The 113029-nt window shown below is 70.9% G+C and carries 109 protein-coding genes (2 of these 109 only partly in view); 62 read left to right on the forward strand and 47 right to left on the reverse strand.

All coding sequences use genetic code 11. The annotated features are described in order from the left end of the window. Positions 1-218, forward strand: partial view of a 50S ribosomal protein L25/general stress protein Ctc gene (locus tag N7E59_RS02740; protein WP_261623380.1) — the 3' portion only. It extends 448 nt beyond the left edge of the window; 218 of the gene's 666 nt are visible here — the last part of the coding sequence; the start codon falls outside the window, past its left edge; it ends in the stop codon at positions 216-218. Between the two features lie 96 nt (positions 219-314). Here N7E59_RS02740 and N7E59_RS02745 read toward each other — a convergent pair whose 3' ends face one another. The 8 genes from N7E59_RS02745 to N7E59_RS02780 are packed head-to-tail and all read right to left on the reverse strand — an operon-like array spanning position 315 to position 8128. Next, a complete protein-coding gene (locus N7E59_RS02745) occupies positions 315-950 on the reverse strand; it encodes a Na+/H+ antiporter subunit E (RefSeq protein ID WP_261623381.1) in 636 nt (211 codons plus the stop codon). After that, the gene (locus N7E59_RS02750) at positions 947-2797 is read right to left on the reverse strand and encodes a proton-conducting transporter transmembrane domain-containing protein (RefSeq protein WP_261623382.1); all 1851 of its coding nucleotides are present in this window, start codon (positions 2795-2797) and stop codon (positions 947-949) included. Before N7E59_RS02750 ends, N7E59_RS02745 begins: the two co-directional genes overlap by 4 nt. Next, positions 2798-4417, reverse strand: coding sequence for a complex I subunit 5 family protein (locus N7E59_RS02755; protein ID WP_261623383.1), 1620 nt, complete (start codon positions 4415-4417; stop codon positions 2798-2800). It abuts the gene before it with no gap. After that, positions 4411-6066 (reverse strand): complex I subunit 5 family protein, encoded by a 1656-nt coding sequence (locus N7E59_RS02760; protein ID WP_261623384.1) that lies wholly within the window; start codon positions 6064-6066, stop codon positions 4411-4413. The genes N7E59_RS02755 and N7E59_RS02760 overlap by 7 nt, the downstream gene beginning before the upstream one ends. Beyond that, entirely contained in the window at positions 6063-6425 is a 363-nt protein-coding gene (locus tag N7E59_RS02765; protein ID WP_261623385.1) for an NADH-quinone oxidoreductase subunit K, read from the reverse strand. The genes N7E59_RS02760 and N7E59_RS02765 overlap by 4 nt, the downstream gene beginning before the upstream one ends. Further along, entirely contained in the window at positions 6422-7375 is a 954-nt protein-coding gene (locus tag N7E59_RS02770) for a hydrogenase subunit MbhD domain-containing protein (protein WP_261623386.1), read from the reverse strand. The genes N7E59_RS02765 and N7E59_RS02770 overlap by 4 nt, the downstream gene beginning before the upstream one ends. Beyond that, on the reverse strand, positions 7372-7773 hold the full coding sequence (locus N7E59_RS02775; RefSeq protein ID WP_261623387.1) for a cation:proton antiporter: 402 nt from the start codon (positions 7771-7773) through the stop codon (positions 7372-7374). Before N7E59_RS02775 ends, N7E59_RS02770 begins: the two co-directional genes overlap by 4 nt. Further along, positions 7766-8128, reverse strand: a complete 363-nt coding sequence (locus N7E59_RS02780) for a hypothetical protein (protein ID WP_261623388.1) — start codon at positions 8126-8128, stop codon at positions 7766-7768. The genes N7E59_RS02775 and N7E59_RS02780 overlap by 8 nt, the downstream gene beginning before the upstream one ends. 144 nt (positions 8129-8272) lie before the next feature. Between N7E59_RS02780 and pth the strand changes: the two genes are divergently transcribed. Beyond that, positions 8273-8851, forward strand: a complete 579-nt coding sequence (gene pth / locus N7E59_RS02785) for an aminoacyl-tRNA hydrolase (protein ID WP_261623389.1) — start codon at positions 8273-8275, stop codon at positions 8849-8851. A 27-nt stretch (positions 8852-8878) separates the two neighbouring features. Here the strand turns inward: pth and N7E59_RS02790 are convergent, their stop codons facing one another. Beyond that, complete coding sequence (locus tag N7E59_RS02790) at positions 8879-9379, reverse strand: DUF2505 domain-containing protein (protein ID WP_261623390.1); 501 nt, start codon at positions 9377-9379, stop codon at positions 8879-8881. Between the two features lie 201 nt (positions 9380-9580). Between N7E59_RS02790 and mfd the strand changes: the two genes are divergently transcribed. Beyond that, on the forward strand, positions 9581-13267 hold the full coding sequence (gene mfd / locus N7E59_RS02795) for a transcription-repair coupling factor (RefSeq protein ID WP_261623391.1): 3687 nt from the start codon (positions 9581-9583) through the stop codon (positions 13265-13267). Here the strand turns inward: mfd and N7E59_RS02800 are convergent. The 5 genes from N7E59_RS02800 to N7E59_RS02820 are packed head-to-tail and all read right to left on the reverse strand — an operon-like array spanning position 13200 to position 18040. Next, positions 13200-14255: an acyltransferase family protein gene (locus N7E59_RS02800; RefSeq protein ID WP_261623502.1), complete on the reverse strand. Its 1056-nt coding sequence runs from the start codon at positions 14253-14255 to the stop codon at positions 13200-13202. The genes mfd and N7E59_RS02800 overlap by 68 nt on opposite strands. Further along, entirely contained in the window at positions 14252-14530 is a 279-nt protein-coding gene (locus tag N7E59_RS02805) for a hypothetical protein (protein ID WP_261623392.1), read from the reverse strand. Before N7E59_RS02805 ends, N7E59_RS02800 begins: the two co-directional genes overlap by 4 nt. 44 nt (positions 14531-14574) lie before the next feature. Continuing rightward, a complete protein-coding gene (gene deoC, locus N7E59_RS02810; protein ID WP_261623393.1) occupies positions 14575-15294 on the reverse strand; it encodes a deoxyribose-phosphate aldolase in 720 nt (239 codons plus the stop codon). Between the two features lie 46 nt (positions 15295-15340). After that, positions 15341-17116, reverse strand: a complete 1776-nt coding sequence (locus tag N7E59_RS02815) for a phospho-sugar mutase (RefSeq protein WP_261623394.1) — start codon at positions 17114-17116, stop codon at positions 15341-15343. A 21-nt stretch (positions 17117-17137) separates the two neighbouring features. Further along, entirely contained in the window at positions 17138-18040 is a 903-nt protein-coding gene (locus N7E59_RS02820; protein WP_261623395.1) for a purine-nucleoside phosphorylase, read from the reverse strand. Positions 18041-18252: 212 nt separating this feature from the next. Here N7E59_RS02820 and N7E59_RS02825 point away from each other — a divergent pair, with 212 nt between their 5' ends. From N7E59_RS02825 to N7E59_RS02845, 5 genes are all read left to right on the forward strand, one after another. Continuing rightward, positions 18253-19707, forward strand: coding sequence for an NAD(P)H-quinone dehydrogenase (locus N7E59_RS02825; RefSeq protein WP_261623396.1), 1455 nt, complete (start codon positions 18253-18255; stop codon positions 19705-19707). Between the two features lie 21 nt (positions 19708-19728). After that, positions 19729-21408 carry a DUF885 domain-containing protein gene (locus N7E59_RS02830; RefSeq protein ID WP_261623397.1) on the forward strand — a complete coding sequence of 560 codons (1680 nt, stop codon included), beginning with the start codon at positions 19729-19731 and terminating at the stop codon, positions 21406-21408. Between the two features lie 11 nt (positions 21409-21419). Further along, positions 21420-22112 (forward strand): GNAT family N-acetyltransferase, encoded by a 693-nt coding sequence (locus N7E59_RS02835; protein WP_261623398.1) that lies wholly within the window; start codon positions 21420-21422, stop codon positions 22110-22112. 193 nt (positions 22113-22305) lie between these two features. Further along, a complete protein-coding gene (locus N7E59_RS02840) occupies positions 22306-23448 on the forward strand; it encodes a hypothetical protein (RefSeq protein ID WP_261623399.1) in 1143 nt (380 codons plus the stop codon). A gap of 16 nt (positions 23449-23464) precedes the next feature. Then, positions 23465-24811, forward strand: a complete 1347-nt coding sequence (locus N7E59_RS02845; protein WP_261623400.1) for an aminoglycoside phosphotransferase family protein — start codon at positions 23465-23467, stop codon at positions 24809-24811. On the opposite strand, the gene N7E59_RS02850 is transcribed toward N7E59_RS02845, so the two are convergent. From N7E59_RS02850 to N7E59_RS02860, 3 genes are read right to left on the reverse strand one after another with little or no spacing between them, the layout of a single operon-like run. Then, positions 24753-25469 carry a response regulator transcription factor gene (locus tag N7E59_RS02850; RefSeq protein ID WP_261623401.1) on the reverse strand — a complete coding sequence of 239 codons (717 nt, stop codon included), beginning with the start codon at positions 25467-25469 and terminating at the stop codon, positions 24753-24755. The genes N7E59_RS02845 and N7E59_RS02850 overlap by 59 nt on opposite strands. After that, positions 25469-27004, reverse strand: coding sequence for a sensor histidine kinase (locus tag N7E59_RS02855; RefSeq protein ID WP_261623402.1), 1536 nt, complete (start codon positions 27002-27004; stop codon positions 25469-25471). The genes N7E59_RS02850 and N7E59_RS02855 overlap by 1 nt, the downstream gene beginning before the upstream one ends. Continuing rightward, entirely contained in the window at positions 27004-28779 is a 1776-nt protein-coding gene (locus tag N7E59_RS02860) for a tetratricopeptide repeat protein (protein WP_261623403.1), read from the reverse strand. Before N7E59_RS02860 ends, N7E59_RS02855 begins: the two co-directional genes overlap by 1 nt. 66 nt (positions 28780-28845) lie before the next feature. On the opposite strand from N7E59_RS02860, the gene N7E59_RS02865 reads away from it, so the two are divergent. Genes N7E59_RS02865 through N7E59_RS02875 form a run of 3 tightly spaced genes read left to right on the forward strand, consistent with a single transcriptional unit; the run spans position 28846 to position 32186 of the window. After that, positions 28846-29847 (forward strand): glycine betaine ABC transporter substrate-binding protein, encoded by a 1002-nt coding sequence (locus N7E59_RS02865; RefSeq protein ID WP_261623404.1) that lies wholly within the window; start codon positions 28846-28848, stop codon positions 29845-29847. Between the two features lie 59 nt (positions 29848-29906). After that, entirely contained in the window at positions 29907-31151 is a 1245-nt protein-coding gene (locus tag N7E59_RS02870; RefSeq protein ID WP_261623405.1) for a pyridoxal phosphate-dependent aminotransferase, read from the forward strand. A 9-nt stretch (positions 31152-31160) separates the two neighbouring features. Further along, entirely contained in the window at positions 31161-32186 is a 1026-nt protein-coding gene (locus tag N7E59_RS02875) for a PPK2 family polyphosphate kinase (RefSeq protein ID WP_261623406.1), read from the forward strand. A 2-nt stretch (positions 32187-32188) separates the two neighbouring features. Here N7E59_RS02875 and N7E59_RS02880 read toward each other — a convergent pair whose 3' ends face one another. Together N7E59_RS02880 and xseA are read right to left on the reverse strand one after the other, a co-directional pair. Then, positions 32189-32482 (reverse strand): exodeoxyribonuclease VII small subunit, encoded by a 294-nt coding sequence (locus N7E59_RS02880; protein ID WP_261623407.1) that lies wholly within the window; start codon positions 32480-32482, stop codon positions 32189-32191. 52 nt (positions 32483-32534) lie between these two features. Next, positions 32535-33848 carry an exodeoxyribonuclease VII large subunit gene (gene xseA / locus N7E59_RS02885; protein WP_261623408.1) on the reverse strand — a complete coding sequence of 438 codons (1314 nt, stop codon included), beginning with the start codon at positions 33846-33848 and terminating at the stop codon, positions 32535-32537. A 127-nt stretch (positions 33849-33975) separates the two neighbouring features. Here xseA and N7E59_RS02890 point away from each other — a divergent pair, with 127 nt between their 5' ends. The 3 genes from N7E59_RS02890 (at position 33976) to N7E59_RS02900 (ending at position 37955) form a co-directional block, all read left to right on the forward strand. Continuing rightward, positions 33976-34938 (forward strand): hypothetical protein, encoded by a 963-nt coding sequence (locus N7E59_RS02890; protein ID WP_261623409.1) that lies wholly within the window; start codon positions 33976-33978, stop codon positions 34936-34938. 108 nt (positions 34939-35046) lie between these two features. Then, positions 35047-36159, forward strand: a complete 1113-nt coding sequence (locus tag N7E59_RS02895; protein WP_261623410.1) for a 4-hydroxy-3-methylbut-2-enyl diphosphate reductase — start codon at positions 35047-35049, stop codon at positions 36157-36159. Between the two features lie 89 nt (positions 36160-36248). After that, the gene (locus N7E59_RS02900; protein WP_261623411.1) at positions 36249-37955 is read left to right on the forward strand and encodes an SLC13 family permease; all 1707 of its coding nucleotides are present in this window, start codon (positions 36249-36251) and stop codon (positions 37953-37955) included. On the opposite strand, the gene N7E59_RS02905 is transcribed toward N7E59_RS02900, so the two are convergent. Then, positions 37903-39117, reverse strand: coding sequence for a DNA recombination protein RmuC (locus tag N7E59_RS02905; RefSeq protein ID WP_261623412.1), 1215 nt, complete (start codon positions 39115-39117; stop codon positions 37903-37905). The genes N7E59_RS02900 and N7E59_RS02905 overlap by 53 nt on opposite strands. A gap of 111 nt (positions 39118-39228) precedes the next feature. Between N7E59_RS02905 and N7E59_RS02910 the strand changes: the two genes are divergently transcribed. From N7E59_RS02910 to N7E59_RS02930, 5 genes are all read left to right on the forward strand, one after another. Then, positions 39229-39972: a histidine phosphatase family protein gene (locus N7E59_RS02910; RefSeq protein WP_261623413.1), complete on the forward strand. Its 744-nt coding sequence runs from the start codon at positions 39229-39231 to the stop codon at positions 39970-39972. A 68-nt stretch (positions 39973-40040) separates the two neighbouring features. Continuing rightward, a complete protein-coding gene (locus tag N7E59_RS02915) occupies positions 40041-40979 on the forward strand; it encodes an ABC transporter ATP-binding protein (protein WP_261623414.1) in 939 nt (312 codons plus the stop codon). Continuing rightward, positions 40976-41737 carry an ABC transporter permease gene (locus tag N7E59_RS02920; protein WP_261623415.1) on the forward strand — a complete coding sequence of 254 codons (762 nt, stop codon included), beginning with the start codon at positions 40976-40978 and terminating at the stop codon, positions 41735-41737. Before N7E59_RS02915 ends, N7E59_RS02920 begins: the two co-directional genes overlap by 4 nt. 29 nt (positions 41738-41766) lie before the next feature. Next, on the forward strand, positions 41767-42876 hold the full coding sequence (locus N7E59_RS02925; protein ID WP_261623416.1) for a sensor histidine kinase: 1110 nt from the start codon (positions 41767-41769) through the stop codon (positions 42874-42876). Continuing rightward, positions 42873-43508: a response regulator transcription factor gene (locus tag N7E59_RS02930; protein ID WP_261623417.1), complete on the forward strand. Its 636-nt coding sequence runs from the start codon at positions 42873-42875 to the stop codon at positions 43506-43508. Before N7E59_RS02925 ends, N7E59_RS02930 begins: the two co-directional genes overlap by 4 nt. Before the next feature lie 65 nt (positions 43509-43573). Here the strand turns inward: N7E59_RS02930 and N7E59_RS02935 are convergent, their stop codons facing one another. The 4 genes from N7E59_RS02935 to betT form a co-directional block, all read right to left on the reverse strand. After that, positions 43574-44194, reverse strand: coding sequence for an alpha/beta fold hydrolase (locus tag N7E59_RS02935; protein WP_261623418.1), 621 nt, complete (start codon positions 44192-44194; stop codon positions 43574-43576). Positions 44195-44277: 83 nt separating this feature from the next. Further along, positions 44278-45837 (reverse strand): GMC family oxidoreductase, encoded by a 1560-nt coding sequence (locus N7E59_RS02940; protein WP_261623419.1) that lies wholly within the window; start codon positions 45835-45837, stop codon positions 44278-44280. A 70-nt stretch (positions 45838-45907) separates the two neighbouring features. After that, positions 45908-47389 (reverse strand): aldehyde dehydrogenase family protein, encoded by a 1482-nt coding sequence (locus N7E59_RS02945; RefSeq protein ID WP_261623420.1) that lies wholly within the window; start codon positions 47387-47389, stop codon positions 45908-45910. 34 nt (positions 47390-47423) lie between these two features. Then, positions 47424-49571 (reverse strand): choline BCCT transporter BetT, encoded by a 2148-nt coding sequence (betT, locus tag N7E59_RS02950; protein ID WP_261623421.1) that lies wholly within the window; start codon positions 49569-49571, stop codon positions 47424-47426. Between the two features lie 237 nt (positions 49572-49808). Between betT and ychF the strand changes: the two genes are divergently transcribed. Beyond that, on the forward strand, positions 49809-50894 hold the full coding sequence (gene ychF / locus N7E59_RS02955; protein ID WP_261623422.1) for a redox-regulated ATPase YchF: 1086 nt from the start codon (positions 49809-49811) through the stop codon (positions 50892-50894). Further along, positions 50891-51685 carry a DUF429 domain-containing protein gene (locus tag N7E59_RS02960; RefSeq protein ID WP_261623423.1) on the forward strand — a complete coding sequence of 265 codons (795 nt, stop codon included), beginning with the start codon at positions 50891-50893 and terminating at the stop codon, positions 51683-51685. The genes ychF and N7E59_RS02960 overlap by 4 nt, the downstream gene beginning before the upstream one ends. Positions 51686-51709: 24 nt before the next feature. Here N7E59_RS02960 and N7E59_RS02965 read toward each other — a convergent pair whose 3' ends face one another. Beyond that, complete coding sequence (locus N7E59_RS02965; RefSeq protein WP_261623424.1) at positions 51710-52489, reverse strand: hypothetical protein; 780 nt, start codon at positions 52487-52489, stop codon at positions 51710-51712. Positions 52490-52655: 166 nt separating this feature from the next. Here N7E59_RS02965 and N7E59_RS02970 point away from each other — a divergent pair, with 166 nt between their 5' ends. Continuing rightward, positions 52656-53066: a hypothetical protein gene (locus N7E59_RS02970; RefSeq protein ID WP_261623425.1), complete on the forward strand. Its 411-nt coding sequence runs from the start codon at positions 52656-52658 to the stop codon at positions 53064-53066. A gap of 49 nt (positions 53067-53115) precedes the next feature. On the opposite strand, the gene N7E59_RS02975 is transcribed toward N7E59_RS02970, so the two are convergent. Continuing rightward, positions 53116-53421: a hypothetical protein gene (locus tag N7E59_RS02975; protein WP_261623426.1), complete on the reverse strand. Its 306-nt coding sequence runs from the start codon at positions 53419-53421 to the stop codon at positions 53116-53118. A 78-nt stretch (positions 53422-53499) separates the two neighbouring features. On the opposite strand from N7E59_RS02975, the gene N7E59_RS02980 reads away from it, so the two are divergent. After that, entirely contained in the window at positions 53500-54399 is a 900-nt protein-coding gene (locus tag N7E59_RS02980) for an alpha/beta hydrolase (RefSeq protein ID WP_261623427.1), read from the forward strand. A 47-nt stretch (positions 54400-54446) separates the two neighbouring features. Here N7E59_RS02980 and N7E59_RS02985 read toward each other — a convergent pair whose 3' ends face one another. From N7E59_RS02985 to N7E59_RS03005, 5 genes are read right to left on the reverse strand one after another with little or no spacing between them, the layout of a single operon-like run. Beyond that, complete coding sequence (locus tag N7E59_RS02985; RefSeq protein WP_261623428.1) at positions 54447-55490, reverse strand: NAD-dependent epimerase/dehydratase family protein; 1044 nt, start codon at positions 55488-55490, stop codon at positions 54447-54449. Continuing rightward, complete coding sequence (locus N7E59_RS02990) at positions 55487-56302, reverse strand: S-methyl-5'-thioadenosine phosphorylase (RefSeq protein WP_261623429.1); 816 nt, start codon at positions 56300-56302, stop codon at positions 55487-55489. The genes N7E59_RS02985 and N7E59_RS02990 overlap by 4 nt, the downstream gene beginning before the upstream one ends. Then, positions 56299-56952 (reverse strand): class I SAM-dependent methyltransferase, encoded by a 654-nt coding sequence (locus N7E59_RS02995; RefSeq protein ID WP_315942974.1) that lies wholly within the window; start codon positions 56950-56952, stop codon positions 56299-56301. Before N7E59_RS02995 ends, N7E59_RS02990 begins: the two co-directional genes overlap by 4 nt. A 1-nt stretch (position 56953) precedes the next feature. Then, positions 56954-57625: a TIGR04282 family arsenosugar biosynthesis glycosyltransferase gene (locus tag N7E59_RS03000; protein WP_261623430.1), complete on the reverse strand. Its 672-nt coding sequence runs from the start codon at positions 57623-57625 to the stop codon at positions 56954-56956. Continuing rightward, a complete protein-coding gene (locus N7E59_RS03005; protein WP_261623431.1) occupies positions 57622-58299 on the reverse strand; it encodes a glycosyltransferase family 2 protein in 678 nt (225 codons plus the stop codon). The genes N7E59_RS03000 and N7E59_RS03005 overlap by 4 nt, the downstream gene beginning before the upstream one ends. A 33-nt stretch (positions 58300-58332) precedes the next feature. On the opposite strand from N7E59_RS03005, the gene N7E59_RS03010 reads away from it, so the two are divergent. The 5 genes from N7E59_RS03010 to N7E59_RS03030 all read left to right on the forward strand — a co-directional run bounded on the left by N7E59_RS03010 (position 58333) and on the right by N7E59_RS03030 (position 63092). Then, positions 58333-59691 carry a hypothetical protein gene (locus tag N7E59_RS03010; RefSeq protein WP_261623432.1) on the forward strand — a complete coding sequence of 453 codons (1359 nt, stop codon included), beginning with the start codon at positions 58333-58335 and terminating at the stop codon, positions 59689-59691. After that, positions 59688-60125: a GNAT family N-acetyltransferase gene (locus N7E59_RS03015; protein WP_315942975.1), complete on the forward strand. Its 438-nt coding sequence runs from the start codon at positions 59688-59690 to the stop codon at positions 60123-60125. The genes N7E59_RS03010 and N7E59_RS03015 overlap by 4 nt, the downstream gene beginning before the upstream one ends. After that, complete coding sequence (locus tag N7E59_RS03020; RefSeq protein WP_261623434.1) at positions 60122-61408, forward strand: saccharopine dehydrogenase family protein; 1287 nt, start codon at positions 60122-60124, stop codon at positions 61406-61408. The genes N7E59_RS03015 and N7E59_RS03020 overlap by 4 nt, the downstream gene beginning before the upstream one ends. A gap of 88 nt (positions 61409-61496) precedes the next feature. Beyond that, positions 61497-62441: a DUF808 domain-containing protein gene (locus tag N7E59_RS03025; protein WP_261623435.1), complete on the forward strand. Its 945-nt coding sequence runs from the start codon at positions 61497-61499 to the stop codon at positions 62439-62441. Positions 62442-62687: 246 nt separating this feature from the next. After that, the gene (locus tag N7E59_RS03030) at positions 62688-63092 is read left to right on the forward strand and encodes an MmcQ/YjbR family DNA-binding protein (RefSeq protein ID WP_261623436.1); all 405 of its coding nucleotides are present in this window, start codon (positions 62688-62690) and stop codon (positions 63090-63092) included. A gap of 103 nt (positions 63093-63195) precedes the next feature. Here N7E59_RS03030 and N7E59_RS03035 read toward each other — a convergent pair whose 3' ends face one another. Beyond that, complete coding sequence (locus N7E59_RS03035) at positions 63196-63612, reverse strand: hypothetical protein (RefSeq protein ID WP_261623437.1); 417 nt, start codon at positions 63610-63612, stop codon at positions 63196-63198. Between the two features lie 71 nt (positions 63613-63683). Then, positions 63684-64163 (reverse strand): pyridoxamine 5'-phosphate oxidase family protein, encoded by a 480-nt coding sequence (locus N7E59_RS03040; protein ID WP_261623438.1) that lies wholly within the window; start codon positions 64161-64163, stop codon positions 63684-63686. A 119-nt stretch (positions 64164-64282) separates the two neighbouring features. Between N7E59_RS03040 and N7E59_RS03045 the strand changes: the two genes are divergently transcribed. Then, positions 64283-65107 carry an alpha/beta fold hydrolase gene (locus N7E59_RS03045; protein WP_261623439.1) on the forward strand — a complete coding sequence of 275 codons (825 nt, stop codon included), beginning with the start codon at positions 64283-64285 and terminating at the stop codon, positions 65105-65107. On the opposite strand, the gene N7E59_RS03050 is transcribed toward N7E59_RS03045, so the two are convergent. Beyond that, positions 65067-65810 (reverse strand): YwaF family protein, encoded by a 744-nt coding sequence (locus tag N7E59_RS03050; protein WP_261623440.1) that lies wholly within the window; start codon positions 65808-65810, stop codon positions 65067-65069. The two genes, N7E59_RS03045 and N7E59_RS03050, sit on opposite strands and share 41 nt — an antisense overlap. A 61-nt stretch (positions 65811-65871) precedes the next feature. On the opposite strand from N7E59_RS03050, the gene N7E59_RS03055 reads away from it, so the two are divergent. From N7E59_RS03055 to N7E59_RS03105, 11 genes are all read left to right on the forward strand, one after another. Beyond that, positions 65872-66942, forward strand: a complete 1071-nt coding sequence (locus N7E59_RS03055; protein WP_261623441.1) for a pirin family protein — start codon at positions 65872-65874, stop codon at positions 66940-66942. A gap of 8 nt (positions 66943-66950) precedes the next feature. Continuing rightward, the gene (locus tag N7E59_RS03060; RefSeq protein ID WP_261623442.1) at positions 66951-67571 is read left to right on the forward strand and encodes a trimeric intracellular cation channel family protein; all 621 of its coding nucleotides are present in this window, start codon (positions 66951-66953) and stop codon (positions 67569-67571) included. Positions 67572-67614: 43 nt separating this feature from the next. Continuing rightward, positions 67615-68193 (forward strand): protein-L-isoaspartate O-methyltransferase family protein, encoded by a 579-nt coding sequence (locus tag N7E59_RS03065; RefSeq protein WP_261623443.1) that lies wholly within the window; start codon positions 67615-67617, stop codon positions 68191-68193. Positions 68194-68253: 60 nt separating this feature from the next. Continuing rightward, complete coding sequence (locus tag N7E59_RS03070; RefSeq protein WP_261623444.1) at positions 68254-68628, forward strand: ChaB family protein; 375 nt, start codon at positions 68254-68256, stop codon at positions 68626-68628. A 16-nt stretch (positions 68629-68644) separates the two neighbouring features. Next, positions 68645-69853, forward strand: coding sequence for an amino acid deaminase/aldolase (locus N7E59_RS03075; protein WP_261623445.1), 1209 nt, complete (start codon positions 68645-68647; stop codon positions 69851-69853). Beyond that, positions 69850-71196, forward strand: coding sequence for a D-arabinono-1,4-lactone oxidase (locus N7E59_RS03080; RefSeq protein ID WP_261623446.1), 1347 nt, complete (start codon positions 69850-69852; stop codon positions 71194-71196). The genes N7E59_RS03075 and N7E59_RS03080 overlap by 4 nt, the downstream gene beginning before the upstream one ends. 103 nt (positions 71197-71299) lie before the next feature. Then, positions 71300-72868, forward strand: coding sequence for a histidine ammonia-lyase (gene hutH, locus N7E59_RS03085; RefSeq protein WP_261623447.1), 1569 nt, complete (start codon positions 71300-71302; stop codon positions 72866-72868). A gap of 61 nt (positions 72869-72929) precedes the next feature. Further along, positions 72930-73571, forward strand: a complete 642-nt coding sequence (locus N7E59_RS03090; RefSeq protein ID WP_261623448.1) for an ABC transporter permease — start codon at positions 72930-72932, stop codon at positions 73569-73571. After that, positions 73568-74710, forward strand: a complete 1143-nt coding sequence (locus tag N7E59_RS03095) for an ABC transporter ATP-binding protein (protein ID WP_261623449.1) — start codon at positions 73568-73570, stop codon at positions 74708-74710. The genes N7E59_RS03090 and N7E59_RS03095 overlap by 4 nt, the downstream gene beginning before the upstream one ends. After that, positions 74710-75459 (forward strand): ABC transporter permease, encoded by a 750-nt coding sequence (locus N7E59_RS03100; protein WP_315942976.1) that lies wholly within the window; start codon positions 74710-74712, stop codon positions 75457-75459. The genes N7E59_RS03095 and N7E59_RS03100 overlap by 1 nt, the downstream gene beginning before the upstream one ends. Next, a complete protein-coding gene (locus tag N7E59_RS03105; RefSeq protein ID WP_261623450.1) occupies positions 75456-76436 on the forward strand; it encodes a glycine betaine ABC transporter substrate-binding protein in 981 nt (326 codons plus the stop codon). The genes N7E59_RS03100 and N7E59_RS03105 overlap by 4 nt, the downstream gene beginning before the upstream one ends. Here the strand turns inward: N7E59_RS03105 and N7E59_RS03110 are convergent. Both N7E59_RS03110 and N7E59_RS03115 read right to left on the reverse strand, forming a co-directional pair. Continuing rightward, positions 76423-76938, reverse strand: a complete 516-nt coding sequence (locus N7E59_RS03110) for an O-acetyl-ADP-ribose deacetylase (protein ID WP_261623451.1) — start codon at positions 76936-76938, stop codon at positions 76423-76425. The two genes, N7E59_RS03105 and N7E59_RS03110, sit on opposite strands and share 14 nt — an antisense overlap. A gap of 10 nt (positions 76939-76948) precedes the next feature. After that, positions 76949-77773, reverse strand: a complete 825-nt coding sequence (locus tag N7E59_RS03115) for an aldo/keto reductase (protein ID WP_261623452.1) — start codon at positions 77771-77773, stop codon at positions 76949-76951. A 147-nt stretch (positions 77774-77920) separates the two neighbouring features. Between N7E59_RS03115 and N7E59_RS03120 the strand changes: the two genes are divergently transcribed. Continuing rightward, positions 77921-78124 carry a hypothetical protein gene (locus tag N7E59_RS03120; protein ID WP_261623453.1) on the forward strand — a complete coding sequence of 68 codons (204 nt, stop codon included), beginning with the start codon at positions 77921-77923 and terminating at the stop codon, positions 78122-78124. Further along, complete coding sequence (locus tag N7E59_RS03125; RefSeq protein ID WP_261623454.1) at positions 78121-78579, forward strand: (deoxy)nucleoside triphosphate pyrophosphohydrolase; 459 nt, start codon at positions 78121-78123, stop codon at positions 78577-78579. The genes N7E59_RS03120 and N7E59_RS03125 overlap by 4 nt, the downstream gene beginning before the upstream one ends. Before the next feature lie 161 nt (positions 78580-78740). Here N7E59_RS03125 and N7E59_RS03130 read toward each other — a convergent pair whose 3' ends face one another. Continuing rightward, positions 78741-79760, reverse strand: a complete 1020-nt coding sequence (locus tag N7E59_RS03130) for a dipeptidase (RefSeq protein WP_261623455.1) — start codon at positions 79758-79760, stop codon at positions 78741-78743. Positions 79761-79820: 60 nt separating this feature from the next. Beyond that, positions 79821-81500 carry an alpha-keto acid decarboxylase family protein gene (locus tag N7E59_RS03135; RefSeq protein WP_261623456.1) on the reverse strand — a complete coding sequence of 560 codons (1680 nt, stop codon included), beginning with the start codon at positions 81498-81500 and terminating at the stop codon, positions 79821-79823. A 189-nt stretch (positions 81501-81689) separates the two neighbouring features. On the opposite strand from N7E59_RS03135, the gene fdhA reads away from it, so the two are divergent. From fdhA to pheT, 5 genes are all read left to right on the forward strand, one after another. Next, entirely contained in the window at positions 81690-82904 is a 1215-nt protein-coding gene (gene fdhA, locus N7E59_RS03140; protein ID WP_261623457.1) for a formaldehyde dehydrogenase, glutathione-independent, read from the forward strand. A 108-nt stretch (positions 82905-83012) separates the two neighbouring features. After that, positions 83013-83753, forward strand: coding sequence for an MIP/aquaporin family protein (locus N7E59_RS03145; RefSeq protein ID WP_261623458.1), 741 nt, complete (start codon positions 83013-83015; stop codon positions 83751-83753). A 61-nt stretch (positions 83754-83814) separates the two neighbouring features. Then, a complete protein-coding gene (gene glpK, locus N7E59_RS03150) occupies positions 83815-85359 on the forward strand; it encodes a glycerol kinase GlpK (RefSeq protein ID WP_261623459.1) in 1545 nt (514 codons plus the stop codon). A gap of 104 nt (positions 85360-85463) precedes the next feature. Next, positions 85464-86525 (forward strand): phenylalanine--tRNA ligase subunit alpha, encoded by a 1062-nt coding sequence (gene pheS / locus N7E59_RS03155; protein WP_261623460.1) that lies wholly within the window; start codon positions 85464-85466, stop codon positions 86523-86525. Positions 86526-86529: 4 nt separating this feature from the next. Then, positions 86530-89073 carry a phenylalanine--tRNA ligase subunit beta gene (pheT, locus tag N7E59_RS03160; RefSeq protein WP_261623461.1) on the forward strand — a complete coding sequence of 848 codons (2544 nt, stop codon included), beginning with the start codon at positions 86530-86532 and terminating at the stop codon, positions 89071-89073. A gap of 13 nt (positions 89074-89086) precedes the next feature. Here the strand turns inward: pheT and N7E59_RS03165 are convergent, their stop codons facing one another. After that, positions 89087-90094 carry a quinone oxidoreductase family protein gene (locus N7E59_RS03165; protein ID WP_261623462.1) on the reverse strand — a complete coding sequence of 336 codons (1008 nt, stop codon included), beginning with the start codon at positions 90092-90094 and terminating at the stop codon, positions 89087-89089. Positions 90095-90210: 116 nt separating this feature from the next. On the opposite strand from N7E59_RS03165, the gene argC reads away from it, so the two are divergent. The 11 genes from argC to N7E59_RS03220 all read left to right on the forward strand — a co-directional run bounded on the left by argC (position 90211) and on the right by N7E59_RS03220 (position 103813). Next, positions 90211-91242: an N-acetyl-gamma-glutamyl-phosphate reductase gene (argC, locus tag N7E59_RS03170; RefSeq protein WP_261623463.1), complete on the forward strand. Its 1032-nt coding sequence runs from the start codon at positions 90211-90213 to the stop codon at positions 91240-91242. Continuing rightward, positions 91239-92399 carry a bifunctional glutamate N-acetyltransferase/amino-acid acetyltransferase ArgJ gene (gene argJ / locus N7E59_RS03175; RefSeq protein WP_261623464.1) on the forward strand — a complete coding sequence of 387 codons (1161 nt, stop codon included), beginning with the start codon at positions 91239-91241 and terminating at the stop codon, positions 92397-92399. The genes argC and argJ overlap by 4 nt, the downstream gene beginning before the upstream one ends. A gap of 11 nt (positions 92400-92410) precedes the next feature. After that, positions 92411-93349 (forward strand): acetylglutamate kinase, encoded by a 939-nt coding sequence (gene argB, locus N7E59_RS03180; RefSeq protein ID WP_261623465.1) that lies wholly within the window; start codon positions 92411-92413, stop codon positions 93347-93349. Next, positions 93346-94596 (forward strand): acetylornithine transaminase, encoded by a 1251-nt coding sequence (locus N7E59_RS03185; RefSeq protein ID WP_261623466.1) that lies wholly within the window; start codon positions 93346-93348, stop codon positions 94594-94596. Before argB ends, N7E59_RS03185 begins: the two co-directional genes overlap by 4 nt. Next, the gene (gene argF / locus N7E59_RS03190) at positions 94593-95582 is read left to right on the forward strand and encodes an ornithine carbamoyltransferase (RefSeq protein ID WP_261623467.1); all 990 of its coding nucleotides are present in this window, start codon (positions 94593-94595) and stop codon (positions 95580-95582) included. Before N7E59_RS03185 ends, argF begins: the two co-directional genes overlap by 4 nt. Then, on the forward strand, positions 95579-96088 hold the full coding sequence (locus tag N7E59_RS03195) for an arginine repressor (RefSeq protein WP_261623468.1): 510 nt from the start codon (positions 95579-95581) through the stop codon (positions 96086-96088). The genes argF and N7E59_RS03195 overlap by 4 nt, the downstream gene beginning before the upstream one ends. A 156-nt stretch (positions 96089-96244) precedes the next feature. Then, positions 96245-97714, forward strand: coding sequence for a xanthine dehydrogenase small subunit (locus N7E59_RS03200; RefSeq protein WP_261623469.1), 1470 nt, complete (start codon positions 96245-96247; stop codon positions 97712-97714). Further along, positions 97711-100134: a xanthine dehydrogenase molybdopterin binding subunit gene (gene xdhB, locus N7E59_RS03205; protein WP_261623470.1), complete on the forward strand. Its 2424-nt coding sequence runs from the start codon at positions 97711-97713 to the stop codon at positions 100132-100134. The genes N7E59_RS03200 and xdhB overlap by 4 nt, the downstream gene beginning before the upstream one ends. Positions 100135-100153: 19 nt before the next feature. Next, positions 100154-100978 carry a xanthine dehydrogenase accessory protein XdhC gene (gene xdhC, locus N7E59_RS03210; RefSeq protein WP_261623471.1) on the forward strand — a complete coding sequence of 275 codons (825 nt, stop codon included), beginning with the start codon at positions 100154-100156 and terminating at the stop codon, positions 100976-100978. A gap of 5 nt (positions 100979-100983) precedes the next feature. Next, positions 100984-102321 carry a guanine deaminase gene (gene guaD, locus N7E59_RS03215; protein WP_261623472.1) on the forward strand — a complete coding sequence of 446 codons (1338 nt, stop codon included), beginning with the start codon at positions 100984-100986 and terminating at the stop codon, positions 102319-102321. A 34-nt stretch (positions 102322-102355) separates the two neighbouring features. Next, on the forward strand, positions 102356-103813 hold the full coding sequence (locus tag N7E59_RS03220) for an NCS2 family permease (RefSeq protein ID WP_261623473.1): 1458 nt from the start codon (positions 102356-102358) through the stop codon (positions 103811-103813). Here N7E59_RS03220 and N7E59_RS03225 read toward each other — a convergent pair. Genes N7E59_RS03225 through moaA form a run of 8 tightly spaced genes read right to left on the reverse strand, consistent with a single transcriptional unit; the run spans position 103806 to position 109636 of the window. Beyond that, the gene (locus N7E59_RS03225) at positions 103806-104246 is read right to left on the reverse strand and encodes an ankyrin repeat domain-containing protein (protein WP_261623474.1); all 441 of its coding nucleotides are present in this window, start codon (positions 104244-104246) and stop codon (positions 103806-103808) included. The genes N7E59_RS03220 and N7E59_RS03225 overlap by 8 nt on opposite strands. Positions 104247-104248: 2 nt before the next feature. Further along, entirely contained in the window at positions 104249-104974 is a 726-nt protein-coding gene (locus N7E59_RS03230; RefSeq protein WP_261623475.1) for an ATP-binding cassette domain-containing protein, read from the reverse strand. Beyond that, on the reverse strand, positions 104974-105759 hold the full coding sequence (locus N7E59_RS03235) for an ABC transporter permease (RefSeq protein ID WP_261623476.1): 786 nt from the start codon (positions 105757-105759) through the stop codon (positions 104974-104976). The genes N7E59_RS03230 and N7E59_RS03235 overlap by 1 nt, the downstream gene beginning before the upstream one ends. Continuing rightward, entirely contained in the window at positions 105759-106550 is a 792-nt protein-coding gene (modA, locus tag N7E59_RS03240; RefSeq protein WP_261623477.1) for a molybdate ABC transporter substrate-binding protein, read from the reverse strand. Before modA ends, N7E59_RS03235 begins: the two co-directional genes overlap by 1 nt. Before the next feature lie 55 nt (positions 106551-106605). Next, positions 106606-107001 carry a TOBE domain-containing protein gene (locus N7E59_RS03245; protein ID WP_261623478.1) on the reverse strand — a complete coding sequence of 132 codons (396 nt, stop codon included), beginning with the start codon at positions 106999-107001 and terminating at the stop codon, positions 106606-106608. A 28-nt stretch (positions 107002-107029) separates the two neighbouring features. Continuing rightward, positions 107030-108244 carry a molybdopterin molybdotransferase MoeA gene (locus N7E59_RS03250; protein ID WP_261623479.1) on the reverse strand — a complete coding sequence of 405 codons (1215 nt, stop codon included), beginning with the start codon at positions 108242-108244 and terminating at the stop codon, positions 107030-107032. 1 nt (position 108245) lies between these two features. Next, positions 108246-108518 (reverse strand): MoaD/ThiS family protein, encoded by a 273-nt coding sequence (locus tag N7E59_RS03255; protein WP_261623480.1) that lies wholly within the window; start codon positions 108516-108518, stop codon positions 108246-108248. Between the two features lie 2 nt (positions 108519-108520). Next, a complete protein-coding gene (moaA, locus tag N7E59_RS03260; protein WP_261623481.1) occupies positions 108521-109636 on the reverse strand; it encodes a GTP 3',8-cyclase MoaA in 1116 nt (371 codons plus the stop codon). 74 nt (positions 109637-109710) lie between these two features. On the opposite strand from moaA, the gene N7E59_RS03265 reads away from it, so the two are divergent. The 4 genes in view from N7E59_RS03265 to fdhD are tightly spaced (at most 51 nt apart) and all read left to right on the forward strand, a layout consistent with a single transcriptional unit that may run on beyond the window. Next, positions 109711-111003, forward strand: a complete 1293-nt coding sequence (locus tag N7E59_RS03265) for a molybdopterin molybdotransferase MoeA (protein WP_261623482.1) — start codon at positions 109711-109713, stop codon at positions 111001-111003. Between the two features lie 19 nt (positions 111004-111022). Beyond that, a complete protein-coding gene (gene moaC, locus N7E59_RS03270; RefSeq protein WP_261623483.1) occupies positions 111023-111541 on the forward strand; it encodes a cyclic pyranopterin monophosphate synthase MoaC in 519 nt (172 codons plus the stop codon). Further along, positions 111538-112545, forward strand: coding sequence for a molybdenum cofactor biosynthesis protein MoaE (locus N7E59_RS03275; RefSeq protein ID WP_261623484.1), 1008 nt, complete (start codon positions 111538-111540; stop codon positions 112543-112545). Before moaC ends, N7E59_RS03275 begins: the two co-directional genes overlap by 4 nt. Before the next feature lie 51 nt (positions 112546-112596). After that, on the forward strand, positions 112597-113029 hold the 5' portion of the coding sequence (gene fdhD, locus N7E59_RS03280; RefSeq protein ID WP_261623485.1) for a formate dehydrogenase accessory sulfurtransferase FdhD. It continues 440 nt past the right edge of the window; only the first 433 of its 873 coding nucleotides appear in the window; it begins with the start codon at positions 112597-112599; its stop codon lies beyond the right edge, outside the window.

Here is a 113029-nt window from a genome sequence, read left to right on the forward strand (position 1 = left end):
AGCCGGAGCACCTGCAGCTGCCCGCCGGCGTCGAGCTGGCGATGCCCGACCTGGACTCCCCGATCGTCTCCATCCAGGAGCCGGAGGAGCAGGACCTCGGCGACGAGCCCGAGACCGAGGAGGAGGCCGAGGTCGCCGAGGGCGAGGAGGCCGCCGGCGACTCCGACGAGTCCGGAGACGCCGAGTCCGGCTCGGAGGAGTCCGACTCCGACGAGTGAACCTCATGACCCCGGCTCCGGCCGGGCTGTGAGCCGGTACGAAGCCCCCGCACCCCTCGAGGAACCGCGGGGGCTTCGTCGTCCCGGGGAGCCCTCTCAGCGCCGGGGCCGTCCCCGGTCGAAGACCGGAGCGACCAGCTCCTGGAGCCGACGCCACTGCTCGGCCGGCTCCAACGACCTCGACAGGGTGTGCAGCTCGACCCGGTCCCGCCCCTGCCGGTTGTGGTGTTGGTCGCCGTGTTGGTCGCCGTGCTCGTCGTCGAGCACACGCTGGACCATGGTGCCGGGCATCAGGTTCATCATCAGCAGGGCCAGCTGGCGGCCCCCGCCGCGCGGCAGCTCCAGCGGTGCGGTCACCACCTCAGGGGCGACGTCGAGCCTGGGTCGCACAGCCCGCACCGCGACGTCGACGCCGCCGTGCACCGACTTGATCAGGAACCAGCCGGCCAACCTGATCCCCGCCGCCGAACGACGGCCCCAGGTGCGCGGCCGTGCGGCGTACCTCGGAGGCGTCAGCGCCAGACTCAGGCCGGCCGCCGCCGCGACGGAGACGGCCCCGTAGCCGAGATAGTAGGCGTCGGCGCCCGAGAGCAGGACCCAGAGCGCGCCGAAGATGACGAGGCGGAGGATCAGCGAGCACGTCCAGGTGCCGACCGAGGCGGCGTCGGACGAGGCGGCTTCGGACGAGGTGGCGTCGGGCGCGCGGCGCTCGTCGCCGGTGCCACGGATCATCGTCCACCACCTCCGCTCAGCGCGATCACCACGGACGCCGCGACGACGGCCCCCAGCGCCAGAAGGACCACCAGGCCTGAGGCCTCCCAGCGGGTGAGACGGCGCTCCCCGGCCAGGAGTCCGGCCGAGATCAGCTCGGACACCCGATCGGCGGAGTGGGCGACCGTGCGCCGAACCGCCATGCTGTGGGCCTCCAGGACGTCGAGTCCGCGCGAGCCCCGTCGGCCGGTCGTGCGCAGGATGGTCTCCTCGGGGACCACCAGGTCTCCCGGGGCGATGAACGTGCCGTCGGCGCGGGGCACCCATCGGGGCAGCCGCCCCCGCGCGTGGAGGACCCAGATCCCCGAGCCCAGGACCAGCCCCAGGAGGATGGGCCAGATCGCGTCCCACACCGTGCTCGCCGACCATCCCGGCACCGCGAGCTCCGGCCCGCCCTCCGGGAACCATGCCAACCCGACGATCCACGGCACGGCGATCCCGGCGACCGCGACCGCGACCCAGGAGATCAGCTCGCCGTCGGGCGCCCGGCGGGACCGACGCTCGGCGCGACGCATCACCCAGGCGAAGCGCATCAGCAGCAGGGTCGACCCCGTGGCCACCAGGGGCAGGACCGCGTCCAGCGGGACGCCGAGCACGGAGATGCCGGCCACGGCCTCCTTGGAGACGTACTTCCCGAACGCCCCGGAGGTCAGCGGCGCCCCGGCCACGGCCAGCCCGGCCCCGACCATCCCCACCGCCACCACGATCCCGGAGACCCCGTGGCCGTAGTGGGAGACCACCGGAACCCCGAGGAACAGCGCGCCCTTGGCCAGGCCGTGGTGGACGGCGTAGATGATCGCCGCCGCCGTCGTCGCCGGGTGGAGGTCCGGCAGGATGAGACCGGCGGCGAGCACCGCGGCGATGAAGGCCATCTGCGAGACGGTCGAGTAGGCCAGCAGGACCTTCGGGTCGCTCTGCAGCAGCCCCACGGCGACGGCGGCGAACGCGCCGAGCAGCGCGACGGTCAGCAGGACCCGGCCGGCGACCTCTGAGGCGTCCCCGGCATCGGTGGGCACGAAGCGGATCCACCCGATCATGCCCGCCTTCACCATCGCTCCCGAGAGCACCGCCGAGGCCGCCGGGGGAGCGGCCGGGTGGGCCAGGGGGAGCCAGACGTGCAGGGGCACGGCACCGGCCTTGACGCCGAACCCGAAGAGCAGCAGTCCGACGATCAGACCGGTGTGCTCGGAGGCGGAGATCGCCGCCGGGGCCTCGTCGACCAGCCGCCCGCCGGCGGCGACGGTCAGCAACAGAGCGGCCAGGACTGCGACCTCGCTGAGCACAGACATGACCAGATAGATCCGTGCGGCCCGGTGGGCGCTCCGGGACCGGTAGTGGACCACCAGCCCCGCCGCGGCGAAGCTCATCAGGGCGAAGGACAGATAGAAGGTGACCGAGTCGGCGGCGAGGTAGGTGCCGATGTTGCCCATGTAGCAGACCACCAGCAGCGCACTGAGCCCGGTGTACCGCGGCTCGGCGTGACGCAGCTTCAGCCAGGTCACCGCGCTCAGGGCCGACGCATAGAGCAGTGCGGCGATGAGCAGCAGCGCCCTGCCCGGGTAGTCCACCGCCAGCTCCACGCCGAAGAGCATCCACGGTACGCTCAGCGCCCCCGGACCGTCCGCGACGGCGGCGCCGTCGGCGGTCGTCGGAGCGCGCAGCGAGGTGATCACACCGGGGACCACGACGATCGGGGAGGCCGCGGCCATCACCTTGCGGGCGGTGCGCCGCGCGGAGACCGGCAGCAGTCCGCTCAGGGTCATGGCCAGCACGAGCAGGGTGGGTGCGAGGAACGCGGCGGCGAGCATCTACCCGAACACCCCCTCGGCGATGATCCGTGCGGTCTCCCACGGCGACAGGGGCAGCGAGGCGATGAGCCCCACCCCGACGACGAGCACCGCCGTCACCGCTGTGGGGATGAGCAGGACCTTCGGCTCCCGGACGGCGACCTCGGCCTCATCGTCGGCCTCGTCGTCGGCACTGTCGGCACCGTCGGCGGCGTCGGCACTCTCGGCACCGTCGGCGGCGTCGGCACCGTCGGCACCGTCCTCATCGTCGAGCTCCGGGGCGTGGAACCACATGGTGTAGACCACCGGGAGGAAGTAGGCGGCGTTGAGCAGTGTGGAGGCCAGCAGCACCAGCAGCACCCACGGATGTTCGGAGGCCAGTGCCCCCTGGCCGAGCTGCCACTTGGAGACGAACCCGGCGGTCGGCGGCAGCCCGATCATCCCGAAGGCGCCGACGGTGAACGCCGCAGAGGTCCACGGCATCCGGCGGCCCAGCCCGCGCATCTCGGAGACCTGATGGACGTGAAGGACCTCGGCGAAGAGGCCCGCACAGAAGAACAGGGTGATCTTCATGATCCCCTGGTGCACCAGATGCGCCAGACCGCCGGCGGTGGCGATCACGTCCACCAGGGTGATGCCGATGACGATATAGCTGACCTGCGAGACCGTCGAATAGGCCAGACGGCGCTTCAGGTCCTGCTGACGCAGCGCCACGTAGGACCCGAAGAGGACGGTCACGCAGGCCATCACCAGCAGCGGGGACAGCACGCCGAGGGAGTCGGCGGCCTCGACGCCGTAGACGTCGTCGATCACGCGGACGATCCCGAAGGCCCCGGCCTTGACCACCGCGACGGCGTGCAGGAGGGCCGAGACCGGTGCGGGGGCGACCATGGCCGCGGGCAGCCAGCCGTGCAGCGGGAAGATCGCCGTCTTCACCGCCAGACCGCCGACGAGCATCACGAAGATCACAGTCGCCTGCATCGGCTCCTGACGGGCCAGCTCCACGACGCCCTCCGCACCGCCCTCGGTGAAGTCCACCGGACCGGCGTGCATGGTCAGCCACACCACCCCGACCAGCACCGAGAGCCCACCGGTGAGCGCATACCGCAGGTACAGCCGTGCCGCGCGCACCGAGGCGGGGTTGCCCCAGTGGGCGACCAGGGGGTAGGTCACCAGGGTCAGCAGCTCGTAGAAGAGCAGGAACGTGATCAGGTTGCCGGAGAAGGAGAGACCCACGGTGGCGGTGACACACAGGCTGAAGAAGCCGAAGAACCTGCTCCGGTGCGTCTTGCCCTCCAGGTATCCGACCGCGTAGATGGTGGTCAGCAGCCACAGCAGGACCGACAGACCGGCGAAGAACAGGGCGAGCGGATCCACCCGAAGCACCAGGTCCAGCCCCGGGAGGAAGGGGGTGGAGAACTCGGGCCTCACCCCCTCGACGACCACCGGCGGGACCAGCAGCGCCACCAGTACGACCTTGATCACCGCCAGGCCGATGTTGATCGTCGAACGCAGCCGCACGCTCTGCTCACGCAGGGGGAAGATCAGCACCGCCGCCGTCACCGAGAGCAGCACCATCACCAGAGGGACGAATCGGCCGGAGACCTCGAGGACCTCCTCCATGAGCTCCGGGATCACCATGGCGCCCCCACGGTGAGCAGATCACCCAGCAGCGCGCCGCCGAAGCCGGCGACGATCGTGAGCAGCCCCAGCACCAGCGGGGGCAGCTGGGTGAGTACGGAGGCGTGCTCGAGCTGCCACTCGGGAACCTCCACCGCCGTGCCCTCGTCCTCGGACTCCACCAGCAGCGGGGCGATCGCCCGGACCAGGTAGGCCGCGGAGAGGATCGTGCCGATCACGATGACCACCACCGCCCAGTAGTGGCCGGCGGCCACCGCAGAGGTGGTCAGCATCCACTTCCCCGAGAAGCTCAGGGAGATCGGCAGCCCGGCGAGCCCGACCGCGGAGAGCCCCATGGCCATCACCAGACCGGGGTGGTGCTGGCCGACGCCCCGCAGCCGGTCCATCTCGTCGGTGCCGTAGAGGTCCTTGAGGAACCCGGCGGCGAGGAACATGGCGGCCTTGGCCAGCCCGTGCCCCAGAGCCATGGCCACTGTGCCGACCAGTGCGGAGGAGACGACGTCGTCCTCGGTGATGTCGACTCCGGGCAGACCCTCCGGGGAACCGGACGAGGAGCCGCCGACCATGGCGGCGAAGAGGAACCAGTAGCCGACCTGGGCCACCGTCGAATAGGCGATTAGCGGCTTCAGGTGCGTCTGACGCAGCGCCAGCACGGAGCCCCCGACGACGGCGGCGGCCCCCATCACCGAGAGGACGACGGTGAGCACGGCGAGGTCCTCGCCCGCGGGCACCACCCACAGCCAGACGCGCAGCAGCACGAAGACCGGTGCTTTGATGACCAGAGCCGACAGCAGCGGAGAGACCGCGCTCGGCGCACCGGCGTGGGCCGGGATGAGCCACGTGTGGAACGGGACGAGTGCGACCTTCAGGCACATGCCGACGGTGATCAGGCACAGCGCAAGGACCGCCGCCGGACGGGTCTCCTCCGGCGCGTCGGCCAGCACCGCACCGGCCTGCAGGACGTCCAGGGTGCCGGTGATCGACACCAGCAGTCCGATCCCGATGAGCAGCAGCAGCGACCCCAGCACGGCCACGAACAGGTACCGCAGCGCAGCCTGCCAGGAGCTTCGCCCGCCCAGCGCCACCAGGGCCACCGCCGTCATGCCCACCAGCTCCAGGCCGACGTAGGTGTTGAACAGGTCTCCGGAGAGGAACACCGCGTTCAGCCCCGACCAGCAGGCCAGCCACAGCGGCCAGAAGCTGGGGTGACCGGGCCGCCAGACCCCCGGACGATCCGCGGGTGCGGCCTGCTCGGCCGGCTCGGGCTGCGCCCCTCCGCCCGGACCCGCCGGGCCCTCCGGCTGCATCGTCGGCGGTGAGACGATGCGTCGGCCCGTGGAATGGGGCAGCACCGCCGCATACGCGGTGATCGCGGTGCCGACCACCACGGACAGGGTGAGGAAGGCCGCGGAGAGGCCGTCGGCCCGGAGTCGGATCCCCAGCGGCGGCTCATAGCCCCCGAGCGCCAGGTCGACGACGTCGCCGTCGACGGCCGTCGACCACAGCACCGGCGCCAGCAGCACCGGCAGGACCAGGGCGGTCCCCACCCCGAGGGTGCGGCGCGGCGTGTGGGGGAGCACGGCGGTGACCGCGGCCACCAGCAGCGGCAGCAGCACGAGCGCGCCCAGCGCGGACTGGGTCAGGCTCATCCCCGCTCACCTCCGTCCTCGTCCTCTCGACCCTCCTGCGGATCCTCCTGCGCATCCTCCTGCGCTTCCTCCTGCGTGTCCTCGATCCCTTCGATGCGTCGGATCAGCACCGCCCCGACGCCGGTGAACGCCACAGTGATCACCAGTCCGGTGATGACCAGCGCCGAGAGCACCGGATCGATCTCCGGTGCGGCCGCACCGAGGGCGAGAAGGACCAGGAGCGATCCGATGCCCACGACGTTCATCGCCACCAGACGGGCCATCAGATCCCGGGTGAGCATCAGACGCACCGTGCCGGCGATGCCGACGACGGTGCCGAGGATCAGGTACCACTGGACCGTGCTGACGACCTCCGTCATGGCGCCCCCTGCGGATTGTCCAGACCGAGGTAGACCATGTAGAGCCCTGCGGTGATGCCCACGGTGAGGAACACCTCCACGACCAGGATCGCGGTGCCGGCCCACTGCGGGTCCCAGGCCAGCCACGGCTGGCCGGTGACCGGTCCGACGAGCCCGGCGAGGATGAACACCACCACGCCGACCGCGAGCGCCGGGCGCATCCAGCGCCGCGTGGTCACGGTGAGGGGGACTCCGGCCACCCGCAGCAGGATCAGCATCGCGCACAGCACCGACCCGGACTGGAACGCTCCGCCGGACTCGCTGCTCCCGGCGAAGAGCAGCCACAGGCCGGCCAGGAGCAGGACGGGGGCGCCGACCCGGGCCATGGTGACCAGCGTCGAGGAGAGCGGATGCACCGGGATCCGTGCCTGGTGCAGGCCGCCGTCTCGACCCACCGCCATCACCGCCACTCCGGCCATCAGCAGCACCGCGGTCTCCAGCAGCGTGTCATAGGCGCGGAAGGCCAGGAGGACGGCGGTCACGCCGTGGTCCACGCCGGTGTCCGGCATCTGCTGGGCCACCGGGTCCTGCCACCTGGCGATCTGAGGGTAGATCCGTGCCCAGACGAGTGCGCCCAGCACGCTGAGCACGACGCCGACGAGGACGCCGAGTCCGGTGCGGACCCGTCCGTCGGCGCGTCCCCGCGAGTCCGAGGCGTCGGAGGCCGCACCCGGTCGGGAGCGGACGGCCAGCCACACCAGCACGGCGCCGAGGATGCCGCCGCCCAGCGCGGCCTCGGCCAGCGCCACGTCCACCGACCCCAGTCGCAGCCACACCAGGGAGATGACGACTCCGAGCACGAGGAAGCCCGTGGCCAGGGCGAAGCGTGTCCGGGGCAGCAGGGCGCAGCCGGCTGCGGCGAGCACTCCCAGTCCCAGGGCGAGGTCGATGAGGGCGGGCCCGTCCGTCATCGGTCGGCCTCCCCGCCCGCGTCGCCGGACCCGCTCGCACCGCCGGACCCGCTCAACCCGTGGGACTCCGGCGTCCTCGGAGGTCCGTGCGGCCCGCGGGCGCGCTCGGGAGACTCGACGTCGTCGAGCCTCGAGGCCTCCAGCGTGGCGAGCAGATGGGCCGAGACCGAGGCCCCGGCCACCGCGAGCAGCCAGATCAGGACCATGACTCCGCCCGCCGTCCAGCTGCCCAGCATGACGGCGACGCCCAGCAGGATGAACCCCAGCCCGAGGTTGTCCGCCTTGGTGAGCGCGTGCAGGCGTGAGCGCTGGTCGGGCAGGCGCAGCAGTCCCACGGTGCCGGCGGTGAAGAAGAGGGCGCCCAGGCAGACCAGCACGGCGCCGAGGAGGTCAGCCATGCGGCGTCTCCAGTGTCCCCTGCGTCTCCTGGGCCGTCTGGGTCGCCGACGGGTCGCGGTCGTGACCGGCCCCTCTGCGGCCGGGGCGGTCACGGCGTGAGCGTTCGGCGTCGGCCCGCACCGCGGCGGTGACCACCGCCGTCCCGGCCAGCACCAGGGCGACGTCGAGCATGCGTTCGGTCCCGGTCAGCGCGGCGAACACCGCCGCCAGCGCCACACCGGTCGTCGAGGCCAGCAGGATCACCAGCAGCCAGGAGCCTGCGGCCCTGCCGCGGGAGAGGACCACGGCGGCGATGAGGAGGTTGACCACGAGCAGGATCGACACGGCGCTCAGCACGGCGTCGACCACAGGCACGCTGTACCACCCTCCCCTCGAATCGCTCCAGGTCACACTGCGGTCAGGCGGTGTGACGAGGTCCCCGCACATGCTAACGGAGCAAGCTGACCGCCGGCGACGTCGCGCAGGTGCCCACCCGGACGCGCCGATAGACTCTTGACCATGACATCAGGCAGCTGGCTCATCGTCGGACTCGGGAATCCGGGGGACAAGTACCGGGGGACCCGTCACAACATCGGTCAGGTCGTCATCGACGAGCTCGTCTCCCGCATGGGTGCCACCCTCAGCCGCACCAAGATCGGCGCTCGGGTCGTCGCCGCACGTCTGGGCGTCGGCGGACCGCGCGTGGTGCTGGCCGTCTCCGAGGGGTATATGAACGTCTCGGGGAAGCCGGTGCGGGCCCTGATGGACTACTTCGACGTCGACGACGACCACCTCCTGGTGATCCACGACGAGGTGGACCTCGACTTCGGTCGCATCAAGCTCAAGCAGGGCGGCTCCGAGGGAGGGCACAACGGCCTCCGCTCGATCACCCAGCACCTGGGCGGTGAGCGCGACTACCTCCGGCTGCGTGCCGGGGTCGGTCGGCCCTCCGGCCGCACGGACACCTCCGACCACGTGCTCGGCCGGTTCGCCTCCGCCGAGCGGGAGCAGCTGCCCGAGTTCGTCTCACGCTGCGCCGATGCGGCCGAGAGCGTCGTGGTCGAAGGCCTCGTCGCCGCGCAGAACGCGGCCCACTGAGGGCCGCGCCCCGCGGCGTCGGGCGCGTCAGCCGTCGCCGCGGATCCAGGCGTCGACCTCGCGGGACTGCAGCTCCACGAAGCGACGCATGTACGGCTCTGCCGCGGACTTCAGCTTCTTGCCGATCAGCGGGATGGAGGTGTTGACCTCGCCGCGCACCGTGGCCCGGGTCTCCTCGCCGCGGGCGTGCAGGTTCTGCGTGGCCTCGGCGCTGACCGGGGCGGAGTGGATCCTCACGGTCATGTCGGAACGGCGCGAGCCGTCCTCGTCCGGGGTGCTCCACTCCTCGGTGATGGTCACCGTGACCTGACCCTTAAGGAACTTCTGGGCGATGTCCGGCAGCTTGTCCGCCGACATGGCCTGCTCCGAGGTGATGGTGAACGCCTCCGAGGTCTCTCCGGAGACCTCGAAGCTCTTCAGCTGGGAGCCCACCTTCGACGCCAGGTGCTCATGGAAGTCGCGCGCGGCGAAGGCCTCGATGATCTTCTCGGCGGGCTGGGGGATGACGGTCTCTGCTTCGAGGGCCACGGGCGTGCCTCCTTGGGACGTGAGCTGTGCTGATCGTTCCCCATCATAGGCCTCCTCCGTCGGCCTCCTCGAGACGGCGCCGGGGGACGGCCGGAGGACGAGGGGAGTATCCTTGTGGGGTCCTGATCCGCACCCCCGCATCCCCGCATCCCGTGTGCACCGCGCGTGCACCGCTCGTCGAATCGAGGCGTCCCCCCCTCCATGGCACTGACCGGACTGCGCACCGCTCTGACCTCCGAAGCCTCCGTCCGCCGCATCCGGACGGCGGCCGGACACCGGGCCGCCGAACGGACCGACGAGCTGCGGATCGCGGCCTCGCAGGGTCTGCGCCCGGCGCTGCTCGCCGAGGTCGCCGAGGGGCTCAGAGAGGCCGAGGAGGACGCGGTGCTGCTGGTGGTCACCGCCACCGACCGCGAGGCCGACGCCCTCAGCGTCTCCCTGGGCGCCTTCGCCCCCGCGCTCCGCACCGCCCACTTCCCCTCCTGGGAGACCCTGCCGCACGAGCGGCTGTCCCCGCGCTCGGACACCGTCGGACGTCGGCTCGGAGTGCTGCGACGGCTGGCGCACCCGCAGCAGGCCGGGGGGCTCGACGTCGTCGTCGCTCCGGTGCGTGCGGTGGTCCAGCCGCTGGTCGACGGACTGGGGGACCTCGCACCGGTGCGCCTGGAGGTCGGTGAGGAGTACGACTTCGACGGGGTGGTCGCCGCCCTCGCGGCCGCGGCCTACTCCCGTGTGGACATGGTCACCCGGCGCGGCGAGTTCGCCGTGCGCGGCGGCATCCTCGACGTCTTCCCGCCCACCGAGGCGCACCCGCTGCGTCTGGAGTTCTTCGGCGACGAGGTCGAGCGGATGCGATGGTTCTCCGTGGCCGACCAGCGCTCCCTGGACGAGGAGGAGGCGCCGACCGTCCTCGACGCCGCACCCTGCCGCGAGCTGCTCATCACCGAGGACGTGCGCGCCCGGGCCCGCGAGATGATGCCCCGGATGCCCCACGCCACGGACATACTCGCCAAGATCTCCGAAGGCCTGGCCGTGGAGGGCATGGAGTCCCTGGCCCCCGCCCTGGTGGAGCGGATGGTCCCGCTGGTCACCCAGCTGCCGGCAGGCTCCCTGACCCTGATCGTCGAGCCCGAGCGCACCCGCGGCCGCGCCCAGGACCTGGCCGCCACCAACGAGGAGTTCCTCGCCGCGGCCTGGTCGGCCGCTCCCGACGGCGGCGCGGCCCCGCTGGACGTCACCGCCTCCGAGACGCGCGACGGGTTCAGCGCCGAGGCCTCCCACCTGAGCGGCGGAGCCTTCGCCAGCCTCGCCGACACCCGGGAGGCCTCGCTGGAGGCCGGCTGCGGATGGTGGTCGGTCACCGCCCTGGGCCTCGACGAGGAGCTGGAGCAGGACGCCGACGTCGTCTCCGTCGACTCCCGGGAACCCATCGGATACCGGGGCAGCGTGGACGAGGTCATGCGGTTCCTCGCCTCCCGTGCCGCCGACCGCTGGTCGGTGGTGGTGACCACCGCAGGCTCCGGGTCGGCGGCCCGTGTGCTCGAGCTGCTGCAGGACAACGAGGTCCCCGCCGTCTCGACGACCACACTCGACGAGGCCCCCGCACCGGGCCGCGTCACCGTGACCACCGCAGAGGTCGGCGAAGGCTTCGCCGTGGACCCCCTGCAGCTGGCCCTGCTCACCGAGTCCGAGATGCTCGGCCGCTCGATCCGCGAATCGTCCTCCCGCCGAGGCCGGATGCCGGCGCGACGCCGTCGGAACCAGGTCGACCCGCTGGCCCTGAAGAAGGGCGACTACGTCGTCCACGAACAGCACGGGATCGGACAGTTCGTCGAACTCGTCCAGCGGAGGGTCGGCTCGCCGCAGGCCGTGCGCGCCGGCACCGCCGGAGTCCGCGAATACCTGGTCGTCGAGTACGCCGCCTCCAAGCGCGGCGGACCGAAGGACCGGCTCATGGTCCCCACCGACCAGTTGGACCAGGTCTCGCAGTACGTCGGCGGCGACGCCCCCAGCCTGTCGAAGATGGGCGGCTCCGACTGGGCCCAGACCAAGCGGAAGGCCAAGAAGGCGGTCCGGGAGATCGCCGGCGAGCTCATCCGCCTCTACTCCGCCCGCATGGCCACCCGCGGCCACGCCTTCGGCCCCGACACCCCGTGGCAGGCCGAGCTGGAGGATGCGTTCCCCCACGCCGAGACCCCCGACCAGCTGACCACCATGGACGAGGTCAAGCGGGACATGGAGCGGGAGGTCCCCATGGACCGGCTCATCTCCGGCGACGTCGGCTACGGCAAGACCGAGATCGCGGTGCGTGCCGCCTTCAAGGCCGTCCAGGACGGCAAGCAGGTCGCCGTGCTCGTGCCCACCACGGTGCTCGCCTCCCAGCACCTGGAGACCTTCACCGAACGGTTCGCCGGATTCCCGGTCACCGTCCGAGCGCTCTCCCGGTTCCAGACGGCCAAGGAGTCGGCCGAGGTCACCGCCGCGCTCGCCGACGGCGGCCTCGACGTCGTCATCGGCACCCACCGGCTGCTCTCCAAGGAGGTCAGCTTCAAGGACCTGGGCCTGGTGATCGTCGACGAGGAGCAACGCTTCGGCGTCGAGCACAAGGAGGCGCTGAAGAAGATGCGCACCGACGTCGACGTGCTCGCCATGTCCGCCACGCCCATCCCGCGCACCCTGGAGATGTCCATGGCCGGGATCCGGGAGACCTCCACCCTGGCGACCCCGCCGGAGGAGCGCCACCCGGTGCTGACCTATGTGGGCCCGTACACGGACAAGCAGGTCTCAGCGGCGATCCGTCGAGAGCTCATGCGCGAGGGCCAGGTGTTCTTCGTCCACAACCGGGTGTCCTCCATCGACCGCACCGCGGCCCGCATCCGCGAGCTGGTGCCCGAGGCCCGGGTGGAGGTCGCCCACGGGCAGATGGGCGAGGCCCGGCTCGAGCAGATCATCCAGGACTTCTGGGAGAGGCGCTTCGACGTGCTAGTCTCCACGACCATCATCGAGACCGGACTGGACATCTCCAACGCCAACACCCTGATCGTCGACCGCGCCTCGACCTACGGACTCAGCCAGCTCCACCAGCTGCGCGGCCGTGTGGGCCGGTCCCGCGAGCGGGCCTACGCGTACTTCCTCTACCCGGCGGAGAAGCCGCTCGGAGAGGTCGCGCTGGAGCGGCTGCGGGCTGTGGCGGCGAACAACGAGCTCGGCGCCGGACTGCAGCTGGCGATGAAGGATCTGGAGATCCGCGGAGCCGGGAACCTGCTCGGCGGCGAACAGTCCGGACACATCGCCGGGGTCGGCTTCGACCTGTACCTGCGCCTGGTGGGTGAGGCGGTGGCCGACTACCGCGGCGACACCGAGGCCAAGGTCCCCGAGGTGAAGATCGAGCTGCCCATCGACGCCCACCTGCCCGAGTCCTACGTCCCCGGGGAGCGGCTGCGCCTCGAGGGCTACCGGAAGATGGCCGCCGCCGACACCGACGAGAAGATCGAAGAGGTCCTGGTCGAATGGCGGGACCGCTACGGGGAGCCGCCGGCGCCGGTGGTCAACCTGGAGCGGGTCGCCCGGCTGCGCAACGCCGCCCGCGCCGCCGGAGTCACCGACATCGCCGTGCAGGGGAAGTGGATCCGCTTCTCCCCGGTGGAGGACCTGCCCGAGTCCCGCCAGCTGCGGCTGGACCGGATGTACCCCGGTGCGCAGACCAAGGCGGCGCTGAAGCAGCTGCTGGTGCCCAAGCCCATGACCTCCCGGGTGGGCGGGCAGGACCTCACCGACGGGCCGCTGCTGGACTGGCTCGCCCAGGTGTTCGAGGCGATCCTCAGCCCGGCCCCGACCGGGCCGGCCGCGGCAGCCCCGTCAGGTACGGAGACGCCCACGTCCGATTGACCCAGACCCCCAGCGGCCAACAGACCGCCAGAGCGAGGAGGACGGCGACCAGCGGGTGGGGGACTCCCAGGCCGCCGACCGCCCAGAGCACCAGCGGGTGCAGGAACACGACCAGGGTCCCGGTGCGCACCAGCTCCGAGACCAGCCGCACCGCGCCGGGACTGCGGCGAAGACGGGCGTCCACCGTCGTGGAGAACAGCAGCACCGCCCCGCAGCAGATGAGTACGGCCAGCGCCGGGGACAGCAGGTAGGTGCCGAAGCCGGACCACTTCATGTTCATCGTCTCGGCCCCCAGGGCCACCGCACCGAGTCCGACGACCACCGCCGTGGCCCCCGTCGTCCGAGGGGCGGGCACCAGGTGCTGGAGGCGCCGGAACCACCAGCCGGCGAGCATATAGGCCATGCAGGCCGGCACCAGGCCCAGACCCAGGAAGGTGTAGGCCATCTGCGAATCGGGCAGCTCGGCCGCGGTCAGCCCGGCCACGGCCACGAGCACCCCGACCCACCAGGGCAGGGCGACGACCAGGCGCAGCAGCAGCGCGGCGAAGAAGAGCACGGAGATGAACCAGAAGGCCAGGTACGGCATATCGGTCATGGCCCCGCCGTGCAGGGCTCCGAGGACGACGCCGTCGTCGAAGGCCGCCGGGGTGGGGGAAACCGCCAGGACCACGAGGCTCAGCAGGACCAGCCACGTCAGATAGGGGACCCCCAGCGTGCGCCATCGGACCCGCAGCTCGCCGCCGAAGCTGCGCGACTCGGCGAGGAAATAGCCGGAGAGCAGGAAGAACAGCGGCATCCGCCAGATCTGGATGTACTCCTCACCCGGCATGTGCGGGTAGGCGTGCCCCAGGACGACGGCCACCACCGAGAGGATCCGCAGCAGGTCGACGCCGATGTTGCGCGGGGTCGGAGCGCCGCGGACATGACGAGGGCGCGGCGCCCGGCCGAAATGCCGGTCACCGCGCCCTGCGTCGGGGGATGGGGTCAGTGGGTCGACCTCGCGTGCTCGAGCGTCGCGTGCTCGCGGTGGAGGTCCTGCTGCTCCAGGGTGTCGGAGCGTCCCATGAACTCCTTGGCGATCAGGAAGGAGAGCGTGTACAGCACCAGGAAGGCCAGTCCGGGCCACCAGGCGTTCTCCAGAGTCCAGAAGGCGATGGCGACCATGGAGCCGATCAGCGCGCCGAAGACCAGGAGGAAGGCGATGAAGTTGCCCAGGAAGTTGCCCTGGCCGGAGTAGGCCTTGACCTTGCCGTTGCTGATCATATGATCCCCTCGAAGACGTGGTGCGGGTGTCTGTCCGCCGTGCCTCAGTAGGCGCCGTCGGAGCCCGCACCGGGATCGGCGGACGACGGACGCTCTGCCGCTCCTACGATATCAAGCGACGAGCTGGCACCGAGCCGTGTTGCCCCTGCGGCGACGAACCTCTCGGCGTCCTCCCGGCTGCGCACCCCGCCGGAGGCCTTCACCCCGAGCCGCGGTGCGACGAGCCGGCTCATCAGCTCGACGTCCTCGACGGTGGCACCGCCCCCGGCGAAGCCGGTGGAGGTCTTCACGTAGTCGGCGCCGGCGGCCTCGGCGGCGCGGCAGGCGAGCTCCTTGGCCGGGTCGCTGAGCAGCGCCGTCTCGAGGATCACCTTCAGCAGCCCGCCGGCCTCATGGACGACGGCAGCGATCGCGCCGATCTGGGTCTCCAGCGCCTCACGGTGTCCGGCCTCGGCGTCGGCGATGTCGATGACCATGTCGATCTCCTCGGCGCCGGCGGCCGTCGCCTGCTCGGCCTCGGCGACCTTGGTCTCGGTGGTGGTCGCTCCCAGCGGGAAGCCGACCACCGCGCAGGTGCGGACCTCTGAGCCCACGAGTTCGGAGGCCACCAGGGGCACCCAGCGCGGGTTCACGCACACAGAGGCGAATCCGTGCTCACGGGCCTCGGCCACCACACGGCGGACGGTCTGCTCGTCGGTGTCGGGCTTGAGCACGGTGTGGTCGATGATGGCCGCCAGCTCGGCGGGGGAGGGCGAAGCGCTCACGGAGTCTCCTGCTCGGTCGGGTGTCTGTGTGTACGGATGGGGCGTCTCAGCTGACGAGGGACTCGAGGGACCCGCGCAGCACCTCGAGCCTCGCCTCGGCCTCGTCCCGGGTGTCGCCCACGGCCTCCAGGTAGCACTTGACCTTGGGCTCGGTCCCGGAGGGCCGGACGATGACGCGGTCGCCGGCCTCGGTGTCGAAGATCAGCGCGTCGGTGACCGTGGCCTCCTCGAAGCGGCGGCCGGGCAGGGGATCCTTCTGCAGGTCCAGCGCCGCGGTGACCGGCGAGCCTGCGAGTTCGGCGGGCGGAGCATTCCTCAGCGCGGAGGTGATCTCGCCGAGCTGGGACAGCTCCTCCACCCGGACGGTGATCTGCCCTGTGACGAAGTGACCCGTCTCCTCGGCGATCTCGGCCAGCCGGTCGAACAGCGTCCTGCCGTCGGCCCGGAGCTGGGCGGCGAGCTCCGCCAGGATCACCGCGGCGGAGACGCCGTCCTTGTCGCGCACCGAGTGCGGATCCACGCAGAAGCCGATGGCCTCTTCGTAGCCGAAGGTCAGCCCCCTGACCCTGGCGAGCCACTTGAACCCCGTCAGCGTCTGATGGTGCTCGACGCCCCGCGCCCGGCACAGGGCTCCGAGCTGACGGGAGGACACCACGGAGTTGGCCATGACCACGGGTGCGCCCTCGGGCGCCTCCGGGCTGAGGGCTCCGCGTTCGAGGATGTGCGCGCCGAGCAGGACCCCCATCTCGTCGCCGCTGAGCTGCCGCCATGCTCCCCGGGCCGGGTCGAAGGCGGCGGCCGAGAGGCGGTCGGCGTCGGGGTCGTTTGCCAGGACCAGGTCGGCATCGTGCCGTTCCGCGGTCTTCAGTGCGAGGTCCAGGGCGCCGGGCTCCTCCGGGTTGGGGAACTCCACGGTCGGGAAGTCGGGGTCCGGACGGCACTGCTCCTCGACCTCGACGACGTCGCGGAACTTCGCATCCCTCAGTGCGGCCGCCACCATCTCCGCACCGACTCCGTGCATCGCGGTGTAGACGATGCGCAGATCACGGTGAGGGTGGCGACGTCGGTCGACCAGGGAGGCGGTGTTCCAGCGGTAGGCCGCCCGGGCCGTCCACCCGAGCTTCCACACCCGCGGGGGCATGGTCAGGCTCTGCTGCGCCGGAGGCTGCGGGTCAGCGGGAGCCGCGCTCATCGTGTCCTCGACGACGGCGTCGATCAGGCCCGCCACCTGCACGTCCGTCGGCGCGGTGATCTGGGCGCCGACGCCGGCCCCGTCGGACTCGACCAGGCGGGCCAGCCGGCCGCCGAAGTACACCTTGTACCCGTTGTCCCTGGGCGGGTTGTGCGAGGCGGTGACCATGATGCCGATGTCGGCGTCCTCGAACATCACCTGCTGAGCCAGCACCGGGGTGGGCATGGGGCGGTCGAACGCCCCGACCTGCCAACCGGCCTCGAGGAACACCCGGGCGGTCTCCACCGCGAAGTCGTGGGAGCCGTGACGGGCGTCGAAGCCGATGGCCACGCTGCCGGTCCCGTCCTCCTCGCCGGTGGTCATCCTGCCCCGGGCGAAGTGGACCAGACCCCAGGCGGTCTGCCGGACCACCAGACGGTTCATCCGCAGCGGGCCGGGACCCAGTGCGGCCCGGAGCCCGGCGGTGCCGAAGGTCAGGCGGCCGGCGAACAGTCCGCGCAGCTCCTCCAGGGCGGCCTCGTCGCCGGACTCGGCGGCGTCGCTCAGCGCCTGCAGCTCGTCACGTGTGGTGGGGTCGGGGTCGTGGGCGATCCATCGGCGCACCGTGGTCAGCAGCTGGTCATCGCTCATCGTCAGCTCCGGTTCTGTGGGTCAGCTTGTCACGGTCCGAGTGATGATCTCGGCCAGCAGGGTGGAGATCCGCGGGGCGGCCTCCCGACCGGCGTCGATGACCTCCTGGTGGCTCAGCGGCTGGGGGGAGATGCCGGCCGCCTGGTTGGTGACCAGGGAGATGCCGAAGACCTCCATCCCGGCCGCCCGTGCCGCTATGGCCTCCAGCGCGGTGGACATGCCGACCAGGTCCGCTCCGAGGGTGCCGGCCATCCGGACTTCGGCCGGGGTCTCGTAGTGCGGGCCGGGGAACTGGGCGTAGACGCCCTCCGGGAGCGAGGGGTCCACCTCGTGGGCGATCCCGCGGATACGGGCGGAGTAGAGGTCCGTCATATCGACGAAGTGGGCTCCGCGCAGGGAGGAGGTCGCCGTGAGGTTCAGGTGGTCGCTGATCAGGACCGCGGTGCCGGGCGCCCACTCCTCGCGCAGGCCGCCGCAGCCGTTGGTGAGGACCATGGTCTTCGCGCCGGCGGCCGCGGCGGTGCGCACTCCGTGGGCGACGGCGTCGACGCCGCGGCCCTCGTAGTAGTGGGTGCGTGCGGCGACCACGAGCACGTGATGGGCCGGCCCGTCGTCGTCGCCGGTGCGGACGATCCGCAGCGTGCCCGAGTGTCCGGAGACCGCGGAGGCGTGGAAGCCGGGGATCTCGGCCGCGTCGATCTCGCAGACGGTCTCGCCGAGCCGGTCGGCGGCCTGGCTCCAGCCGGAGCCCAGAGTGCAGGCGAGATCGATCGAGTCCACGCCGGCGCGCTCCAGCAGTGCGGAGGCGGCCTCTGCGGCCAGGCGGTTCGCCGGAGCCTCAGGGTCGTTGGTCGGGATCGTCTCGGGCGCGGCGGTGATGTGCTGGGACATCCCGCCTCCGGTGGGTGCGCTGTGCTCAGTCATCGCCTCCCAATGTACCCGGAACGCGCCCGGTCCTCTCCGGTCCCGCCCGCCCCGCGACACCCGACTCCCGCCCTACCCGTCGATGGAGAGAAACTCGCCGCGCGTCACGGCATGTCGGCACGAACTTCTCTCCCTCGACGGGGTGGCGGGGACGTCGCGTGGGCGGGGTGCGGGCGGGATGCGGCTATGACTTGAGTGCCCCAGTGGGCAGAATGGAGATCGTGACTTCTTCTGACACCGGGAACCCGTTCGCACCTGACCACATCGCCGTCCTCGGAGGGGGTCCCGGCGGCTACGAGGCCGCCTTGGCGGCCGCCGACGCCGGAGCCCGAGTCACGGTCGTCGAGGACAAGGGGCTCGGCGGCTCAGCGGTGCTGACCGACGTGGTCCCCTCCAAGACCCTGATCGCCACCGCCGATGCGATGCGCCGGGTCAACGCCTCGGTGAACTTCGGAGTGCGGTTCGGTGAGCGCGGCGAGACCGACGACGACCAGTTCGAGACCGAGGCCTGGGCGGACTTCTCCCGGGTCAATGAGCGTCTGCTCAAGCTCGCCCACGACCAGTCCCAGGACATCGAGGCTTCCGTGAAGCGCGCCGGGATCACCGTCATCAAGGGCCGCGGCCGGCTCGTCCCACCGCACAGCATCGAAGTCACCCCGCGCGACGGGGGCCGGTCCCAGCTCATCGAGGCCGACGCCGTCCTGGTGGCCACCGGCGCCAGCCCGCGGGAGCTGCCCACCGCGGTCCCCGACGGGGAGCGCATCCTCAACTGGACCCAGGCCTACATCCTCACCGAGGTGCCCGAGCACATGATCGTGGTCGGCTCGGGGGTCACCGGCGCGGAGTTCGCCTCCGCCTACCGCCGCCTCGGCGCCGAGGTCACCCTGGTCTCGTCGCGGGAGCGGGTCCTGCCCGGCGAGGACGCCGACGCCGCGGAGGTGCTGGAGCGGGCGTTCACCCGCGTGGGGACCCACGTGGCCTCGAAGTCTCGGGCCGAGTCGGTGGAGCGCGACGGGGACGGCGTCCGCGTGACCCTGAACACCGGCGAGGTCCTCCACGGCTCCCACTGCCTGATGGCCGTCGGGGGAGTCCCCAACACCGAGGACGTCGGACTCGAGGACTGCGGCGTCCAGCTCACCGAGTCTGGGCACGTGCGCGTGGACTCGGTCTCCCGCACCACCGCCGCCGGCATCTACGCCGCCGGAGACTGCACCGGCAAGCTGCCCCTGGCCTCCGTGGCGGCCATGCAGGGTCGCGTCGCCGTCTCCCACATGCTCGGCGAGGCGGTCAGCCCGCTGAAGCTGCACCACGTGGCCTCCAACGTCTTCACCTCCCCGGAGATCGCCACCGTGGGCGTGACCCAGGCCCAGGTCGACTCCGGGGAGTACCAGGCCGACGTGGTGAAGCTGGACCTCTCCACGAACCCTCGGGCGAAGATGATGATGGTCCGCGACGGCTTCGTGAAGATCTTCGCCCGCAAGGGGTCCGGGACCACGATCGGCGCCGTCGTCGTCGCCCCCCGCGCCTCCGAGCTGATCTTCCCGCTGGCCCTGGCGGTGACGCAGAAGATCCACGTCGACGACGTCGCCAAGACCATCACCGTCTACCCCTCCCTGACCGGGTCGATCTCCGAGGCGGCCCGGCGGCTCCACGCCTACGGCGGCTGAGCCGGAGGCTACGATGACCGGATGAGCTCCCACCCCGCCCAGCCCCGCACCCCCACGGCCGTCGACGCCTTCGCCGAGGAGCACTTCGAGAAGCACCTCGCCCTCGATCCCGAGGAGGCCACCGTACTGGGCCGCACCGGAGTCGAGACCGAGTACGCCGACTATTCGCCCGCCGGCACCGAGGCGATGGCCCGGCTGAATCGGGAGACCCTGCGCGGGCTCGACGAGCTCACTCCGTCCGACCACACCGATGAGGTCACCCTCCACGCGATGCGTGAGCGGCTCGGACTGGCGGTGGCGCAGCACGAGACCGGTCGCACGGAGCTGAACAACCTGGCCTCCGCTCCTCAGGGCGTCCGGATGGTGCTGGAGCTGATGCCGCAGTCCACCGACGCCGACTTCGAGCACATCGCCGGGCGCCTGCACAATCTGCCCGGGGCGCTGGAGGGCTATTGGGAGTCCCTGCGGGCCTCCGCCGCGCAGGGCCACGTGGCCGCCCGACGGCAGGTGAGCACCGTCGCCGGACAGTGCCGCGACTACGCGAAGGCCGACGGGGCCCTGGCCTCCCTGCTGGCCTCCGCGAAGCGGGCCGGAGTCGACGACCAGGTGCGCGGACGTGTGGCCGACGGCGTCTCCGCCGCCGCAGGAGCCTATGAGCAGCTGGCCCAGCGGCTGAGCGAGGAGCTTCTGCCGCAGGCCCCGCAGACCGACGCCGTCGGCACCGATCTCTACCGCCTGGCCTCACAGACCTTCACCGGCACCGTGCTGGACCTCGAGGAGACCTATGCCTGGGGGCAGGAGGAGCTGGCGAGGCTGGTCGCCGAGCAGGAGCGGGTCGCCTCGCAGATCAGCCCCGGTGCCGACGTCGCCCAGGCCAAGGCGGTCCTGGATGCGGATCCGGCCCGTCAGATCGAGGGCACCGAGGCGCTGCGCGCATGGATGCAGGACCTCTCCGACCGGGCGGTCGCCGAGCTGAAGGGCACACACTTCGACATCCCGGCGCCCATGGACCGGCTCGAATGCCTGATCGCCCCCACCCAGGACGGCGGGGTCTACTACACCGGCCCCAGCGAGGACTTCTCCCGCCCGGGCCGGATGTGGTGGTCGGTGCCGCCGGGGGAGACCTCCTTCACCACCTGGTCCCAGACGACCACCGTGTACCACGAGGGGGTGCCCGGTCATCACCTGCAGATCGCCACGGCGACGATGATCCGGGACCGGCTGAACTCCTGGCGCCGCAACGGCTGCATGGTCTCCGGCTACGCCGAGGGCTGGGCGCTCTACGCCGAGAAGCTCATGGAGGAGCTCGGCCACCTGAAGGATCCCGGCGACGCGATGGGCATGCTGGACATGCAGCGGATGCGTGCGGCCCGCGTCGTCTTCGACATCGGGGTCCACTGCGGGTTCGCCGCACCGCAGGAGTGGGGCGGCGGGACCTGGACCCCGGAGAGGGGGTACGCCTTCCTCAAGCACCACCTGCCGGTCTCTCAGGGCGAGCTCGACTTCGAGTTCACCCGCTATCTGGGCTGGCCCGGCCAGGCGCCCTCCTACAAGGTCGGCCAGCGGGTCTTCGAACAGCTGCGCGCCGAGCGGGAGGCCGACGACGGCGCAGACTTCGACCTGCGCGGCTTCCACACCGAGGTGCTGCAGCTGGGCATGCTCGGACTCGACACGCTCCGCTTCGCCGTGCAGAGGACCTGAGGAGCCCGCCGATGCGGTTCCTCCCACACCGACACCGACGCCGGCGCCGAGGCTCGGGGCGGGGCTCGGCTCAGCCGCACTGGCCCGTGACTCTCACCGCCGAGGCCGGCGACGGCGCCGTGCTGCTGCGACCCATCAGCCTCGCCGACGAGCACCGGTACCTCGCGCTGCAGCTCCGGAACCACGACTGGTTGGCCCCCTGGTCTGCGACGACGCCGGAACACCCGGGCACCGGCGTCACGTCGGCGGGGTTCCGAGCCGGCACCCGGGCGCTGCTGAAGCAGGCCCGACGCGGCGCCTCGATGCCGTGGCTCATCTGGTTCGCCCCGCGCGACGCCGGCCGGACCGGGGCCCCGCCGGAGTTCGGGCTGGTCGGGCAGCTGACCGTGGGCCCGATCATCGGGGGCTCCGCCCGATCGACGAGCATCGGCTACTGGATGGATGAGGCCCACGCCGGCCGCGGGATCATGACCGCCGCGGTGGCCGCCGCGGTGGACCACCTGCTCGACGTCCGGGGCCTGCATCGGGTGGAGATCGCCGTGCGTCCAGAGAACCTGCGCAGTCTGCGCGTGGTGGAGAAGCTGGGCCTGCGCGAGGAGGGTCTGCGCCTGCGGTTCCTCCACATCGGCGGCGCCTGGGCGGACCACCGGATCTTCGCGATCACCGCCGAGGAGCCGCGCGCCTGGGCCTCTCCGCGCGGCTGAGCGGCCGCTGCTGACGGCCGGCGACACGCGCCCGTCTGCACATCGGCTGGGAAGTGGTGGGAGGACCCTGGGAATCGACTAGTATGGCTTCACGCCTACGATCAGCGGATCCCCCGGACGGTGGAGACGTGGGCGCCGAAGAGGGGCACGGAAGGGAGTCACGGTGGTACTGGGCGCATCTCGTCTCGAGACGATGGTGCTCACCGTGATCCCCGATCTGCCCATCCACTCCTCGGTGCTCTTCGCCTTCGCCGCCGGGCTCTTCCTGGCTGCGCTGATCCTCCGAGCCCAGCGGCTGCCCGAAGGGCCGACGTCCTCACGGACGGCGGTCCGACTCGGGCATCCCACGATCACCCGTCTCCGACGGCTCCGCACGGTGCGGGGTCCCCGGAGGGGACGAGCAGAACGAAGGGCATACATGTCAGAGAACACCCCACGCGGCGGAGCCGGCGCCGCGACCTCGCGACCCGCGACGGACTCCGGAGCCTCCGCAGCCCCGGCCGACGCGGGCCTCACCGTGCACTGGGGCCGCGCCGCGGTGGCCCTCGTCGGCGTGCTCGCACTGCTGGTCGCCCTGGTGACCGCGGTCGTCGCGGCGGTCGGACCGATGACCTTCGTGCCCCCGCTGCTGGCCCTGCTGGTCTTCGCCGCAGCCGTCGTCGCCCTGCGCGCCATGGCGGTCACCCGTCGGCGGGGCCGGCGCCGCGAAGACCTCGACGCCGCCATCGCCGAGGCCATGAACCCCACTCTGACGACCGACGAAGCCGCCTCCCTGCGCCGTCCCCACGTGCCCACCACGGCGCACACCCTGACCGCGCACACCCTGCACGCCCAGCAGGTGAGCCCCTTCGACGCCATGGTCTCGGACGCCCGGGGGTCCGGCGGCCCGCGCTCGCTGCAGGAGATCGACGCAGACGGCCTGCCGGTCGACCTGGCCTCCACCTTCGACGAGTCCGACGCCCGCCCCGCGCCGGAGCACCGGCCGGCCGCACAGACCGCACAGACCGCTCCGGCCGCGCCGGCCGCACAGGCCGACCGGGCCGCAGAGAGCGCGGCCACACCGGAGACCGGGGCCCAGTGGCGCCCGCGCGAGGTGCCCCGTCCGAGGTACCTCGAGGCGGAGAAGGCCTCCCGCCCCCTTCCGGAGCCGCTGCGGACAGAGGATCCGAAGCCGACCGGCGACGTCCGACTCAACCGCGACTCCGCGCTCGCCGACTCCGGGGGCGACCTGCCCGCCGAGCAGTCGGAGATCCCAGCCTTCTCCACCGCCCCGCACAGCGGATCCGGACAGCAGGCGCTCGATCTCGATGCCGTGCTGAGGCGCCGCCGGGCCTGATCCGACGGACCACCACGTGCTCGGACGAGACGTCTTCGACGACCCGCACTCCACCGCGCCGCAGCCCGATGACGACGACCCCGTCGGCGGTGCGGGAGACCCCGGCGTCGTCGCGGCTCTGGACAGGCGGCAGCTCGAGTCCGAGCAGCTCGCCCTCCTCCAGTCCTCCGCGGTCTTCGCTCCGGTCCGGACGGCCCTGAGGGACTTCGGCGTCGCCGCGGCCCAGCTGCAGGTCGAGAGCGTCCAGCACCGCCCGGGCGCCGGGGTCACCGGGATCTACCGCGTCGAGGCCGAGGGGGCCGAGGCCGAACGACTCTTCCTGGGTGCCACGACCGAGCCGGTGGACGACCGTGCGGGCGGAGTCGTGGTGGTGGACTCTCCGGTCGGGCTGCTCAGCGTCTGGCGTCACCCCGGGGACCCTGCTCTGCCCGGACTGCATCTGGCGGCCGACCCGGCCGCAGTCATCTCGGAGTGGGGCGAGGGTCGGGCGCTGCGACGGCTGGAGACGGTGAGCTACCGTCCGCTGCGCCGCGCGGTGATCCTCGCCGAGTTCGACGACGGGGATCGCCTCTATCTGAAGGCCCTGCGTCGCGGCGCGGCCGCCCGGCTCGACCACCGTCACCGCATGCTCGCCGCCGCCGGCCTGCCGGTTCCCGTCCCGGCCCGCGGGCCTCGGGCCGAGGTCGTCGCCCTGCCCGACGGCGGCGGCCTCCCCCTGGCGGAGGCCTTCCTCGCCGACGGTGCCGCCGGGGTGGATCCCGGGCTGTTCCTCGACCTGCTCGACGGCCTGCCCGCGGAGGTCATGGACCTCTCGGAGCGGCCCTCATGGACCGACCGGCTGCCCGCCTACGCGGCGGCGGCCTCCTCGGCCCTTCCGGAGTGCGCCGACCGGATCCGCGTGCTGGCCGGTCGGATCGCCGCCGAGCTCCCGCTCACCGAGGCGGGTCCGCTCGTGCCCACCCACGGAGACTTCTACGAGGCCAACATCCTCATGGAGGGGGAGGCGGTCGGCAGTCTGCTCGACGTCGACTCCCTGGGCCCCGGACGGAGGATCGACGACCTGGCCTGCTTCCTCGGTCACCTCGCCGTGCTCCCGGCCGTCGACGCCCGCTACATCCACGTGCCGGAGGCCTTCGCACGCTTCGCCGCGGCGTTCTCCGGGGCCGTCGACGCCCACGGACTGCGGCTGCGCTCCGCCGCCGTCGCCCTGTCCCTCGTCGCCGGCGCGCGCGACGGAGCCCGTCCCGGGTGGGCGCGGGAGGCCGAGCACCGCCTGGACTGTGCGGAGTCGATCCTGGGGCCGGTCAGCCGCGAGCCAGCTCCTCCGCAGTGGCCAGACGATACCCGGCCCCTCGGACGGTGACGATGCGGTCGGCGCCCAGCTTGTTCCTGAGGTAGCGGATGTAGACGTCGACGACGTTCGAGGAGGTCACCGCCGTGGACTCCCACACCAGGTCGAGGAGCTGGTCGCGGGAGAGCACCTGCCGGGGATGTTCGAGCAGCACCTCGGCGAGGGTGAACTCCCTGGCGGACAGCTCCACGGGAGCGTCGTCGACCCAGGCGCGCCGCAGCCGCAGGTCGAGGCGCACCCCCTCATGCTCCAGGGCTTCGGGGAGTTCGACGTCCCCACCGCGGCCGGTGCTCTCCGTGGTCGGAGCCTCCGGCTCCGGCAGGCGCAGCCGGACTCGGGCGACGAGCTCCTCGACCCGAAACGGCTTCGCCATGTAGTCCTGGGCGCCGGAGCTCAGGCCCGTGACGGTGTCCTCCACCGACGAGCGCGCGGTGAGGATGATGACCGGCATGCGGTCCCCGGAGGAGCGGACCCGCTCCAGGACCTGGTAGCCGTCCATGCCCGGCAGACCCAGGTCCAGGATCATCAGGTCGAAGCGATCGTTGGCCAGGGCGACGACCGCCTCCGGTCCGGTCGCTGCGGTGTGCGGGTCGAAGCCGGCCGAGGTCAGTCCCTTGGCGACGAACGACGCGATGCGGGCCTCGTCCTCGACGATCAGGATCCGGTGCATCAGGGTTTCGCCCCCGTCGTGGTCGGATGTGCGGCGGCCCCGTCCTCGGTCGCCCCGTCCGTGCCCGTCCCGTCCTCGGTCGCGGCGGAGCCGTCGGGCAGCGGGATCTCCATGGTGAACCGGGAGCCCGCCTCCGGCACGGAGTCCAGACGCACACGGCCCCCGTGCCCCGCGACGATGGCGGAGACGATGCTCAGCCCCAGCCCGGACCCTTCGGCCCGTGACGCGCCGGCGCCCCGGGCGAAGCGTGTGAAGATCCGCTCCTGATCGGCGGCGGGGATCCCGGTGCCGGCGTCCTGGACCCACAGGTGCAGGACCCGGGCGCCGGAGGGGTCCGCCTCTTCGGCGGAGCCGATCACCACGGTGGAGCCGTCGGGGGAGGACCGGATCGCATTTTGGGCCAGCTGCAGCCAGGCCTGGGTGATGCGTTGGGAGTCGAGTGCGACCGTCGCCGCGGTGCCCACCTGAACGACCCAGTTCCGCGTCCCCAGACGTGCGGCGTTCTCGGCCACCTGCCGGGTCAGGGCCGCGACATCGGTGGGCTCCGGCGACAGGAAGTCGGTGCGTTCGGCCTTGGCGAGGGTGAGGATGTCCTCGACGAGGCGTCCCATGCGGTCGAGCTCCTCCAGGGCCAGCTCGCGCACGGCGGCCACGTCGTCGGGATCCCGCGGGTCGACGAGTTCGAGATGGCCGCGCACGATCGTCAGAGGAGTGCGCAGCTCGTGTCCGACGTCGTCGAGCAGCCGCCGCTGGGAGACCACCGCCGACTCCACCCGGTCCAGCATGGCGTTGACGGTCGTGGTCAGCTCGCCCAGGTCGTCGTGGGTGGTCACCTCGATCCGCCGGGAGACGTCGGACTCGGTGATCGACCGGGCGGTCTCACGCAGCCGCCGCACCGGGGTGAGCATCCGACCGACGGTCAGCCACCCGATGAGCGCGGCGAGCGCCAGCGCGGCCGCGCCGACGGCCGCATAGGTGCCGAACGTGCGGTTGAGGGGGACCATCGCCGCGTCGACGTCGGCGGCGACGACGAACAGGGTCTCCGCCTCGTCCTCGGGCATCAGCACCGGCAGGACCACCGCCCGGTAGGTCGTCTCGTCGGTCTGCACGGTGCGGATGCTCCGCTCGGTGATGGGAGTCTGCTCCTGGACCCACTCGAGCAGCTGCGGGTCCTCGTCGAGTCGGACGCGCTGGTCCCGATGCGGCGTCCAGGTGACCTCCCCCTCGCGCACGGCGATCATCGACTCGTCCTCGGCGAGCATGGTCTGCATCATCGCCGAGTAGATGAGTCGGTCGGCGGTGCTCCATGACTCGCCGGTCTGCGGGTCCGTGCCGGTCTCGGCGAGCTGGACGAACTCACCGGCCGTCCGCTGCAGGGAGCCGTCGATGCCTCGTTGGGTGTCGACGCGCTGCAGCAGGTAGGCCGCACCGCCGGCCAGGATCAGCACCAGCAGGGACACCAGCACCATCGACGCCAGCACACGGGCCCGTACGGGCAGCCGACTGACCGCGCCCCGACGGAGCGGGCGGTCCATCACGCCTCGCCGCGCCGCTTGAGCCGGGTGAGGTCACGCCGCAGGCGGGCCGCCTCCTCCGCCTTGTCCTGACGCATCAGGGCGTCGATCCGAGCCTCGAGGGCCTCGGCCACCAGATCGTGCTCACCGCCGACTTCGGAGACCGCCATCCGCAGGATCGCCTCGGCCTCGTCGGCGCGTCCCATCTGCAGCAGCACCTTGCCGGCGAAGATCTCCGAGTTCGCCCCGGAGCGGACGTCCTCGGCCGCACGGAAGAGGTCCGCGGCGTCCAGGGCGCGGGCCACCGCCTGGGTGCCGCTGCCCATGGCCACCAGTCCGCGGGCGATGGAGTCGGTGATGTCGGCGACCAGCCAGTCGGTGCCGTGGTCGCGGGCCAGCGACAGGGCCCGTTCCAGGTGCGGGGTACCTTCGGCCTCGCCCTCGCGGGTGAGCAGATGGCCCAGCGAGTGGAGGGCCTGCACGAGCACGGCCGGATCGTCGTCGGACTGTTCTGCCAGCTCGAGCCCCATCTCATAGTGCCGCCGTGCGGCGTCGAGCTTGTCCAACGACGCCGAGAGCGCCCCGGCCGCCAGATGCGCCCGGGCCGCCTCGTCGGGCTCGTCGTCGCCGAGGAAGATCTCCGCGGCCTCGCGCCAATGCTCGAGAGCCTCGGTGGGCCGCTTCTGCTGGGCCACAGCGTGGCCCAGCCCCATGAGCGCCTTCCCGCGGGTGGAGGCGTCATCCTGTCCGGCACCTCGGGAGGCGATGCGGTCCAGCACCTGCTCGGCCTCCCGGTACTCGTCGATCTCCAGCAGCTGCTGGCCCAGGGCCAGGGAGAGCACCGCGGCCTCGGGGAACTCGCCGAGCTCGGCCTGCTGCACCGCCACGCGCCAGGCGAGCACGGCCGCCTCGTCCTCATCGACCCCGGAGGCCAGTCCCGCCACGAGCGCGGCGGCCGACGCCGATCCGCGGCGCACGCCGCTGGCGGCGTACAGCTCGGCCGCGGCGACGGCCTCGTCGAGGGCCTCGAGCGTCCGGTCCTCACCATGGTGGACGGTGGCGCGCAGCATCTGCATGGCACCGCGCACCGCACGGTTGGCCGGTCCGGCGAGCACCGACTCGGCGACGCTGAGCGACTCCTCGGACTCACCGGCCAGCAGCAGGGTGTGGGCCAGGAACATCCGTGCTCCGGCCAGCGCCTCCTGGCGTCGGTGGGCCTGCAGGATCTCGCAGCTCTCACGGACCAGAGGCAGCGTGGACTCCGGACCGGAGTCGTGCAGCGTGCGCACCGCCAGGGAGGACAGCACGTCGGCCAGCTCCAGGCTGCCGGAGGACCCGGTCTCGGCGTCCTCGCTCCGCAGCTCCTCGGCCACGCGGGCGAGGATCTCGCCCTCGACGGAGTCGGGCTCGCGCAGGAGCATCGATCCGAGGTCCTCCTCGACGCGTGCCTGGCGGGTGCGACCCATCTCGCGGAGCAGGGCCAGACGCTCGGTCAGCACCGGGGCCGCCGCCTCGGGGTCTCCGCGCATCTCGTGGACGCCGGAGAGCACACGCAGCAGCATCAGACGGTTCTCCGGATCCTGCGCGCCCGGGGCCCGCAGCCCGGCCCGCGCCGCATCGGCCGCGGCGGCGTAGCGCTCGCCGTAGGCCGCCTCATAGGCCAGATCGATCCACCCGCGTGCGGTCTCGGCCGAGGCTTCGGTGACCTGCGGAGCGTGCAGCAGCGCCTTCAGACGTGTGGCCAGAGCCGCTGTGCCGGGCATCTCCACCTGGGGGTCTGCTGATTCACCGGTCATCCTCACCAGCCTACGGCACCGGCTGAGCATGTGAGGTCGCCGATTCGCGGCCGTAGAATGGCCGCCATGACTTCTTCGGGCTCTGCGACCGTGCGGGCCGCGGCGGCGCGCACGGCGGGGGCCCTGTTCGTGTCCTCCTGCGTCCTCACCGCCTGCGGCGGACCACCGTCGGGGTCCGAGCCCACCGGTGACGAGGCGGAGGACGCCTGGCAGATCGGCGTGGGCTCCGATCCGGTCGACCAGGCTGTGGCCTACGCCTACTCCCTGGCGCTGAACTCGCGGGATTCGCCGTCGGTGGTCGAGGTGGATGAGGGCTCCTCGGCGGCGCTGGCCGCGGGTCTCGCCGACGGGTCTGAGGGCGCGGCCGACCTCGTCGTCTCCCGCACCCTCCCGCTGGCGGAGGAGGTCGCACCGGAGGACTTCGCCGATCTGGCCGAACCCGACGGCGGCACCGCGGCGGCGACGGTGACCTCGGAGGACCTCACCACCCTGATCGACGACGCGCTGGACGGGGCGAGTCTGCTCGACCCCTCGGCCGGCCTGCTCGACAGCGCCCTGGTGATCACCGGCGTCGGCGCCGAGCTGCAGGGCGTGGACCCCTCCGGCGCGGAGGACGCGGAGTCCTTCGCCGATGCCTGCGACGGGCTGAGCATCGGGGTGGACGAGTCCCTGCCGGACCTCGAGGAGCGGCTGGAGGAGGCCTACGGCTGCACCCCCTCCGAGCTCGTGACGGCCGAGCCGGACGACCTGATCGATCAGCTGATCACCGCGGAGCTCGACGGCGTCGTGGTCTCCTCCTCGTCCCCGCAGATCGTCGACTACGCCCTCGTCGTGGTCGAGGACTCCCGCGGGGCGTTCCCCACCGAGCAGTACGTACCCGTCGCGGAGGACTCGATCGCCGAGGACGTCCCCGACGTCGCGTCCGAGGTGTCGGAGTCCCTCGACCAGGAGGCCCTCACCCTCATGAGGCGCCTGCTCGACGGACCTGACGGGCTGGCACCGGAGGAGGCCGCCGAGTACTGGCTCGTGGAGGAGGAGATCATCGCCGCTCCCGACGGGTGGGACTGATCCGGCGCGTCCGAGCGATGATGTTCCCCGCGGCCGAAGTCATGAGGCAGTATTGGGCCATGGAACAATTCCGCGATTTCCTGCAGTCCGAGAAGCTGCGCGGCGTGCGCTACGACGTGCGGGGCCCCATCGCCGATGAGGCGGCTCGGATGGAGGCGGCCGGGCACAGGATCACCAAGCTGAACATCGGCAATCTGGCGCCCTTCGGCTTCGAGGCGCCCGACTCGATCCTGGTCGACATGATCAAGAATCTGCCCCAGGCGCAGGGGTACTCGGAGTCGCAGGGGATCTATACCGCCCGCACAGCGGTCGCCCAGTACTACCAGACCCGTGGGATGACCGACGCCGACGTCGAGGACGTGATCCTGGGCAACGGCGTCTCCGAACTCATCACCATGGTGCTGCAGGCCATGCTCAACCCCGGCGACGAGGTCCTCATCCCGGCTCCGGACTATCCGCTGTGGACCGGGTCGACGACCTTCTGCGGCGGTCGTGCGGTCCACTACATCTGCGACGAGGAGAACCACTGGTACCCGGACCCGGAGGAGATCGAGTCGAAGGTCACCGACCGCACCAAGGCGCTGGTGATCATCAACCCGAACAACCCCACCGGTGCGGTGTACCCCCGGCACATCCTGGAGGCGCTGGTCGACATCGCCCGCCGGCACAACCTCATCCTGCTCTCGGACGAGATCTACGAGAAGATCACCTACGACGACGCCGAGCACGTGAACGTCTGCACCCTCTCCGACGACGTGTTCACCATCACCTTCTCCGGACTCTCGAAGACCTGGCGGGTCGCCGGGTTCCGCTCCGGCTGGATCTACATGTCGGGGCCCAAGCAGCGCGCGAAGAACTACCTCGAGGGTCTGACCCTGCTGTCCAACATGCGGATGTGCCCGAACGTGCCGGCGCAGCACGCCATCCAGACCGCACTGGGCGGGTACCAGTCCATCAATGACTTCATCGAGCCCGGCGGTCGGCTCTACGAGCAGCGCAGCACGGCGTACCACATGCTCTCCCAGATCGAGGGCGTGACCGTGGAGCAGGCCGACGGCGCCCTCTACCTGTTCCCCCGTCTCGACCCCGAGATCTACCCGATCCCCAACGATGAGAAGTTCGTCATCGAGCTGCTCCGGCAGCAGAAGATCCTGGTCTCCCACGGACGGGCCTTCAACTGGATCGACGATCAGCACTTCCGCCTGGTCACCCTCCCTGCGGTGGAGGAGCTCGAGATGGCCATCGAAGGCATCTCCGACTTCCTGGCCGCCTACCGCGACGCCCACGCCCGAGTCAGGGTCTGAGGTCCTCCGATGAGCGCCGGGATCCATGCCGAGGCCGCTGAGGGGCTGCCCTTCGACGGAGATCCCCGACGGCTCTGGCGGGCCTCGCAGTCCGAACCGGAGGGGGAGGCCCCGGACCTCGATGCGATCTCCACACGTCGTCGCCGCGGTTTCGACGGCGGTCGCCGGAAGGGCCGGAAGCGGCTCGCCCGCCGTGCCGAGGTCCTGGCCGACCAGCAGGAGCTGCTGTGGGCCCATCGGGTCGCCGGAGACCCCGAGGCGGTGCGCGCGCTCGAGGTGGATCTGGCCGCCCGCGTGCCCCGGAGATCACCGGGGGAGACCCGGCGGCTGGGCGAGCTGGTCGACGAGGAGGCGCTGTCACGGCTCTCGGCACTGGAGCGCGGCCCCCGCGTGCTGCTCGTCCTGCAGGGGATGGACGCCTCCGGCAAGGGCGGAGCGGTGAAGCACGTCGTCGGGTCCATGGACCCGCTCGGGATCGCCGTCACCGGCTTCGGCGCTCCGACCGCCCAGGAGCGGTCGGAGCACTATCTGCGACGGATCATGCGTCGTCTCCCGGCGGTGGGCGAGATCGGCGTCTTCGACCGGTCCCACTACGAGGATGTGCTGGTCCCGGCGGTGACCGGATCCCACCCGCAGGCCGAGGTCGAGCGCCGCACGGAGGCCCTCGGCCTGTTCGAGCGCGAGCTGGCGCGGCTCGGATTCGTCATCGTCAAGGTCTTCCTGCACCTGTCGCCCGAGGAGCAGCTCGACCGGCTGGCCTCCCGGCTGGACCGTCCCGAGAAGCACTGGAAGTATCACCCCTCCGACGCCGACGCGCGGGCGGACTTCGACGACTATCGCCGCGCCTATGCGCAGGTCATCGGTGCGACGGACGAGGACTGGGCACCCTGGCACATCGTCCCGGCGGACCGGAAGTGGTACTCCCGTCTGGCGATCCAGGAGCTGCTCATCGCCGCACTGACGGACCTCGGGCTCGAGTGGCCCGAGGCCGAGTTTGACGTCGAGACCGAGCGGGAACGGCTGCTGAGCAGCTGAGGCTACTGCCCCGCCGACCCGCCCTCAGCCTCGTCGGCGTCGGAATCGGCGGAGTCCAGGTCACGGCGGACCTCCTCGAGACGTGAGCGCGCCCCGTCGAGCCACCGTTCGCAGCGATCGGCCAGCGCTTCGCCGCGCTGCCACAGCGCCAGCGACCTCTCCAACGGCACGCCACCGGTCTCCAGCTGCTGCACCACGGTGACGAGCTCCTCACGCGCCTGCTCGTAGCTCATCGACTCGACGTCGTCGGTGCGCATCGGGGCGAATCCGGTCTCGTCGGGCTGGTCCTCGGTCATCGTTCTCCTCAGGTGGGGTCAGGTCGGGTTCGGTTCGGCGGCTCGGGGGCTCTCAGCCCTCGAGGGTCCGCAGCGCGCGTGCGGTCAGCTCGCCCTCGGCCACCATGATCCGCAGCGGTGCGCGGGCGGGGACCTCGTCGGCGTCCCGGACGATCTCCCAGCCGGTCCGCGTCCGCGGGGCGCCGTCGTCGTCGAGGGCGTCGCCCTGTCCGTGCTGCTGGACCACCGCGTAGCCCCGGTCGAGGGTCGACTGCGGCGACAGCGCGGTCACTCGGGCGCGCGCGGCCTCGACCCAGTCGTGGGCGCGGCTGAGCTGCGACTCCATGGAGATCAGGGCGCGTCGCCGCAGTCCGGCGAGTTCGTCGGCGCGGACGGTGACCATCGTCTCCGGACGGGCCATCACGGGCCGCGACCGCACCGAGTCCAGCCATTGGCGCTCCCGACCGATCAGCCGCTCCACGCCGGCCGACATCCGGGAGCGCGCCTGGGCGAGGGCCTCACGCTCCTGGGACTCCTCGACCACCAGCAGCTTCGCGGCACCGGTCGGGGTGGACGCGCGGACGTCGGCGACCTCGTCGAGCAGGGGCCTGTCGGCCTCATGGCCGATCGCCGAGACCACAGGGGTCGTCACCTCGGCGACCGCGCGGACGAGCCGCTCGTCGGAGAACGGCAGCACGACCTCCTCCAGAGCCCCTCCGCCTCGGGCGACGACGATGACGTCCACCCCGGGGTCCGCATCGAGCTCCGTCAGCGCGGCGACGATCTCCTGGGGTGCGGAGACCCCTTGGACCGCGACCTCCCTGACCTCGAACTCGGCGGCGGCCCACCGGGCCCGGGTGTTGCGGAGGATGTCCTTCATCGCGTCGGAGGCGCGGCCGGTGATCAGCCCGATCCGCCCCGGCAGCACCGGCAGCGGCCGCTTGCGCTCCGGTGCGAAGAGCCCTTCCGCGGCGAGCTGCTTCTTCAGCTGCTCCACACGGGCGAGCAGGTCGCCCAGGCCCACGGGGCGCATCTGCTCGGTCACCAGGGACAGACGGCCGGACTTCTCGTAGAGGTTGGGGCGGACCTGTGCGACGACGCGCGAACCGGGTGCGACCAGCCCGTCGATGGCCGAGGCGGTACGGCGCCAGGCCACCGCGGTGAAGGAGACCTCCTGCTCCAGGTCCCGCAGGGTCATCCAGGCGTTGCCGCGGCGCACCGTGAACTCCACGAGCTGCCCCTCGACCCAGGTGGCCGGGACCCTCTCGATGTGGGCCTTGAGCTTGCCGGAGAAGTGGCTCAGCGGCCAGGGGTTCTCAGCCGTGGTCTCGACGGAGGATCCGGGCAGGGCGGAGCGCGGCGGCTGGTGCGTCTCGGCGTCGTCCAACGGGGGTCCCTCCCACCGGCCGTACAGGTCGGCCCGGTATCCTCGGCTGCTGTCGCGGCCTCTGTCCGACAACTCTACTCATGACCGTCCGGCGCGGTCGGTGATCTCCACAGGTAAGGACGGGTCCATGCGCCACCTGCTCAGCGTCCTGAGTCTGCTCGCCGCCGCCGTGCTGGCCGCGGCCGCGCTGGCCGGACACCAGGTGGACGCCCTGCTGCACGACGAGGAGCCGATCCGTGAGATCGCCGGGGACATCCCCGCGCAGTCCGACTTCGGCGAGGCCGCCGGCGACCTCGTCGTCGAGGAGGTCGACGAGCAGCTGCCGGTCTCCCTGCCGGGCGGGATCGACGGGGCCGTGCGCAGCACGGTGGCCTCGATGCTGGACTCCGCCGAGACCGACGCCGCCTGGGACGAGGTGCTGCAGGACACCCGCGGCGACGTCGCCGTCCGGCTCGAGCGGATCTTCGCCGACGGCGGAGGGGCGCAGGACATGGACCTCCGGGTCGACCTGAGCCCCGTGGTGGAGGCGATGACCTCGCAGCTGCGCGAGGACCTCTCCTCGGGCTTGGGGTGGCTGCCGGGGGTGGATGAGTCCAGCTTCGACGGGCTGGCTCCCGAGGTGGTGGTGGACCTCGACGCCGGACTCGACGAGGACGCCGACCCCTACACCTGGGCGACGGTGGCCCAGCTGAGCGGGTTCTGGCCGGCCTACGCGCTCGGCTCCGCGGTCCTGCTGGTGCTCGGGGCGGTCGTCGGTCGGGGTCGCATCCGGTGGATCGGACTCACCTCAGCCGGCCTGCTGACCGCCGCCCTGGGCCTCTGGTTCGGCCTGGTGCCGGCCTCCCCGCAGTTCGACCGTCCGCCCGAGCTCTCTGAGGCGGCCGCGGCGATCCTCGGCCACGTCGAGACCGGCTTCCGTCAGTGGGCACAGCCGGCCTGGTGGATCTTCCTGGGGACCGGGGCCGTCGTCGTGGTGGTGGGGCTGCTCGGTGCGGCGCTGAGCCCCGGACGCGGGTCTGAGCGGCGTCGCCGTCGCCGGACGGCGCAGGTCCCCACCGACCCTGAGCACGCGCACCTGGCCAGGGTCTGACCGGCGGTGCGCAGGGAGGTCCGCAGGGAGGTCCGCAGGGTGGTTCGCGGCGGGCCCGGTCTGCGGACGGCCTGCAGGCGACCCCGACCGGCCGGTAGAATCGGGCGCATGACTACCCCTGCGACGTCGGACGCCCCCGCACGCCCCAAGCATGTGTCGATCCCGACGCCGATCGTCCCGCCGAAGCGACGCTCCCCCGAGGAGGTCGCCGCGGCCTCCACGTTCTCCGGGGACCGGAAGGTCCTGCTGGCCGCGCCGCGGGGCTACTGCGCCGGTGTGGACCGGGCCGTCGTCGCGGTGGAGAAGGCCCTGGAGCGGTACGGCCCGCCGGTCTACGTCCGCAAGGAGATCGTGCACAACCGCCACGTGGTGGAGACGCTGACCGAACGGGGCGTGGTCTTCGTCGAGGAGGCCGATGAGGTGCCCGAGGGCGCACTCGTCGTCTTCTCCGCCCACGGGGTCTCCCCGGCGGTGAAGGAGATCGCCGAGGAGCGCGGCCTGCAGACCATCGACGCCACCTGCCCCCTGGTGACGAAGGTCCACCGGGAGGCGGTGCGCTTCGCCAAGCAGGACTACGAGATCCTGCTCATCGGCCACGACGGCCACGAGGAGGTCGAGGGCACCTACGGTGAGGCTCCCGCGCACACCACGATCGTCAACGGCCCCTGGGAGGTCGACCAGATCGAGGTGAAGGACCCCGACCGCCTCGTCTGGCTCTCCCAGACCACCCTCTCGGTGGACGAAGCCATGGAGACGGTGACTCGGCTGAAGGAGCGGTTCCCCAACCTGCAGGATCCGCCCAGCGACGACATCTGCTACGCCACCTCCAACCGTCAGGCCGCCATCAAGAAGGTCGCCCCGGGCTCTGACCTGGTCATCGTGGTCGGTTCGGCGAACTCGTCGAACTCGGTGCGGCTGAAGGAGGTCGCGCTGGAGTACGGAGCCGCACGCGCCGAGCGGGTGGACTTCGCCGCGCAGATCGACGAGGCGTGGTTCGAGGATGCGCAGACCATCGGCGTGACCTCCGGCGCCTCCGTGCCGGACGTGCTGGTCGCCGAGGTGCTGCGCCTGCTCGAGGAGTACGGCTACGGCGACGTCGAGGAGATCGTCACCGCCGAGGAGGACATCGTGTTCTCCCTGCCGAAGGAGATCCGCAAGGCCCTGCAGGAGGTCGAGGCGAACGACGACATCGGTCGGGGCGGACGGCGCTCCAGCCGCTGACCTGCGCGCTCCGCCACGCTCCCCGCGGTGGCCTCCCGTAGACTGTGCGCGGTATCACGTACCGAGGGAGCACTGCGAGGGGAGCAGAGATGGCGCAGAGGAAGTCCAGGGTCACCGGTGACCACCTGAAGAAGTATGACCCGGGTCGGCGTGCGGCCGAGGACGAGCGGGAGCTCTCCGACGGCGCACGTTCCGAGCCCCCCGCCCGGACCACCCTGATCCGGCGGATCATCGGGCTGCTCGGCGGCGTGCTCGGCGCGCTGCTGATCTTCACCCTCATGCCGGGGGACCTCGACGTCTGGCCCCGGCTGACCGCCGCCACCGCAGTACTGATGGCCGTGTGGTGGATGACCGAAGCGATTCCGATCCCCGCCACGGCGCTGCTGCCGCTGGTCATCTTCCCGGTCTTAGTGCCGGCCGCAGAGACCGAGGAGGGGGCCGGCGTCGCCGTCGACGACATCGGGGCCTCCTACGGCAACAACATCATCTTCCTGTTCATGGGCGGGTTCATGCTCGCCCTGGCCATGCAGCGCTGGAACCTGCACCGGCGGATCGCGCTGGGCACGCTGCGACTGATGGGATCGAAGCCGGTCAACCTCATCGCCGGGTTCATGATCGCCACCGGATTCATCTCCATGTGGGTCTCCAACACTGCCACTGCGGTGATGATGCTGCCCATCGGCGTCTCCGTCCTCATGCTGGTCAACCGGGTGATGAAGGAGGAGGGCCAGGACCTCGAAGGCGGGTCCGACGCTGATCGGAGCGTTGAGGACGGGGACGCGGAGACCGGCGACGCCGAAGCCTCCGGCGAAGAGGTCACCACCCAGCAGCCGGTGAAGTCGAACTTCGGCACCGCCCTGATGCTCGGCATCGCCTACGCCGCCTCCGTCGGCTCGGTCGGCACCATCATCGGCACGCCGCCCAACACGCTCCTGGCCGGTCACATGGCCTCGGAGCACGACATGAACATCGGCTTCGGCCAGTGGATGCTGGTCGGCGTGCCGATCGCGATCATCATGCTCATCGCGACCTGGTTCCTGCTCACCAAGGTCCTCTTCCGCCCGGAGATCAAGGAGGTCCCCGGCGGCGCGGACCTGATCCGCGGCGAACTGGACAAGCTCGGCCCCATGAGCAGCGGCGAGAAGCGGGTGCTGGCCGTCTTCGTGCTGGCCGCGCTGTCCTGGGTGTTCATCCCGCTGATCTCCGAGTACCTGATGGGTCTCGAGGACCCGTTCATCTCCGACGCCGGAATCGCCATGGCCGTCGCGGCCCTTCTGTTCCTGCTCCCCGGCGGAGCCGCCAAGGGGGTCCGCCTGCTCGACTGGGAGACCGCGGCCAAGCTGCCCTGGGGCGTGCTGCTGCTCTTCGGCGGCGGGCTGGCGCTGTCCAGCCAGTTCTCCGGCTCGGGTCTGTCCGAGTGGCTCGGAACCCAGGTGGAGGGTCTGGCCGGCGTGCCGCTGTGGGTGCTGGTGCTCGTCGCCGCCGCAGGCATCCTGCTGCTGACCGAGATGACCTCGAACACGGCCACCGCCGCGACCTTCCTTCCGGTCGCCTCCGGTGTGGCGATGGGAACCGGAGTGGAGCCGCTGATGCTGGCGGCCCCCGTGGCGCTGGCCGCGACCTGCGCCTTCATGCTGCCGGTGGCGACCCCGCCGAACGCGATCGCCTACGGCTCCGGCTATGTGACCATCGGTCAGATGGTGCGCGGCGGCATCTGGCTGAACCTCGTCGCCGTGGTTGTCATCACCATGGCTTCGATGACTCTGCTGGTGTGGGTGTTCGGTCTGAGCTTCTGACCGACAGCTCCTCACGGGTGAGGCCCCGCACCTCGGCGTCGATCAGGCGCGAGGGCGGGGCCTCACCCGTGTCGTCGTCGTCGGTGCTCTCGTCCTCACTCCCGTCGGACGCGGCGCGGACCTCGAGCGCACGCATCCGCTCCACCTGCGGGAAGACGCTGCGCTCCAGGGAGCCCACGAGCCTGTTGTACTGCTCCACCGAACGGCCCAGGGCACGTCCCAGCTGGTCCAGATGCCCGCCGAGGGTGCTCAGACGCTGATGCAGCACCCGGGAGGCCTCCACCACCGCACCGGCGTTCTGCGCCATCCGTTCGTGCCGCCACGCCGCCGCCACCGCCTTGAGGGCGGCCAGCAGCGAAGCCGGCGAGACGAGGCTGACCCCGCGCGTCATGGCGTGGTCCAGCAGACCCGGATCCGCCTCCAGGGCCGAGGACAGCAGCGACTCGGCGGGAACGAAGCACAGCACCACCTCGGGAGACAGGTCGACCGCCTCCCAGTAGCGCTTCCGCGCCAGCTCCTCGACCCGGGACCGCAGGGCCTTCGCCTGGGCGAAGGCGTCGTCCGGTGCCAGCGGGGCCTTGGCGTCGAGCACCAGCTGGCGCTCCCCGGGGAGGTGGACCACCAGGTCCGGGCGCAGCGTGGCCCCGTCGACGTCGGTGCCCGTGTGCTGCTCGACGAAGTCGACGTGGGGGAGCATGCCGGCGGCTTCGACGACTCTGCGCAGCTGCACCTCGCCCCAGTGGCCGCGGGCGGAGGTCGAGTGTAGGCTGCCCATCAGGGCGCGGGTCGACTCGATGATCAGCTGGTCCGACTTCGCCGCGGTGCTCAGCTGCTCCGCCAGCGCGCTGTGCTGGGCGACCCGGTCCCGCTCCATGGACTGCATCTGCTGCTGCATCGTCGCCAGGGACTGACGCACCGGGATGAGCATCTCGATCAGCGATTCCCGCTCAGCGTCCCGCTCGGCCTCGGCCGCGTCCTCGGAGTCCCGCTGAGACGTCAGTAGCCGAACCTCCGCCTCCGAGGCGGCCAGCCGTTCGCGCAGTCCGGCCACCTCCTGCGGATCCGGACCCGCGGTCCGTGACCGTCGCAGGGCCAGCAGGGCGAGGGCCGCGCCGAGGATCAGGCCGATCAGAGCACCGAGGGCGAACGTCAAGAACTCCATGGGCCCAGCATGGCACCGGCCTGTGACACGATGAACTGCGACACCCGTCCACCGTTCGTCCACCGTCCGTGCACCATCCGTGCGACCGCCCGTCGAAAGGGACCCCGGCCCATGATCCGCGTGATTCTCTGCCGTCACGGCGAGACCGACTGGAACCGCGACCACCGGCTGCAGGGCCACTCGGACATCCCCCTGGCGGAGAGCGGGCGGCGCCAGGCCGCGGCCACGGGCGCCTTCGTCCGCGCGCAGAGCCCGCGGCTCGGTCACGTCTCCTCTCTGGTCCGCACCCAGCAGACCTATGAGGAGTTCGGTCTCGGGGCGGCGGGGTTGGAGACCCCGCCGCAGGTGTGGGACGAGCTGAGGGAGCAGAACCTCGGGGTCTGGGAGGGCGCCTACGCGGCCGAGGTCCGCGACGCCTCCCCGCAGAACTTCGCCGCCTGGCGCTCCGGCGGCTTCACCCCCGAAGGCGGAGAGACCCAGGAGGCCCTGGCCGAGCGGATGGGCCGGGCGTTCTGCGAGATCGTCCGGCAGACCGCCGCCGTCGAGCCGACCGAATCCCCGGACCTGAGCTTCGGGGTCCGCACCGCGGTGGCCGTGTCCCACGGTGCCGCGCTGCGCGTGCTCTTCGAGTCGATGGGGATCATCGACCGCAGCCGGTTCATCCCGCTGACCCCGGCCTCGGTGACGATGATCGATGTGCCCCTCACCGACGGTCCGCTCTCCAGCTCGCTGCCTCGCGGAGGGGTGGAGTCCGAGGACCTCGCCGAGGCGGTGGCCGCGCTGAGCGATGAGGACATCCGGTCCCATGCACGGCTGCGCGTGCTGAACCTGTCACCGGAGCTGCTGGCCCCCTGACATTCGTCATGGCCGTCCCGTGACACAGGGTATGGGGACGGGTCGACTCTGTGGCGGAGACTTGAGCCATGGACATCACACCGCACACCTCGGATCGTCCACCGATGGTCGCCGTCGACTCGGTCACCCGCAGCTTCCACGGGGCCGGGGGCCGGATCGTCGCCGTGGACGACGTCTCACTGACCGTGGAGCCGGGGGAGGTCGTCGCCGTCCTAGGACCGAACGGGGCGGGGAAGACCACCCTGCTGGACATGGTCCTGGGTCTCAACACCCCCGAGCGCGGCAGCATCCGCGTCGACGGGATCACTCCGAAGCGGGCCGTGCAGGGAAGCCGCGTCGGAGCTCTGCTCCAGACCGGGGGACTCCTGCCCGACCTCACCGTCGCCGAGACGGTCCGGATGATCGCCGCCCTGCACCGGCACCACACGCCGGTCGAGCAGGTCATGGACACGGCGGGGCTGACCGGCATCGCCGGCCGTCGTGTGGGCAAATGCTCGGGAGGTGAGCAGCAGCGGGTGAAGTTCGCGCTCGCCCTCCTGCCGGATCCCGCTCTGCTGATCCTCGATGAGCCGACCGCAGGCATGGACGTCTCCGCCCGGCATGAGTTCTGGCAGCGCATGCACGCCCAGGCGGACGCCGGGACCACGGTCCTCTTCGCCACCCACTATCTGGAGGAGGCCGAGCAGTTCGCTCGGCGCACCGTGCTGATGGGTGCCGGTCGCATCATCGCCGACGGGCCGACGGACGAGGTGAGGGCGCAGGCCGCCTCGGCCCATGTCACCGTCACCTGGTCTCCCACGGCGGAGCAGCTCGACGGACTTCCCGCAGTCGCCTCCTCCGAGGTGATCGGCACCCAGGTGCGGATGCGCACCGACGACGCCGACACGCTGGCCCGGCACCTGCTGACCCGCACCGACGCCTACGGCATCACCGTGACCCAGGCATCCCTCGAAGAGGCGTTCATGACGCTGACCGGGGCTGAGACGACGAAGGAGACCCAGCGATGAGCCTCATCACCTTCATGGCCATGGACTTCTGGCGGAACCTGCGGAACGTGGGCAACTCGTTCTTCGTGATCATGCTGCCCACCGCGCTCTACATCTTCTTCGGCGTGAACACCGGGTGGGCGGATGAGTCCATCGGAGACGGCAACGTCAGCGCGTGGACCATGATCGCCATGGCCTCCTACGGTGCGGCGATGGCGACGACGTCGCTGGCCGGCGCCGCCGCCGTCGAGCTGCAGCAGGGCTGGGGTCGTCAGCTGGCGATGACGTCGCTGCCGCATGGGATGTACGTGGTCTCCAAGACGGTGACCGCGCTGATCATGGCCGCATGCGCGGTGCTCGTGCTCAACGTGGTTGGCCTGTTCACCACCGCGGAGATGTCCGCAGCGGTGTGGTGGCAGACCGCGGCCCTCACCGTGGTGGGGTCGCTGCCGTTCGCCCTCTACGGGCTGGTCGCCGGGCTGGCCTTCCGGTCCGACGCCGCCGTCGGTGCGGCCTCCGGGTTCCTGGTGATCCTCGGCTTCCTCGGCAACGCGTTCGCCCCCCTGGACGGTGCGCTGCTCGACTTCGCCCGCTTCACTCCGATGTACGGGACCGTTGCACTGGCCCGCTACCCGCTGACCGACGGGGACGGGGTCACGATGGCCGGTGCGCAGTACACCGATCCGCTCTGGGGCATCCTGCTCAACGTCGCCGCATGGGCGTTGGTCTTCGGAGTGCTGTGCCTGCTGCTGGGTCGCCGGGCCACCATGCGACGATGAGAGCGGCGGCCGCAGACGAGGGGAGGGTCATGAGCCCGACGACCGAGATCGATGAGGAGCCGCGCGCCGATCGGCTGGGCATGGTGTACGCCGCGGTCTGGCTGATCTTCCTGCTCCCGGTGGTGATCGGCATCCACTATGTCCAGGACGACTGGGGTCCCAGAGTCTACGGCTACCTGATGATGGCGGTCTTCGTCGCGGTCTATATGTCGCTCATGGCCCGGTGGGTTCCGATCGCCGAGAGGGGACGGTGGCCGAGGGCCTCGCGGCTCGCGGCGGGGGTGGCCGCGCTCCTGGTGCTCGTGGGACTCATAGGTCTCGTCGCAGAGGCCTATGTGGCCGGACTGACCCCGTACCTGGCCGCGCTGGTGGTCTTCACCCAGCGCCCGCGATCCGGGATCCCCGTCGGCGTGGCCCTGTGGCTGGTGCCGACGCTGTTCGTCGCCCTGGTCTGGGAGTTCCCCTCGTGGTGGCTCGTGGCCGGTCCCGGGATCGGAATCCTGTTCATCTGTGTGATCCGTATGACCGAGCACTACGCGGAGCGGGATCGACGGGTCGGTGATCAGCTGCGGCAGGCGCAGGAGCGAGACGCGATCGCCCGGGACGTGCACGACGTGCTGGGCCATTCCCTGACCGTCCTGTCCATCAAGGCCCAGCTGGCGAACCGGCTGATCGACATCGATCCCGATCGTGCCCGTGGGGAGCTGCGGCAGATCGACGAGCTCGCCCGTGAGGCGCTGAGCCAGGTCCGGAGCACGGTGACACGGCTGCGCACGCCTGAGCTGGAGACCGAGATCGAGTCGGTGCGTTCGGCTCTCGACGCCGCCGGCGTGGATTTCGACCTGGACGCTGAGGCGGATCCGGCGGAGATCGCGGATCCGGACCGGATGCTCGCGTGGACGCTGCGCGAGGCGGTGACCAATGTGCTCCGTCATGCTCGGGCGCAGAGGTGCCGGGTGGAGCTGACGGCCGGACGGATCAGCATCAGCGACGACGGCGTCGGGCTGCCCGCCGATGCGGGGACGGCCGCGGGCAACGGGCTGCGCGGTCTGCGGGAGCGTGCCCAGGCCGCCGGTGCACGCCTCGAGGCCGGCCCCGGGAACGACGGGGCGGGGACGAGAGTCGAGGTACGGCTGTGACGGTCCGGGACGGAAGGGAGGCCGGGACCATCCGGCTGCTGCTGGCCGACGATCAGGATCTGGTGCGCGGAGGGCTCGCGGCCCTGCTGTCGCTCGAGTCGGACCTGGAGGTCGTCGCGGAGGTCGGCCGCGGGGACGAGGTCCGGGACGCGGTGCGGGAGCATGCTCCGGATGTGGCCCTGCTGGACATCGAGATGCCCGGGCTCGACGGGATCGAGGTGGCCCGTGAGCTGAGCAGTTCGGGGTCGCCGTGTCGGAGTCTGATCGTGACCACCTTCGGACGGCCGGGGTACCTGCGTCGTGCGATGGACGCCGGTGCCTGCGGCTTCGTCGTCAAGGACACTCCGGCCGCACAGCTGGCGCAGATGGTGCGGCGCGTGGCGGCGGGGGAGCGGGTCGTGGACCCGGCGCTCGCGGCCGACTCCCTGGCCGGCGGCATCAACCCGCTGACCGAGCGGGAGCGCGAGGTGCTGCGCGCGGCCCGCGAGGGCGGGACCACTCGGAAGCTCGCCCAGAGGCTGCACCTCTCGGACGGGACGGTGCGGAACCACCTGTCCTCGGCGATCGGCAAGACCGAGGCCGACAACCGTCACGACGCCGTGCGCATCGCGGTGGACCGCGGCTGGCTGTGACCCGACCCGCAAACTCCCCCGCGATGGCTCCCAGTCCGCCGCAGGTGATCGACCCGGGCAGCGCGTCAGAGGAGCTCGTCGACGGCGTCGGCGAACGATCGCGGAGCATCCGTCATCAGTTCATGGCCGCCGCCACGGACCAGACGCAGCGTGGCTCGGGGAAGCGCGCGATACAGGGCCCGGCTGGCCGGAAGATTCGCAACGTCCCTGAGGCCGCAGAGGATCTGGGACGGGGCAGTGATCCTCGTCAGATCGTCCCGGAGATCTGATGCGGCGGCGATGCGGAGAAGCCGGAGCAGCGCAGCCTTGTCCACCGCGTCGGACAGTCCGAGCCACGGTTCCGGCACGAACCGCTGAAGCGTCCGCTGCACGGCCATGATGCGAGGGTCGGGTCGGAACTGGCTGCCGCTGAGCAGCAGACCGTCGACCCGTTCGGGATGCTGCGCGGCGAACCGTGTGGCGATCATACCTCCCAGCGAGAGACCGACCAGCACGAACGTGTCTGCACCGGCCTCGTCGAGATGCGCCTCAAGCTGCTCAGCCGCGGCGTCGATGTCGTCGACCGTTCTGCACAGCTCCGCGGACGAGAACGGCAGGCAGCGGCGACCGGGCAGCAGTCTGATCACCTCGTCCCAGGCCGAGACGTCCTGTCCTGCTCCGGCGATGAGGACCACGGTCGAGCTCACAGTCTCATAGTGACACGGCCGGTCCCCGCGGCACACCGCAGGGGACCAGCCGTCTCAGCTGGGACTCGGGGAGGGGGCTCCGCTCAGGTGCGGTCGGCCCTGATGAGGTCGGCGGCGCGCTCACCGATCATCATCGTGGTGATGTTCGGGTTCACCGTCACCAGCTCAGGCATGACCGAGGCGTCGGCCACGCGCAGCCCGGTGACGCCCTTGACCTTCAGTGTCGGGTCCAGCGGCGACATCACGTCGTCCTCGGCCCCCATCTTCACCGTGCAGGCCGGGTGGTAGACGGTGTTGTGGGTCTTCTTCACGTACTCGCCCAGGGCTTCGTCGGAGGTGACCTCGGCGCCGGGGAACAGCTCGCGGCCGGCCCACTCGGACATCGCCGGCTGGGCGACGATCCTCCGCGCCAGTCTGATCCCCTCGACGGCGACCCGCAGGTCGTGGCCCTCGGAGTCGGTGAAGTACATCGGGTCCACCTTGGGCTTGTCGCGGTAGTCGACCGAGCTGAGCCGGACGGTGCCGCGGGCCTTCGAGTGGGTGATGTTCGGCGTCAGGGCGAAGCTGTTCTCCGAGGTGGGGTAGCCCTGACGCAGGGTGTGCATGTCGAAGGGCACGGCCCCGTAGTGCATCATCAGGTCGGGGCGGTCCAGCCCGTCTTCGGTGGGGGAGAAGATCCCGACCTCCCACCACTGGGTCGACTCGGTGGTCATCGGCTGCGCCGCCTCCCACCCGATGACGGCCTCCGGGTGGTCCTGGAGGTTCGAGCCCACGCCGGGGGAGTCGACGAGCACATCGATCCCGATCTCCTCCAGATGCTCGGCGGGGCCGATGCCGGAGAGCATGAGCAGCTTCGGGGAATCGATCGCACCGGCGGAGACGACGACCTCGCGGTTCGCCGACACGACGTGGCTGCGGCCGAAGGCGTCGTCCACGACCTCCACGCCGGTGGCCCGCGCGGATTCGTCGATGATGATGCGCTTCACCCAGGAGTCGGTGAGGATGGTCAGGTTCTCGCGGTCGACCACCGGGTGCAGGTAGGACACCGACGACGAGGCCCGGGTCCCGTCCTCCCTCCGGCTGATCTGGAAGAAGTTGGCCCCGTTGACCACCGTCTCTCCGGAGTTGAACGGGGTGCGGGGGATGCCCGCCTCCTCGCAGGCCTCGAGCAGGGCCACACCGCACGGGTCGTTCGGCGGCACGTCCATCAGATGGACCGGGCCGGACCGGCCGTGGTGGTCCCCCTCGGCGGTGTTCGTCTCCAGCCGCCGGAACAGCGGGTAGCAGTTCTCGGCGTTCCAACCGGTCGCACCCATCTCCTCCCACTCGTCGAGGTCCTCCTTCGGCGCCCAGAAGGCGATGCAGGAGTTGTGGGAGGAGCATCCGCCGAGCACCTTGGCCCGTGCGTGGCGCATGAACGAGTTGCCGTTCTTCTGCGGCTCGATGGGGTAGTCCCAGTCGTAGCCCGACTCCAGCAGCTCGGGCCAGCGGTTGAGCGTGAGGACGACGTCCTTGTCGGCATCGGTGGGTCCGGCCTCCAACAGGGCCACCGTGACGTCGGCGTCCTCGCTCAGTCGGGCGGCGACGGCCGCGCCGGCGGACCCGCCGCCGACCACGACGTAGTCATAGGTGTGCTCGCTCATACGGTCTTCTCCTTCGTATGCGGTGTGCTGATCTGCGGGCGGGGCGGCGGGAATCTCCGCCGCCGCCCCCTCACGCCCGGGGGTCGGCGAAGTCGCCGGCCGGTGCAGGCTCGGTGTTCTCCCAGATGTGCTTGGTCTCGCGGTACTCCTCCAGCCCGGCCAGACCGAGCTCGCGGCCCACGCCGGACTGCTTGAATCCGCCCCACTCGGCCTGCGGCACGTAGGGGTGGTAGTCGTTGATCCAGATCGTGCCGTGGCGCAGCCGCGAGGCCACCCGGTGGGCGGTGCCGCGGTCCGAGGACCACACAGCCCCGGCCAGCCCGTACTCGGTGTCGTTGGCCAGGGTGACGGCCTGCTCCTCGGTGGAGAACGTCTCGACGGTGATGATCGGACCGAAGCCCTCTTCGACGAGGACGCTCATGCCACGCTCCACCTGGTCCAGCACGGTGGGGGCGTAGAAGTAGCCGCCGGAGTGCTCCTCGCCGCCCCAATGGCCTCCCGCGCGCAGGCGCGCGCCCTCTGCCACACCGTCCTCGACGTACTTCGTGATGAGGTCGCGGTGGGCCGCCGAGATGAGTGAGCCGGTCTCCGCGTCCTCGTCGAACGGTCCGCCCATCCGGATGGCCTCGGCGCGGCGCACCAGCTCGTCGGTGAAGGCCTCGGCGATCGTGTCCTGGACGATCACGCGTCGACCCGCTGAGCACACCAGGCCCGCACCGACGTAGCCGCCGGAGACCGCGTTGTCGACGGCGGCCTCGAAGTCGGCGTCGGCGAAGATGACGTTCGGGTTCTTGCCGCCGAGCTCCAGGGCGACCTTCTTCACCGTCTCCGCTGCCGCCGCGGCGATCTTCCGTCCGGTGACCACGCCGCCGGTGAAGGAGACGAGGTCGACGTCCGGGTGTGAGGACAGCGGCGCCCCGGCCTCCGCCCCGGCGCCGAGGACGAGGTTGCCGACGCCGGCGGGCAGGCCGAGCTCCTCGAGCATCTGCATGGTGAGGATCGCGGTGTGCGGGGTCAGCTCGGCCGGCTTCAGGACGAACGTGTTGCCCGCGGCCAGCGCGGGGGCGATCTTCCAGGCGGCCTGGAGCAGGGGAAAGTTCCACGGAGTGATCATTCCGCAGACGCCGACCGGCTCGTGGACGACCCTGGAGACGATCTTCGGGTCTCCGGCGTCGACCAGACGGCCCGGGTCGGCGTCGGCGAGCTTCCCGAAGTGCTGGAAGCAGCCGATGATGTCGTCCATGTCGAATTCGGCGTCGACCAGCCGCTTGCCGGTGTCCAGGGCCTCGGCGCGGGCGAACTCGTCCCTGCGCTCGGAGATCCGGTCGGCGACCTTCAGCAGCAGGTCTCCGCGCTCACGGGCCGGGGTGTCGGACCAGACCCGCGACTCGAAGGCCCGCTTGGCGGCGGCGATGGCCTTCTCGGTGTCCTGGGCCGAGGCCTCGGCGACGACACCGACCTGACGGTCGAAGTCGGCCGGGCACCAGATCGTGCGGGTCTCGCCGGAGGCGGCGGGGACCCACTGACCGTCGATGTACAGCGTGGCGCTCATAGTTCGATTCCTCACTCCTCGTGTCAGGACTGTGTCAGGACTTCTTCTCGACCACGTCGGCGTCGTGCCACTCGTCGGGGACCTCGGCCTCGTCGCCGAGCGCCGCGCCGTCCTTCCCGGACATGGCCAGGAACCGCAGGTGGTGCTCGTAGTTGTCGAGGATGTCTGCGATGATCTGTTCCTTGGTGTAGCCCATGATGTCGTGACCGCGGGACCCTGTGGCGGAGAAGATCTCCACCCGATAGTAGACGTCTCCGACGGTGCCGAGGTTGGCCGCGAAGCTGGGCGGCGAGTACGCCACGGGGTATACCTGATACTTGAACTCCGTGGTCTCGTGGAAGTGCACGTGCAGGTCCGCGGTGGGGATCCCGGACTCGGGAGCGTGCCCGTGCGAGCAGCTGACGTCGGCGCCCTGGGCCTGCAGCTCGGCGGCGACCTCGTCCAGGGCGGGCGCGGCCACCTCTTCGACGAACGTCTTCACCCTGGCGGCCGAGGGGAACTCCATGTGACGGGCCAGGCGCTGGCGCCAGCTGCCGCGGTCCCCGGGCTCCGGCATGCGGCCGGAGAGCAGGGTCGGAAGCACCGCATCGTGGGACTCCATGTTGAGCCGCTCGGCGCGCAGCACCTTCCACAGGCCGAACATGATCAGGTACACCACGACGGACAGCGGAAGTCCGACCATGACCGTGGCCGCCTGGAGCGTATAGACACCGTCGATGAACAGCATCGCCAACGTCAGTGCGCCGGTGAGGACCGCCCAGACGATGCGCAGCCAAGAGGGCCCGTCGGAGTCGGTCGTGGACGGCTTCGACGTCATGTTCGCCATGACCAGGGCGCCGGAGTCGGCGGAGGTCACGTAGAACAGCATGCCGGTGATCACGGCCAGGCTGACGGTGAAGGTGGCCCCTGGGTACTGCAGCAGGAGGGTGTAGAAGCCGGACTCCGGTGCCTCGACGGCCTCGGTGAGGAAGGCTTCTTCACCGGCGCGGAAGAAGGTCAGCGCCCCGTTCCCGAAGATCGAGATCCACAGCAGGATGAAGGTGAACGGGATCAGCAGGACGCCGAAGACGAACTGCCGCAGCGTGCGGCCGCGGGAGATGCGGGCCAGGAACAGGCTGACGAACGGGGCCCAGGCGATCCACCAGGCCCAGAAGAACAGGGTCCAGTCCGCCATCCATTGGTCGGACGGGTATCCCTCAGCCCCCTCGGTGTAGGCGAAGGTGTTCAGCATCATCGAAGGGAAGCGGGAGAAGAAGTCGCCGATGTTCTGGACCAGTGCGTTGAGCATGTGTGTGGTCTGGCCGGATAGCACGACCCACAGCATCAGGACCACGGCCAGGACGACGTTGAGCTCGGAGAGGCGACGGATGCCCTTCTCGACTCCGGAGACCGTGGACAGGATGGCGATGAACACCGCGACGGCCATCAGCGCGACCTGCACGGCGGTCGACTGCGGGATGTCGAAGATGGTGGAGAGTCCGTAGTTCAGGAAGACCACGCCGATGCCCAGTGAGACGGAGATGCCGAAGATGGTGCCGATCGTGGCCGCAATCTCCACTGTGTGCCCGACTCCGCCGTGGATCCTGCGCCCGACGATGGGTGCCAGGGCCGAGCGGATGCTCAGCGGCAGGTGGTAGCGGTAGGCGAACAGCCCGAACGCCATCCCCATCAGGGCGTACATGGCCCAGCCGGGGATCCCGTAGTGGAAGATCGTCCAGATCGGGGCCATACGGGCCGCCTCGTCCGAGAGCTCGGCCACGTCGGGAGGGGTGAGGAAGTTGGTCGCCGGTCCGGAGATCCCGAAGAACATCAGGTCGACACCGATGCCGGCGGCGAAGAGCATGGCCGCCCAGGTGAACAGGTTGAACCGAGGTTTGGAGTGGTCCGGTCCCAGCTTGACCTGTCCGACCTTGGACGTCGCGACCACCAGGACGAAGACGACGACGATCCCTGCGGTGAGGACGTAGTACCAGCCGAAGTGTTCGGCGACCCAGGCCATAGAGCCGAATATGACGGTCTCAGCCTGACTCGGGAAGATCATGGCCCAGGCGACGAACCCGACGATCACAGCTGCCGAACCGATGAAGACCGGTGGGTTGATCGGGGAGCGGCGCGGCCCCGGCGCCGCCGTCGGCTCCGGTCCGTCAGACTCCTTCGTCGTGGGTTCGCTGGCCTCTGCCATGGGACGTCCTTCCTGGCTCTCGATGCAGTTGGTGTGAAGTTCTGTGGTCACGGTGCTGCGTGGTCTCTCCCATGACGAGGCAGGGCGACGTCTCGGAGGGCGCAACACGTTCAGACTCTATGGAGTGTATGCCCTTGTACCTCCGCCCGCGACGCTGGGTGCCGCGTGCAACCGGGGGCTCGCACCCGAGGGCGTCGACTCGCATCCCTGCTCGGCACCGGGATAGATTGGTCGACTGTGGCACTGACGATCGGAATCGTGGGACTCCCCAATGTGGGCAAGTCGACACTCTTCAACGCACTGACCAGGCAGACCATCCTCGCGGCGAACTACCCGTTCGCCACGATCGAGCCCAACGTGGGTGTGGTGAACCTTCCAGACGAGCGGCTGGGCGCACTGGCCGAGATCTTCGGCTCGGAGCGGATCCTGCCGGCGACGGTGTCGTTCGTGGACATCGCCGGCATCGTCAAGGGGGCCTCCGAGGGGGAGGGGCTGGGCAACCAGTTCCTGGCGAACATCCGCGAGGCCCACGCGGTGGCGCAGGTGGTGCGCGTCTTCGAGGACGGCAACGTCATCCACGTCGACGGCAAGGTCGATCCGGCCTCAGACATGGAGACCATCAACACCGAGCTGGTGCTGGCGGATCTGCAGACCCTGGAGAACGCGGTCCCGAAGCTGGAGAAGCAGGTCAAGGGTCGCAAGGCGGAGCAGGCGCAGCTGGACGCATATCTGGATGCGCAGAAGGTGCTGGAGCGCGGGGACACGATCTTCTCGTCCATCACCTCCGACGGCCTGGACATGGAGCAGCTGAACCAGTTGGGCCTGCTGACGGCCAAGCCGTTCATCTACGTGTTCAACTGCGACGACGGCGTCCTCGGCGACCCGGACAAGCAGCGCCAGCTGGCCGAGTCGGTGGCGCCGGCCCAGGCGGTGTTCCTGGACGCGAAGCTCGAGGCGGATCTGGTGGAGCTCTCCGAGGAGGAGGCCCGCGAGATGCTGGAGATGAACGGGCAGGACGAGTCCGGACTGGACCAGCTCGCCCGCGTCGGCTTCGACACCCTCGGACTGCAGACCTACCTGACCGCCGGGCCGAAGGAGGCCCGCGCGTGGACGATCACCAAGGGTGACACCGCCCCGCAGGCCGCCGGTGTGATCCACACGGACTTCCAGAAGGGCTTCATCAAGGCCGAGATCGTCTCCTTCGACGACCTCACCGCGGCCGGCTCGATGAATGACGCCAAGGCCGCCGGCAAGGTCCGCATGGAGGGCAAGGACTACATCATGCGCGACGGCGACGTGGTGGAGTTCCGTTTCAACGTGTGACGCCCCGAGCTGAGACCGGGCGGACCGGCGACCAGTCCGATGTGATGATCTTCGCCGGCATCGACCTCGCCGCAGAGGCTCGACGCACCGGCGTCGCCGTCATCCGCGAGGACCGTCAGCCGGTCTTGGAACGCGTATGGGTCGGAGCTGATTACGAAGTACTCGTCGCGACCGTCGAGAGCGCGGACAAGACCGGGGTCGATGTGCCGCTCGGGTGGCCGGCGCGGTTCATCGACGTGGTCACGGCACACGCCGCCGGGACACTCCCGCCACCTGATTCGACCGATTCCGACTGGCGTCGGGGTGTGGCTCTGCGAGCTACGGACTTCGAGGTTCACCGACTCACAGGCCTGACACCCCTGAGCGTCGCCGCCGACCGGATCGCATATCCCGCTCTGCGTTGGGCCGGGCTCGAAGCCCGCCTGCGGGAGCGCGGGTCGGACGTTCCCCGCGACGGTTCCGGGGTGATCGCTGAGGTGTATCCGGCCGCCGCACTGCACCGCTGGTCTCTGACGTCGCGCGGCTATAAGGGAGCGAGGAACGCCGACGTTCGGTCCGGGCTGGTCGCCGATCTCGTGGCGCGGACTCCCTGGCTGGACTGGAACGGCCACCAGCACCTGTGTGAGAGCGATGACGATGCGCTCGATGCTGTGGTGGCGGCGCTGATCGCCCGTGAGGTCGTCCTCGGAACCTGCGAGCCGCCGCCCGAACACGGCTCAGAACAGATCCGCAGGGAGGGGTGGATCTGGCTGCCGCGCAGACCTGGCCCCACACCGCCGTCTGAGATCTGATTCCGACTTTGCCTGCATCAGTTCCTAGTCCTCGTCCGAGTGTCGATCGGACTGATCGGAGTCGTCGGCGTCCTCGTCCTGCTCGTCTTCGTCTTTCCTTCTGGGATCGCGGACGAGCAGGTACATGCCACCCATGGCGATGAGGCCGACAACGATCGAGGCGAGGATCGCACCGTCCTCGCCCACCAGGTTCTCGAGCGTGCTGCGGGCCGGCGAGTCGGGATCGATGAGGGCGATGACGACGAAGACCCCCACCACCACCGTGGCCAGCACCTTTCCCAGGAGCGCGCGCCACCACGTGCCCGCCTTACCGAGCGACTCGCCCGCGCGCGCAATCTGCTTGGCACGCAGGACGCGCAGCGCACCCACGCTGCGCAGCATCCGGAACAGCTGCAAGGGTCCGATGCTGAAGATGACTGCGAGGATGCTCCCGATCGTCAGTCCGACGAGCCACCAGTTCCGGCGCAGCCACGCGATCTTCTCCGGTGAGACGAGGAAGAGGATGGTGGCCTCGAAGACCAGAACGGCGGACACCGCGTACAGGACGACATGACCGATCGCCTCCCACGGCTCGTCCAGCAGGGTCAGGAAGACCGCCGGCACTGAGAGCAGGGCGGCGATCAGCACCGGCCACGCGAGGCGCGTCTCCCACCGCTCCTGCACCTCGGTGAGCTTGTCCTCCCCGCCCCGCCCCAGCGCGGTGTCCTTGAGGTCCTTCGCCTCCTGAGGCGTCCTCTCGACGGCCTCCTTCGCGCGCGACCGCGCATCTCCGTCTCCGGACTGCCGAGAGCGGGATGGGGGCATGCACCATACGATAGCCGGTGCTGCGACAGCTGCACCGCTCTGGGGAGCGCTCAGTACGGAGGTCGGCTCGGACCGTCATCTATGAGGGTGCGTCGGGCTTCCTCTAAGTCGAAGCCCGAACCACCCTCATAGATGACGGTCGCACAGCCTGTCGTAGACTGCCGCCGTGGAGGATGACCGGCAGACCGGCGGTGCACCGACCGGCTGGTGGAAGGAGCGACGCCAGGACCTCGGATACGCGCTCCTCGGGATCGTGTTCATCGGGGTCGGGGCGTGGCAGCTGGTCGACGGGGAGCACGTGATGGGGGCGATGACTGGCGCCTTCGGTGCCACGGTCACAATCGGCATGATCTCCCTGATGATCGGATCCGACTCCCTGGTCTCGCGGCTCCTGATGATCACCGCCGCCGGCGGCTTCACCGCGACAGGTGCTCTGTTGGTGGGCGTGGGACTGTTCTCACCGGAGGCGCTCGGATGGCGAGGGGGAGCGAGCGCGATCGTGGTCGGGGTGGTCACTCTGGCCTTCTTCGGGACGCTCACCGTGGTCGTCATCATCAGGGAACTGCGTCAGAGGTGAGCCGGGTCGCGGGTCGGCATGACTCCGAGAGGGACCCCGCAGTCGGCCCTCAGCGGGTCTCCTCACCCTCAGGACGCTCGTGCCGCCGACTCCACGTGTCCCCAGGGCGCGCCTGCCGGCCCTCCGACGCATCCGGGTAGATGCTGCGGGTCTGAGACCGCTCGTACCGTCGGGGCATGTAGTCGCGGAGATGGACCTTGGGCAGAGTCTGGACGAGGGCGAGGGACACGTACATCACCGTGTTGATCGCGACGAACACCGACAGCACGTCGAACCACCAGGTGTCCAGGACGGACTCCGGCAGGAGCAGCCCGGCGAAGCGGACGGATGCGTCGAGGACGGAATCGAGTGTCACCACTGCGCCTTCCTCGGGCTCCGATCTCGGCGGCGGAGTACGGTGGACGGGTGCCCGCGGGGTGCGGAGGAGGAGCTGGTGATTCTGCCGGAGAAGGTCGTGCGTGCGGCCGTACGGGCCCGCGGCTCGAACCGGTCGTTCCTCACCGCTGAGGCGGCCCGTGAACGCATGGAGGCACTGGCTCTGAGGCCGCGCAGCTGGGGCCCGCCCCGCGGACTGCGGTCCGACGTCGGGATCACCGTCACCCGCCGTCGGGGCTGGCCCCTCTACACGGTGTCGCCCACGACCGCTCGGGCGCACGGTGCGGTGGTCTATGCCCACGGCGGCGGATGGATCAGTGAGATCATCGCCGAGCATTGGCGGCTGATCGCGCAGATCGCCGCCGAGGCCGGCACGACCGTGGTCGTCCCCATCTATCCGCTCGCCCCGTTTGGTGAGGCCGAGGAGGTGGTGGCCCAGTTCGTCGACATCCTCCGTGAGACGGCGGACCGGTTCGGATCCGCTCGGCTGGCCGGCGATTCCGCCGGCGGTCAGATCGCCCTCTCGGCGGCTCTGGAGCTGCGTGATCGGCACGGCGCACGAGTGCCCCGCACCGTCCTCATCTCACCCGCCCTGGACCTGACCTGGTCGAACCCCAGGATCCCCGAGGTCCAACCAGACGACCCGTGGCTGGCCGTACCCGGCGGCCATGTGCGCACCGAGGCGTGGCGCGGTGACCTGGACGTCACCGACCAGCGGGTGAGTCCCCTCTTCGGCGATCCGACGGATCTCGGGCCGATCACGCTGTTCAGCGGCACCCACGACATCCTGAACCCCGACGCCCGTCTGCTTGCGGAACGGGCGGACGAGGCCGGAGTCGACGTCGAGCTCCACGAGGGGGAGGGGCTCCTGCACGTGTACCCGCTCCTGCCCACGGCCAGCGGCGCCCGCGCTCGCCGGACCATCGTCGAGCGGCTCGTCGACGACGTCCGCCGATAGCCGGCGTCCCCATCGGTGCCGCCGCCTGTGCCGTGCTGCCTGGGCCGCTACCTGTGACGCAGTGAGGCCGTCGCCAGCTCGCCGATGCCGACCTCGGGACCGACCGCGGCCTCGAACCCGAGCTCCTCGCGCGCGGCCTCGGGGCACGCCGCGACGTGCCGGACGTCGAAGGACCGGTGCTCGCCGGTGATCTCAGGCTCCGGGCCGCCCAGGACCTCGGACATCCGGGCCGCCATGTCACCGATGGTGAAGGTCCGTCCCGAGCAGACGTTGAACGCGCGAAGCCCGGGCGGTCCCGCGCCCACCGCCTCGACCGCAAGCACGTTCGCCCGGGCGATGTCGGCGACGTGGACGAAGTCGCGAAGCTGCCGTCCGTCCTCGAAGACCCGCGGTGCCTCGCCCCGCTCCAGCGCGGAGCGGAAGATGGCGGCCACCCCCGAATACGGGGTGTCCGCGGGCATTCCCGGACCGTAGGCGTTGTGGTACCGCAGGGCCACCGCGTGGGCCGACTCCAGGGTGCACCACGACGCGGTGTAGTGCTCCTGGGCGACCTTCGAGGCGGCATACCCGGATCGGGGCGCGAAGGGCGCGGACTCCTCGACCAGCCGCGGTGTGATCTCCCCGTCGCAGCGTGGGCAGCGGGGGTCGAAGCGGCCTCGGGCCAGATCGTCCGCCCGCCGGGGGGCCGGGGGTACGTCGCCGTCGCGGGGGCAGACGAATCGCCCCTCGCCGTAGACCACCACGGAGGAGGCCAGCACCAGCCGCGACGTCCCGGCCCGGGCCATCGCAGCCAGAAGGGTCGCCGTCCCGTGGTCGTTGTGGGCGGCGTACCCCGGCAGATCCTGGGCGTCGACGCCGTTGCCCACCGACGCGGCCTGGTGGCAGACCACGTCGATGCCGCGGAGCAGCCGGTCCAGCAGAGCGGGGTCCCGGACGTCTCCTGCCACGACGCCCTCCGGCGACGTCGAGCCGTCGCCGTGGGCCTGGGGCAGCAGTGCGTCGACCCCCACGACCTCGTGCCCGGCCGTCCGCAGAGCACCGGCGATGTGGGACCCGATGAAGCCGGCCGCCCCGGTCAGCAGCACCTTCACGGCAGCTCCAGCGGCAGGGACATGCCGGCCAGGGCCTCCGCGCAGGAGCAGCTGCGCTCGTCGGTGAGCGAGAGGACCACGGCGCTCAGACTCCGCTTCAGGTCCTCCGTGTGCTCGGAGAAGACCCGGAAGACCTCCGCCTGGTCCACCCCCTGCCCCGAGCTGATGCCGGCGTCGAGGTCGGTGACCAGGGCCACGGCGGCGTAGCAGAGCTCGAGTTCGCGGGCCAAGGACGCCTCGGGCATCCCGGTCATGTTCACCAGGTCCCAGCCCTGACGGGCGTACCACCTCGACTCGGCACGGGTGGAGAACCTCGGGCCGTCGATCACCACCATGGTCCCGCCGTCCACCGGCGGGGTCCGCCCCTCGGCGAGACCCTCCAGCAGCGCGGTGCGCAGCCGCGGACAGTAGGGGTCGGCGAACGAGATGTGGCAGGCCCCGGCGTCGTAGTAGGTCTTCTCGCGCCCGGTGGTCCTGTCCACCAGCTGGTCCGGCACCACGAAGGAACCCGGACCCAGCCCGTCGTGCAGCCCGCCCACCGCGCACGGGGCCAGGACCTGGCGCACGCCCAGACTGCGAAGCGCCCACAGGTTGGCTCGGTGGTTGACCCGGTGCGCGGGGTGTTCGTGGCCCCGTCCGTGCCGGGGGAGGAACGCCACGGTGCGGCTGTCCCCTCCAGAGGTCAGCGTGCCCACGGCGATCGGCGCCGAGGGCCTGCCGTAGGGGGTCTCGAGGTCGAACTCCTGCGGATCCCGAAGGAACGTGTAGAAGCCGGAGCCGCCGATGACGGCGACCTCAGGCGTGGATGTCATGATGCCTCCCTGCGGGTGAGCCGTGCCAGGTGCCGTCCCCCGAAACGGCGGATGTCGCAGCCGAGGAAGCCCGCCTCGGCCGCCACCGCGGCGACGGCGTCGACGCCCACCCAGGACCACGGAAGCGTCCCGGTGATCCGTCCCTGCACACGGAGTCTGATGACGTCGTGGACGACCCCGGTCCCGGGCCCGTCGACCTCGACCAGAGCCGTCCCCTCCGGACGCATGAGGTCGCGCAGCCGACGCAGCAGCCGGACGGGGTCCCCGCCGATGCCGATGTTCCCGTCGGCCAGCAGCGTCTCCTGCCAGTCGCCCTCGGAGGGCACCTGACCGAAGACGTCCCGGCGGACCGCCGACGCGCCGCGTTCCCGAGCCAGCCGCACGGCTTCGGGGGAGACGTCGAGGCCCAGCGCCGTGATGCCGCGGGTCGTCAGGGCTTCGGCGATGCGGCCGGCGCCGCAGCCGACGTCGAGGGTCGGGCCGGAGCAGGGGTCCACCAGCAGGTGGTGGTCGGCGGCATCGGGCATGCCGCTCCACCGCTGTATGTCCGCCGGGACGAGGGAGCCGTCGGAGCGGAGGACTTCACAGGGCTGCCCGGCCAGGGCGGACTCCCAGGCGTCCAGGGGGCGCATACTGATCAGCTCGGTCATGTCAGCCGGCCCACCTCTCGTGCTCGACGATGCGCAGCACCTCCGCGGCGAAGCGGCTCCGGGGGATGAGCTCCGCGACCGCGACCGCGTCCTCCCAGGTGTCGACGTCGCGCAGGGCCGGCGCCGAACCGACGCTGGCACCCCGGCGGGCCAGCGCCTCGGAGGTCCGCGCGCCCGTCTCAGGATGAGACATGGGCACCGAGGTCAGACAGCGGGTCCACCCAGGCTCCCTGACGCCCAGGGCCCACCACCCGCCGTCCTCCGCGGGCCCGATCACGGCGTCGTGCGCCTCGAGCGACTCCGCCGTCGCCCGGAGGTGGGCGGTGGTGACCTGCGGTGTGTCCATCCCGATCTGCACCACTCCGCGGCCCTGGTCGGCATCGTGGTGGGCGGCGATCAGCCGGGCGGCGAAGTCTTCCCCGCGCTGGGAGATGACGCGGTGTCCTGCGCATGCGGTGATGAGCTCCTCGGCGCGTGCCCCGTCATGCAGATCCCCGGTGATCGCGACGACCACCGGCCATCCGAGCCCCTCGGCGACCTCTAGGGTGTCGAGCAGCGCCGCGGCGGCGAGCTGCGCGGCCGTCTCATCACCGACGGTCGCGGCGACGCGAGACTTGGCCTGTCCGGGGATGGGCGCCTTGGCGACCACCAGCAGGCTGGCTGCGGCGCTCATCGCAGCACCTTGGCGAAGTCGATCAGCGTCCGGCAGGTCCCGCGGACCGAGCCCGAGACCTTGGAGCGGGTGCCGCGGGCACGTTCGGAGTAGACGACGTCGCGCTCGTGGACGGTCCATCCGGCGTCGGAGGCTTTGATCATCAGCTCCAGCGGGTAGCCGAAGCGTCGGTCGGCGACGCCGAGTGCCAGCAGGTCCTCACGCCGGCAGACGCGCATGGGTGCGAGGTCATGGATGCCGAATCCGCTCCGGCGCCGGATCATCCAGGCCAGCGCCGCCGTCCCCGCCCGGGCGTGCCACGGCCAGACCCTGCTGTGCCGAGGTCTGCGGCGGCCGACCGCCATGGACGCCTCCCCGCGCGAGACCACTGCGACCAGTTCGCTGAGTTCGGCCGGATCCATCGACCCGTCGCCGTCGAGCACGGCGACCAGCGGGGCGGTCGCGGCGACCGTGCCGGCGTGGACCGCGGCCCCGTAGCCGGGCCGGGCCTCGAACACCACTTCGGCGCCCAGCTCCAGGGCGACGTCGGCGGTCCCGTCGGTGGAGCCGTTGTCCACCACGATCACGTGGAAGCCCTCCGGCATGGTGGCGAACACCGCAGGCAGGGCAGGTGCCTCATCGCGGCAGGGTATGACCACATCACATGTCGGTCGGTCGCCGGGGGCACGGTACATGGAGTGATGCTACCAGCGGGATAGCATGCTCCAATGGGAGCCTCCACATCGCGGTCTCCGCGTCTGACCTGGGCGGCCGCATGGTCCGGTGTCCTCATCGGGGCGCTGCTGGTCGCCGCGGCGATCATCGTGCCGCGGGTGACGCCGATCGACGTGGCCATCGGCACCGGGGACTTCGACGACTGGAAGCCGCTGAAGGCCGCGTGGGAACCCGAGCTGACGCCCACGCTGCTGCTGCCGGTGGCGGTGGGTCTGCTGGGGTTCGTGCTGTGGCCCCGGCTCAGCCGCTCATCGACCTGGCCGCAGTTCCTCGCGCTGACCTTCGTCGGCTCCTGGCTGTGGACCGCCGCCCTGGGCCACGTGGGAGGCGCCCAGGCCATCCGAAAGGTCTTCGACCGGGACAGCGAGTACTTCGTCGGCGCCAAAGAGGTCACCTCGATCCCGCAGTTCATGACCGAGTTCGTCGACCGCATCCCCAAGCACGTCGACGACAACTGGCCGATCCACATCGCCGGTCATCCCCCGGGCGCCACGCTGTTCTTCATCATGATGAACAGGATGGGCGTCGAGGACCCGTACACGGCCGGCATGATCGTCATGACCCTGGGGTGCACGGCCGCCGTCGGCGTCGTCCTCACCGTCCGGACGCTGGCCTCGGAGCGGATGGCACGCCGCACCGCCCCCTGGGTGGTGGCCGCACCGTCCGCGATCTGGATGGGCGTCTCCGGAGATGCGCTCTTCACGGCCGTGGCGGCGTGGGGCCTGGCCCTGCTGGCCCTGTCGGCGACTGCGGAGCGACGGTCCCGACTGGTGGGCTTCGGACTGGGCTCCGGTCTGCTCCTGGGCCTCTGCGTCTATCTCTCCTACGGGCTCGTGCTGCTGGGGGTGCTCGCGCTCGCCGTGCTCGTCCTGGGGCGCCGGTGGGCGGCCCTGCCGTGGGCGTTGGGCGGTGCGCTGCTGGTGGCCGCGGCGTTCACCCTGGCCGGATTCAGGTGGTGGGAGGCGTTCCCCGTCCTGGTGACCCGGTACTACGACGGGATCCAGAGCGACCGCCCGTACGGCTACTGGGTGTGGGCGAACCTCGGGGTGTGGACCTTCAGCGCAGGGCTCGCCGTCTGGGCGGCCTTCGGCAGAGGTATCGCAGAGGTGCGGCGGCGTGCCGCGCCCGAGCGGTTCGCCCCGGCGGTCCTGGGATGGGCGGGCTTCGCCGCGATCCTGCTGGCCACGCTGTCCAGCATGAGCCAGGCGGAGATCGAACGGATCTGGCTGCCCTTCACGATCTGGGTCCTGATCCTGCCGACCCTGTTGCCGGCCCACTGGCACAGACCGCTGATTGCCACCCAGATGGGGACGGCGATCCTGATCGAACTGCTGTGGACCACGCAGTGGTGACCATCCGCTCGTCGCGCTTCGCCGACCTGGACCCCCGCACCGCCTACCGGCTGTGGCAGCTGCGCATCGACGTCTTCGTCGTCGAGCAGGAGTGCCCGTACCCCGAACTGGACGGCCGCGACATGGAGTCCGACGCCCTGCACCTGTGGGTCGAGGACGACGGAGCGCCGGTGGGGTGCCTCAGGATCCTGGAGGACTCCGGTTCGGCCCGCATCGGACGCGTGGTCGTCGCCCGTACCCATCGCGGACGCGGGCTGGCGGCGGAGCTCATGCGGGCGACCCTCGAGCTGGTCGGGGAGCGGCGGTGCGTGCTCGACGCGCAGTCGCACCTGACCTGCTGGTACGCACGATTCGGCTTCGCCCCCTCCGGGCCGGAGTTCCTGGAGGACGGAATCCCCCACACACCCATGACACGCTCAGGAGATACGGCATGACAGACGACCGCGAGTTCGACCTCGTCCTGTTCGGCGCCTCGGGCTTCGTCGGACGGCTCACCGCCGAGGATCTGGCCCGGCACGCTCCCGGAGATCTCCGCATCGCGCTCGCCGGCCGCAGCCGGGAGCGTCTCGAGGCCGCCCGAGCCGACCTCCCGGAGCCTGCCGACCGGTGGCCGGTGCTCGTCGTGGATGCGACGGACGAGGGCGACGTCGCCGATCTCGCCTCCCGCACCCGAACCGTCGTCACCACCGTGGGCCCCTATGTCCGTTACGGGCGACTGCTCCTGGGCGCCTGCGCCGCGGCGGGCACGCACTACTGCGACCTCACCGGAGAGGTGCTGTTCGTCCGTGAGGCGATCGACCGGCACCACACACGGGCCGAGTCGACCGGCGCCCGGATCGTGAACTCCTGCGGCTTCGACTCGGTCCCCTCGGACCTCGGCGTCCTGGTGACCGCCCGGCGGGCGGCCGCGGACGGCGAGGGGACGCTCACCGACACGCTGCTGCGTGTGCGCTCGCTGCGCGGCGGACTCAGCGGAGGCACCATCGATTCGATGCGGCAGCAGATGGTCGACATGTCCCGGGACTCCGCCTGGCGGGAACAGGTGCGGGACCCCTACGGCCTGTCCCCGGACCGTCAGCAGGAACCCACCGACTTCGGCCGGATCTCGCTCGGCGGAGCCTCACTGCTCGACCAGCTCAGGGCCTCGTCGCCGGTCCGTCGTGACGAGGCGACCGGCCGCTGGTCGGCGCCCTTCGCGATGGCCCCGTTCAACACCCGCATCGTCCGGCGCAGCAACGCCCTGACCGGCTGGTCCTATGGGCGGGGCTTCCGCTACAACGAGGTCAGCGACACGGGCTCCGGGCTCCGAGGAGCCGGCCGTGCGGTCCTGGCAGGCGTCGCCCTGGGCGGTCTGGCGGCGGGGATGTCCCTCCGGCCCACCCGAGCCGTCCTGGACCGATTCCTGCCGGACCCCGGCGAGGGACCCTCCGAGGAGACCAGGGACGCGGGTCGCTTCGTCCTGGACATCGAGGCGAGCACCACGAGCGGCGCGCGATACACCACCCGTGTGGCCGCAGACGCCGACCCCGGCTACTCGGGGACGGCGATCATGCTCGGGGAGGCCGCACTGGCGGTCGCCGTCGACGGTGCGGCCGGTCGTCTCCCGCAGCGGGCCGGCGTGCTCACCCCGGCGACCGCACTGGGCGAGGTGCTGGTGGACCGTCTCAGAGCCCGGGGCTTCACCTTCGAGACGCGCCGCACAGACCGGGACGGATAGCCCTGGAGACAGGACTCCCCAGTGCGGTCGTGCTCGTCTACGATGAGCTCGTGCCGGTCCGAATCCTGCGCCGCCCCGGGGCCCTCCGGTGAGCGGCGGTCTGGTCGCTCTGCTCGACGACGTCGCCGCACTGGCCCGCATGGCTGCGGCCAACGCCGACGATGTCGCCGCGGGCGCGGCCAAGGCGAGTGCGAAGGCCGCCGGGGTCGTGATCGACGATGCGGCGGTGACTCCCCAGTACGTCACCGGGGTCACCCCCGCCCGCGAGCTGCCGATCATCAGAAAGATCACCGTCGGCTCGCTGCGCAATAAGCTCATCATCATCCTTCCGGCGCTGCTGCTGCTCAGCGTCTTCGCCCCCTGGTCCCTGACGCCGATCCTCATGCTCGGCGGTCTCTACCTCAGCTATGAGGGCGCGCACAAGGTCTGGGAGAAGCTGCGCGGCAGGCACGCGGACAAGGCTGAGCCCGCGGTGGCCCGGGGCGCGGAGGCGGAGAAGGTCGTCGTGAGAGGGGCGATCACCACCGACTTCATCCTCAGCTGCGAGATCATGGTCATCGCCCTCAACGAGGTCAGCGACCAGACGCTGCCGACACGGGCGATGATCCTCGCCGTCGTCGCGGTCGGGATCACATCGGGGGTCTACGGCACGGTGGCGCTGATCGTGAAGATGGACGACATCGGCCTGCATCTGAAGGAGCGGAACCGCAGCGCCGCCTCCGCCCGATTCGGCGGATTGCTGGTCGCCGCGATGCCTCGGGTCCTCCGGGTGATCTCGCTGGTGGGGACGTTCGCGATGCTGTGGGTGGGCGGGCACATCCTGCTCGTCGGTGCCTACGACCTCGGACTCACTCCGCTGTACGCGTTCGTCCACGGGCTGGCCCACCATGCCCATGCGGTCCCCGCCCTCGGCGGGCTCCTCGGCTGGCTGATCGAGACGGCCTTCTCCCTCGTGCTCGGATTCCTGGCGGGTTCGGCGGTGTTCGGAGCGGTGCGGCTGTTGCCGTTCGGGAACAGGGCCGGGGCACACTGACGGTCCGCCGCCCTGACCCGGGGCCGAGGGTCGTGGCACCCGTGGAGCAGATCTGACGGGGCTCCTCTATGACTACGGTTCGGGCTTCGCCTATGACGAAGCCCGAACCACCCTCATAGAAGAAGGCCGGCTGCGGCCGATGAGCCGACGGGCGAGGCGGCGGGGAGGAGCGCCGCGCGTCATCCGGTGTCAGAATATGTCCATGGACGCCGCGAGGCTTCGGAGCTCGACCGGACGGGCCCTCCGATGACGCACGAGGTCAGATACTCCGACGATGATCCGTACCTGAGGCGGGTGCGGGAACGTGCGCTCTCGTTCCCCGGCGCGGAGGAGAAGATCTCGTTCGGACGACCGGTCTTCTTCACCCGGAAGATCTTCGGTCTGTATGCCTGCCTGGAGAAGACCGACGACGGCCTGGTCGAGCATCAGCATTCCGTCGGCTTCCTGCCGGACGACTCTGAGAGACCGGCGCTGCTGGTCGACGCGCGCTTCTTCGTCCCCGCCTATTGGGGTCCCTGGGGGTGGCTGGCGGTCGACCTCGACGATCGTACCGACTGGGACGAGGTGCGGGAGCTGTTGGAGGACTCGTATCGCCTCACCGCACCGAAGTCATGGGCGACCAGGCACCAGGGGCCCGGCCGCCTCAGCTGACGCTGCATCCTGTGGCCGGCCTCGGCCCATTCGTAGGCTGACCGGACTCGTCGACCGTCCACCTGCACTCGAGCTCGAGACCGCGCCGGACCCGATCGAGACCTCAGTCGTCGTCGCGGGCGCCGCCCAGCAGCAGCACGGCGGCGATGGCCGCCAGCCAGCTGTCCTTGGCCACGGGCGTGCCGTCCTGCGTCGGACGGATGCCGTCCTCTTCGGTCATCTCCGGAGAGTTGAAGTACATCGACAGCAGCGATCCGGAGAACGCGGCCAGGGCGGCCCCGGCGACCCGGTTGGGCACGAAGGGGGTGAGCAGCGCCGCACCGACGGTGATCTCCCCGTAGCTGATGAACTTGGCGAACTGCGCCGGGGTGAGCTTCTCCAGCGGGGGCACACCCTTGACCGCCATAGCCTGGAGGGACTCGGCCGCCTCCTCCGGCAGGTTCAGCTTGCCGATCCCGGCGTTGAGGATGAATGCGCCTGGCACGGCGCGGAGCACGGTGTTGCGGAGTGAGAAGCTCATCTGTGGTCCTTCTGTCTGCGGTGGTGGTCAGAATCAGCATGCCACGACCTCGCACGGCCGAGACAGCCTCGTCAGAGGTCGACGCGCCCCTGGTCGCCCATGGTCGGCCGGTCGTCGCTGACTGCGGCGGCGGCCATCTTCACCAGGGCCGCGGCGCTCCCCGGCCCCTCCCAGTACTGGGCGGAGTCGGGTTCGACGCAGATCAGTGCCGCGTCCGAGTCCTCCGGCCCGTCGGCGAAGTAGGCCTTGGCGCCGAGCTGCCAGAGTTCGGACTTCTTCTGCTCGTCGGTGCTCACCGAGGCGGTGCCGGCCACGGAGACCCAGGTCTTGTCGTCCACGAACGCCAGGTTGACCCGGCCTTCGCCGACGACGTCGTCGACCTTCTCCGACTCCACGCGGGTGAAGAACCAGAGGCGGTGGTCCTCGTCGACGTGGGCGATCCCCATCGGCCGGGACACCAGCCGACCCTCGGAGTCGACGGTGGTGAACATGCAGGTGCCTATGTCGTCCAGCAGCTCGATCAGCTCTGCGGGGCTCTTCGTCTCGGTCATGACGCCTCCATCGAGATTCGGGTCGTGTCGTCCCAGGTCAGGGGCCTGCCGCGAGTCTACATGCGTCCCGGAGGCGTCCCCTGCGACCACATCGGCATCGGGGTCGATAGGCTGGACCGGTGACCGACACAGACTCCTTCACCCTCCACACCACAGAGGTCTCCGACGACGAGGCCGCACCCCGGGGCACCGTCGTGTTCCTCCACGGCCTCTTCGGACAGGGCAGGAACTTCTCGCAGATCGCCAAGGCGCTGCAGCCCGAGCTGCGCAGCGTCCTGATGGACCTGCCCGACCACGGAGCCTCGGCCTGGACGGAGTCATTCGACTACCTCCGGATCGCCGACCTCGTCGCCGAGGAGCTCCGCAGCGGGGCCGCGGCCGACGGTCCCGTCCACGTGGTCGGCCACTCCATGGGCGGTAAGGTCGCCATGGTCCTCGCCCTGCGGCACCCCGAGCTGGTGGACCGGCTGGTCGTCGTCGACATCTCTCCGACCTCCGGCGGTGCGAACGGCGAGTTCGACCACCTGCTCGGCGCCCTTGCGGACCTGGACCTCTCAGCCCTCGAGCGTCGCAGGGACGCCGACGAGCTGCTCAGCGACCCCATCCCGAACCCCACCGTGCGCGGCTTCCTGCTGCAGAACCTCCGGAGCACCGACGAAGGCTTCCGGTGGCGCGCCAACCTGTCCATGCTGCACCGTGACCTGGACGCGGTCGGCGGCTTCCCCGACGACGCCGATCTCGGCGACGCCGAGTTCGACGGCCCCGTGCTCTGGGTCGCGGGGTCCGAGTCCGACTACGTGACCGAGGAGCACGACCCGGAGATGCGACGGCTCTTCCCGAACGCCCGGCTGATCTCCGTCAGGGACGCCGGACACTGGGTGCACTCCGAGAAGTCAGACGTGTTCATCGCCGCGCTGCGTCGCTTCCTCCGCCTCGACGGGTGACCCGCCTCGCGAAGGGCCAGGTCATCAGTGCCCACACCACGGCGACCAGCACGGCCACCCACAGGATGTAGATCGGCCACGGTCCCAGCACGTCCAACAGCGAGGCGCTGTCCGGGGCGTTGTTGAGGTACCCGTAGTTCGTCTCGGCCGCGGCGTTGACCGTCATCGCCAGCGCCGCCCACCCCACGGTGATCGCGTAGGTGACGCCGAAGTCCCGCCACCTGGGCCGGTAGCCCAGGGCGCCGACGAACACGACGGGGACGACGAAGACCCCGATGTGCAGCACCCAGAAGGCGGTGAAGCTCAGCAGCGGATACGCCCCGTAGGTGAGGTCCGGGGTCAGCAGCGACTGCAGGTTCAGGGTCAGGCCCCAGTAGAAGCTCACCGCCGCCGCCCACCGAGCCCGGGTGATCAGGGCGATCGCGGCGAAGAACCGCAGCGCGTCCGAGAACTGCAGCGGCAGGGACGAGCCCATGGAGAAGTTCTCCGGCAGCAGCCGCCAGCCGGCCCACAGCAGCGTGATGCCCAGGAACACCCATCCTGCGATCCTCATGGCTCGGTGCGCGGCCTCCGGTCCGCGATGACGGCGCAGGTGCCGCAGCCACCACACGCCGAGCACGCACACCGCGACGGTCAGCACGAGCATGGCCCAGTGGGCCGTCTCGTAGTTCGCCATCCGATCGGAGCCGATGAGCTCGGTCATGCTCGACAGTCTAGAGTCGACGGGGGAGGGACGAGGGGGAGGACCACGAGGAGGACCCGGGATGAGCAACACGGAACGTCACCCGCAGGAGCACGTCTGTGAGAACCGCACCTATACCCGCGACGGGCTGAGTCCCGGCATCACCGTCGGGGAGAACACGGTGGAGGTCCTCGAGCCCCGGGAGGTCCCCCTGGGCGGTCCCCGGGCCATGGGAGTGCGCAGGACCCTGCCGCAGCGGGCCCGCTCGTTGGTCGGAGCCTGGTGCTTCCTGGACTTCTACGGACCCGACGACGTCGCCCGGACCGGCGGCATGGCGGTGCCTCGTCACCCGCACACGGGTCTGGCCACGGTCTCCTGGCTGTTCTCCGGCGCCATCGACCACATCGATTCGGCCGGGAACTGGGCGCTGGTCCGTCCCGGCGACGCGGTGTTCATGAACGCCGGACGCGGCATCACCCACTCGGAGCACTCCACGGAGGAGACGACCGTGCTCCACGGGGCCCAGTTCTGGTACGCGCTGCCCCATGAGCATCGATTCGTCGCTCCTCACCTCGACATCCATCGTCCGGACCCCGTCGGCGGGGACGGATGGCAGGCGCGGGTGTTCGTCGGTGAGCTGCTCGGCGCCCGCTCCGAGATCCGCCCGTACATCCCGCTCAGCGGCGCAGAGCTGAGGCTCGAGCCCGGCACCGTGCTGGACGTCGCGGTGCCCGCCGACCACGAGCACGCGCTGCTCCGCGTCGAGGGCGACGTCCGCTTCGAGGGGCAGCATCTGCCGGCCGACCACCTCGGCGTCGTCGACGTCGGACGGGACCGGCTGCGCATCGAGGCCGGGGACGAACCCGTCCTCGCGCTGCTCTTCGGCGGGGAGCCCCTCGACGAGCAGATCGTCATGTGGTGGAACTTCGTGGGCCGCAGCCACGAGGACATCGTCGCCTACAGGGCCGCCTACCAGGCCGAGATGGGGTTCGAGGCGCCGCTCGACGACCATGACGGCACAGCCGGCACAGCCGGCACGGCCGGCACAGCCGGCTCAGCCGCAGACCCACAGTTCGGCGACTTCCCCTCCCACGCAGAGGCGCCGCTGCCCGCCCCGCAGATGCCCGGCACCCGGCTCAAGCCGCGGAGGTGACCTCGGCAGTGTCACAGTTCGACATCGTCCTCACCCTGGAGCTCGTCGGCACCTTCGCCTTCGCCGTCTCCGGTGCCCTGCTCGCAGCCCGCAAGGGGTTCGACCTGGTCGGCTCGCTGCTGCTGGCCGGACTCGCCGGGCTCGGCGGGGGAGTGATCCGGGACCTCATCCTCGACTCCGGGGTCCCCAACGCCTTCGACACCCCGCTCTACCTGGTCCCGGTCCTCATCGCCGTGCTCGCGGTCTACGTCACCCTGATCCGCGAGAGCCGGCTGCGCCGCACCCTGCTCGTGTTCGACGCCCTGGGACTGTCCCTGTTCTGCGTGATGGGCGCCACGATCGCCCACGAGGTCGGTCTCAACCCGATCTCCTGCGTCCTCATGGGAGTCACCACCGCCGTCGGCGGAGGCACCCTGCGCGACGTGGTGGCCGACGAGATCCCACAGATCTTCAACCCGCAGGGGGTCTACGCCGCACCGGCCTTCCTGGGAGCAGCGCTGACCACAGCGGTCCTCGAACTGGACGTCTTCGGCGCCGTCGCCGGTACGGCGATCGTCGCCGTGGTCCTCACGCTGCGCCTGCTCGCTCTGAAGTTCGGGTGGCGGATCCCTCGGGCGGCGCACCGGTAGGCTGGAGGAGCGACGACGTCGACCGCACGGGAGTGCAGCTCGGATGACACACGCCCCAGACGACGACCCCGTCACCCGCGCCCTGCGACGGGTGGACCGGACGGCTTTCCTGCCCGAGCACGCCCGGCGGGCGGCCGGGGCCGACCGTCCCATCGACATCGGCCACGGGCAGACGAACTCCCAGCCCACCACTGTGGAGCGCATGCTGCGACTGCTCGACGTCCGCGAGGGACAGCATGTGCTCGACGTCGGCACCGGGTCCGGCTGGACCGCCGCCCTGCTGGCGAGGCTCGTCGGACCCGCCGGCTCGGTCGTCGGAGTGGAGCGCGTCCCCGAGCTCGCCGGTTCCGCCCGGGCGGCCCTGCAGGGGACGACGAGCGTCGAGATCCTCGATGCGAGTCCCGGCACCCTCGGGGTGCCGGACCGCGGACCCTATGATCGGATCCTCGTCTCCGCCGAGCCCCAGATCCTGCCCCAGCAGCTCGTCGACCAGCTCGACGAGGACGGCGTCATGGTCATCCCGGTTGCGGGGACCATGCACCGGGTCGCCCGCACCGGTGGCGGCGTGCGGACCACGACCCACGGGGCCTACCGCTTCGTGCCTCTCATCTCCGACTCCTGAGGTCGCCCGCCTCCACCAGTGGTGTTCACAGCGTCCCAGGTCAGGCGTATGGTCAGAAGCATGCCGAAGACCACCGCCCAGGGACGGCCGAAGCCCGGCGAGCTGCCGGACACCCTCCGCCGGTCGGAGGAGAAGGCCCAGCGCACCTTCACCAAGGCCTACGACTCGGCCATGGACCGGTACGGGGACGAGGAGCGTGCTCGCCGGGTCGCCTACGACGCACTCAAGCACACCTTCGAGAAGGTCGGCGACCGCTGGCTGCCCAAGGAGCGCCGCGGCACACCGGATCCGCGGGGCGACGAGGGCGTCGACGCCGGAGCCACCAAGGAGCACCTGTATCGCCGCGCCCGGCGGCTGGGCATCGCCGGACGCTCCACCATGACCAAGCCCCAGCTCGTCGAGGCGCTCGAGAGGGAGAGCCGACGGCGGACCTGAGCGTAGACTCGGCCGAGTGAGCATCGAGGCCGACGACCGCTGGGCCATGCTCAGCCGTGCCGCCGCGCACCTCGACGCCCCGGCGGCGGTGCTTGACCTCGACGCCTTCGACGCCAACGCCGAGGACCTCGTCGCCCGCGCCGACGGGCTCCCCATCCGTGTGGCCAGCAAGTCCGTCCGCTGTCGGGAGATGCTGCGCCGCGTCCTGGCCCGACCCGGATTCTCCGGGGTCTTGGCGTACACGCTCGGCGAGGCGATCTGGCTGGTGCGCACCGGCACCTGCGACGACGTCGTCGTCGGCTATCCCACCGCAGAGCCCGGCGCCCTGGCCCAGCTGTGCCGCGACCCGCAGCTGGCCGGAGCCGTCACCCTGATGATCGATTCCCCGGAGCAGCTGGATCTGGTCGACGCCGTCGTGCCCCCGCACCGCCGTCCGGACCTGCGGGTCAGTCTCGATCTGGACTGCAGTCTGCGGCTGGGTCCCGCCGTGCTGGGAGCCCGGCGCTCGCCGGTCCGCACCCCGGAGCAGGCTGAGGCGGCGGCCGAGCACATCGTCGCGCGGCCCGGCTTCCGACTCGTCGGAGTCATGGGCTACGAGGCGCAGATCGCCGGAGTGGCGGACAGGCGCCGGACGGGTCCCGCGGCCCGTCCGGGCGAGCTGATCGTCCGGGGCATGAAGGCCCTCTCCGTCCGAGACCTGCGGACACGTCGGCCCGCGATGGTCGAGGCGGTGCGTCGTCGGGCGGACCTCGAGTTCGTCAACGGCGGCGGCACCGGGTCCCTGGAGAGCACCGGCGCCGGCGGGGAGTGCACCGAGCTCGCCGCAGGCTCCGGCCTCTACGGCTCCCACCTGTTCGACGGCTATCGGGGATTCCGACCTCGTCCCGCCGCCGCCTTCTGCCTGCGCGTGGTGCGCCGCCCCGCCCATGACGTCGTCACCGTCCAGGGCGGAGGGTGGATCGCCTCCGGCGCGGTGGGATCCGACCGGCAGCCGCTGCCCGTCTCGCCCCCGGGGATGCGACTGATGCCCGCCGAGGGCGCCGGCGAGGTCCAGACCCCGCTGCGCTGCACGGCCGAGGTGCCCCGGATCGGTGACCTGACCTGGTGGCGCCACGCCAAGGCCGGAGAGCTCTGCGAGCACGTCGACGAGCTCCACCTGTTCCACGACGGTCGGCTCGTCGGGGCAGTCCCCACCTACCGAGGAGAGTCGCAGGTGTTCCTATGAGCAGACCCGGGCGGCTGAGCAGGCCCGGGCGGCGCTCCTCGCCGCGGGAGTGGACCAACTGGGCCGGCCTGGTGCGTGCCAGACCCAGTCGGGTCCTCGTCCCGCACACCGAGGCCGCACTGATCCGCGAGGTCCGCGCGGCGCTCGGGGCGGGTGAGCGGATCAGGGCGGTCGGCTCCGGACACAGCTTCACCGGCATCGCCGTCGCGCCCGAGGTGCAGGTCGACCTGCGCAGCATGGACGGACTGATCGACGTCGACCCGCACTCCCGCCGGGTCCGACTGCGGGCCGGCACACCGCTGTGGCGCATCCCCGGCCTGCTGGAGCCCTTCGGTCTGGCCATGGAGAACCTCGGCGACATCGACCGGCAGACCATCGCCGGCGCGGTGTCCACCGGCACCCACGGCACGGGTCTGGCCTACGGATCCGTCTCCTCGCAGGTGGTGGGCATGCGCCTGGTCACCGGCACCGGCGAGGTCCTCGACGTCGACGACACCGCACCCGAGCTGCTCGACGGACTCCGCGTCGGACTCGGAGCCTTCGGCATCATCACCGAGGTCACGCTGCAGTGCGTGGAGGCCTTCGACCTGCACATCGTCGAGAGGCTGGAGGACTTCGACGACGTCGTCGCCGGCTGGCCGGAGCGCATCCGGGCGGAGGACCACGTCGAGTTCTACTGGTTCGGTCACAGCGAGAAGGTCCTGACCAAGACCACCCGGCGGCTCGAGCCGGGGCGGCGGGCGCGCACTCGGCGCTCGCAGTCGCGCCGGCTGATCGAGGACGAGGTGCTGGGCAACCTCGGTCTGGCCGCGACCTGCCGCATCGGCCGTCTCCTCCCCGGGACGGTGCCTCGGCTGAACCGCCTGTGCACCGCCGTGTGGGGAGGGCGGGACGAGGTGAGCGCCTCGCACGAGATCTTCGCCGCGTCCCGGCGGGTCCGCTTCACCGAGACCGAGCAGTCGATGCCGCTGGAGGAGACCGCCGGGGTCATGGCGGCGCTGCGCGACCTGTTCCGCGTGGAGGGGTGGGCCTCCATGTTTCCGCTGGAGATCCGCTGCGCGGCCGCGGACAGCGCCTGGCTGTCGACCTCGCACGGCCGGGAGAGCCTCTACGTCGCCGCGCATCAGCCCGCCGGGGAGGAGCACCGAGAGTACTTCGCGGCCGTCTCGGAGGTGCTCGCCGGATTCGGGGCCCGGCCGCATTGGGGGAAGCTGCACACCCTCGACGCCGAGGCGATGCGTCGGCTGTATCCGCGCTTCGACGACGCGGTGCGGCTGAGGGACCGGATCGACCCCGGACGGGCCTTCGCGAATCCCTACCTGGACCGCGTGCTGGGGGCCTGAGCCGCCTTGTCCTCCGTGCGCCGGTGTGGAAGAGTTCCCCGAGATGTGCCGCACAATGGCATGAGATGATCATTCAGCGGAATACGTAGGAGGCATCCGTCGCATGGTTGCAGGACAGGACTTCGGCCCCGGCCCCACCGTCGTGCTGGGCGAGCGCCCGCTGACTGCGGACGAGGTCGCCGCCGTGGCCCGGGACCGCACCCCCGTGGAGCTCGGCGACGCGGCTCGGGAGAACATCGCCCGGGCGCGCGCCGTCGTGGAGGACCACGCCGGATCGGACCGCGCCATCTACGGCGTGTCCACCGGCTTCGGCGCCCTGGCCCACACCTCCATCGACCCCGACTCGCGCGACGCCCTGCAGCTGTCGCTGGTGCGCTCCCACGCCGCCGGCACCGGCGACGAGGTCGAGACCGAGGTGGTGCGGGCCCTCATGCTGCTGCGCCTGCAGACCTTCACCACAGGACGCACCGGTGTCCGGCTGAGCACCGCCGAACGCTACGCCGCGCTGCTCAACCACGGCTTCACCCCGGTGGTCCGCGAATACGGATCCCTCGGATGCTCCGGTGATCTCGCCCCGCTGGCGCACTGCGCTCTGGCGGTCATCGGCGAGGGTCCCGTGAGGACGCCCGACGGGACGCTCATCGACTCCTCCGAGGCCTTCTCCCGCATCGGTCTGGATCCCACCTACGCCCTGGCGGCCAAGGAGGGGCTGGCGCTGATCAACGGCACCGACGGCATGCTGGGGATGCTCGCGCTGACCCTCGTCGACCTGGACCGGCTGCTGGCCACCGTCGACGTCGCCACCGCCATGAGCGTCGAGGCGCTGTTCGGCACCGACCGCGTCTTCGCCGACGACGTCCAGTCGGTGCGCGCCCACCGCGGTCAGGTCGCCTCGGCCGCCAACCTGCGCACGCTGCTGGGCGACTCGGAGATCGTCGCCAGCCACCGCGGGGAGGAGTGCTCCATCGTGCAGGACGCCTACTCGCTGCGCTGCGCGCCGCAGGTGGCCGGCGCCGTGCGGGACACCGTCGAGCACGCACGGCGAGTCGCCGAGGTGGAGCTCGGTTCGGCGATCGACAACCCGGTGGTCCTCGACGACGGCCGCATCGAATCCAACGGCAACTTCCACGGAGCGCCGGTCGGCTACGTCCTGGACTTCCTCGCCATCGCCGCCGCCGACCTCGCCTCCGTCTCCGAGCGCCGCAGCGACCGCATGCTGGATCCCTCCCGCTCGCACGGGCTCCCCGCATTCCTCGGTGAGGATCCCGGTCTGGACTCCGGATTCATGATCGCCCAGTACACCCAGGCGGCCATGGTCTCGGAGCTCAAGCGGCTCGCCGCGCCGGCGTCGGTGGACTCCATCCCCTCCTCCGCCATGCAGGAGGACCACGTCTCCATGGGCTGGTCGGCGGGGCGGAAGCTGCGCCGCGCAGTGGACGCGCTGACGCGGGTGGTCGCCGTGGAGGTGCTCATCGCCGCACGCGCCCTGGACCTGCGTCGTCCGCTGACCCCGGCCCCGGCCACCTCGGCCGTGGTCGAGGCCCTGCGCGAGGAGGTCCCGGCCGTCGGGCGGGACCGCCACCTCTCACCGGAGATCGACGCCGCCGTGGAGCTGGTCCGCTCCGGTGCGGTGCGGCGCGCCGCCGAGGGCGTGGTCGGCCCCCTGGGATGACGAGGGTCACGTAGGATGTAGTGATCTGCACCATCACTGCACCTGACGAGGGGACCCTTCGGTGATCCGATTCATCGATGAGCGGTGGGCCGACATCCTGTTCCGCTCATACCAGCACGGCTCGCTGGTGATCCAGTCGCTGATCCTGGCGACGCTCATCGGCGTCGGCATCGCCGTGCTCGTCACCACCTACCGCGGACTCAGCCCCGCGGCGAACGCGATCTCGGCCGTCGGTCTGACGATCCCGTCCTTCGCCCTGCTGGGGCTGCTGCTGCCGTTCACCGGCATCGGCGTCGTCCCCTCGGTCATCGCCGTGACGTTCTACGCCGTGCTGCCCATCCTGCGCAACGCGGTCGTGGGCCTGCAGAGCGTCGACGGCGGCATCATCGAGTCCGCCCGCGGGCAGGGGATGAATGCGATGACCATCTTCTGGAGGGTCAGGCTGCCCCTGGCCTGGCCGGTCATCATGACCGGGATCCGCGTCTCGGCACAGATGTCCATGGGTGTGGCCGCCATCGCGGCCTACGTCCTCGGACCGGGTCTCGGCCCCTACATCTTCACCGGCCTGTCCACCGTCGGCGGTGCGAACGCCCTGAACTACGCGGTCGTCGGCACGGTGGGCATCATCGTCGTCGCCCTGCTCCTCGACGCCCTCCTCGTCCTCTTCGCTCGTCTCACCACGTCCAAGGGAATCCGCGCATGACCGAGAACCACACCGACACCGGCGCACAGATCGAACTCATCGACGTCGTCAAGCGCTACCCCGGCCAGGAGAACGCCGCGGTGGACGACCTGTCGCTGACCGTTCCCGCGGGGGAGACGGTCATGTTCGTGGGGCCCTCGGGGTGCGGCAAGACCACGTCCCTGAAGATGATCAACCGGCTCATCGAGCCCACCAGCGGACAGATCCTCATCGACGGTGAGGACGTCACCACCAAGGACGCGACGGAGCTGCGCCGCTCCATCGGCTACGTGATCCAGGGCGGCGGGCTCATGCCGCATATGACGGTGGCCGAGAACATCGGGCTCGTCCCCGGCCTGCTGAAGTGGGAGAAGCGGCGCACCCGCGACCGCGCCGACGAGCTGCTGGACATGGTCGGTCTGGACCCATCCACCTATCGGGATCGGTACCCCCGGGAGCTCTCCGGAGGTCAGCAGCAGCGCGTAGGCGTGGCCCGCGGGCTGGCGGCGGACCCGCCGGTGATCCTCATGGATGAGCCGTTCGGCGCGGTCGACCCGATCACCCGGCAGCGCCTCCAGGACGAGCTGATGAACATCCAGGCCGAGCTCCACAAGACCATCGTCTGCGTCACCCACGACATCGACGAGGCCATCAAGCTCGGCGACCGGATCCTCATCCTCAAGCAGGGCGGCCGGATCGCCCAGTACGACACTCCGGAGCAGATCCTCTCCGCGCCCTCCGACGACTTCGCGGCCGACTTCGTCGGCTCCGGATCCAAGCTCAAGCAGCTCTCGCTGCTGCGCGTGCGCGACCTCGAGCTGGTCCGGCCGGTCACCTGCCGGGTCGGTGAGGACGTCGACGAGGTCGTGGCCCGTGCCGAAGAGGCCGGGGAGCAGTCCGTCATCATCCTCGACGAGCGGGACAGGCCCCTGGAATGGGTCTTCCTCCGGACCCTGCGCAGGCACAGCACGGTCACCGACCCGGAGCGCGAGCTGCACACCGTGGTCGACCACCGCTCCACCCTGGCCGACGCGCTGGACTCCATGCTGGTGTCCTCGCACGGCGGTGCGATGGTCACCGAGGGTGGTCGCTATATCGGTGTGATCAGCTACGACACCGTGACCGAGCACATCCGCAGCGCCCAGAACGGGGAGAGCTGATGGGACGGCTCGCCGCCGCCGACCGAGAGGACAGGCTGCTCCTGATCGGACTGCCGATCCTGATCGGCGTCGTGCTCATCGGCTGGATCATCTGGCGGGCCGTGGCCGACCTCGACGACATCGAGGCCCGTCTGCTGACGCCGGCGTCGGTGCTCGAGCTGACCTGGCAGCACCTGGTGATCGTCGCCGTGTGCACGGTGATCGTCGTCGGCACGGCTGTGCCGATGGGCATCCTGCTGACCCGCGGCCCGACCAGGAAGCTGTCGCCGCCGATCATGGGTCTGGCCAACGCCGGTCAGGCGGCACCGGTCATCGGTGTGATCGTGCTGCTGGCCCTGCTGCTGGGCTTCGGCTTCTGGGTGGCGGTGCTCTCCCTGACGATCTACGCCTTCCTCCCCGTGCTGGCCAACACCATCACCGGACTCAAGGGGGTGGACCGTTCGCTGGTCGAAGCGGCGAGGGGCATGGGCATGTCGGACATGCAGGTCCTCTTCCGCATCGAGCTGCCGATGGCCGTGCCGGTCATCCTCACCGGTGTCCGCACCGCACTGGTGCTGCTCGCCGGAGCGGGCGCCTTCGCGGCGTTCATCGACGCCGGCGGCCTGGGTGAGCTGATCCAGACCGGCATCGTGATGTTCCGCTATTCGGTGCTGGTCTCCGGAGCGATCCTCGTCGCCCTGCTGGCGCTGGCCGTCGAATGGGTCGGCCGGCTGGTCGAGGTCTACACCAAGCCGAAAGGACTGTCATGAGCCGCAGACCGATCTTTCGGGCCGCGAAGGCCCTGGCCGCCGGCGTCGCGGTCACCGGACTGGCGGCGGGTTGCGGTCTCGGGACCGCCGGAGGGTTCTCACCGACCGGAGCCGTGGCCGGACCGGTGGAGGGCATCGATCTGGAGGGCGCCGGCGTCGACGTCGGATCGAAGAACTTCACCGAGCAGATCATCCTGGGCAAGATGGCCGTCATCCTGCTCCAGTCGGCCGGCGCGGACGTGCAGGACCTGACCAACACCCCCGGGTCCAACACGGTGCGCGAGGCCATGCTGCAGGGGCACATGGACTTCCAGTGGGAGTACACCGGCACCGCGTGGATCACCTATATGGGGGAGACCGACCCCATCATCGACGAGCAGGAGCAGTTCGAGGCGGTCCGCGACGTCGACGCCGACGACGGGCTCATATGGCTGGCGCCGTCCGAGCTGAACAACACCTACGCCTTCGCCACCTCGGCCGAGTTCGGCGAAGAGACCGGAATCACCGAGATGTCGGAGATCTCCGAGCTCGACGAGGAGGACCAGTCCTTCTGCGTCGACGCCGAGTTCGCCGCGCGCAACGACGGCTTCGGTCCCTGGTTGGAGCACTACGGCATCGACGACCCGCCGGACGACCGGGTCCGCACCATGGACCTGGGGGCGATCTACCAGGCCACCGCCGATGAGGTGTGCCGCTTCGGCGAGGTCTTCGCGACCGACGGTCGCATCCCGGCGCTGGACCTCGTCGTCCTGGAGGACGACGAGGAGTACTTCCCCCGCTACAACCTCTCGGCGGTGGTGAACGAGGAGCTGCTGGACGAGTACCCGGAGGTCGAGGACCTGTTCCTGCCGCTGACCGAGCGGCTGGACAACGAGACCATGGCGGACCTCAATGCGGAGGTCGACGTCGACGGCGAGGAGCCGGTCGACGTCGCCTGGGAGTTCCTCCTCGACGAGGGGTTCGTCACCGAGGAGTGAGCGTCCTCTCGAAGACCTTCCGCGTGTCGGCGTCGAACAGCACGAAGCGCACGTCGTCGATCCCGGTCCACGGGCCCTCGTCGAGGACCCTGCGCGCGGCGCGCGCGACGTCGCGGGCCTCCCAGCCGTAGACCCCGGCTCCGATCGCTGGGAAGGCGACGGATTCTGCGCTCAGCTCGGCGGCGGTCTCCAGGCTCCGGCGGAAGCAGGAGGCGAGCACCTCCGGGTCGGTCTCGCCGGCCCTGCGGTTCGGACCCACCGTGTGGATGATCCAGCGCGCGGGCATCTGTCCGGCGCCGGTGGCCACGGCGTCGCCTGCGGGGAGCCCGTCGGGCAGATCCTGCTGTCGCAGCGTGCGGCACTCTTCGAGCAGGCTCGGGCCGGCCGCCCGATGGATCGCTCCGTCCACGCCTCCGCCGCCCAGCAGAGAGGAGTTGGCCGCGTTCACCACGGCGTCGACGGCCTCGTCGGTGATGTCGCCTTCGGTCACGGTGATGTGCATCGGTGCTCCTTCAGCCGGTGAAGGTGTCGGGATGTGCGCCGCGGCGTCCGTCCGCACCACGGTCGAGGGCGGTGATCGAGCTCATCTGCTCGTCCGAGAGCTGGAAGCTGTGCAGATCGAAGTTCTCACGCATACGCTCCCGGGTGCTCGACTTCGGGATGATGACGTCCCCGCGCTGCAGGTGCCAGCGGAGGATGACCTGCGCGGGTGAGGCGTCGAGCTGGTCGGCGACCTCGCGGACCGTGGGGTCGTCGAATTCGTCGCCTCGGCCCAGCGGCGACCACGCCTCGACGACGATGCCGTGCTCGCGGCAGCAGGAGCGCACCGCATCGTTGGCGAAGTAGGGGTGGACCTCGATCTGGTTCACCGCGGGGACGACGCCGGTCTCCCGGACGAGGGCCTCGACGTGCTCCGGTTCGAAGTTCGAGACGCCGACGGCCTTCGCCCGTCCGGACTCCGCGATCTCCAGCATGGTCCGCCAGGTGGAGACGAAGTCGCCGCCGTATCGGGTCGGGAGCGGCCAATGGATGAGGAACAGGTCGACGTAGTCGGTGCCCAGGGCCCGAAGGGACCGGTCGAAGCTCTCCAGGGCGTCGTCGTGACGATGCACGTCGTTGTCCAGCTTGGTGGTGATGAACACCTCCGAGCGGTCGACTCCGGAGCGGCGCACCCCCTCGCCGACTCCGGCCTCGTTGCCGTACATCTGGGCGGTGTCCAGATGCCGGTAGCCGAGGCCGAGGGCCTCTGCGACCATCGTCGCGGTGTCCTCGGTGGCGTAGGTGCCGTATCCGATCTGCGGGATGGAGGTGCCGGAGTTCAGAGGCAGAGTGCTCATGTCGGCGAGTCTAGGAGCGTAGGCGGCACCGAGTCACGGGTCCGTGCGCAGGCGACGTCCGCTCGGACCGGAGGTGCAGGCTCACCCGGCGGCTTCTGAGGCAGAATCGGGACCGGAGCATGTCATCCTCCGATCCTAGGAGCACCGATGGGCAACACGGACCCGCGTCCTGTGGGCGACCTTCCGCACAGCATCGGCCGTCCGGCGTCCCAGGCGCTGGCCCTGGCCGGCTGGGACAGCCTCGCCGTGGTCGCGGCGCGCAGCGACCGCGAGCTTCTGGCCCTGCACGGGGTGGGGCCGAAGGCGGTCAGGATCCTACGAGAGGCGATCGCCGAGGAGGACGGTGCATGATCGTCGTCGTGGCAGGCGCGATCCTCCGATCGACCGGCACCGGTGTGCAGGAGCTGCTGATCGCCCGGCGCACGGCGCCGGAGTCGTTGGCGGGCCTGTGGGAGTTCCCGGGCGGCAAGTTGGAGCCGGGGGAGGATCCACGGGTCGGGGCGGTGCGTGAGCTGGCCGAGGAGCTCGGCGTCGACGTCGTGCTGGGGGAGGAGCTGACCTCTCCGACGGCGCTGGAGTTCGAGGCGGGCCACGGCTGGAGGCTGAACGACGAGGCAGTGATGCGCCTGTTCCTGGGGCGGCTCCGCGACGACTCGCCGGAGCCGCAGGCGCTGGCGGACCACGACCGCGTCATATGGGCTCCGGTGGGATGTTCGCTGCTCCGGTACCCGTGGATCCCGGCGGATCTGCCCATCGTCGAGGCGCTGATCCGGGCGTTAACGGGGAGACCCGCGCAGAAGCAGTGAGGAGGGCTTCTGCGCGGGTCGCGCTTCCCATCGCGCACCATGATTAGAACACGTATTCTACGCACCCTGCAAGTCATCAGATCGGTCGATCGAAGATGTCTTCGACGGCGAGAACCTGTGAGGAAACTGTCAGAACACGGGTTCGATCAGGCCCGTGGTCGTCAGTCCTGCCCGCCGGACCAGGCGAGGTACGGCGGATCGTTGGCCTTCAGGACCCGGGCCGCGTTCTCGAACCCGAGGCGGCGCAGGTCCGCATCCGACCAGCCTCGGTCTGCGAGCACAGAGAACAGTCGGGGGTAGTCGGCCGCCGACTCCAGACCGGCCGGCATGGTCGGCGTGCCGCAGAGGTCGCCGCCGAGCCCCACATGGTCGACGCCGACGCGCTCACGGAGATGGTCGACGTGGTCGGCGACGTCCTCCACCGAGGCCACCGTGCCGCCGTCGTCGTCTGAGCGGTCCGAGACGAAGCGGGGCACGAACGTCGCCATCGCCACCCCGCCGTTGCCCGGCAGCCGGTCCAACACGTCGTCCGGGATGTTGCGGGGATGGTCGGTGACCGAGCGGGCCGAGGAGTGCGAGAACATCACCGGCAGGGTGCTCAGGTCCAGGGCCTGATGCATGACCTCGTCGGAGACGTGGGAGAGGTCCACGATCATCCCGATCCGGTTCATCTCGGCGACGACCTCCCGGCCGAACTCCGTCAGGCCGCCGTGCACCCGCACGTCGGTCGCAGAATCCGCCCAGGAGTGGGTCGTCGACCAGGTCAGGGTCATGTACCGGGTCCCGAGGCGTGCATACATCCGCAGCGCCGCCAAAGAGCCGTCGATCTGCTGCCCGCCCTCGACGCCCAGCAGCGAGGCCACCCGGCCCGTCGCGACCGTGCGGCGCACGTCCTGCGCGGTCAGCGCCCACGCGAAGTCGTCCCGGTACTCCTCCACGAGCCGGTGGACCAGGTCGATCTGCTCGAGCGTGGCCTTCACAGCCTCCGGGCCGGTGATCGAGCTGTGCACGTACACCGACCAGAACTGTGCGGCGAGGCCGCCGCGGCGGATCTGCGGGATCGTGGTGAACGGTGAGACCTCCTCGTCGTGGAGGTCCGACACCGAGGAGCCGCGGGTCTCACGCAGGTGCCAGGGCAGGTCGTTGTGGCCGTCGAAGACCGGGATCGTCGGTGAGCTCATCGTTCCACGCTACCGGGCACGCAGCATCACCTGCCGCACAGCATCACCTGCCGCACGGCATCACCCGCCGCGCAGGGCGCGGGCGACGTCGTCGAGCAGCTGGGGGATGTCGTCGCGGTGGGTGACCGCTTCGATGAAGACCAGCTTGTCCTTCTGCTCCATGGTCTCGCGGCAGGCCGCGACGAGCTCCGCCTCGGTGGCGGCGCGACGGTAGAGGTAGGAGTCCTCCTCCGCGCCGAAGAACGCAGGCGTCAGCGACCAGTCCCAGGTGGGGATGTCGTTGTAGACCTCATCGGGCCCGTGGATCACCCGCTCGACCGTGTAGCCGTCGTTGTTGACCAGCACGATGACCGCCGGCAGCTCCTCCCGCACCATGACGCCGACCTCCTGGATGGTCAGCTGGGCGGAGCCGTCGCCGATCAGCAGCACCGGGCGCCTGTCGCGGTCGGCCAGCCCGGCACCGAGCAGGGCCGGCAGCGTGTAACCGATCGAACCCCACATCGGCTGGCCGATGAACGTCGAGTCGGCGGGGAAGCGGTGGGTGGCCATGCCGAAGTAGCTTGTCCCCTGGTCGGCGGCGACGATGTTGTGCGACTCCAGGTGGGAGGCGAGGGTCGCCCACAGCACGTCCTGGGTCAGTGCGGCGTCCGAATCGCCGCGTCCGGGCTCCGGGACCGGGGCGGGGCTGGCGGGCATGGGCTCGACGTCGAGGTCGACCAGGGCCCGACGGATCGTGTCCAGCGCCGCCTCCAGAGAGATGGGGGTGAAGACCTCGTCGCCGACGCGGGCCTCGAAGCGCGAGACCTCGATCATGCGTGCCTGGTCCAGGTCGGTCGAGAACCCTGCGGTCGTGTTGTCCGTGAGCTCGACGCCGAGGGTGATCAGCGCTTCGGCTCCCTCCACCGTCTCGCGGACGTCCTCGGGGGAGGCCGCGCCGGCGTAGATGCCGACGAACCTGTCGTCGGACTCGTCGGCGAGCGTCTTGCCCCAGGCGAGGGTGGCGAACGGCAGGCCCGACTCGCGGATGAGCTCCTGGACCTGATCGCCGGCCCCCACGCGATGGATCAGCAGGTCGGCGAGCACCGCGGCCCGGCGGCCCGGGAGGAAGCGGCGCACCGCCTCCTCGAACGCGGCCTCCGCTCCGGCGGTCGTCACGGTCAGGTCGGTGCGCAGCGGCTCCGAGGGCGGGAACGCCGGGGTGAGGGCGACGTCCTTGGCCAGCATGAGGTAGCCGGGCTGCCGCCGGAAGACGACGTCGCGCAGCACACGGTCGATCTCCCAGGTCGCGGTGGCGGCGTCCAGGTCGGCCTGAGCACAGGTGACCTCGGCGGCCATCCGCGCGAAGTGCTTGAAGTCCCCGTCTCCGAGGGAGTGGTGGATCTTCCGGCCCGAGGCCTGGGTGTCCTTCGGCGGCGCGCCGACGATATGCACCACCGGCACCGACTCGGCGAAGGACCCCGCCACCGCGTTGATCGCGGAGAGCTCGCCGACGCCGTAGGTCGTGAGGAAGGCACCGATGCCGCGGATCCTGGCGTATCCGTCGGCGGAGTATCCGGCGTTGAGCTCGTTGGCGGAGCCGACCCAGCGGATCTTCTCGTGGCCGACCACGTGGTCGAGGAAGTGGAGGTTGAAGTCCCCCGGCACCCCGAAGAGCTCCGTGAGGCCGAGCTCGGCGAGACGGTCGAGCAGGTAGTCGCCGATCGTGTAGTCGGGGGCGGCGTGGGCGGCTGCGCTGGTCACAGGCAGGGTCCTTCCTCAGGGTCCGGTCAGGGGTGGTGTCGGCCTCCATGATGTCAGCTCCGCAGCACCCAGGTCTTGTCTGCGCACCGAACAACGGGTGATACTGGCACCCCGTGTGTGATCTGTGACACATCCTGTCGCTCAGCACTCAACCGACCCGGGGTCCGTCACGAACAGAGGAGTCAGATCATGGCCGAATCGAACCGCGTCGTCGTCTACAAGGGCCCGGGGGAGGTCGCCGTCGAGTCGATCGACCATCCCCGCCTCGAGATTCCCCAGGAGGTCGCCGATCACTTCGGAATCTCCCGCAAGGCGCCCCATGCGGCGATCCTGAAGCTCGTCACCACGAACATCTGCGGCTCCGACCAACACATGGTCCGCGGCCGCACCACCGCCCCGGTCGGTCAGACGCTGGGGCACGAGATCACCGGCGAAGTCGTCGAAGTCGGCGAGGACGTGCAGTTCGTGCGTCAGGGCGACATCTGCTCGGTGCCGTTCAACATCGCCTGCGGTCGGTGTCGGATGTGCGACGAGGGGCACACCGGCGTCTGCCTGCACGTCAATCCGGCACGCGCGGGGGCCGCCTACGGCTACGTGGACATGGGCGGCTGGCTCGGCGGGCAGGCCGAGTACGTCATGATCCCCTATGCGGACTTCAACCTGCTGAAGTTCCCGGACCGTGACCAGGCGCTGGAGAAGATCCTCGACCTCACGATGCTCTCGGACATCTTCCCGACCGGCTACCACGGAGCCGTCACCGCGGGGGTCACCACCGGCTCGACCGTGTACGTCGCCGGTGCCGGCCCGGTGGGGCTCGCCGCCGCCCATGCGGCGCAGCTGCTCGGTGCTGCGGTGGTCATGGTCGGCGACATGATCCCCGGCCGGCTCGCCCAGGCCGAGAGCTTCGGCTGCGTGGGCATCGACCTCTCCGCCGAGGGTGAGCTCGTCGACAAGATCGAAGCCGTGGTCGGAGAGCCGGAGGTCGACGCCGCCGTCGACGCCGTCGGCTTCGAGGCCCGCGGGCACGGTCAGGACGCCGACGAGGCGCCGGCCACCGTGCTCAACGACTGCATGACCGTGGCGCGCGCCGCCGCCGGCGTCGGGATTCCGGGGCTCTACGTCACCGGTGACCCCGGAGCCGTGGACGACGCCGCGAAGGAGGGCACGCTCGGAGTGCGCCTGGGACTCGGCTGGGCCAAGTCTCAGCACTTCACCACCGGCCAGTGCCCGGTGAAGCGGTACAACCGGCAGCTGATGAACATGATCCTGCACGACCGGGCACAGATCGCGAAGGCGGTCAACGCCCAGACCATCAGCCTGGACGACGCGCCCCGCGGATACGCCGAGTTCGATCAGGGTGCGGCGACGAAGTACGTGATCGACCCGCACGGGATGGTCGCCTGACCCCGTACCGTGGGGTAACCAGATCAGGAGTGATGTGTATCACGCACCTGAGATCGGCGGTCGCGGTCACCGCGGCCGCCGATCCCGACCTATGGAGAGGACCTGACGATGGGAACGATATTTCTCTTCGAGATCATGGGGACGGCGACCCTGCTCCTGCTGGGCGCCGGCGTCGTCGCCAATGTGGTCCTCAAGGGGACGAAGGGCTTCGGCGGCGGCTGGCTGCTGATCAACTTCGGGTGGGGTCTGGCCGTCTTCGCGGGCGTCCATGTCGCCTACGCCTCCGGGGCCCACATCAACCCGGCCGTCACGTTGGGGCTGCTGACCTCCGGCGCCGAGGAGTTCGCGCCGGGCGTCGCCGCGAACATGCCGCACATGCTCGCCTACTTCGCCGCGCAGCTCATCGGAGCGATCATCGGCGCGGTGCTGGCGTGGGCGGCCTATAAGAAGCACTTCGACGACGAGGTCGACCCGGGTGCGATCCTGGGCGTCTTCTCCACCGGTCCGGAGAAGCGCAGCTACGGTTGGAACACCGTCACCGAGATCCTCGGCACCTACGTGCTCGTCCTGTTCGTCCTCATCTCCGGGGAGACTCCATCCGAACTCGGGCCGCTGGCAGTGGCGCTGGTCGTGGTCGGCATCGGTGCCTCCCTCGGAGGGCCGACCGGCTACGCCATCAACCCCGCACGTGACCTCGGTCCCCGCATCGCTCACGCCCTGCTGCCCATCGCCAAGAAGGGTGCCAGCGACTGGGCCTACTCCTGGGTTCCGGTGGTCGGTCCGCTCCTGGGAGCCGTGCTCGCCGGAGGATCCGTGCAGCTGCTGCCGCTGCTCGGCGCCGGCGGCTGACCGAACACACCTCCCGATCCCCCGACACCTGTGACCCGCAGACCTGAGGAAGGACGTCACCATGACTGAGAACGCGCAGGAGAACGCCGACTACGTCCTGGCCATCGACCAGGGAACCACTTCGACCCGCGCCCTGATCTTCGACCACGGCGGCGACATCGTCGGCAGCGGGCAGAAGGAGCATCGTCAGATCCTGCCCAGGGCGGGATGGGTGGAGCACGACGCCCAGGAGATCTGGCGCAACACCCGCGAGGTCGTCGGACTGGCCCTCGCCGACGCGGAGATCAACCGACACTCCCTGGCCGCCGTGGGCATCACCAACCAGCGCGAGACCACCGTGGTGTGGGACAGGGCCACCGGTGAGCCGATCCACAACGCGATCGTCTGGCAGGACACCCGCACCCAGCGGATCTGTGACGAACTGGCCGGCGACGAGGGTCCCGAGCGCTTCAAGGAACGTGTCGGACTGCCGCTGGCCACCTACTTCTCGGGTCCGAAGATCCGGTGGATCCTCGACGAGGTCGACGGTGCCCGCGAGCGCGCCGAGAACGGTGAGCTGCTCTTCGGGACGATGGACACCTGGCTGGTGTGGAACATGACCGGCGGATCCGACGGCGGCGTGCACGTCACCGACGTCACCAACGCCTCGCGCACCATGCTGATGAACATCGACACCCTCGACTGGAACGAGGACATCTGCGCAGAGATGGGCGTGCCGACGGCCATGCTCCCGGAGATCCGCTCCTCCTCCGAGGTCTACGGCTACGGCCGCAAGAAGGGTCTGCTCATCGACACTCCGATCGCCGGAATCCTCGGCGACCAGCAGGCGGCGACCTTCGGGCAGGCCTGCTTCGAGCCCGGGCAGGGCAAGAACACCTACGGCACCGGCAACTTCATGCTGATGAACACCGGGAACGACATCGTCCGCTCGGAGAACGGGCTCCTGACCACCGTGGCCTACAAGATCGGTGAACAGGAGACGGTGTACGCCCTGGAGGGCTCCATCGCCGTGACCGGATCGCTCATCCAGTGGCTGCGCGACAACCTGGGGCTCATCTCCTCGGCCGAGGAGTCCGAGACGCGCGCCAAGGAGGTCGAGGACAACGGGGGCGCCTACATCGTCCCCGCGTTCTCCGGACTCTTCGCCCCGCACTGGAAGCCCGATGCCCGCGGGGCGATCGTCGGACTCACCGGCTACGTGAACCGCAGCCACCTGTGTCGGGCGGCGCTGGAGGCGGTGGCCTTCCAGAGCGCCGAGGTCGTCGACGCCATGGACTCCGACGCCGATCAGGAGCTGACCGAGCTGAAGGTCGACGGCGGCATGGTCGTCAACGACACGCTCATGCAGTTCCAGGCCGACATGCTGGGCGTCGACGTGGTCAGGCCCCGCGTCATCGAGACCACGGCCCTGGGGGCGGCCTACGCCGCCGGCCTGGCCGTGGGCCACTGGCAGGGCACCGACGAGCTCGTGGCCAACTGGTCCGAGGACCGTCGCTGGTCCCCGGCGATGGACGGAGAGACCCGGGAGCGCAGCATGCGGCTGTGGAAGAAGGCCGTGCAGCGGACCATGGACTGGATGGACGAGGACGTCGAGGCCGCCGGCTGATCTCAGGCGGCGGGCCGCGCGTGGGCCGCGGCATCGGTAACGCATAGACTGGAGCGGTTCGCCTGCTGAGCAGTCGGCAGACCCGGTACGACCCACGGAGCAGCATGACCACCACCGCCCACGACGAGGCCGTTCCTCACCCGCTCGACGAGGAGGCGGTCGACGCACGCGTCCGGGACGCGCTGAGCTCCTTCGACGCCGCGTCGGACCTCGACGAGCTGAAGGCCGCCCGCCTGGCCCACACCGGAGACCGGGCGCCGATCGTGCTGGCCAACCGGCGGATCGGCTCCCTGGCCAAGGAGGACAAGGCGGCGGCGGGCAAGCTGCTCGGTCGGGCCCGCGGTCAGGTGCAGAAGGCTCTGGCAGCCCGCACGGAGGTGCTGGAGGCCGAGCACGCGGAGCGTCTGCTCGTCGAGGAGACCGTCGACGTCACCGCCGCGCCGCGTCGCCGCCGCATCGGTGCCCGACACCCGCTGTCGGTGCTGCAGGAGCGGGTCTCCGACGTATTCACCGCCATGGGCTGGGAGATCGCCGAGGGTCCGGAGGTCGAGTCGGAGTGGTTCAACTTCGACGCGCTGAACATCGCTCCGGACCACCCGTCGCGGGAGATGCAGGACACCTTCTTCGTCGAACCTCCGGACGCCCACCTGGTGCTGCGCACCCACACCTCCCCGGTGCAGGTGCGCTCGCTGCTGGAGCGTGAGCTGCCGGTCTATGTCCTCTGCCCCGGACGCACCTTCCGCACCGACGAGCTCGACGCGACCCACACCCCCGTGTTCCACCAGTTCGAGGGCCTCGCCGTCGACGAGGGGCTCACCATGGCCGACCTGAAGGGCACTCTGGAGCACTTCGCCCGGAAGATGTTCGGGCCGGAGGCCGCGATCCGTCTGCGCCCGGCCTACTTCCCGTTCACCGAGCCCTCGGCCGAGATGGACATCTGGCATCCCGACGCCAAGGGCGGCCCGCAGTGGATCGAGTGGGGCGGCTGCGGCATGGTGCATCCCAACGTGCTCCGCGCCGCCGGGGCGGACCCGGACCGCTATACCGGCTTCGCCTTCGGCATGGGGGTGGAGCGCACTCTGATGTTCCGCAACGGTGTGCCCGACATGCGAGACATGATCGAAGGCGACGTCCGCTTCTCCCAGCGCTTCGGAATGGAGGTCTGAGCCCGTGCGCATCCCGCTCTCCTGGCTCCGCGAACACACCCAGCTGCCCGCCGAGGCACGTGCCGAGGACCTGATGGCCGACCTGGTCAGGGTCGGCCTCGAGGAGGAGGACGTCCACCGCCCCTCCGATGAGATCAGCGGTCCCGTCGTCGTGGGCGAGGTGCTCGAGAAGCACCCCGAGCCGCAGTCCAACGGCAAGACCATCAACTGGTGTCAGGTCCGTGTGGTGCCTGAGGGGCAGACCCAGACCCTGACCCATGAGGGGATCTCGCCCGACGGGATCCAGGGTGTGGTCTGCGGCGCCCACAACTTCGAGGTCGGCGACAAGGTCGTGGTGACCCTGCCCGGCGCCGTGCTGCCCGGCGACTTCCGCATCAGTGCGCGGAAGACCTACGGTCATGTCTCGGCCGGGATGATCGCCTCGGTGAAGGAGCTCGGCCTCGGCGACGACCACGACGGCATCCTCGTGCTCTCGACCCTGGGCCTGGACCCGGAGATCGGCGCCGACGCGCTGGAGCTGCTGGGTCTGCGCGACGAGGCCGCCGAGATCAATGTGACGCCGGACCGCGGATACGCCTTCAGCATCCGCGGAATCGCCCGGGAGTACTCCCACGCCACCGGCACCCCGTTCTCCGACCCGGCCGAGGCGGTGAGCGTGCTGAGTCCGGGTGAGGCCGGTCACGAGATCCGGCTCGAAGACGAGGCGCCCATCTACGGCGTCCCCGGATGCTCCACGTTCGTCGCGCGGAAGGTCACCGGGGTCGACGTCGACGCCCCGACCCCTCCGTGGATGGCCTCCCGGCTGCGCCTGGCCGGGATGCGGCCGATCTCGCTGCCGGTGGACATCTCCAACTACGTGATGTGGGAGCTCGGTCAGCCGCTGCACTTCTACGACGCCGAGGCGCTGCGGGGAGCGGTCCGAGTCCGCCGAGCCGAGCCGGGGGAGCGGCTGACCACCCTCGACGAGAAGGACCGAGAGCTGCACGCCGAGGACCTCGTCATCGCCGACGACCGAGGAGCGATCGGCCTGGCCGGCGTCATGGGCGGGGCGGCCACCGAGGTTGGCCCCACCACCGACACGCTGCTCATCGAGTCGGCGCACTTCGACGCCGTCGGCGTCGGACGCACGCGCAGGCGCCACCGCCTCCCCTCCGAGGCCTCCAAGCGCAACGAGCGCGGAGTCGACCCCCGGATGGCCGCCGTCGCCGCACAGCGTGCGGTGGACCTGCTGGTCGGACTCGCCGGGGGGACCGACACCGGTGAGGTCACCGTCGCCGGAGAGGTCCCGACGCCCGAGCCCATCCGCTTCGACCCGTCCGCGGCCCAGCGGCTGACCGGCGTGGAGTACACCCGGGAGCAGGTCGTCGGCACCCTGGCCGCCGTCGGTGCCGACGTCGTCGACGACGGAGACGTGCTGACTGTGACTCCGCCGACGTGGCGTCCCGACATCACGATCCCGGAGGACCTCGTCGAAGAGGTGGCCCGGCTCGTCGGATACGACGTCATCGGCTCCCGACTGCCGGTCGCCCCGGCCGGCCGCGGACTCACGCCGGGACAGCAGCGGCGGCGCCAGGTGCTCTCCGGCATGGCCGCCGCCGGCTTCACCGAGACGCTGAGCTACCCGTTCCTCTCGCAGGAGTCGAACGAGCTCTTCGGCCGAGCCGAGGACACCGGGACGGCGCTGCCCACGGTGCGGCTGGCCAATCCGATCGCTGCGCAGCTCCCGACGCTGCGCACCACGCTGCTGCCGGGTCTGCTGGACACCCTGCGCCGCAACGTCTCCCGCGGATTCCACGACCTCGCGCTCTACGAATCCGGTCTGGTCTTCCTCCCCGGCGACATCCACGGCAGCCCCTCGATCCCCGGCCTGGGACGCCGCCCCGGAGACGAGGTGCTCGCCTCGCTGCGCGCCGGCATCCCCGAGCAGCCCCGGCGCATCGCCGCGGCGGTGGCCGGGGACGAGCCCGCCGCCGAGCTCGGCGACTCGGGCCGACGCCGGGACTGGGCCGACGCCCTCGACGCCGCCCGCACCGTCGCCGAGCTGCTCGGCCTCGAGCTGGAGGTCGCCCAGGGCCGACACGGGGCCCTCCACCCGGGGCGCACCGCCGAGCTGCGCATCGGGGGGACGTCGGTCGGGTGGGCCGGAGAGGTGCACCCGAAGGTCGTCGAGGAGTGGGACCTGCCCGCCCGCACCGCGGTGATGGAGCTCGACCTCTCAGCCCTGCTGGAGGCGGCGGCCGAGCAGGTCACCGCCGAGCCGATCTCCACGTTTCCGCCGACCACCCAGGACGTCTCGCTGATCGTCGCGGAGCAGACTCCGGCCGAGGAGGTCCGCAGCACGCTGGCCGAAGGCGCGGGGGAGCTGCTCGAGCACATCGAGCTGTTCGACGTCTACGACGGCGCAGGCATCGAGGAGGGCCGGAAGTCCCTGGCCTATGCCCTGCGGTTCCGGGCGACGGACCGCACGCTCACTGCGGAGGAGGCGTCGACCGCCCGGGGCGAGGCCGTGGAGCTCGCAGTGCGCCGCCACGGCGCCGTGCAGCGCTGACGCGGCGGAGTCCTCAGGGAGTCAGGACGAGCTTGCCGGTGGTGCGGCGGCCCTCGAGGTCCTCATGGGCCCGGGCCGCCTCCGCCAGCGGGTAGACCCCGCCGACGTCGAGGCGCAGCTGTCCCTCGGACAGCAGCCCGAAGAGTTCGCTGAACCGCCAGGCGCGCTCCTCGGCGTTGCGCAGGTACCAGTTCACCGCCGGACGTGTGATGAAGAGGCCGCCGCGCCGGTTGAGGTCCTGCAGGTCCAGCGGCGGCACCTGCCCGGAGGCGCCGCCGAAGAGGACCATGGTGCCGCGCACGGCCAGCGAGGACAGCGACCCCTCGAAGGTGTCCTTCCCGACGCCGTCGTAGACCACGGAGACGCCCTCGTCCTTGGTGATCTCACGGACCTGCTCGGCGAAGTCGTCGTAGCCCAGCACGTAGTCCGCACCGGCCTGCTGGGCGATCTCGGCCTTCTCCGGGGTGGAGGTGGTGGTGATGACCCGCGCGCCGCGGATCTTCAGCAGCTGGGTCAGCAGCTGCCCGACGCCGCCGGCGCCCGCATGGGTCAGCACGGTCTCGCCGGGGGAGACCCGGTAGGTGGAGTTGATCAGGTAGTGGGCGGTGACGCCCTGCAGCGGGAGGGCGGCCGCCTGCTCGTCGGTGACGGCATCGGGCACCTTCACCGCCTTGATCGAGTCGACCAGGAAGTGGGTCGAGTAGGTGCCGGAGGCCGCCTCGCAGGTGGCGATCCGCTGACCGATGCTCAGCGACTCCACGTTCTCACCCACGGCGATGACCGTTCCGGTGCCTTCGGAGCCCGGGACGAAGGGCGGCTCCATCGGGTAGACGCCGCTGCGCTGGTAGGTCTCGATGAAGTTGACTCCGGCGGCCCCGGACTCCACCAGCACCTGGTGGGCCCCCGGCTCCGGGAGGCTAGTCTCGACCGGCCGCAGGACCTCGGGCCCGCCGGTCTGCTCGACGCGGATCTGAGTCGCGGAGCTGGGCAGGTCCTCGGGGAAGACATCCTGTGCGTTCATGCGCCCCAGGCTACCGAAGACAGGCACAGGGGCAGAAATGTCCCTCGGCCGCACCTGCCCGCAGGCCGATTGCATAAATATTGAACCCAGTGAATACCATCCCGTAGGCTGGCTCCATGAGCTTCTCCATCGCCGTCTCCGGCGCCTCCGGCTACGCGGGGGGCGAAGTGCTGCGCCTGCTGGCGGGGCATCCCGACGTGGAGATCGGGGCGGTCACCGCCCACTCCTCGGCCGGGGAGCGCCTCGGGACGCTGCAGCCGCACCTGGTGCCCCTGGCCGACCGTCTGATCTCCGACACGACCGCCGAGAACCTCGTCGGACACGACGTCGTCGTCCTGGCCCTGCCCCACGGCGCCTCCGGAGCCCTGGCGGCCCAGCTGGGCGAGGACACCCTGGTGATCGACGCCGCCGCCGATCACCGGCTCGAGTCCTCCCACGCCTGGGAGAGCTTCTACGGCTCGGCGCACCAGGGCACCTGGCCCTACGGGCTCCCCGAGCTCCCGGGTCAGCGGGAGCTGCTGGTCGGGGCCCGTCGGATCGCGGTGGCCGGCTGCTACCCGACCACCGTGCTGCTCGGACTGGCTCCGGCCTTCGCCGCAGGTCTGGTCGAGCCCGAGGACGTCGTCGTCGTGGCCGCCACCGGCACCTCCGGCGCGGGCAGGGCGACGAAGCCGCACCTGCTCGGCTCGGAGGTGATGGGCGGGATGAGTCCCTATGGGGTCGGCGGAGTGCACCGGCACACCCCTGAGATCGAGCAGGGGCTGAGCAGGGCCTCCGGCGAGCAGGTGCGCGTCTCCTTCACCCCCACGCTGGCTCCGATGCCCCGCGGCATCCTCGCCACCTCGACCGCACGGCTCGCCCCCGGTGCCTCGGCTCAGAGCCTGCGCGAGGCCTACGCCGCCCAGTACGACGACGAGCGGTTCGTCCACCTGCTCCCCGAGGGACAGTGGCCGACGACCAAGCAGGTGGTCGGCTCCAACCATCTGATGCTCCAGCTCGCGGTGGACGAGCGCGCCGGACGGCTCGTGGTCTGCTCGGCGGCGGACAACCTGACCAAGGGCACCGCCGGAGGTGCTGTGCAGTCGATGAATCTGGCGCTCGGCCTGCCCGAGGCGGCCGGACTCGGTCAGTTGGGAGTCTCCCCATGAGCATCACCCGCCCGCACGGATTCCGCGCGTCCGGCGTCACCGCCGGCCTGAAGTCGTCCGGACGCGACATCGCCCTGATCGTCAACGACGGACCGTCCCACTCCGCGGCGGCGGTGTTCACCTCCAACAGGGTGGCCGCGGCCCCGGTGCTCTGGTCCGCCCAGGCCGTGAGCGACGGGCGCGCCGACGCCGTGGTGCTCAACTCCGGCGGCGCCAACGCCTGCACCGGGCCCGACGGCTTCGTCGACGCCCACCACACCGCCGAACACGTCGGCGAGGCCCTCGGCCTCTCCGCCCAGGACGTGCTCGTCTGCTCCACCGGGCTGATCGGCGAACGGCTGCGGATGGACCTGCTGCTGCCGGGGGTCGACGAGGCCGCGGCCTCGCTGGCCGACGACGAGGCGGCCGGAGCGGCCGCCGCCGAGGCCATCCGCACCACCGACTCCGTGTCCAAGACGTCGGAGGCCTCCGGGCCCGGCTTCACCGTCGGCGGCATCGCCAAGGGGGCCGGGATGCTGGCCCCGGGCATGGCGACGATGCTCGCCGTCATCACCACCGACGCCGAGGTCGCACCGGACGCCCTGGACACCATGCTCCGGGAGGCGGTGCGGGTGAGCTTCGACCGCGCCGACTCCGACGGGTGCATGTCCACCAACGACACCGTCGTCGCCCTGGCCTCGGGTGCTCACCCCGAGGCGGGCACCCACGACGAGGAGGAGCTCCGGGCCGCGCTGACCGAGGTCTGCCGCGACCTGGCGGCCCAGCTGATCGCCGACGCCGAGGGGGCCGCCCACGAGATCGCGATCACCACGGTCGGTGCGGCCACCGAGGAGGAGGCCGAGGCCGCCGGGCGGGCGGTGGCCCGATCGAACCTGTTCAAGACGGCGATCTTCGGCGGAGACCCCAACTGGGGCCGCATCCTCGCCGCCGTCGGGACCACCGACGTGGAGTTCGACCCCACCACCATCGACGTCGCCGTCAACGGGGTGTGGATCTGCCGGGCCGGAGGCATCGGCGACGACCGCTCCGGCGTGGACCTCTCCGAGAGGCGGGTCGAGGTGACCGTCGACCTGAAGTCGGGGGACGCGGAGGCGACGATCCTCACCAACGACCTCACCCATGACTACGTCCACGAGAACTCGGCGTACTCGACCTGAGGAGCACCGCAGTGAGCGAGACCACCACCTTCCGGGACTCCGACTCCCGGCTCAGTGCGGCGACGAAGGCCGCCACCCTGATCGAGGCGCTGCCCTGGATGCAGCGCTTCGCCGGGGAGACGATCGTCATCAAGTACGGCGGCAACGCCATGGTCGACGACGACCTGCGCCGCGCCTTCGCCGAGGACGTCGTCTTCCTGCGCCACGTCGGAGTGAATCCCGTGGTGGTGCACGGCGGGGGACCGCAGATCAACGCGATGCTCGAGACCCTCGGCGTGGAGTCCGTCTTCCGCGGCGGCTACCGGGTCACCACCGAGGAGACCATGGACGTGGTCCGTATGGTCCTCACCGGACAGGTCGGCCGCGAACTCGTCGGACTCATCAACAGCCACGGACCCTACGCCGTGGGCCTCTCCGGCGAAGACGGAGCCCTGCTGCGCGCCGCTCGTCAGCGCGTCGTCGTCGACGGCGAGGAGGTGGACCTGGGGCTGGTCGGCGAGGTCACCGGAGTCAATCCCCGAGGGGTCGAGGACCTGCTGGCCGCGGGACGCATCCCGGTGATCTCCACCGTGGCCCCCGAGTTCGACGCCGACGGCCGCCCCACCGGCCAGGTGCTCAACGTCAACGCCGACATCGCCGCCGCCTCCGTGGCCTCCGCCCTGGGTGCGGCGAAGCTCATCATGCTCACCGACGTCGAGGGCCTGTACGCGGACTGGCCCGATCGGGACTCGCTGGTCTCCTCCATCTCGGCCTCCGAGCTGCGCACCATGCTGCCGAGCCTGAGCTCGGGGATGATCCCGAAGATGACCGCGGCGCTGCACGCGGTCGACGCCGGGGTCCATCGGGCCGCCGTGGTGGACGGTCGCGAGCCCCACTCGATGCTGCTGGAGATCGTCACGACCGACGGCGTCGGCACCGAGGTGCACCCCGACCGGGAGGACCCTCGGTGAGCCCCGCCGACGCCCGAGGACGGTGGCAGGACCGCTACGCCGCGTCCCTGATGGGAGTCTTCGGTCCGCCGCAGCAGATGCTGGTCTCCGGCCGGGGGTGCCGTGTGCGGGACGCCGAGGGCCGTGAGCTGCTCGACATGCTCGGCGGCATCGCCGTCAACGCCCTCGGCCACGCCCATCCGGCGCTGACGGAGGGACTGGCCGAGCAGATGCGCCGGTTGGGCCACGTCTCCAATCTGTTCACCACCGAGGAGCAGCTGGTCCTCGCCGAGCGCCTCCTGGAGGTCTCCGACCTTCCGGAGGGCTCCCGGGTGTTCTTCGCGAACTCCGGCTCCGAGGCGAACGAAGCTGCGCTGAAGGCCGTGCTCAGACATCGGCAGGACACCGGCCGATCCCGGATCCTCGCGCTGACCGGCGGATTCCACGGACGCACCGTCGGCGCACTGTCCCTGACGCACAAGCCCGCGTTCCGCGATCCCTTCGGTCCGCTGGTCGACGGCGTCGAGTTCCTGCCGCCCCACGACCTTGACGCACTCACCGAGGCCATGGGTGCGGGCGACGTCGCGGGCATCTTCCTCGAGCCGATCCAGGGCGAGGCCGGAGTCGTCCCCCTGGACCCGGGGTATCTGGGTGCGGTGCGTCGACTCACACGTGACCACGGCGCACTGATGATCCTCGACGAGGTCCAGACCGGCATCGGGCGCACCGGGGACTGGTTCCGCTTCCAGGGGGCCGCGCGCCGCGCCGGTGAGGACCTCACCCCGGACTACCTGACCGTCGCCAAGGGTCTCGGCTCCGGGGTGCCCGTGGGGGCGATGATCGCCGCCGGGACGCAGAACTCCGCGCGGCTGGCGGCCGGCCAGCACGGCACCACCTTCGGCGGCGGTCCGCTGGCGGCGGCGGCCGGGCGGATCACCATGGAGACCATCGAGGCCGACGGGCTGCTGGAGAACGCGCGCACCGTCGGAGCCCGGCTGGCCGACGGGCTGCGGACCCTCGACGGCGTCACCGAGGTCAGGCAGTTCGGTCTGCACCTCGGCGTCGACGTCGCCGCGGACGCCCGCGGACTCGTCGCCGTCGCGCGAGACCACGGGCTGATCATCAACGCCGTCGGCGAGCGGACCCTGCGCCTGGCCCCGCCCCTGATCCTCACCGCCGCCGAGGCCGACGAGTTCCTGGAACGCTTCGCCCCCGTCCTCGCCTCCGCCGCACCCGCCGACCCCGACCACCGCCCGGAGGGCCCATGACCGTCCGCCACCTCCTCACAGACCTCGACCTCACCCCCGGCGAGCTCACCGAGGTCCTCGACCTCGCCGACCATCTCAAGGCCCACCCCTACGCGATCGAGGCCCTCGCCGGACCGCAGACGGTGGTGGTGATTTTCGACAAGACCTCCACCCGCACCCGAGTGTCCTTCGCCGCGGGGATCAGCGCGCTGGGGGGTTCGCCGCTGATCATCAACCCGGGGGAGGCGCAGCTGGGGCACAAGGAGTCCGTCGCGGACACGGCCGGGGTCCTGGGCCGGATGGTCTCCGCCGTGGTGTGGCGGACCTTCGCCCAGTCCGGGCTGGAGGACATGGCTCGGCACAGCCGGGTGCCCGTGGTCAATGCGCTCTCCGACGACTACCACCCCTGTCAGCTGCTGGCCGACCTCCAGACGGTGCGCGAGCACCTCGGATCCCTGGCCGGACGGAGCCTGGCCTATCTGGGCGATGCGGGCAACAACATGGCCGCCTCCTATCTGCTGGCCTGTGCCAACGCAGGGATGGACGTACGGATCGCCGGTCCCGCGGGACACCTGCCGGACGACGACGTCGTCGCCGCCGCCCGGGAGCGCGCTGCCGACACCGGCGGTTCGGTGCTCGTGACGACGGAGCCCGCCCGCGCCCTCGACGGGGCCGAAGCGGTCGCCACAGATACGTGGATCTCCATGGGGCAGGAGGAGGGGACGGTCGACAGGACGAGCCTGTTCGGCGACTACCGCATCGACGCCGAGGCCATGCGGCGGGCCGCCGAGGATGCGATCGTGCTCCACTGCCTGCCGGCCTACCGGGGTGCCGAGATCGCCGCCGAGGTCATCGACGGACCGCAGTCGGTGGTGTTCGACGAGGCGGAGAACCGCCTCCATGCGCAGAAGGCCCTGCTCACCTGGCTGCTGGTGGAGTCCGGACTGGCCGATGCGGCGACGGCCGATGCCGTGGGCGCCGTCTGCCGGAGGGGGCACGACCGATGAGCCCGACGGCACCGGTGACCAAGGCCGCACGCCACGCGAAGATCCGTGAGCTGATCACTCGGGGGAGCATCCGCTCGCAGGCGGACCTCGTCGCCGAGCTCGCCGACGACGGGGTCTCGGTCACGCAGGGGACCCTGTCCCGGGACCTCGTCGAACTCGGAGCCGCCCGCGTGCGCGCCGCCGACGGCGGCATGGTGTACGCCGTGCCAGGGGAGGGGCACCGCGGGGCGCTGCAGGCTGAGCTCTCGGCCGCGGAGACCACCGCTCGGCTGCGCAGCCTGTGCCGTGACCTGCTGCTCTCCGCCGAGGCCAGCGCGAACCTGGTCATCCTGCGCACACCCCCGGGTGCGGCCCAGTTCCTGGCCAGTGCCGTCGACAACTCCGGGTTGGACGAGGTGCTCGGAGCCATCGCCGGCGACGACACCATCATGCTGGTGACCCGGGACCCGGCCGGAGGTGCGGCGGTCGCCGCCCGGTTCGGCAGCTTCGCCGAGGGGCGGGGCTGAGGATCCGGGGCGGAGCCCAAGTTCTCATGATGCGAAAATGTGTTTCCAATCACGCAACCTGTGTGTGATACTGACCACTTGAGAGTCATCCCGTGCTCCGGCCGTCGGAGAGCGGGCGGGCAGCAGCAGGTCCCAGCACGAACCAGGAGCACACGCATGGCCGATCCTCTGCAGATCACCGTCAACGGTGAACTTCGCACCACCGAGGGGCTTCCGCCTCGGGTGAACCTCCTGGACTGGCTGCGGAGCCTCGGGCTCACCGGAGCCAAGGAGGGGTGCGCCGAGGGCGAATGCGGGGCCTGCGCGGTGCTCGTCGCCCGTCCGGACGGGCCGGAGCGATCGCGCTGGACCTCCGTCAACGCCTGTCTTCCTCCGGCCTCCTCCTTCGACGGCCAGGAGGTCGTCACCGCCGAGGGGCTCGGCACCGCCGGTGCCCCCGGCGTCTCCGAGGATCTGCACCCGGTCCAGCGGGAGATGGCCGAGCGCGGCGGCTCCCAGTGCGGCTACTGCACTCCCGGCTTCATCTGTTCGATGGCGGCCGAGTACTACCGTCCGGAACGCGCCCCCCGTGAGGACGGTGCCGACGCCCACTGCGGAGCCAACGGCTTCGACCTCCACGCCCTGAGCGGAAACCTCTGCCGATGCACCGGATACCGACCGATCCGCGATGCGGCCTATGAGCTCGGGGAGCCTGAGGGGGAGGACCCCCTCCGACGACGCCTGGGCCGTGGAGCCCCTGAGCCGCGCCCGATCACGGTCCGTTCCGAGGAGAGCGCCTTCAGCCGGCCGCGCACCTTCGAGGAGCTGCTCCGGGCCTATGCGGAGGAGACCGACGCCCTGCTCATGGCCGGTGCCACCGATCTGGGCGTCGAGAGCAACATCCGCCACCTGCGTCCCCGACTGGTGCTCGCGATCGATCACCTCTCTGAGCTGCGCGAGCTCTCGTTCTCCGACGACGTCGTGCGGATCGGGTCCGGCGTGACGCTCTCCGAGGTCGAGCGCCTCCTCGACGGTCGTGTGCCGCTGCTCGCCCAGCTCATGCCGCTGTTCGCCTCCCGCCTCATCCGCAACAGCGCGACCCTGGGCGGGAATCTGGGGACCGCGTCTCCGATCGGAGACGCCGCGCCCGTCCTGCTGGCCCTCGACGCCTCTCTGGTGCTGGCATCCGCAGAGGGCGAGCGCACCGTCCGACTCAGCGAATTCTTCACCGGCTACCGGGAGACCGTGATGGCGCCGGGCGAGCTGATCCGTGCCGTCGAGGTCCCGATGTCGCAGCTGCCGACCACCGCCTTCTACAAGATCGCCAAGCGACGGTTCGACGACATCTCCGGAGTGGCCGTGGCCATCGCCGCAGACGTCGAGGACGGGACCTTCCGGGAGGTCCGGATCGGGCTCGGCGGTGTGGCGGCGACTCCGATCCGCGCCTCGGCCACGGAGGACGCGCTGCGGGGCCGACCGTGGACCGCCGAGACCATCGCCGATGCCGCCGCAGTCATGGCCGGCGAAGGGACGCCGATGGACGATCTGCGGGCCAGCGCCCGCTACCGCTCAGCGATGCTGGAGGAGAGTCTGCCGAGGTTCTTCGCAGAGTTCGCAGCTGTGGAAGTGGAGGGAGCATCCCGATGAACAGGACGCCAGAGACCGGATTCGGCCCGACCCGGGGTGCGGGGCGGGGAGTGGGCTCGCCGGAGTCCCATGAGAGCGCCGCTCAGCACGTGACGGGGACTGCGCTGTACACCGATGACATCGCCGTCGGCGACGGGCGGACGCTCCATGCGTGGCCCGTCCAGGCCCCCCACGCCCGTGCGGAGATCCTCTCGGTCGACGTCGAGCCGGCGCGCCGGGTCGAGGGCGTCGTCCGTGTGCTGACCGCCGAGGACGTGCCGGGAACGAACGACGCCGGGGTGAAGCAGGACGAGCCGCTGTTCCCCGACACGGTGGAGTTCTACGGCCACGCCGTCTGCTGGGTGCTGGGGGAGACCACGGAGGCCGCCCGTCGAGGAGCGGAGGCGGTCAGCGTCGAGTACGAACCGCTCGACTCCCTGGTCACCCTGTCCGAGGCCATCGAGGCGGGCAGCTTCCAGGGGCGACGCCCCGTGCTCTCCAAGGGGGACGCGGCCGCCGGACTCGAGCGCTCGGCCCGCCGCTTCTCCGGATCCTTCGAGTTCGGAGGCCAGGACCACTTCTACCTGGAGACGCACGCCTCGTTCGCCTTCGTCGACGAGGGCGGACAGGTGATGGTGCACTGTTCGACCCAGCACCCCACCGAGACCCAGGAGATCGTCGCGCACGTCCTCGACCTCGCCAGCCATGAGGTGACTGTCCAGTCCCTCCGCATGGGAGGTGCGTTCGGCGGCAAGGAGATGCAGCCGCACGGCTTCGCGGCCGTCGCGGCCCTCGGCGCCACGCTCACCGGCCGACCGGTCCGCCTGCGACTGACCCGGACCCAGGACATGACGATGACCGGAAAGCGTCATCCCTTCGCCGCCGACTGGGAGGTCGGCTTCGACGACGACGGCCATCTGACGGCGCTGCGCGCCACCATCACCTCGGACGGCGGCTGGGCCCTGGACCTCTCCGAGCCGGTGCTGTCCCGGGCGCTGTGCCACATCGACAACGCCTATTCGATCCCCGACGTCGAGGTGCAGGGGCGGATCGCCCGGACGAACAAGACCTCGCAGACCGCCTTCCGAGGCTTCGGCGGCCCCCAGGGGATGCTCATCATCGAAGACATCCTGGGACGGTGCGCCCCTGCGCTGGGCGTGGCCCCCGACGAACTGCGGCGTCGCAACCTCTACAGCGCCGGCGACATCACCCCGTACGGGCAGCCGGTGCGCCACGCGGAGCGCCTCGAGGACCTCTGGGGGCAGCTGGAGGAGCGCGGCGACGCCGACCGCCGTCGCCGGGAGATCGAGGAGTTCAATGCGGCGAACCCGCACACCAAGCGGGCGATGGCGCTGACTCCGGTGAAGTTCGGGATCTCCTTCAACTTCACCGCCTTCAACCAGGGCGGCGCCCTCGTCCACGTCTACAGGGACGGCTCGGTGCTGATCAACCACGGTGGGACCGAGATGGGTCAGGGGCTGCACACGAAGATGCGGCAGGTCGCGGCCACCGCCCTGGGAGTGCCCCTGGGACGCGTGCGGCTGGCTCCGACCCGTACGGACAAGGTCCCCAACACCTCCGCCACGGCGGCGAGCTCCGGCGCGGACCTCAACGGAGGTGCCGTGAAGGACGCCTGCGAACAGATCCGTGGACGGCTGGCCGAGGTGGCCGGGCGTCGGCTCGGCGTCCACACCGAGGACGTCCGCTTCTCCGAAGGCACGGTGATCGGGCTGGGACAGGGCAGCATGACGTTCGACGAGGTCGTCCGGGACGCGTACTTCCAACGGGTCCAGCTCTTCGCCGCCGGGTACTACCGGACCCAGGGCCTGCACTGGGACGCCGCGCGGATGCAGGGGGAGCCGTTCAAGTACTTCGCCTACGGCGTCGCGCTCAGCGAGGTCGAGGTCGACGGCTTCACCGGCGCATACCGGCTGCTGCGCACCGACATCGTCCACGACGTCGGTGACTCCCTGTCGCCGCTGGTGGATGTGGGACAGGTGGAGGGCGGCTTCCTCCAGGGCGTCGGCTGGCTGACCCTCGAGGAGCTGCGCTGGGACGTCTCCGAGGGCGAGCGTCGCGGCCGCGTCCTGTCGCAGGCCGCCAGCACCTATAAGCTTCCGAGCTTCTCTGAGATGCCGGAGCACCTGAAGGTCCACCTCTATGAGCGCGCCACCGAGACCGGGGTGGTCTACGGCTCCAAGGCGGTCGGTGAGCCTCCTCTGATGCTGGCCTTCAGCGTCCGAGAGGCCCTGCGGTCCGCCGTGGCTGCCTTCGGCCCGGGCGACGTCGAGGTCGACCTCGGCTGCCCGTCGACCCCGGAGGAGGTCTTCTGGGCCGTCCGGAGGGCTCGCGAGGCGCGGCGGACGACGCGCGACCACGCGGCCCCCCGAGCCGGTGCGTCGGCCGAGTCCGCTCCGGCCCCCGCCGCGGTCCGCGGCTGAAGCGGCGCGGAGCGGCTGCATGGAGTGGATCGATGCGCTCGCCGACGTGCGGGCGGAGGGCCGTCCGGCGGTGCTGGTGACCCTCGCCGAGGTCCGTGGCCACGCCCCGCGTCAGGCCGGCGCGAAGATGCTGGTCACCCGGGACGGGACGTGGGACAGCATCGGAGGCGGAAACCTCGAGGAGGCCGCGGCGGTGCGCGCCCGAGGCATGCTCGCCTCCGGTGCCTCGACGCCGCAGCTGGAGGAGATCGCTCTGAACGAGCACGCCCGCGCCGAACACGGGCTGCAGTGCTGCGGAGGAGTGGTGAAGGTGCTGCTCGAACCGATCGCCCCTCCGCGTCCGATCGCGCTCTTCGGCCTCGGCCACGTCGGCTCCGAGGCGGCCCGCATCTTCTCGCGCATGCCCGTCGCACTCCATCTGGTCGACACCCGCGAGGAATACGCGGCCGCGGCACGGCGCGAGCATGTCTCCGGCGGGCAGGCCGATGTCACCGTCCACCACCCGACGGCACCCGAGAGCGTGCTCAGGGACCTTCCGGACGACACCTATGTGCTGATCCTGACCCACGACCACGCTGAGGACCTCTTCCTCTGCGAGGCGGCGCTGGAGCGGATGGATCGTGGCGAGCTGAACCATGTGGGCGTCATCGGGTCGTCGGCCAAGTGGGCCCGATTCCGCAAGAGGCTGCGGGAGGCGGGCCACGACGACGAGCTCATCTCTGAGATCCGATGCCCGATCGGGCTCTCCGAGGTCCCGGGGAAGAGCCCGACGTCCATCGCCGTGAGCATGGCCGCCGAGTACCTGAGCCGGGTCGGCTCCGCCGACGCAGAGAAGGGTGAGTGAGATCCATGACCATCTACCTCAGCACCGTCATCGACACGCCGGGAGCGTTCGGTGAGGCCGAACGGGTCCGCAGTGCGGAGGACTGCGCCCTCGTCGTCGACGACGGAGTGATCGTCGCGCGCCTCGACGCCGCGGAGGCGGCGGACCGGTTCCCCGAGCACGAGGTCGTCGATCTCCGCGACGGAATCCTGTTCCCCGGCCTCGTCGACACCCACGTGCACTTTCCGCAGGTGCGGGCCATCGGAGGGCTGGGCATGCCGCTCCTCGAGTGGCTCGAGCGCTGTGCGCTGCCCGAAGAGGTCCGCCTGTCGGACGTCGACTACGCCCGCGCCGTCGCCGGTGACTTCGTCCGAGGCCTGGTCGACGCCGGCACCACGACGGCGCTGGTGTTCGGTTCGCACTTCCCCGACGCCGTCGACGCCCTGTTCGCCACGGCCTCGGAGGTCGGGGTCAGAGTCACCTCGGGACTGGTCGTCAGCGACAGGATCCTGCCCGAGCAGCTGCTGGTGACGCCCGAACGCGCCGCGTCCGCCTCGGCGGCGCTGGCCGACCGCTGGCACGGAGAGGGGCGCCTGAGGTACGCGGTGACGCCTCGGTTCTCGCTCTCGGCCTCCGACGACATGCTCGCAGCCTGCGGCGGGGTCGCGGACGACCTGTGGTTCACCTCCCACGTGAACGAGAATCCCACGGAGATCGTCGAGGTGGGTCGTCTCTTCCCCGAGGCCGACCGCTACGTCGACACCTACGACCGCCACGGGCTGCTGGACGAGAGGTCGGTCCTGGCGCACAACGTGCATCCCACGGCCGCGGAGCTCGGAGTGCTCTCGGAGCGGGGCACCGCCGTCGCCCACTGTCCGACCTCGAACTTCTCACTGGGAAGCGGCCTCTTCCCGCTGCGCGAGCACCTCGAGGCCGGGGTGCGAGTGGCGCTCGGCTCCGACGTCGGAGCGGGGACGGGATTCAGCATCCTGCAGGAGGGGCTGCAGGCCTACTTCGGCCAGCGCCTGCTCGGGCCGGAGGGCCGGCCGCTCGCTCCGGCGGACCTGCTGCATCTGGCCACCCGGTCCGGAGCCGAGGCGCTCGGGCTCGCAGAGACCGTCGGTGACCTCTCCGTCGGGCGCGAGTTCGACGCGATCTGGGTGAGGCCGCCCGGTGGGGGCACGCTGCGGCGGCTCGTCGACAGCGCAGTCGACGCCGACGATGCCGTGGCCAAGATCTTCGCCGTGGCCGGACCGTCCGACATCGCTGCGGTGTGGGTGGGCGGGGACCGGGTCTCCGGCGCGACGAGCGAATCGACGCGAGGATCGATGACCGAAGCGACGCCGAAGCGACGCACCAACTGAGGAACGCCGAGTCCGGTGGGAAGAGGGAACCGTGATGGACGAGAGCACCGAGCCTGAGACGCACGACCGGCGACGCAGGGAGGCCGAGCCTCCTGGACCCGGCGCACCCGGCGGGAGCCGTGGGCGGCCTAGGGGGCGCCTCTTCGGCGTCCTCGACCGCTACTTCGGGCTGACCGAGGCCGGCAGCACGATCCCGCGCGAGGCCCGTGCGGGCCTGGTGACCTTCCTGACGATGAGCTACGTGCTGTTCGTGAACCCCCAGGTGCTGGGGGCGGCGATCGACGTGCCGGGCGCACAGGTCCAGCTGCTCATGGCGACCGCGCTGGCCGCCTGCTTCGGCTGTCTGGTGATGGGCGTCTTCGCCCGCTACCCGTTCGCCCAGGCGCCGGGCATGGGTCTCAATGCGTTCTTCTCCTACACCGTCGTGCTCGGTATGGGCCTCTCGTGGGAGACCGCACTCGGTGCGGTGTTCATCTCCGGGGTCCTGTTCATCGTGCTCAGCGTCCTCGGGGTCCGGCAGGCCATCGTGATGGCGATCCCCGACAGCCTCAAGCTGGCGATCATGGCCGGGATCGGATGCTTCCTGGCGTTCCTGGGCATGCGCAACGCCGGGCTGGTGGTCACCGACGAAGCGACGCTGGTGACCCTCGGGGACCTCGGGGAGCCGACGGCGTGGCTGGCACTGGTGGGGCTCGGCCTGACCGCGATCTTCCTGCAGCTCAGGCTCAAGGGGGCGCTGCTGTGGGGCATCGCCCTGACCTCCTTCATCGCCGTGGTGAGCAGGGCCGAGGTCTATGACACCGGCGAGGACTCGCTGAGCGTGTTCCCCGGCTTCACCCAGGGCGTGGTCTCCACACCGGTGTGGCCCTCCGACCTCGTCGGTCAGATGGATCTGGCGGGCGCACTCGGGATCGGGATCTTCAACGTGATCTTCACGTTCTTCTTCGTGAACTTCTTCGATGCGACCGGCACGCTGACCGGCCTCTCGCAGAAGGCCGGGTACCTGGACAGCCGGGGCAACATGCCCCGGGCGAAGACCACCTTCTCCATGGACGGACTCGCCTCCATGTTCGGCGCGTTCGTGGGGACGTCCACCACCGGCACGTACGTGGAGAGCGCCTCGGGGATCCAGGACGGCGGGCGCACCGGGATCACCTCGGTGGTGACGGCGATGCTCTTCGTCGCGGCGATGTTCTTCTGGCCCCTGGTCACGGTCGTCCCGGGGGCGGCCACGGCTCCGGTGCTCATCCTGGTGGGAGCGATGATGATGGACGGCATCCGCCACATCAACTGGGACGAAGTCTCCGAGGGTGTGCCGTCGTTCCTGACGATCCTGGCGATGCCGCTGACGTTCTCCATCGCCGACGGCGTCAGCGTGGGCATCATCAGCTTCTGCGTGATCAAGCTGTGCACCGGAGGATTCCGGCACGTGAACTTCGTGCTCTACATCGTGGCCGCGCTGCTGATCCTCAGATACATCTTCTTCAGCTGACGGGCCCGGTCGGCCGCTGCTCGAGCAGCCGGCGCATCTCCGGGAGGTCGAACATCTCGGTCACCGAGTGCGGACTCTGCCCCTCGTGGTACGGGTCTGCGCCTGCGGCCAACAGACGCCGGACGTTGTCCTCGTGCTGGAGGAACACCGCGCAGGTGAGGGCGGACTGACCGCGGTCGTTCAGGCGGTGGACGTCGGCGTTCCGGGCCAGCAGGCCCTCGACGAGGGCGTCGTGGCCGTTGTAGGTGGCCAGGATCAGCAGAGTGTCGCCGTTGGAGTTCGAGAGGTTCACCGGGATCCCCTGATCCACCAGGCCGAGCAGATCCTCGCCGCGGCCCTGCCGCGCGAGGTCGAACATGGAGTTCAGGAAGTCGAGCTGTTCGTCGGTGAGTTCGGGGACGGCGCCGTCGGTGCCTGCGGCCTGATCTGACATGGTCACCACTCTACCGACAGGGGCCCCTCGCCCCGGTCGCGGGCGAAACGGCGTGCGAAGGCGGAGGCCGGCGCCTCGGCGATCGCCGACCAGGTGCCCTGCTGGACGACGCGGCCGTCGCCGAGCACGACGACCCGGTCGCTGAGCGCGCGGGCCTCTCCGGTCGAATGGGTGATCAGCACCGCAGTCCTGTCGACGAGCACGCGTGCGAGGAGCGTGCCGATGGTCTCGCGCGAGTCCTCGTCCAACGCAGCCATCGGCTCGTCCAGCAGGAGCAGCTCGGGATCCGGAGCCAGGGCGCGGGCGACGGCGACCCGCTGGGCCTGTCCTCCGGAGAGGCTCGCCGGCCGGCGGGTGGCCAGGTCCGGGGCGCCGACCTCTTCGAGGGCGCTGCGGGCTGCGGCGTGGGCGGCGGCGCGGCGGACGCCGGCGGCGCGCAGCCCGAACGCGGTGTTCTCCAGGACGTCCATGGTGGGGAACAGCAGCGGCTGCTGCAGGAGCAGGCCCACCCGCCGCCGATGCGGCGGCAGCTCGTGCAGGCGACGGTCGGAGGCCAGCACCTCCGCACCGCGGGGCCGCAGCAGCCCGGAGACGACCTCGAAGGTGGACGACTTGCCCGAGCCGTTGGGTCCGATCAGAGCGGTGGTCGAGCCGTCGGGGACCCGCAGGGCGATGTCGAGTCCGCGCTCCGGGAGGCGGTAGGAGACGTGCAGTGCCGACCCGGCCATCAGCGGCTCCGCGACCGGGTGTAGGTCGCGCCGACGACGACGGCGGCGATGATGACCAGCAGGAGGGACAGCGCCACGGCCCCGTCCGGGTCGGTCTCGCGCAGCAGGTAGATCTCCAGCGGCAGAGTCCGCGTGGTGCCCTGCAGCGAGCCGGCGAAGGCGATCGTCGCCCCGAACTCGCCCAGGGAGCGGGCGAAGCACAGCACGGTGCCGGTGACGAGCGCGGGGGCGAGCACCGGCAGCGTCACCCGGCGCAGCGTGTACCCGGGGGAGGCGCCGAGTCCGGCGGCGACCCGTTCGTAGCGGACGTCGTGGGAGCGGACGGCGCCCTCCACGGTCAGCACCATGAACGGCAGAGAGACGAACGTCTGGGCCAGCACCACCGCCAGCCACGTGAATGCGATCTGCACACCGGCGGCTTCGAGGGCCGATCCGAGGACTCCCACCCGGCCGAAGGTGTAGAGCAGCGCGATCCCGCCGACGACCGGAGGCAGCACCAGCGGCAGCAGGACGCAGGTGCGCACGATCGAGATGCCGGGGAACCGGACTCGCGCCAGCAGCAGTCCCAGGGGGATGCCGACGAGGATGCAGACGGTCGTGGCCGTCAGCGAGGTCCGGAGGGACAGTCCCAGCGCCGTCAGCGCCGAGTCCTCGGTGATCAGCGTGAGGAAGGCGCTGAAGTCCGCGCGGAGGATCAGGCCGAGCAGGGGAAGCAGGATCACGGCGCCGCCGAGCAGTCCGAGCGGCAGCAGGGCGCGCGGCAGCGGGGGAGCGGCGGCGCCCATCACTGCTCCTCGGGGACGGCGAAGCCCGCGTCCTCGAGCACGGATCGTCCCTCCGTCGAAAGCACGTGCTCCACGAACGCCTCTGCGATCGACGTGTCCTCGGCCCGGTCGAGCACACCGATCGGATAGCGGTTGACCACCTCGTCGCCCTGGTCGACGTCGATGCTGTTCACCTCGTCCTGCGCTCCGGCGGCATCGGTGACGTACACCAGCCCGGCGTCGGCCTGCCCGGAGCTGACCTTGCCCAGCACATCGGTGACCTGCCGCTCCTCGCTGACCGGCGAGACCTCCAGGCCCTCGGCCTCGAGCAGGGCCTCGGAGGCCTTCCCGCACGGCACCTGGGGTGCGCAGAGGACGACGTCGACTCCGTCGTCGGTGAGGTCCTCGAGGTCCTCGACGCCGGCGGGATCGTCCTTGGGGGTCACGACGGTGAGGGTGTTCTCGGCGAAGATCTGCGTGTCCCCGGCGAGCGCCCCGTCGGCGATGAGCTGCTCCATCGTGTCCTCGTCAGCGGTCGCGATCACGTCGGCGGGTGCTCCTTCGGTGATCTGTGCGACGAGGTCGGAGGAGCCGGCGAAGTTCAGCTCCACCGCCCGGTCGGGGTGCTCCGACTCGAAGGACTCGGCGAGGTCGGAGAACGTCTCGTGCAGCGAGGCCGCGGCGAAGACGTGCAGGGTCTCCTGCTGGGAGTCCTGCCCCGAGTCCTCGGCGCACGCGGTGAGGATCAGGGGGACGCCGAGCACGAGGGCGACGCAGGGCGCCGGGCGCGTGATCGGCATCGTCGAGACCATCAGGTCAGCATATGCGTGCTCGAAGACGATATCCAGCCGCAGATGCGGATCTGTATCAGCGCGGCGTCTCCACCACGACGTGCGTGGCCTTCACGGTCGCGGTGGCGAGCTCTCCGGGGGCCAGGCCGAGCTCCTCGACGGCCTCCGCGGAGAGCAGGGACACCACACGGTGCGGCCCGGCCTGGATGTCCACCTGGGCCATGACGCCGTCGACGGTGACCCGCGTGACGAGGCCGACGAAGCGGTTGCGGGCGGAGGAGGGGTGGGCCGCGGGATCCTCGGGGCTGGCCGCCGATTCTCGGACCAGCGCCGCCAGCTCCGCCCCCTCGACGACCGTTCGGCCCGACGCGTCGACGGTGGAGCTCAGCCGACCCGCACCGATCCAGCGGCGCAGCGTGTCGTCGCTGACTCCCAGGAACGCGGCCGCCTGGGCCACACGGAAGTGCCTCATGTCCTGCTCCTCTCACCGGCGGGTGGTCTCACCAGGGTAGGTCCAGCACGGGTGTGGGGTCCTGTGCGGCCAGACCTGCGCGCGGCAGCACCAGCAGACCGTCGGAGCCGGCCAGTCCGCGCAGCATGTGCGCCCCGGTGGAGTGCGCCGTGCGCCATACGCCGTCCGCGCCGCGGAGCCCCGGCACCAGACGGTCGGAGGGCGAGGGCGGCGTCGGCTCGGCGAGGCGCGCCGACTCGGACGGCGCCGGCCCACGTCCCAGCATGGCCTCGATCGCGGGCTGCACGACGATCCGCAGAGCCACCATGGCCGCCAGCGGGTTCCCCGGCAGGGCGGCGACCGGCACAGCACGCCCGGCGGAGGACCGTATCCGAGACGCCATGGTGGGGTGCCCGGGACGCATCGCGATCCCGTCGATCACCGGCTCCGCCTCCAGGGTCAGGAGACGTCGGACCGAGTCGGCCTCCGACCTCCCGGTCCCCGCGGTGGTGATCACCAGGTCGGAGACCTCCACGGCCTCGTGCAGGGCACCTTCGAGGGCGGAGGCCGCATCGGACAGCCGATGCACGGCGATCGGCTCGGCACCCAGGCTGCGCAGGACGGTCGGCAGAACCGGAGTGAAGCTGTCCCGGACCTGGCCGGGCTCAGGCACCCCCTGGGAGATCACCTCGTCTCCGGTGGTCAGCACTGTGACCCGCGGAGGGGCCGCGACGGGGACGTCGTCGAATCCTGCGACGGTCAGGTAGGAGATGTGGGCCGGCGTGAGCACCGTGCCGGCGGAGACCATCAGGGCACCCTCCGGCGCTTCGCAGCCCGCAGTGCGGATGTGACGGCCGGGGGACAGCTCGCGCCGCGCGGCCTCGGAGTCGGGGGCCTCGAGGCGGATGCGTCCGCCGCGCACGTCGAGGTACTCCTGTCGGACGACTCCGTCCGCGCCCTCGGGGATCAGACCCCCGGTCAGCACCGGACGGGCGGCCCCCTGGTGGAGCGGGCGAGCGCCGGAGGCGGCGTGGTCCTCCCGTCCGTCCGCGACGACGGCGTCCAGCCGCCACGGGCCGGGTCCCGAGACGACGTAGCCGTCCATGGCGGAGGAGTCGTAGTGGGGGATCGGTCGCGGCGCACGGACGTCGTGCGCGGCGGTGCAGCCTGCGGCCCGGACCAGGGGTGTGAGCCGTGCCGGCTGGGGACCGCCCAGACCGGAGGCCAGCGCCATGGCTTCGTCCCAGGTCGGCTCCTCCGGCACCTCAGCCCCCGGAGAAGGGGGGCAGGACGTCCACGGTGTCGCCGGGGGAGACGGTGCGGCCCTGCGCGAGCCGACGCCCGGAGACCAGGCAGCTGCTGCGGCGCAGGACGAGCTCCAGAGGCGGTTCTCCCTCGGGTGCGGTGGGATGACGCTCGGCCAGCCTCGCGAAGAGGGCGTCCCGGTCCACCGGTCCCTCGACCTCGAGCTCCTCGACCTCGGTCCCCGCCGCGGCGGCGGCGGCCGCGAAGTAGCGCACGGTCAGACGTCCGCCCACCGTCATCCTCCGATCGCCGACATGGAACGGTCGGGCTGGACGTAGTCGGCTCCGCCGAGCCCGGGGGCGTCCATGCCGTGGGCGGCCGGCTTGAGCCAGGTGGCCTGCCGCCACACCTGGGCGAGTTCGGCGTCGGAGTGTCCGGCCCGCAGCAGGCTCAGCAGGTCGAACTCCTCGTGCGAGAAGAGGCAGGTGCGGATGCGTCCCTCGGCCGTGAGGCGCGTCCGGGTGCAGTCGCCGCAGAACGGCTCGGTGACCGATGCGATGATCCCCACCCGGCCGAGCCGCACGTCGGAGTCGGGGTCACGGACGATCCACCGCTGCGCGGGAGCACCGTCGCGCGGGACGTCGTCGGGTTCGAGTCGCCAGCGTGAGCCGATGCGCTCGCGGATCTCGACTGCGGTGACCATGCCGTCGCGGGTCCAGCCGTGGTCTCCGTCGAGCGGCATCTGCTCGATGAAGCGCAGCTCCAGGCCCCGTTCCAGGCAGAACGCCAGCAGCTCGTCGGCCTGGTCGTCGTTGACCCCGCGCATCAGCACGGCGTTGACCTTCACCGGACGCAGTCCGGCCCGCCAGGCGGCGTCGATGCCGCGCAGCACGGGCGCGAGCCGGTCGCGGCGGGCCATCTCGCGGTACGTCTCCGCATCCACGGTGTCGAGGGAGACGTTGATCCGGTCCAGGCCGGCGGAGACGAGGTCCGCGGCGCGGCGGTCGAGTCCCACGGCGTTGGTGGTGATCGAGATCGGCAGCCGCGGGTGGTCGGCCCGGACCCCGGAGATGATGTCCTCCAGATCCGGACGCACCAGAGGCTCGCCCCCGGTGAGCCTCAGCTCGCGGACGCCGAGGTCGGAGACCGCGATCGAGACCAGCCGACGGACCTCCGCGGGTGTGAGGAGCGAGGACTGCGGCATCCACTGCATGCCTTCGGCCGGCATGCAGTAGGTGCAGCGCAGGTTGCACTTGTCGGTCAGGGAGATCCGCAGGTCAGAGCCGAGGCGGCCGAACGTGTCGACGAGGCCGCCGGAGGTCGGGGCTCCTGCGGCGCGCCGCGCCAGAGCCGCGGCGGCCTCCTGGGCGGAGGCGTCGCGCACCGTGGGGATTCCCAGCCGTACAGCCATACAGAGAGTCTATCAATGAGAAGAAACTTCCATGATGCGGACACAGGGCGGCGGTTGTCGCTACCGTGGGGGTCATGACTGCACACGACCGAGGCGGGTCCGGCTTCCGTCGCCGGAGCCTCGACGCCCATCGCCGGGCGATGACCGAGCTGCTGCTAGCCACGGGTGGGCCGTCGGCGCACGGCCGCACAGAGGTCGTGCCGACGGCGGACGCCCTGGGACGGCTCACCGCCCGTGCGGTCCGGGCCGAGGTCCCGCTGCCGCGCTTCGACGACTCGCAGATGGACGGGTTCGCCGTGCGGGCCGCCGAGACACCGGGAGTCCTGCGCACCACGGATCCCGTACCCGCAGGCGGGCTGCCCGAGGCGCTCCCCCCTCGGTGCGCGGCTCCGATCATGACCGGTGCTCCCCTGCCGGAGGGCGCGGACGCGGTCGTCCCGGTGGAGGCCACGGACGCCGAGCGCTTCGACCCCGCCGGAGCCGGGCCCGACTCCGTCGAGGTTCCTCGGACCGGTGCCGGGACCTATGTGCGGCGTCGTGGGAGCGACGTCGACGTCGGGGACGAGGTCCTGTCCGCCGGAGCGCGACTCACCGCCGCCGGGATCGGTGTGCTGGCCTCCCTCGGACTCACCGAGACGGAGGTCGTCGCGCGCCCCCGCGCCATGGTGCTGGTCGGAGGGGATGAGGTCGTCCCGCCGGGATCCGAGATCGGTCCGGGTCAGGTCTACGACGCCAACGGGGGTCTGCTCAGCGGGTGGCTCGCCGCCCGCGGGCTCGAGGTGGTCGCGGTCCGGATCGTCGACGACTCCGAGGGGAGGTTCGCAGCGCGTCTGCGCGCCGACCTGGCGCTGCACGGCCCAGATCTGGTCGTCACTTCGGGTGGGATCTCCGCCGGACGGTACGAGGTCGTCCGGCAGAGCCTGGCATCGATGCCCGAGGCCGAGATGAGCATCGGCACCCTCGCGATGCAGCCCGGCGGCCCCCAAGGGTTGGGGACCGTCGGCGTCGACGGCCGCCCCCCGGCGGCGGTGGTGTCGCTGCCGGGGAACCCGGTCTCCACCTGGGTCAGCTGCGAGGCGCTGCTCGTCGATGCCCTGGCCGAGGCCTGGGGGCTGCCCCGACCCCACCGCTGGAGGTCCGCCAGGCTGGGACGAGCGGCACGACCGGCGGCGGAGAAGGACCAGATCCGTCGCGGGAGGTGCACTCCGCGGGGGGCCGGAGACGTCGGCCCGTCGGAGGTGGTGGCCTTCGAGGGCACCGGTTCTCACCTGTTGGCCGGAGCCTCGCGCGCCGACGTGCTGATCCGCCTTCCGGCCGGGGACGAGGAGCTGCCGCCAGGCACTACAGTGACGGTACGAGACCTGTGAGAGGACACCGCTGAGACGCATGAGCACCACAGAAGACGCCGTTCCGCCGCGTCACGCAGGCCTGACCCATGTGCGCGAGGACGGTTCCGCCCACATGGTCGACGTCGGCGACAAGGACGTCACCGCCCGCCGGGCCGCCGCCGAGTCGACCCTGCACACACGCCCCGACGTCGTCGCGCAGATCCTGACGGGCGGACTCCCCAAGGGCGACGCGCTGGCGGTCGCGCGCGTGGCCGGGATCATGGGGGCGAAGCGGACGCCGGAGCTCGTGCCGCTGTGCCACCCGCTGCCGATCAGCGGAGTCACCGTCGACTTCGCGCCCGCCGGCCCCGAGCAGGAGCCGGACGCCGTGCGGATCTCCGCCGAAGTGCGCACCACCGGTCGCACCGGCGTCGAGATGGAGGCGCTGACGGCCGCGTCCGTCGCCGCACTGACGCTCTACGACATGATCAAGGCGCTCGACCGTGCCGCGGAGATCACCGCGACCCGTGTGGTGACCAAGTCCGGGGGCGCTTCAGGAGACTGGAGCCGCGGGTGAGCTCGACGCAGGATCACACCCCCAGACGCCGCTCCGACTTCGGAGCAGGTCGGCGGGCCGCCGTGGTCATCGCCTCCACCGCCGCCGCACGAGGCCGTGCCTCGGACACGGTGGGACCGGAGCTGGTGGCCTGGCTCAGCGGACACGGCTACGAGTGCGGCGAGCCGGTGGTCGTCGCCGACGGCGCGCCGGTCGCCGAGGAGCTCACCAGACTCCTCGTCACCCTGCCGGACGCCGAGCGTCCCCGATTCGTCATCACCTCCGGCGGCACCGGCATCAACCCCGACGACGCCACACCGGAGGCCACCGCGCCGCTGCTCGAGAAGCAGTCCCCGGGGATCATGCACTCGCTGTGGGCCCATGGGCTCCAGCACCTCCCCGAGGCCGGCATGAGCCGGGGCGTGGCCGGGGTGCGGGGCCGGACCTTCGTCGTCAACCTGCCGGGGTCCCCGGGCGGGGCACGGGACGGCATGCAGGTGCTCGACCCGCTGCTGCATCACATCCAGGCACAGATCGAAGACGTCCGCGACCACCCGGACGATCACCGTCGCACTCCCGCCGGGGAGGTCGTCCCGTCCTCCGGCCCCGGGGTCGTCGCAGCGCGGGTCACCGGTGACCGTCTGGACGCACAGGCCGCCGAGCACGCGGTCACCACGGCGCAGACCGGGGCCGCGGTGACCTTCCGCGGCGTCATCCGCGACCACGACTCGGGACGTGACGACGTCGAGGGCCTCACCTACACCGCACACCCGGCCGCCGAGGAGATCCTGGCCGAGACCGTGGCGGCGGTGGCCGCGGACCATCCGGAGGCGCGGATCTGGTGCGCCCACCGTACCGGCGAGCTCGAGGTCGGCGACGAGGCGCTGGTGGTCGCCGTAGCCGCGGCCCACCGGGGTGAGGCGTTCGCCTGCTGCGCGGCGGTGGTCGACGCCGTCAAGGCCGAGGTTCCCATCTGGAAGCAGCAGCACTATGCGGCGGGCGGCCACGACTGGATCGGACTGTGAGGACCGGCCTGTGACGACCGGACTGGTGGGCGCCGAGCTGATGGGCGCCGTATGGGACGGCTGACCGCGCGGACGAGGATCCGCCGATTCGACGCCGCGGGGCAGATCGATGCGCGCGCCGACCGACTGGCCGGTGAGGAGCCGCTGGAGATCCGGCTGGACGGCGACGACTTCGCCGTGGCGATGCGGACCCCCGGCCACGACGTCGAGCTGGTCCACGGCTTCCTGCTCTCCGAGGGGATCATCGACCGCGCCTCCGCGGTGCGCAGCATCGACTTCGCCTCCGGCCTGGACCCGGACGGCTCCCGGAACTACAACGTGGCCGAGGTCCGGCTCGGCCCCGAGGCTCGGCGGCAGGCCCCCGGCCGACAGGTGTACACGTCCTCGGCCTGCGGGATCTGCGGCACCGCATCGCTGGACGCGGTGCGCAAGGCCTCGCACCACCCGGTCTGCCACCACACGGCCGATCGCGGCCTGATCACGT

This window comes from Nesterenkonia marinintestina (assembly GCF_025420485.1).
GTDB lineage: Bacteria > Actinomycetota > Actinomycetes > Actinomycetales > Micrococcaceae > Nesterenkonia > Nesterenkonia marinintestina.

Coding starts and splice junctions, on each gene's coding strand:
- N7E59_RS02745 (WP_261623381.1), bottom strand. CDS start 950: ATGATCCGTGGCACCGGCGACGAGCGCCGCGCGCCCGACGCCACCTCG.
- N7E59_RS02750 (WP_261623382.1), bottom strand. CDS start 2,797: ATGCTCGCCGCCGCGTTCCTCGCACCCACCCTGCTCGTGCTGGCCATG.
- N7E59_RS02755 (WP_261623383.1), bottom strand. CDS start 4,417: ATGGTGATCCCGGAGCTCATGGAGGAGGTCCTCGAGGTCTCCGGCCGA.
- N7E59_RS02760 (WP_261623384.1), bottom strand. CDS start 6,066: ATGAGCCTGACCCAGTCCGCGCTGGGCGCGCTCGTGCTGCTGCCGCTG.
- N7E59_RS02765 (WP_261623385.1), bottom strand. CDS start 6,425: ATGACGGAGGTCGTCAGCACGGTCCAGTGGTACCTGATCCTCGGCACC.
- N7E59_RS02770 (WP_261623386.1), bottom strand. CDS start 7,375: ATGACGGACGGGCCCGCCCTCATCGACCTCGCCCTGGGACTGGGAGTG.
- N7E59_RS02775 (WP_261623387.1), bottom strand. CDS start 7,773: ATGGCTGACCTCCTCGGCGCCGTGCTGGTCTGCCTGGGCGCCCTCTTC.
- pth (WP_261623389.1), top strand. CDS start 8,273: ATGACATCAGGCAGCTGGCTCATCGTCGGACTCGGGAATCCGGGGGAC.
- mfd (WP_261623391.1), top strand. CDS start 9,581: ATGGCACTGACCGGACTGCGCACCGCTCTGACCTCCGAAGCCTCCGTC.
- N7E59_RS02805 (WP_261623392.1), bottom strand. CDS start 14,530: ATGATCAGCAACGGCAAGGTCAAGGCCTACTCCGGCCAGGGCAACTTC.
- N7E59_RS02815 (WP_261623394.1), bottom strand. CDS start 17,116: ATGAGCGATGACCAGCTGCTGACCACGGTGCGCCGATGGATCGCCCAC.
- N7E59_RS02820 (WP_261623395.1), bottom strand. CDS start 18,040: ATGACTGAGCACAGCGCACCCACCGGAGGCGGGATGTCCCAGCACATC.
- N7E59_RS02825 (WP_261623396.1), top strand. CDS start 18,253: ATGGAGATCGTGACTTCTTCTGACACCGGGAACCCGTTCGCACCTGAC.
- N7E59_RS02830 (WP_261623397.1), top strand. CDS start 19,729: ATGAGCTCCCACCCCGCCCAGCCCCGCACCCCCACGGCCGTCGACGCC.
- N7E59_RS02835 (WP_261623398.1), top strand. CDS start 21,420: ATGCGGTTCCTCCCACACCGACACCGACGCCGGCGCCGAGGCTCGGGG.
- N7E59_RS02840 (WP_261623399.1), top strand. CDS start 22,306: ATGGTGCTCACCGTGATCCCCGATCTGCCCATCCACTCCTCGGTGCTC.
- N7E59_RS02850 (WP_261623401.1), bottom strand. CDS start 25,469: ATGCACCGGATCCTGATCGTCGAGGACGAGGCCCGCATCGCGTCGTTC.
- N7E59_RS02855 (WP_261623402.1), bottom strand. CDS start 27,004: ATGGACCGCCCGCTCCGTCGGGGCGCGGTCAGTCGGCTGCCCGTACGG.
- N7E59_RS02860 (WP_261623403.1), bottom strand. CDS start 28,779: ATGACCGGTGAATCAGCAGACCCCCAGGTGGAGATGCCCGGCACAGCG.
- N7E59_RS02865 (WP_261623404.1), top strand. CDS start 28,846: ATGACTTCTTCGGGCTCTGCGACCGTGCGGGCCGCGGCGGCGCGCACG.
- N7E59_RS02870 (WP_261623405.1), top strand. CDS start 29,907: ATGGAACAATTCCGCGATTTCCTGCAGTCCGAGAAGCTGCGCGGCGTG.
- N7E59_RS02875 (WP_261623406.1), top strand. CDS start 31,161: ATGAGCGCCGGGATCCATGCCGAGGCCGCTGAGGGGCTGCCCTTCGAC.
- N7E59_RS02880 (WP_261623407.1), bottom strand. CDS start 32,482: ATGACCGAGGACCAGCCCGACGAGACCGGATTCGCCCCGATGCGCACC.
- N7E59_RS02890 (WP_261623409.1), top strand. CDS start 33,976: ATGCGCCACCTGCTCAGCGTCCTGAGTCTGCTCGCCGCCGCCGTGCTG.
- N7E59_RS02895 (WP_261623410.1), top strand. CDS start 35,047: ATGACTACCCCTGCGACGTCGGACGCCCCCGCACGCCCCAAGCATGTG.
- N7E59_RS02900 (WP_261623411.1), top strand. CDS start 36,249: ATGGCGCAGAGGAAGTCCAGGGTCACCGGTGACCACCTGAAGAAGTAT.
- N7E59_RS02905 (WP_261623412.1), bottom strand. CDS start 39,117: ATGGAGTTCTTGACGTTCGCCCTCGGTGCTCTGATCGGCCTGATCCTC.
- N7E59_RS02910 (WP_261623413.1), top strand. CDS start 39,229: ATGATCCGCGTGATTCTCTGCCGTCACGGCGAGACCGACTGGAACCGC.
- N7E59_RS02915 (WP_261623414.1), top strand. CDS start 40,041: ATGGACATCACACCGCACACCTCGGATCGTCCACCGATGGTCGCCGTC.
- N7E59_RS02920 (WP_261623415.1), top strand. CDS start 40,976: ATGAGCCTCATCACCTTCATGGCCATGGACTTCTGGCGGAACCTGCGG.
- N7E59_RS02925 (WP_261623416.1), top strand. CDS start 41,767: ATGAGCCCGACGACCGAGATCGATGAGGAGCCGCGCGCCGATCGGCTG.
- N7E59_RS02940 (WP_261623419.1), bottom strand. CDS start 45,837: ATGAGCGAGCACACCTATGACTACGTCGTGGTCGGCGGCGGGTCCGCC.
- N7E59_RS02945 (WP_261623420.1), bottom strand. CDS start 47,389: ATGAGCGCCACGCTGTACATCGACGGTCAGTGGGTCCCCGCCGCCTCC.
- betT (WP_261623421.1), bottom strand. CDS start 49,571: ATGGCAGAGGCCAGCGAACCCACGACGAAGGAGTCTGACGGACCGGAG.
- N7E59_RS02965 (WP_261623424.1), bottom strand. CDS start 52,489: ATGCCCCCATCCCGCTCTCGGCAGTCCGGAGACGGAGATGCGCGGTCG.
- N7E59_RS02990 (WP_261623429.1), bottom strand. CDS start 56,302: ATGACATCCACGCCTGAGGTCGCCGTCATCGGCGGCTCCGGCTTCTAC.
- N7E59_RS02995 (WP_315942974.1), bottom strand. CDS start 56,952: ATGACCGAGCTGATCAGTATGCGCCCCCTGGACGCCTGGGAGTCCGCC.
- N7E59_RS03000 (WP_261623430.1), bottom strand. CDS start 57,625: ATGAGCGCCGCAGCCAGCCTGCTGGTGGTCGCCAAGGCGCCCATCCCC.
- N7E59_RS03005 (WP_261623431.1), bottom strand. CDS start 58,299: ATGTACCGTGCCCCCGGCGACCGACCGACATGTGATGTGGTCATACCC.
- N7E59_RS03010 (WP_261623432.1), top strand. CDS start 58,333: ATGGGAGCCTCCACATCGCGGTCTCCGCGTCTGACCTGGGCGGCCGCA.
- N7E59_RS03020 (WP_261623434.1), top strand. CDS start 60,122: ATGACAGACGACCGCGAGTTCGACCTCGTCCTGTTCGGCGCCTCGGGC.
- N7E59_RS03030 (WP_261623436.1), top strand. CDS start 62,688: ATGACGCACGAGGTCAGATACTCCGACGATGATCCGTACCTGAGGCGG.
- N7E59_RS03035 (WP_261623437.1), bottom strand. CDS start 63,612: ATGAGCTTCTCACTCCGCAACACCGTGCTCCGCGCCGTGCCAGGCGCA.
- N7E59_RS03040 (WP_261623438.1), bottom strand. CDS start 64,163: ATGACCGAGACGAAGAGCCCCGCAGAGCTGATCGAGCTGCTGGACGAC.
- N7E59_RS03050 (WP_261623440.1), bottom strand. CDS start 65,810: ATGACCGAGCTCATCGGCTCCGATCGGATGGCGAACTACGAGACGGCC.
- N7E59_RS03055 (WP_261623441.1), top strand. CDS start 65,872: ATGAGCAACACGGAACGTCACCCGCAGGAGCACGTCTGTGAGAACCGC.
- N7E59_RS03065 (WP_261623443.1), top strand. CDS start 67,615: ATGACACACGCCCCAGACGACGACCCCGTCACCCGCGCCCTGCGACGG.
- N7E59_RS03070 (WP_261623444.1), top strand. CDS start 68,254: ATGCCGAAGACCACCGCCCAGGGACGGCCGAAGCCCGGCGAGCTGCCG.
- N7E59_RS03080 (WP_261623446.1), top strand. CDS start 69,850: ATGAGCAGACCCGGGCGGCTGAGCAGGCCCGGGCGGCGCTCCTCGCCG.
- hutH (WP_261623447.1), top strand. CDS start 71,300: ATGGTTGCAGGACAGGACTTCGGCCCCGGCCCCACCGTCGTGCTGGGC.
- N7E59_RS03095 (WP_261623449.1), top strand. CDS start 73,568: ATGACCGAGAACCACACCGACACCGGCGCACAGATCGAACTCATCGAC.
- N7E59_RS03100 (WP_315942976.1), top strand. CDS start 74,710: ATGGGACGGCTCGCCGCCGCCGACCGAGAGGACAGGCTGCTCCTGATC.
- N7E59_RS03105 (WP_261623450.1), top strand. CDS start 75,456: ATGAGCCGCAGACCGATCTTTCGGGCCGCGAAGGCCCTGGCCGCCGGC.
- N7E59_RS03110 (WP_261623451.1), bottom strand. CDS start 76,938: ATGCACATCACCGTGACCGAAGGCGACATCACCGACGAGGCCGTCGAC.
- N7E59_RS03115 (WP_261623452.1), bottom strand. CDS start 77,773: ATGAGCACTCTGCCTCTGAACTCCGGCACCTCCATCCCGCAGATCGGA.
- N7E59_RS03120 (WP_261623453.1), top strand. CDS start 77,921: ATGGGCAACACGGACCCGCGTCCTGTGGGCGACCTTCCGCACAGCATC.
- N7E59_RS03125 (WP_261623454.1), top strand. CDS start 78,121: ATGATCGTCGTCGTGGCAGGCGCGATCCTCCGATCGACCGGCACCGGT.
- N7E59_RS03130 (WP_261623455.1), bottom strand. CDS start 79,760: ATGAGCTCACCGACGATCCCGGTCTTCGACGGCCACAACGACCTGCCC.
- fdhA (WP_261623457.1), top strand. CDS start 81,690: ATGGCCGAATCGAACCGCGTCGTCGTCTACAAGGGCCCGGGGGAGGTC.
- N7E59_RS03145 (WP_261623458.1), top strand. CDS start 83,013: ATGGGAACGATATTTCTCTTCGAGATCATGGGGACGGCGACCCTGCTC.
- glpK (WP_261623459.1), top strand. CDS start 83,815: ATGACTGAGAACGCGCAGGAGAACGCCGACTACGTCCTGGCCATCGAC.
- pheS (WP_261623460.1), top strand. CDS start 85,464: ATGACCACCACCGCCCACGACGAGGCCGTTCCTCACCCGCTCGACGAG.
- N7E59_RS03165 (WP_261623462.1), bottom strand. CDS start 90,094: ATGAACGCACAGGATGTCTTCCCCGAGGACCTGCCCAGCTCCGCGACT.
- argC (WP_261623463.1), top strand. CDS start 90,211: ATGAGCTTCTCCATCGCCGTCTCCGGCGCCTCCGGCTACGCGGGGGGC.
- argJ (WP_261623464.1), top strand. CDS start 91,239: ATGAGCATCACCCGCCCGCACGGATTCCGCGCGTCCGGCGTCACCGCC.
- argF (WP_261623467.1), top strand. CDS start 94,593: ATGACCGTCCGCCACCTCCTCACAGACCTCGACCTCACCCCCGGCGAG.
- N7E59_RS03195 (WP_261623468.1), top strand. CDS start 95,579: ATGAGCCCGACGGCACCGGTGACCAAGGCCGCACGCCACGCGAAGATC.
- N7E59_RS03200 (WP_261623469.1), top strand. CDS start 96,245: ATGGCCGATCCTCTGCAGATCACCGTCAACGGTGAACTTCGCACCACC.
- xdhB (WP_261623470.1), top strand. CDS start 97,711: ATGAACAGGACGCCAGAGACCGGATTCGGCCCGACCCGGGGTGCGGGG.
- xdhC (WP_261623471.1), top strand. CDS start 100,154: ATGGAGTGGATCGATGCGCTCGCCGACGTGCGGGCGGAGGGCCGTCCG.
- guaD (WP_261623472.1), top strand. CDS start 100,984: ATGACCATCTACCTCAGCACCGTCATCGACACGCCGGGAGCGTTCGGT.
- N7E59_RS03220 (WP_261623473.1), top strand. CDS start 102,356: ATGGACGAGAGCACCGAGCCTGAGACGCACGACCGGCGACGCAGGGAG.
- N7E59_RS03225 (WP_261623474.1), bottom strand. CDS start 104,246: ATGTCAGATCAGGCCGCAGGCACCGACGGCGCCGTCCCCGAACTCACC.
- N7E59_RS03230 (WP_261623475.1), bottom strand. CDS start 104,974: ATGGCCGGGTCGGCACTGCACGTCTCCTACCGCCTCCCGGAGCGCGGA.
- N7E59_RS03235 (WP_261623476.1), bottom strand. CDS start 105,759: ATGGGCGCCGCCGCTCCCCCGCTGCCGCGCGCCCTGCTGCCGCTCGGA.
- modA (WP_261623477.1), bottom strand. CDS start 106,550: ATGGTCTCGACGATGCCGATCACGCGCCCGGCGCCCTGCGTCGCCCTC.
- N7E59_RS03245 (WP_261623478.1), bottom strand. CDS start 107,001: ATGAGGCACTTCCGTGTGGCCCAGGCGGCCGCGTTCCTGGGAGTCAGC.
- moaA (WP_261623481.1), bottom strand. CDS start 109,636: ATGGCTGTACGGCTGGGAATCCCCACGGTGCGCGACGCCTCCGCCCAG.
- N7E59_RS03265 (WP_261623482.1), top strand. CDS start 109,711: ATGACTGCACACGACCGAGGCGGGTCCGGCTTCCGTCGCCGGAGCCTC.
- moaC (WP_261623483.1), top strand. CDS start 111,023: ATGAGCACCACAGAAGACGCCGTTCCGCCGCGTCACGCAGGCCTGACC.